Raw genomic sequence first — 114839 nt, 5'->3', positions numbered from 1 at the left:
GGGTCATCCAGCGCAGTCGGCCGGCGACCGGTTCCAGGGCCGCGGTCAGCAGGCTGTTGCCGGCCATCGCCACGATGCGGTCGTGTAGGCGGCTGTTGATGTCCGTGATCAGTTCCGCGTCCCCGGCCTCGGTCGCGGCCGTCGCCTGGTCCAGGAGCTCCTCGACCTCGGTCAGATCGTCCGGTGTCGCGTTCGACGCGGCGAGCCCCGCGGCGTACACCTCCAGGGCCTCGCGCAGCTCGAAGAGCTCCCGGACGTCCTTCGGGGTGAGGCGGCGTACGACCGTGCGGCGCGGTGTCTCGAAGTGCACGAAACCCTCGGCGACCAGCGCGCGGATCGCCTCGCGGACCGGTACCCGGGAGACCCCGAGGCGCTCGGCCAGCTCCCGCTCGACCAGCCGGTCGCCCGGGCGGAGGCTGCCCGCGATGATCTCCTGCCGCAGGTTCGCCAGGACGCGTTCGCGGACCGCGCCCAGAGGTTCGATCTTCGTCGTCGTGGAGCTCATGGAGACATCTTCTCCGACCTCGGGGGTCTTTTACCGAGCGTTAACAATCGCGACATCGGTCCGAACTCTTGACGGCGGCACCATGACGGCAGTTTGGTATACCAAACGGCTGCCGTCCTCCGTCCCCTTGTCCCTGGAGGCCCCGTGTCCCTCGCCGACCGCGCCGCCGCCACCGGCGCACCAGCGTTCGTCCCCGACCCCCGACTGACCAACGAAGACCTCACCCCCGCCGAGAAGCGGAACTGGAAGGTCTTCGACCTCTTCGCCATGTGGATGTCCGACGTCCACAACCTCGGCAACTACACCTTCGCCGCCGGCCTCCTGGTCCTCGGCATGAACGTGTGGCAGGTCTTCACCTCCCTGCTCGTGGGCTTCGTGCTCATCTACGTCGGCATGAACTGGATGGGCCGGATCGGGCAGCGGCACGGGGTCCCGTTTCCCGTGGTGAGCCGCATCAGCTTCGGGGTGTGGGGCGCCAACATCCCCGCGCTGATCCGGGCCGTGATCGCCATCATGTGGTACGGCATCCAGACCTATCTGGCCTCGGTCGCGGTCAACGTGATGCTGCTCGCCGCGTGGCCGGGGCTGGAGTCCTGGACACACCACTCGTTCCTGGGACTCGACGCGCTGGGATGGGTGTCGTTCGTTTCCCTGTGGCTGATCCAGGCGTTGATCATCAGCCAGGGCATGGAGTCGGTGCGGAAGTTCCAGGACTTCTGCGGGCCCGCCATCTGGCTGGTGATGATCGCGCTGGCGGTGTGGGTGCTGTGGAAGGCCGACTGGAGCATCTCGCTGACGTCCACGCCGCATCCCGTGTCGGTGGGTGAGCAGTGGCGGCAGTGGTTCGGGGCGATCGGGCTGATCCTCGCCACGTACGGCACGCTGATGCTCAACTTCTGCGACTTCTCGCGGTTCGCGCCGGACTACCGGACCGTGCGGCGCGGCAACTTCTGGGGGCTGCCGATCAACTCCACCGCCTTCGTGGTGGTTTCGGTGATCGTGACGGCCGGTTCGCTGGAGGTGTGGGGGCAGGCCATCACCGACCCGGCCGAACTGGTCGCCAAGGTCGGCAACACCTGGGTGATGGTGCTGGGCGCGCTGACATTCGCCATCGCCACGATGGGCGTCAACATCGTCGCCAACTTCGTCTCACCGGCGTACGACCTGGCGAACGTCTGGCCGCAGAAGATCAGCTTCAAGATCGGCGGGATGATCAGCACGGTGGCCGCGCTGGTGGTGACGCCGTGGAACCTGTTCTCCAACCCGACCGTCGTCAACTACTTCCTGGGCGGTCTGGGGGCCTTCCTGGGCCCGCTGTTCGGGGTGATCATGCTCGACTACTACTGGGTGAAGAAGGGCCGGATCGACGTGAACGAGCTCTTCAAGGCCGAGCCCGGGTCGCGGTACTACTACCGCAAGGGCGTCAACCCCAAGGCGCTGTGCGCGTTCCTGCCGGCGGCGGGTGTGGCGGGTGTCCTCGCGCTGGTGAAGACGTTCAGCGATGTGGCCCCGTACTCGTGGTTCATCGGTACGGCGCTGGGTGCCGGGCTGTATCTGCTGCTGTGCCGGAACGACCGGGTGGCCGACCCCGTGGCCGACCCCGAGTTGCCCAAGGCTGCGGAGGTCTGAGGAACGTGCGGATCGTCGTCACCAACTGCAACACCACGCAGGAGATGACCGCGGAGATCGTACGAGGTGCCCGGGCCGCGGCAGGCCCGGGCACCACCGTGCTCGGGCTCACGCCTGCGTGGGGGCCGGAGTCGGCGGAGGGGTGGCTCGACAGCTATCTGTCGGCCGCGGCCGTCATCGATCTGCTGCGGACCTATGAGGGGCCCGCGTACGACGCCGTCGTCATGGCCGGGTTCGGGGAACACGGGCGGGAAGGCGTACGCGAGTTGGTCGACGTACCGGTCATCGACATCACCGAGGCCGCGGCTCATCTGGCGTGTCTGCTCGGGCGGCGGTACGGGGTCGTCACCACGCTGGAGCGGTCCTGTGGGCAGATCGAGGACAGCCTGGAGTTGGCGGGGGTGGGGCGGAACTGCGCGGCGGTGGTGGGGACGGGGCTGGGGGTGCTCGATCTGGGGGACGTCGAGCGGACGGAGGCGGCGTTTCTGGCTGCGGCTGAGCGGGCTCGGGAGGCGGGGGCGGAGGTGCTGGTGCTGGGGTGTGCCGGGATGACGGGGCTTCAGCGGGTGGTGGGGGAGAAGCTGGGGGTGCCGGTGGTCGACGGGGTGGGGGCCGCGGTGAAGTTGGCCGAGTCGTTGGTGGGGCTGGGACTGTCGACCAGTCGGGTCGGGGGGTGGGCTCGGCCGGTGGTCAAGCGGCGGGTGTGGGGGGCGGGGCGGTACGGCGAACCCGCCGCCGACGGTACTGCTGTGTCCTGGGGAGGGGACGAGCCCGACTAGCCACGTACGCGGCGGGTTCGCCGTACCGCCCCGCCCCTGCTCCCGCGCGTCCATGCGAGATGCGCCCCGGCTTGGGTGAGGGGTGAGGGGGAGGGGAGGGGGAGGGGGTGAGCGGGGGTGGGGTGAGTGGGCGGGTGCGGGGTGCGGGGTGCGGGGTGCGGGGTGCGGGGACGTGATCGTCGTTGGTCACAATGGGGCGTATGAATCTTCCCGACGGACTTCTTTCGGTTGGTGACGGCCTTCATCTGTGGGCGCCGCAGTATGCCGGGACCTGGGGTTTTGCCAACTGTCTGCTTGTCGTCTCCGGTGGGCAGGCTGCTCTGGTCGACACGCCTTACGACCGGGTGATGACCGAGGCTCTGATTGCCGCTGCTCGGCCGGTTCTGCCGGGGGGTGCCGGTGCTGTGCGGACGATCGTCAACACGCATGTCAACGGTGACCATACGTTCGGCAACGGCTGTTTCCCGGGGGCCGAGATCATTGCCACCAAGGCCAGCGCGGAGCATCTGTGCCGGGAACCCTCGCCTCAGCAGATGCACTTCCTGACGCACGGGACGCCGGCCGATCAGCCGCTCGGCTGGTATGCGCGGGAGCACTTCGGCCGCTACAGCTACGAGGGCGTGGAGGCCGTCCCGCCGACTGTCACCTTCTCGGGGCGGTACGAGTTGAGGGTCGGCGATGTCGAGGCGGAGCTGATCGAGGTGGGGCCGGCGCATTCGGCCGGGGACCTTGTCGTGCATCTGCCGGCGCAGGGGGTGGTCGTTGCGGGGGACGTGCTGTTCGCGGGGGACCATCCCGTGCACTGGGACGGGCCTATCGCGAGGGTGGCCGCGGCCTGCGAGACGATTCTCGGGCTGGAAGCGGAGGTTGTTATTCCTGGGCATGGTGGGGTGATGAGCAGGGAGGATGTCCAGTGCTATGTCACATATCTTTTGGAACTCGAAGCTTTGATTCGCGCCAGGCATGCGGCCGGTGTGCCGGCTGACGAGGCTGCCGCGGACATCCTGGCCGGTGGGTTCCACGAGGAGTTGGGGCTGCCGGAGCGGGTCGTCATCCTTACGGCGGTGGAATACCGGCACCTTGACGGCGAGACCGGGGAGGCGGACCTGGTGGGGCTGGCGGCGCGGGCGGCGGACTGGGCCTTCCGGCATCGGGAGCCCGGGCGGAGGCGTAGGGGTAGGGGTGGGGGTGGGGGTGGGCGTAGGCCAGGCCCGTCGGGGTGATGTTGTGGCCGCCTCGGCGGGCGTGTGCCGGGGTGGGTGTGCTCGGTCCCGCAGACTTCGGTGAGGGCGAACATGTCGTCGTCGTCCGATCCGACCAGTGCGTTGCCGCCGGATCTGCGCCGGATTGCCCTGTGCCGGCCGGTCCGGGCGATCCGGTGGCGGGAATGGAGTCGCCCGGTGGTCGTCAGTGACCGGCCTTCCCCTCTTTCTCCTCTTTCCCCTCTCTCCGGTCTCTCCGGGGCGGTGGCGCGTAGGTTGCTTGCTGCGCTGATGGTCGGTGCGTGTTGCGCCGGGGCGTCGGGGGGAGGGGGTGCGGTTTCGCCGTTCTGGGTGGACCCCGACTCTCGTGCTGCTCAGCAGGCGGCCGCATGGCGCCGGGAGGGGCGTGCGGCGGACGCCGCGCTCATGGACCGCATCGCCTCCCGCGCGCAGGCCGAGTGGCTGAACGGGCCCAACCCCGGCCCCGTGGTCCGCGCCCGCACCAGCGCGGCGGCGCGGGCCGGTCGGCTGGCCGTCCTGGTCGCCTACTACATCCCGAACCGCGACTGCGGCCAGTACTCCACGGGCGGAGCCTCCGGCGCGGCCGACTACCGCGCCTGGGTCGACCAGTTCGCGGCGGCCTTGGGCGACCGCGGTGCCTACATCGTCGTAGAACCGGACGCGGTGTCCCAGGTGGTCGCGGGGTGCACCAGGGTCGTGGCGGCGGAGCGGTACGGCCTGCTCGCCTACGCCGTCGACCGTCTCAAACGACAGCCGCACACGCACGTCTACCTCGACGCGGGCAACTCCAGCTGGATCCCGGACGCCTGGCGCCAGGTCGGGGCCCTGAAGTCTTCGGGCGTGGCCCGCGCCGACGGCTTCGCCCTGAACGTCTCCAACTTCCAGACCGACAAGGCGAGTTCGGCGTACGGCGACTGGCTGTCGAAGGACCTGGGCGGCAAGCACTACGTCATCGACACCAGCCGGAATGGGAACGGGCCGTATGCCGGGGCGGGGGGTGGCTCTGGTGGTGCGGCCGTTGCGGAGGCGACGGACGGCTGGTGCAATCCGCCCGGGCGAGCTCTGGGCGCACCGCCTACGACCCGCACGGGCAACGCCCTCCTCGACGCCTACCTCTGGATCAAACGGCCGGGCGAGTCGGACGGCACGTGTCGGGGTGGGCCGTCGGCGGGGCAGTGGTGGCCGGCGTACGCGTTGGAACTGGCGCGCAACGCGAGCGAATGAACCGGCTGCTCAGGGCGCCGCCAGTTGCTTCGGTGTGGGCGAGGCTCACGCGTCCGCCCGCTCGGGGACGACCGCGGTGGCCGTGATTTCCACCAACTGGCCCGTGTAGCCGAGGCAGTTCACGCCTAGCAGGGTCGACGAGTGCGGACCGGTGCTGAGGCCGGACGCCTCGACGACCTCCCAGACTGCGGACAGCACCGCGGGCTCGCTGCTCACGACGTACACGTCAGTCGCCACGACATGCGCCAAGTCGCTCCCGATCGAACGCAGTTGCTCCCCGAGATTCACGAGCACCTGCTCGGCCTGCCGCACCGGATCCCCCTCGCCGACCAGCTTCCCCTCGGCATCGAGCGGCACGGACCCGGCAAGAAACGCGAGCTTCGTACCGGCCTCGACGACGGAGGCGTGGGAGTAGCGGGGCGGCGGGAAGAGGGCGGGGGAGGTGACGCGCTGGATCACGGGGCGGCTCCGGAGGGCACGGGCGGCTGGGTAATTGGACGGCTGGGCGGCTGAACGTAGGGCAACTCACCGATGGTCCGGCCCGGCGAGCGGATCCGCATCCGAATTTCGGGGTGCGGGGGGTGCCCCTATGACTTCGGTCAAGGGGCAATGGGGGTTGGCGGTTGGTAGAAGGTGCCGTCGCGGAGCATTGCGAAGAGCACGTCACCCCGGCGGTGGACCGTACTCCCGTTCAAGCAGCTGCCGTTCGCACTCATGGGCAAGGTCGTCGTAGCGGGTCAGTCGATGGCGCAGGTAGTTGACCTTCCAGCGGGCGAGGGCGGCCGGGTCGGCGCCGTCGGTCGGCGCAGGGTCCGGTGTGTGGGCCCGGTGCTCGTGGGCCCGTTCCTCGTCACGGCGGTTCCGGTGCTCGACCGCGAGCCGGGCGAGCCGGTGCGGTGCGATCCGGGGTACGTCGATGGGCTCCGCGGCGACCCGCGCCAGCACCTCCCGGCGCCTGTGCTGCGCGGCGGCCCGGGCCGCGTGGGAGCGCCGGGCGGTGGCGGCCGACGCGGCCCGGAACTCCTCGCTGCGCTCGGCGGCTTCGACGCGCTTGACGGCGTAGAGCCGAGTCTGTGGCCCCGTACGGAAGTACGGGTTCGTACGCAGCAGATCGGGCGCACCGAGCAGCTGCCGCACCATCCCGACCGTCCACCCGCGCGCCCGCAGTCGAGCCACGGACACATAGCCCCTGTCCTGCCCCGCGTACTCCTTGTCGCATCCGTCCACCACGACCTCCCGCGTCGTTACGCTGAGTGATGACTCCATTGAAGCGTGCCCCACTGACAACCGAGATGGTCACCGGATAACCGTTCGACAGCGCACCCCCTGACCGGCCAGCCTTGCCTCCATGTGAGGTCCGCCATGTCACGCACCGTCCATCACGTCTCGAACCGCCACCGCGCCGGCCCCGCGCACTGAACGTCCGACCCGCAGGCCCGCACGAGTCGGTCGCCCGGGCGAAGCCCCAGGCCTTCCGCACCGCTGCCCGCCGGCGCTTGCGCGCGACGTCCGACGCCGCGAGGGCGATGGTGGCGTGCAAGGCCGCCTCCCCTCGCGCCTCTCTTCGCTCCCCCTCCCGCCCGGCCGACCCCAGGAGCCCCGCCCATGCCCGCCCTCACCAACCCCGTCTTCCTCGACTCAACCGCCGACCGCCTCGCCGGCCTCCCCGCGGTCCAGGCCGTGGCCCTGGGTGGTTCCCGGGCCCAGGGCACCCATCGGCCCGACAGTGACTGGGACTTGGCGATCTACTACCGGGGGCGATTCGACCCCGACGACCTACGTGCTCTGGGTTGGGAGGGAGAGGTCTCCGAGGTCGGGGGGTGGGGTGGTGGGGTCTTCAACGGCGGTGCGTGGCTGATCATCGACGGGTGGCGGGTGGACGTGCACTACCGCGATCTCGACGTCGTGGAGCGCGAGTTGGGGGAGGCGGAGGAGGGGCGGTTCCGGGTGGAACCGTTGATGTTCCACCTCGCGGGGATCCCGACGTATCTGATCGTCGCGGAACTGGCGATCAACCGCACCCTCCGCGGCGACCTGCCACGCCCGGCCTCGTACCCGGAGAAGCTCCGCGCCTCCGCCGCCACCCGCTGGCGCGGAACCGCCCACGCCACGCTCGCGTACGCAAAGACCAACCACGCTCCGGCGGGCCGCCTCACGGAGGTCGCCGGAGCCGTCGCCACGGCCGCGGTGCAGACGGGGCATGCCGTGCTGGCGGGACGCGGGGAGTGGGTGACGAACGAGAAGCGGTTGCTCGAACGGGCCGGGCTGCGCGGCGTGGACGACATCCTCACGGCCCTGCCTGCCGACGCGAACCCCGAAATCCTCACCGAACTCGTCACCCGGGCCGACGAACTCTTCGAAGCGGCCTGCACGGAAGGCAAGTCGGATCTCTAGGCGACAATGGATCACATGCTCCGGGTCACTGGGCGGACACGGTAGACCGCGCAGTGGACGTCACCACCGGCGATGTCGTTCTCTTCACCAGGCAGAACCAGGTACGGGCGATAGGTGAAGTGGGAGCGGTCTTCCGCAATCGCGCAGTCGCCGATCTCCTGTGCCCCCCCGCAGGCGGGCGGGACCAGCCGGCACACCACCTACAGCCTCCTGGATCTGGTTCCGGCGGAGATTCCGTACGAGGAACTCAACGCGGTCATCGGCTACCGGCGGACCTTCAGTTATCCGGGACAGATGGTGCTCCGGGGCCGGCCGGACGAACGGACGCACCGGATCGGGACCCGGGCGCGGTCTGACCGCGAGCAGGTTCTTCTGTCCTTTCGGCATCAGCGACATGTACGTCGAAGAGGCGGGCGAGGCGGAGGTGATCGAGGCCAAGAGCAGCGCGGGCCATGGCCACGTACGTCAGGCCCTGGCACAACTTCCCTGAACTCCCCGAGCCCCAGGGCATAGTGTTCCTGCACCGTTATGGCATTGATTGCGTCTACCCGGCGGACCCGATTGCGTTCATAAAGAACATGGTGTTTCCAAGCATCGTCACACCCCGGTAATACGACCGTCCCAAACCCCACAAGCCCGCGATCTACCGTGGACACCGCACCCCAAAGCCCGGCCAGCGTCGCCCGAAGGCTCACCTCCGCCCTCGTCACGACGTCAGGAGTCCGCTCTCCGTGTCCCGCCCCGCCGCCCGCACCGGCATCAGGACCCGTTCTCGTATACGTCCCGTACGTCCCGGCAGGCCTTTGCTTCCGCCGTGGCTGGCCCATGCCCTTCGGGCCCAGCGCGGTCCCGTGCCCTGGAGTGCCGTCGTTCGTGGGGCCCTTGCCGCGGGGCCCCTTCTCCTCGTCGCCGTTCTTCTCGACCGCACCTCCCTCGGCGTCGTCGCCGCCATCGCCGCCATGCTTGCCGGGATCAACGACCGGCCCGGGAGTCGGCGGGCGTCCGTCCGGCGGCTCGGGGTGCCTGCGCTCGCGGGGGCCGGTGGGCTGCTGGTGGGGACGTACGCCGGGGCGCACGCGCAGCCCGTCGTGCTCACCTTGATCCTCACCTGCGTCGGGCTCGTCGCCGGTGGGATCAGTGCGGTCGGGCCCGTGGCCTCCGGGGCCGGGACGCAGTTGCTCGTCGCGTCCGCAATCGGCGCCGGGATGCCCGTGCCCGAGGCCGGGTGGGAGCGGGCGTTGGCGTTTCTGGTCGGGGCCGGGTGGCTGGTCGGGCTGCGGCTGGCGCTTCCCACGCCCGGGGCCATCGCCGGGGATTTCCGGTTCGACGGGGAGCGGGACGCCGTCGCCGCCGTGTACGACGCCGTCGCCGAACTGCTCGATGCCGTCGGGGGAGCGCACGCCGTCGCCCGGCGGGCCGCGCTCACCGCCGCCCTCGATCACGCCCAGGACGCCCTCGCCGGGCCCCGGTTGCGGCGGTACGCCTCCTCGTCCGCCGAGCGGCGGCTGCGTGCGCAGTACGCCGCCGCCCTGCCGCTCGCCGAGGCCGCGACCGCGCTCGCCTGGGTCGGGGAGGCCGTCTCCGGGCGGGCCTCCGAGGGCCCGCGGCGGCTCGCCGGTGCCGTGCGGGAGAACGCCGCTACCGGGCCCTTGCCCGCGCCCCGCCGGTCCGCGCCCGCGCTGCGCGCCCTCGACGACGCCCTGTTGCTCGCCGCGGAGGCCTTCGACCAGGGCGAAGGGCGCGATCTGCACAGTCGCAGGAGGAGCGGCAGGAGTCTGGTACGGCTTGTCTTCGGGGCCGGCGGACGGGAGTACGGGCTTCGGGTCGCCCTCTGCTTCGGGGCCAGCGCCGCCGTGGCACAGGCCCTGCATCACGCCCGTTGGTACGGGCAGCACGAGCACTGGTACTGGCTGCCTGCCACGGCCGTGTTCCTGGTCAAGCCGGATCTCGGGCCGCTCGTCTCCCGGGTGTTGTGCCGGGCCGCCGGGACGGTGCTGGGCGCTCTCGTGTTCGCCGGGTTCGCAGCCGTGCTGCCGAGGCCCGAGGGGCTCGTCGTGCTCGTCGCCGTGAGCGGGGCGCTCATCCCCGTCGCCACCCGGCACTTCGCCGCGCAGACCGCCGTCGTGACCGTCCTCGTGCTGGCCCTGGTGATGGTCGGCGGTGAACCGCAGGCCTCCGCCAGCCGCATCGGCGAGACCCTGCTGGCCTGCGCGATCGTGCTCGTCGTCGGCCATCTGCCGATGCCGGGGCAGCGGGGCGGGGGAGTACGGGCGCGGGTCGCGGCGGCGGGCTCGGCCGCGTACGCCTACCTCGGCCACGTACTCGCCGAGAGCCGTGAGCCGGTCGGGTCCGGTGAGCCTGCCGGGGCCGGTGAGCCTGCCGGGCCGCGTGATCTTGCAGGGTCGGGTCGGTCCGCCGGGCCGCATGACCTTGCCGGGTCCCGTGGGCCTGCCGGGCCGAGTGACCTAGCCGGGCCCCGTGGGCCCGCCGGGCCGCGTGACCCTGCCCGGCCCCGTCGGCTTGCCGAGCCCTCCGTACCTCGCATCCGGCCCGACTCCGGCCGTGCCGCCCGCTGGACCCTCCGTCGCGAGGCCTACCGCACGCTCGCCGAGGCCCGTACCGCCATCGCCCTCGCCGCCGCCGAACTCCCCGCGCTCGCCCGGCACTCGGAGGGCGCGGACGAGGTCGTCGGCACCCTCGAACGGCTCGTGGACGCGACCACGGCCTGCGCTGTCCACCTCGACGACTCGGGACGCCTCTCGGCCAGGGACCGGGAGCAAATCACCGAGCTGCTGGGCGAGTTGGCGAAGGACCGCGATCGCACGCGGCTACGACTGCCCGAGTTGCCCCTCGCCGTATGACTTCAGTCCCTTCAAGCTCCGGCCCCCGGCAACCTCCGGCCCCCTCCCGCAAGCCCCAGCCCGCACAAACCCCAGCCCCCGACCTCACCGCACCAGCCGCCGCTCCTTCGCCACCGCCACCGCCCCGGCCCGTGTCTCCACCCCCAACTTGCCGTAGATCCGCCCCAGATGGGTCTTCACCGTCGCCTCGCTGATGAACAGCGCGCGGGCGATCTCCCGGTTGCCGAGCCCGCGCGCCAACTGGCCGAGGATCTCGTGCTCGCGGTCGGAGAGGGTGGGGTGCGGGCTGCGCATGCGGGCCATGAGGCGGTCGGCCACGGGGGGTGACAGGGCCGTACGGCCGGACGCGGCGCTGTGGATCGCCGCGAAGAGTTCCTCGGGGCGTTCCGCCTTCAGCAGGTAGCCCGTGGCGCCCGCCTCGATGGCTCGGGTGATGTCCGCGTCCGTGTCGAACATGGTCAACACCAGGACACGCGGGGCGAGTTCGGGCGCGGTCAGTTGTCGTATCGCCGTAACTCCGTCCATGCCCTCGCCCAGTTGGAGGTCCATCAGGACGACGTCGGGGTTCAGGCTCGCGGCCATGGCCAGCGCCTCCTCCCCGCTGCCCGCCTCACCGACCACCTCGATCCCCTCGGCGCTGGACAACAACGCCCGCAGACCGGCGCGGACGACGGCGTGATCGTCGCAGAGAAGCAGACGGACCGGACGGCCCGACCCATTCGCCCCGTCGCCCGGCGCGCCACCAACTGCCGTACAGCTGACTGGCGTACCACCCACCTGCATACCGCCCACCGGCATACTCATGAGACCACCACCAGCGGAATCGCCGCCGACACGACCGTGCCCTCGCCCGGCGTCGACTCCACCGTGAGCGTGCCGCCCGACTGGTGGGCCCGGATGCGCATCGCGGGGAGGCCGTGGCCGCGGGTGCGGTCGGGTTCCGTCGGCAGCGCGGTCGGTTCGAAGCCGCGGCCGTTGTCGGCCACGTCCAGCGCGATCCGGTCGTCCAGGCAGGTCAGGGTGAGCGCGGCCCGGGTCGCGGCCGCGTGCTCACGGACGTTGGCCAGCGCGCCCTGGGCGATGCGGAGCAGGGCCGCCTCTACGCGTTCGGGGAGGGCGGGGGACGGGGCGTCGCCGTCGTGGCGGAAGTCGACCGTCAGGCCGGGGCCGCTCTCCCGTGCGGCGAGCGCGGCGAGCGCCGCGGGGAGGGAGTGCTCCGCGAGGTCGGCGGGGGCCAGGTCGTGGACGAAACGGCGGGCCTCGGTGAGGCTGCGGGCGGTGATGCCGGCCGCCTTGTGGAGGTGTGTACGGGCCGTTTCCGGGTCCGTCAGCCAGACGCGTTCGGCGGCCTGCAGCAGCATCTGCTGGCTCGACAGGCCCTGCGCCAGGGTGTCGTGGATCTCCGTCGACAGCCGCTGCCGCTCCGCCAGTACGCCGGCCCGCCGCTCCGTCGCCGCCAGGTCACGGCGGGTGCGGACCAGGTCGTCGATGAGCGCGCGCTGTCTCGCCGCCTGACGCTGGAGGTGGACGAAGACGGCGGTGGCGACCGCGGCCACGGCGGGCGGCGCGACGACCATGTTGGGGTTCAACGGGCCCTCCGCCACCCGGATTTCGGAGATCACCACGAGAGCGGTGAGTACGGCGGTCAGTGGCACCGCGATCCTCGGCGGCAGCGCGTACAGGCCGGCGAACAGCAGCGGCATCGCGCACCAGGTGGCGCTCGGGGCGAGGGCCAGCAGGGCTACCCAGACCGCCGACACCGAGGCCAGCCAGGCCAGATGGCGACGGTTGGGCGGGGTGCCGGCGGGCGGAGGCGGGGCCAGGAAGTGGCCGAGGGCGTAGAGGAGAGCGAACGCCGTGAACAGTGCCACCACCCAGGCCGTACGGGTTCCGCCGTGGTCGCGGGTCAGGAAGCGCGCGAACGACGAGCACAGCAGCAGGAGGAACGCGGCATGCACGACCGCGGCCAGTCTGCGCTCGTCCGGATCGGTGGTGTTCGCCAAGTCCCGACTCTCCACGCCCTGTTTCTCCATTTCTCGTGTCTAACGCGGCCGGCAGCGCACCGCATCAACCGATCGGTTGACATCTCCGTCGCCCGAAGTTCCCACGGAGGGGCCCCTGTTGGCCGAGCAGCCTGCCCGCTTCCGCCCCGAGGCTGGGACCACCACTGACCGCACCTCCTCGGAAGGCCCCTCCCTTGCCCGCCAAGAACCTCACCGCCAACCGCGCCGCCCTCGGCCACCGCCTCGCCTACGCCCTCCGCCACCCCGACCGCGTCCCCCGCCATCTGGCCCGCGCCGCCCGGGATCTGTGGCTGAGCCGGCGTCACCCCGACCACGTCTCCTACTACCGGGCCGTGATGCGCTCCGACACCCGCAGCGACCCCGACGCGGCCGTCGGCAGCCGCAACCGGGAGCGCTGGCTGGCGCTCGGGGCGATGCAGTTCGACTACCTCGTCGGGCACGGGCTGCGGCCCGAGCACCGCATGCTGGAGATCGGCTGCGGGAATCTGCGCGGCGGCTGGCGGTTCATCCGGCATCTGGAGCCGGGGCACTACCACGGCGTCGACATCTCGCCCGACATCCTGCTCGCCGCGCAGGACACCATCGTGGAGATGGGGCTGGCGAAGCGGCTGCCTACGCTGACCCCGGTACGGGATCTGACGCTGCGGTTCCTGCCCGACGCGCACTTCGACGTCGTACACGCGCACAGTGTCTTCTCGCATTCGCCGCTGCCCGTGATCGAGGAGTGCCTGGCGAACGTGGGGCGGGTGCTGGCGCCGGGTGGGTGGTTCGACTTCACGTTCGACCGGACGGAGGGGGCGGAGCACCAGGTGTTGCGGGAGGACTTCTACTACCGGACCGGGACGCTGGTGGCGCTGGCCGGGAAGTACGGGCTGCGGGCGCGATTCATGGACGACTGGGAGGCGCTGCCGCACGGGCAGTCGAAGATCCGGGTCACCCTTGCGCCGAGTCAGGAGCCGTCAGGGCATACGTTGGCGGAATGACCGAGACCCCCGCCGATCTCATCATCACCGGATGCACCGTCCTCGTGCACGACGACCAGGAACGGATCGGGTTCGAGGAGGACGCGGCGATCGTCGTACGGGACGGGGTCGTGGAGTCCGTCACCGGCGCGGCCGCCGTCGAAGGCGTCCTGGCCGGCGAGCGCATCGACGCCCGCGGCCAGGTCGCCCTGCCCGGCCTGATCAACTGCCACACCCACGCGCCGATGGTCGCGCTGCGCGGCGTCGCCGAGGACCTGCCGACCGACGAGTGGTTCAACGACGTCGTGTGGCCGATCGAGTCCAACCTCACCGAGCAGGACGTCGAGTTGGGGGCGCGGCTCGCCTGCGCCGAGATGATCCGGGCCGGGGTCACCTGCTTCGCCGACCACTACTTCGCCATGGACGCGGTGGCCGCGGTGGTCGAGGAGTGCGGGATGCGGGCGCATCTGGGGGAGGCCTACTTCTCCTCCCTCGGGCCCCAAGGCCGGGAGAAATCACTGGAGTTCGCGCTACGGCACCGGGGTGGCGCCGACGGCCGTATCTCCACCGCCCTCGCCCCGCACGCCCCCTACACCGTCGATGACGCCGACCTCGCCGCCACCGCCGACCTCGCCCGCGAGCACGCTCTGCCCGTGCACATCCACGCCGCCGAGAACCGCGACCAGACAGACGTCAGCCTGAACCGGCACGGCGTCACCCCCATCGAGGTCCTCCGGCGCACCGGGATCCTCGACACCGACGTCCTCATCGCCCACGGCACCGGCATCCTCGACCGCGACCTGCCCGCCCTCGAGAACGCCGGCGGCCGTGTGGCCGTCGCCACCGCGCCCCGCGGCTACCTCAAGTTCGGCTGGCCCACCACCACACCGGTCCGCGCCCTGCACGACATCGGCGTCCCCGTCGGCCTCGCCACGGACGGCGCCGCCTCCAACAACTCCCTGGACGTGTGGGAGGCGATGGCGCTCACCGCCCTGATCCAGAAGTCGACGACCGGTGACCCGCGCTGGCTGACGTCCCGTCAAGCCCTGCACCACGCAAGCCTCCAGAGCGCGCGGGCGGTCGGGCTGGGGGATGTGATCGGCAGCATCGCGCCCGGCCGCCGCGCCGACATCGTCCTCGTCGACCTCACCGGCCCGCACACCCAGCCCGTCCACGACCTCGCCGCCACCCTCGTGCACAGCGCCCGCTCCTCCGACGTCCGCACGACGATCGTCGACGGGCGGATCCTGATGCGGGACCGGCAGCTGCTCACCCTCGATGTCCCGTCCGTGGTAAGGGAGTTGGGCGAGCGGATGCCGTCGTTGGTCGACCGGGGCCATGGCCGTCGTATCCAGGATTACAAGACCTGAAATCCGGTCGCGGAGCGGTAATTTGCCGCCAACCAGCGGTGACCGGGCCGTCACAGCAAGTGGTTTCACGCTACACAGGAAAGGTGGAGCTGACCATCAATGTCGCGGTGCTGCTCGCTGTCATCATCTTCGTGCGCATACGCCATCGCAAAGTGCAGGCCCGCAGCCGGAACGACCAGTGGCTGACCGTCTTCCTCGCGCTGGCCTTCGGCGTGCTCATCGCGCCCACCGCCTTCGGGCAGGGCGTGTTCGGTTTCGTCGGTCAACTCGCCCAAGGCGTAACGCAGTCGGCGAGTCCGTGATCTTCTAGGGTGAGGTCCATGGATCCCGCCGACGGCCTCCTCGACCACCCTTACGACGTGTACCGGCGCCTGCGCGAGACCGCGCCCGTGCACCGCATCGCCGGGCCGGACGGCACTCCCGCCTGGCTCGTCACGCGGTACGACGACGTCCGGGCGGCGCTCGCCGATCCGCGGCTCTCCCTCGACAAGCGGCATGCCACGGCAGGCACTTACAAGGGCTTCTCCCTGCCGCCGGCGCTGGACGCCAACCTGCTGAACATGGACCCGCCGGACCACACCCGCATCCGCCGACTGGTCGGCCGGGCCTTCACCCCGCGCAGGATCCAGCAGCTGCGCGAACCGATCGGCCGTACCGCCGGCCAACTCCTCGACGCCCTCGGCCCGCACGGCACCGCCGACCTGATCGCCTCCTACGCCGCGCCCCTCCCCATCACCGTCATCTGCGACCTGCTCGGCATCCCCGCCGAGCACCGCATGGACTTCCGCGTCTGGACCGACACCCTCGTCGCCCCGGACCCGGCGGCGCCGCCCGGGGCCGCCAAGGAGGCGGTCGTGGCGATGCTCGGGTATCTGACCCGGCTGCTCGCGGACAAGCGCCGGCAGCCCGCCGACGACCTGCTGTCCGACCTGATCGCGGTGCGCGACGAGGGCGACCGGCTCAGCGAGGACGAGCTGATGTCCCTGGCCTTCCTCATCCTCTTCGCCGGGTACGAGAACACCGTCCAGCTGATCGGCAACGCGGTGCTCGCCCTGCTCCAGCACCCGGAGCAGCTCGCCGCCCTGCGCGCGGACCCGGCCCGACTCCCGGCCGCGGTCGAGGAGTTCGCCCGCTACGAAGGCCCCGCCCTGTTCGCCATCCGGCGCTTCCCGGTCGAGGACGTGACCATCGGTGGGGTCACCATCCCGGCCGGCGAGACGGTCTGGGTGTCCCCGTCCGCCGCCAACCGCGACCCCTCCCGCTTCCCCGACCCCGACCGCCTCGACCTCGCCCGCGACGCCTCCGGCCACCTCTCCCTCGGCCACGGCATCCACTACTGCCTGGGCGCGCCCCTCGCCCGCGCCGAGACCGAGATCGCGGTGGCCGCCCTCCTGGAGCGTTACGACGAACTCGCGCTCGCGGACGGGGACCTCCGGTGGCGCCGCTCGCTGCGCGCCCGCGGCCTGGTCGAGCTCCAGGTGTCGTACGCCCGAAAAAAAACCTGAAGCGGCGATGAGTTCCGTCCCGCGCGGCAGTCACACCAGGAACGGACCGCTGCACAGGAGGAGCCATGTCGCTTCCGGAGATCGTCTCGCGAGAACAATGGCGGGCGGCGCGCGCGGAGTTGCTCGCCAAGGAGAAGGCGGCCACCCGCGCGCGTGACGCGCTCAACGCCGAGCGGCGGGGGCTGCCCATGGTCGAGATGGACCAGGAGTACGTCTTCGAGGGCGGCGACGGGAAGGCCACGCTGCGCGAGTTGTTCGAGGGGCGGGCCCAACTGGTCGTCTACCACTTCATGTTCGCGCCCGAGTGGGACGCGGGCTGCCGCAGTTGCTCGGCCTTCCTCGACCAGATCGGCCACCTGGCGCACCTGAAGGCACGCGGCACGACCTTCGCGGCCGTGTCCCGGGCGCCGTATACGAAGATCCTGCCGTTCAAGGCGCGGATGGGGTGGACGGTGCCCTGGTACTCCTCGTACAACAGCGACTTCAACCGTGATTTCGGGGTCACCTTCGAACTCGACGAGGAACTCGCCGAGCGGCCCGGCGTCAGCTGCTTCCTGCGGGACGGGGAGCGGGTCTTCCATACGTATTCGACGTACGAACGCGGGCTTGACGGGCTGGGATCCACGACGAGCCTCCTCGATCTGACCGCGCTCGGGGCGCCCGCGGGCAGTGTGCGCATTCGTTATCACGACGAGTACGAGGACTGATGCGGAAAGTGATCGAGATCGTCGTAATGTGACCGGACCCTCACGGTCCGCGTTGAACGAGTGTCAACTACGTCTCAGTACCGCAACTCGGCGAGGCTTTCGACCCCCGGAAGGCGTTAACTCCTACAAGCACAACGCATTCTGGAGGTAGCGAGATGGTGAACGGGCGAACCGTGCTCGAGCGCTTTCCCGCAGGTGGGCCGCGAGGCTCGTGGCCGGCGGAGGAGTTCGCGCACGCACGACGGCTGGAAGGGCTGCCCGCCGAGGTCGTCATGGACATCGCGACGGACACGTTCCTGGTGATCGTCCGCAGCGACACGACCGTGAGCGCGGTGGCCTGAGGTACGTCAGCCCGCCTTCGGGGCGGGCACCGGCGCCGTGAACTGTTCGGCCTGGAGCGAGTACAGCTCCGCGTAGATGCCGCCGCTGGCCAGCAGCTCGTCCGGGGTGCCGGTCTCCGCGAGCCGGCCCTGGTCGAGGACGTGGACGAGGTCCGCGTGGCGCACCGACGCCAGCCGGTGGGTGATCAGGATGACGGTCTGGCCGGTCGAGGCCAGGGCCCGGATCTTCTCGAAGACCTCCAGCTCGGCCCGCGCGTCCAGCGCCGCCGTCGGCTCGTCCACCACCAGGATCCGGCCGCGCCGGTAGGCCGCCCGCGCGATGCCGAGCCGCTGCCACTGACCGCCGGACAGCTCGTGCCCGCCGCTGAAGTTGCGGGCCAGCAGCGTGTCCAGGCCGCGCGGCAGATCGGCCACCACGTCCCCGGCCCCCGCCTCGGCCAGCGAGGTGTCCATCCGCTCCTCGGTGAGCGGCGCCGAGGAGCGGCCGATGGCCACGTTGACCCGGGCCGTGAACGGCCAGCGCTTGAAGTCCTGGGCCACCATCGCGACCCGCTCGGCCAGTTGGTGCCGGTCCGCGCCCGCCGCGTCGACGCCGTCCCACAGGATCCGGCCCGCGTCCGGCTTGTAGAGGCCGGCCAGCAGCTTGACCAGGGTCGTCTTGCCGGAGCCGTTCTCGCCGACCAGCGCCACGATCCGGCCGAGCGGGATGGTCAGGGTGACGTCGTCGAGGGCGGGGCGGGCCGACTCGCCCGGGTAGCGGAAGGTGACGTTCTCGAAGCGGATCTCCCGCGGGTCCTTTGGCAGGGGCTCGCCGCCGACCGGGATCGCTCGTTCGGCCGCCTCGACGTAAAGCTTCTGGAGATCGCCGACGAAGAGGGCCTCCTCGTGCAGCGAGTTCACCGAGAGGACCAGGTTGTCGAGGCTCGACGACCCGGTCCGGATCGCGATGACCGCGGTGCCCGCCACCGACAGGGCCATCGCCCCGGTGAGCAGCAGCGCGCCGAGCGTCGCGTACGTCGCCACGGTCGCCAGGCCCGTCCAGGCCGCCGCGATCAGCCCGGTGCGCGCCGCGAGCCGGGCCAGCCGCGCCTGCTCGGTCTCCGCCGTCTCCGCCATGGCCCGGAAGTGCAGCAGCAGGAAGGGGCCGATGCCGTGCACCCGGATCTCCGGCGCCGCCGCGGGCTCGGTGAGCAGACCGCTGATCAGCTGGCCGGCCCGCGCGTGCTGCACCCAGGTGTGCCAGGACTCGTACCGCCGCCGCGCGTTCGTCAGCGCGCTCCAGGCGCTCGGCAGCGTCATCGTCACCAGCAGCGGAAGCAGTGCCGGGTGCAGCACGGTCAGCACGCCCGCGGCCGCGATCAGCGAGATCACCGCGTTCACCGCACGCGTGGCGTAGGAGATCATCCGCCGCGCCGACCCGGCCCCGTACTGCGCGGTGTCCAGCAGCTTGTGGAAGGCATGATCCTCGATCGCGGCCAGCTCCACGGCCGCCGCCCGCTGCAGATACAGCTCGGTCGCCACCCGCTCCACCTTGGGCTCCAACCGCCCGGTCGCATAGGTGGACGCGGCCCGCAGCAGGGCCCCCAACAGGGTTACGGCGGCCAGGGCGGCCAGCACCGGTACGGCGCCGCGCAGCCGGTCCGCGATCGCGCCGCCGCTGATCAGCCGCCCCAGCACGCTGTTCATGGCGAGCAGGATCACCGCCTGCACCCCGCCCCGGCCCACCTCGGCCGCCAGCACGATCCGGGCCGCCGTCCGGTCGGCCTGCCAGGCCAGCCGGAAGCTCGACGCCAGCAGGGCCGGCAGCCGGGTCACCATGGCCCGGAAACTCAGCTCCAGGAACGCGTTGTTGTGCTGGTTCCAGCCCATGTCGTAGCGCAGGGGACCGCCGAAGAGCAGTTGCTCGGACTCGGAGACCTCAGGTTCGTCCTCGCCACGCTTCTTTCCCACCCTCGGCCTCCCCCGACGCACCTCGCCGAACGGCCACTATCGCGGGGCCGCGTCCGCCGGGGCAGGGCGCGGGAGGGAGAAGGGCGAGCGCGCGGGCGTACGCCCCGATGTCGACGGATGTTTACGCAACCACGGACGGGTTACGCGATCACCGGCCGGGACCAGGTGGGCGTCGTCCCCATCACCCGGCACAGCGCGAGGTACAGCGGGATCGGCGGGGTGTACGGGAGGGTGCCGTCCGGCTTGTGGATCAGGCCGGGGACCGCCGGGGCGTCCGGAACAACCGCCCCGGCGGCGTAATGGGCGGGCGCCGGCCACTCCAGGGCGTAGTCCGAGTCGGACGGGACGAGCCACCACCAGTGCGCCTCATCGGCGTAGACGCACCCCACTCGTGGCAGCCGGGGCAGTACCAGTGGGCCGAAACGGGCCGGTACCGCCACCGCGTCGCACCCCAGGGGCGCCGTCATCCCGTCCGGCACGGGCAGCCGCCGGGGTGTGCCCGACGCGCTCAGCCCCCGCCTGAGGCGGACCAGCGTGTCCAGGCTCAGCGCCCGGCCACCGGACACGGCCCTCAGCCCCATGTGAACCCCGTCCCCGTCCCGTGGTGCGCACCCGGCTCGTCCTCGTCCCCCGAACCACCGGCCGGCTCCGGCTTGGGGCGGGCTCCCCACCCCAGGTCGTTACAGGGCCCGCAGTCGTGCCGGGGCTCGTCGGCCTTGCGCGGGAGCTCCGCCCAGACCAGTAGTCCCGGACCGTGCTCGTGCGCACCCCAGGCGTGGCACAGCGCGTCGATGAGAAGCAATCCCCTCCCGTGCTCCTCCTCGGGACGCGCCCGCAACGGGTGGGGTGCACCCGGCGCACAACCCTCGTCACGCACGGCTATGCGCACCAGGTCCTCGCCGTCGTGCAGCTCGCAGACTATGAGGCTGCTCGCCGTGTGCACGAGGGCGTTGGTGACCAGCTCCGTGATGACCAGAGCCGCCGTGTCGCAGGTGTCCGCGCACACCGACCAGCCGTCCAACCGGGCCCTGAGCAGGCGTCTCGCCTGCGCCGGGGACCCCGGATGGGCGGCCAGCTCGAAGCGGAACCGGCGCTCGGCGGGCACCCCGTCGGGGCCTGCCGCCGGGGCCGCCGCAGGGCCGAGGCGGCGGCCCGTGGCGGCGTCTGTTCCTAAGGGCGCGGACGGAATCACGCTTGCCACTATCGCCCCGCCGTGAACACTTGGCAAGTGTCACTCTGAAAATTGCAGAGTGCGGTGTGACTCTCTGGAAGGCCGTGGCACACTGCTCGCAACAGCACGTCGAGCGGCGCCAGTTGAGATCAGCGCAGATCCGTACAAAAAGGTACAGATCTTCGAATGGGTCTTCGAATGGCGCCGTATGGCTGTCAGCATGCATTTGAGGCCAACGATCAGTGGAGGTGGAGCGTGAGCGAACCGCGGTCCGCGCCGACCGTCGGCCAGGTGGTCCTCGGCCGACGGCTGCTGGACCTGCGGGAACGCGCCGGCCTCAAGCGCGAGGAGGCCGCCCGCGTCCTCCGCGTCGCCCCGGCCACGGTCCGCCGCATGGAGATGGCCGAGGTCGCCCTCAAGATCCCGTACCTCCAGCTGCTGCTGAAGTCCTACGGCGTCTCGGACGACGAGGCCGAGACCTTCGTGCAGCTCGCCGAGGAGGCCAACCGCCCCGGCTGGTGGCAGCGCTTCCACGACATCCTGCCCGGCTGGTTCTCCATGTACGTCAGCCTGGAGGGCGCGGCCTCCCTCATCCGCTCCTACGACCCGCACTTCGTCCCCGGCCTGCTCCAGACCGAGGACTACGCGCGTGGGGTCCTGCTGTCGGGCGCGATCGGCCAGACCCGGCCCGAGGACATCGAGCGCCATGTCGCCCTGCGCATACAACGCCAGGAACTGCTCACCCGTCCCGGTGCGCCCCGCTTCTGGGCCGTCATGGACGAGACCGCGTTGCGCCGCCACGTCGGCGGTCCGGAGGTGATGCGTGCCCAGATCGACAGGCTGCTCGAAGCCGCGAAGCTGCCCAACGTGACGTTGCAGGTCGCACCGTTCCTGAACGGGCCGCACCCCGGCACGTACGGGCCCTTCGTGCTGTTCCGATTCGCCATGCCGGAGCTTCCGGACATGGTCTACAGCGAGTACCTGACCGGCGCCGTCTATCTGGACGCGCGTGCCGAGGTGGCGACCCACCTCGAGGTCATGGACCGCATGGCGGCGCAGGCCGCTACGGCACATCGCACGAAGGAGATCCTCCGGGATCTCCGCAAGGAGCTGTGAATGGATCGCATCAAGCCGCGCAAAGGCGTCTACAACGGCATGCCCGCGCGGGAGTTGGGCAGTGAGGGCTGGCACAAGCCCTGGAGTGGTGGGAACGGCGGCAACTGCCTGGAGGCGATGAAGCTGGCCGACGGCCGGATCGCCGTCCGCCAGTCCACCGACCCGGACGGCCCGGCGCTGATCTACACCACCGACGAGATGACCGCGTTCATAGAAGGCGCCAAGGCGGGGGAGGCCGACTTCCTGCTGTCGTGACGCCACTTGGTCCCGACGCGCACTCAACTCCCCTTTCTCGATTGTGAACTGATGAACTGATGGTTAATCGATCAATGGTTGGGACCGGCACCGGCGACACCCCTGCGGGGCGGTACGTCTAGAGCCAGGACCACATGCGTCGGGGTGCGTCCACCAGGCGGCTGACCGCGACCACCGGAAGCGGTGGTTGCGCCACCCGCCCCGGACCGAGGCTCAGCCCGTAGTAGATCTGCTCGATCGACGGCGGTCCGACGGCGAGATTGCGTCGGACCGCCGTCGCGGACGACTGCTCCCCGGTCTGCACGAGATAGGCCGCGGCCATCGTCCCGGTCCGCCCGACCCCGGCCCCGCAGTGCACGAACACCGGCCCGGGCGCGGCGGCGACCACGTCCAGGAACCTCCGCACCTGCTCCGGCCTCGGCGTCTGCCCGTCCCGGATGGGCAGTCTTACGGCATCCATCCCCGCCTTGCCCGGCTCGGCGAGCTGGGCCGCGGTGAGGTCCTCGGCACGCAGGTCGACGACGGTGGTGAAGCCGAGCCGGGCCAGCTCGCGGTAACCGGCCGGGGAGGGGGCGGCACCGCGCCACAACCGCCCCTCGGTGTCCACGGGTTGGAAGTGATGGACGCCCTGCACGGTACGGGTCCCGGCGGGCGGCGGTGTCCCCTCCCGCGCCCAGTACGACAGCCCGAGCACACCCAGCGACCCGACGGCCCACAGCGCGAGATACCCGACGACGATCACCACGACGCCCCGCAACGCACGGCGCGGCAACGGGCCCTTCGGCAGGGCAGGTCGGGGCGGGCGAGCGAGGGCGACAGCCATGGGCGACCCGGGGGGCTCGGGGACGGGGGCGCGCATCGCATCGTAACCCGGGGGGCGGACTGGGGGGTTGGGGCCGTCACTTCCGGCCCGGTCGCTGCCGCTCGCGAGCCGGTCGTCCTCGCCGTCCGTTCAGTCGTCGTCCGCATCCGCGTCCCCGATGCCGACCACCGTGAGGTGGGCGCGGTCGAGGGTGGTGTCCTCCAGGCAGCCGCGCAGTCGCATCCGGTCGTGTTCGGTGAGCGCGGGCCGTACGACGCCGGCGAACACGCCGTCGCCCAGGTCGCCGAGGGCCGCGTGGCTGAGCGGCACGGAGGTGGAGTCCCGGCACCGCTCCCAGACCTGTTCGGCGGCGAGTTGACGCCGTTGCGCGGTCATTCCGGAACCGCGCATGTCGACCTGGACCAGCACCGAGGTCGCCTCGTTGTCGTTCTCGTGCTCCTCCCGGGTCTGGGTGAGGTCGGCGAGCCCGACGACCAGCGCGGTCAGCAGGGCCGCGCCGACGACGGCGACGACGGCGACCCGTGCGGTACGGCCCTTGGGGCGCGGGCCCAGCGGGGGCAGGTCCTCCAGGTCGGCGCCGGCATCGCGATCCGCGTTCGCGCCGGTGGGCTCGGGCGGCGCGGCGAGCACGGCCAGCCGTCCGGCGAGCCGCCGCTCGGCGGGCCCGGCGGTCGCCGACGCGATGCGCTGCACGACCCAGGCGATCCCGGACAGCAGCACGCCGGTGACCATGAGGACGGGCACGAAGACGTACGTACGCTCGCCGGTCTCCTCCAGCCAACGGAACCGTCGGCCGTCGTCCCGCCCACCCTCCGGTGCCACCCGCAGCCGGGCCAGCACGTCCTCCTGACGCACCGCCAACTCCCGCTGCCGGCCGTCGCTCTCCCGTAGCCGCTCCTCAATCCGGCCCAGCCGCCCCAGCGTCACGATGCCGAGCAGCATGACCTCGACGACGAGCAGCAGGATCCCGCAGAGGATGGCCCGCTGCCACTGCCACCGGTACAGGTAGATGACGAGGTAGACACCGGCGCCGGCCGCGGCAAGCCCACCGAAGAGGTAGGCGACGCGCCTCACCGCTGCTCCTCGGTGGGTACGTCCACGTCGTCATCGGCGGGCGTCTCCGCGCGTACGTCGCCCGTACCCCCGTCCATCGCCACGCGCGTGCCCGGCGGGAAACGTCGTACCGCGTCCGTCGCCCCGACCACCGCCGGCAGGCCGAACTCCCGGGCCAGCACGGCGAGATGGGACAGCGGGCTGCCGGTCTGGGCGATCAGGCCGGTGAGTTCGGGCAGGAGCGGGGCGAGGGCGGGGTCGAGGGTGCGTACGACAAGCACGGGGTCCGACGGCCGGGTCCCGTTCCCGTCCCACACCGTCCCGACAACGCGCCCACCGGACACGCCCCGACCACCACCGGCGTCCCCGTGCCGCTCGGCGACCACCTTCCCGTCCGCGAGCCGGAACGCGTCCGGCAACGGCGCGGACTCACCCTGCGGCACACGAGCATGAAGATCCCCGGGGAGCGGAACCCCGTCCTCCAGTACGGCGCCCAACTCCCGCCAACGCAACAGCCCGACGCGCTCGGGGCTGATCCCCAGCCGCCCCGCACCCTCCCGAACGAGCCGCACCTGAAGCTCCTGCACCCAACGGACCCAAAGCCGGAGGGCTTCACGCGGGGGGAGGGCGGGGGAGCGGTGGCGGGTGTGCGATAGGTCTGCCCCGGCCACGACGAACACCGAGCCTGGCACCGAGCCTGGCACCGAAGTCGGCCCGCCACTGCCGACGGCAGCTGTCCGGCCCGTCCCGACGGCCGATCCCTCACGCCGGTAGCCTCTGACCGCCGCAGTCCAGCTCGGCCCGACGGCGGCTTCCTCGCGCCCGGGCCTGTCGCCGCCCGCCGCAGTCCAGCCCGGCCCGACAGCCGCCCCCTCCTGCCCGGCGCCACCGCCACGAGTCGCCCTCGACACCGCCTGCCGCCCCACGTCACTCCCGTCAGCCGCCACCACCCCCGCGGCAACCTCCCCCGCCCCCGCAGACTCGGTGCCGTAAGTGCCAACACCACCGGAGCCTCGGCCACCGTCCGCTCGTCCGGCACCCCCCGTGCCCGTGCCTGTGCCAGCGCGCTCAGGGCCGCGCCCGCCGCCGTGCGGCTCTTCGGCGGGTCCTGGAGCAGCGCGCCCGCCAGCGCCTCCTGGGCGTGCAGGGAGACCAGTACCGTCCGTGTCCAGCGGAGCTCGGCCGTCAGGTCGGCGGCGCCCAGTTCGGCCGGTGCCGGGACGCCGGCGAGGTGGTGGTCGACGTCGGCGACGAGGTCCGTGGCGAGGCCGGGCAGCGCCGCCGTCAGGCGTCCCACCCGCCAGGCCGCGCCGAGCCGCCGCGCACCCGGCGCCGGGTTCAGCAGCGCCGTCCACCGGTGCCTCGGCGCCGCGGCCCCCAGCAGCCGCAGGTCCGCCGCGGCCCGCCCGCCGACCGTCGTCACCACCGGCACCCTCCGCAGCAGCCGCCGCGGCGCACTGCCCCCGATGTCCAGCGCGGCGGCGAGCCCGCGGGCCATCGGCGTCACCCACAAGTCCTCTTCCAGGGGCAGGAGTTGCTCGGGCAGCGTCTCAGCAACCGGCCCCGGCCCCAGCAGCCGCGCCCCACGCGCGGGCCGCGCCGCCATCGCCGTGATCGGCCGGCTCTGGAACAGCCACAGCCGCCCGCCCCCGTCGAACCCGAACTCGATGTCCTGCGGCCCCCCGAACACCCGCCGGGCCCGCCGCGCGAGCCGCGCCAGCCGGAACAGTTCGCGACGGGTGAGCAGCGCCTCCGCATCCGCCGGCTCGGTGCGCAGCAACCGACCCGACCGGCTCAACCAGTAGTTGATTCCCGCCTGTTCACCGCTGACCAGACTCTCCGGCCCACCCCGCACCGCACTCACCAGCATCCGGTCGGCCCGCCCCTCCACGGGATCCGCCCCGAACATCACCCCGCCGGCCCGAGCCACCAGCATCGGCTGCACCAGCACCGCCATCGGCACGGTCACCCCGTCGGGCCGCAGCGCCGAGTCGCGCACCGCCCGTACCGCCGAGCGGAACCCCCGCCACCCCCGCACATCCAGCACGGACGCGAACTGCCCCGCCAGCGACGACTCCTGGGTGTCCTCCTGCGGCGACGAGGACCGTACGACGAGGGACAGCACACCGCCCTCGGACAACTCGTCCCAGGCCCGCCGCAGGGCGGTCGTGTCGTCGTCCGCGCCGTCGGGGATCACGAATCCGGGAAGCACCGGCAGTCCGGCCCGGGCGGCCCGGGCGAGGTTCGCCGCCTTGGAACCGGCGCGGCGGGGGAGTGCGGCGGTGGGCGCGTCCAACGGGACGGCGGCCGGGCCGTACGCCCCCGCCGGGCCCCGCGCTTCGATACGGCCGTCTCCCTGACGTTCGTCGAGCGTCGTCATCAACAACACCCTCCAGGACCGACCGCCAACAGGGGGGACGCGCGGGGGTGGCCCAGCGCCTGACGGCGGAACGAAGGATGGGGCGGCCTCGGCCCACCCGGTAGGGGTACGGCCATGACACGCCTCCTGCGCCCATGGTCCCACCGGCGTTGTGCCACAGGTCGGTCGGACGTCACTTTCCGGTTCACCACGGGTCGATTTCGTGAGCCGGGAGGAGACCGCCGACATCGTCTCGTCCGGCGGTAGTACGCGGGCCATCCTCCGCAGGTGCGAGAGCCGACCTCCCGCGACTCACGCAGCGCCCGGCGCCCCCGCCGGCAGCACCCCGCACAGCGCCTCCAGTGCCGCCCCGTACGCATGCTCCGAGGGCGTCGCGTACCCCACCACCAGACCGTCGGCGGCCTCCATCTCCGTTGCCGGGTGCCGGAATTCGGCCAGCCCGTCGAGCGCGACCCCGTTCCAGGCCGCGGCCTTGACGGCGGACCGCTCCGTGCCGGGCGGCAGCCGCAGCACCGCGTGCAGGCCCGCCGCGACACCGGTCACCTCGATGTGCGGCGCGTGCTCGGCGAGCGTCGCCACGAGGCGGTCGCGCCGACGCCGGTACCGCTGCCGCATCCGCCGCACATGACGGTCGTACGCCCCACTGTCGATGAAGTCGGCGAGGCTCAGTTGGTCGAGGACGCTCGCCCACGCCTCCCGCTCGCCCTTGGCCGCGAGCACCCCGTCGACGTATCGCTCCGGAAGCACCAGCCAGCCCAGCCGCACCGCCGGTGACAGGCTCTTGCTGACCGAGCCGAGCAGGATCACCCGCTCGGGGTCGAGCCCCTGGACGGCGCCGACGGGCTTGCGGTCGTAACGGAACTCCCCGTCGTAGTCGTCCTCCAGCACCACCCCGCCACGCGCGCGTGCCCAGTCGATCACGGCGGCCCGCCGCTCCGGGTGCAGTGGCCCGCCCGTCGGGAACTGGTGCGCGGGCGTGAGCAATACGGCCCTCTCCCGCCCCAACCGGTCGACGAGCGCGCCGTGTTCGTCCAGCGGCAGCGGTACGGTCCGCGCGCCCGCGCCGGCGAGCAACTCCCGGTGGAAGGGCAGCCCGTACGCCTCCACGGCCAGCGGCCCGCGCAGCACCCCGCCCCCGAACAGCAGCCGCAGCCCGTGCGCGAACCCGGAACACACCACGATCCGCCCCGGCTCCGTCCGCACCCCACGCGTGCGCGCCAGATACTCCGCCAACGCCTCCCGCAACTCCACCCGCCCAGCGGGATCCCCCGGCCCGAACACCTCATTCGCCGCCCCCAGTACGGCCCGCCGATACGACGCGACCCAGTCCCCACGCGGGAACGCCGACGCGTCCGGTGTGCCCTGCCGGAGGTCGTGGAGCGGACGGCGGGGGACAGACGCCGCGCGCGGAGCACGCGCGCGTGGCGGCGCCGCGGACTCACGCGCGCGTGGAGACCGGCTTTCCGCACGATCGCGCGACTCCGAGCCCGCCTCACGCTCACGCGCGCGTGCCTGATTTCTTACGGCCCCCCGCTCGCCGCGCCGCAGCGGCTCGGCCCGTTCCGCGACCCGTGTCCCGGAGCCCTGCCGAGCCGTCAGCCAGCCTTCCGCGACGAGCTCCGCGTAGGCGTCGGCCACGGTGTTGCGGGCGACGCCGAGGTCCGCGGCGAGCGAACGGTACGGCGGCAGCCGGGTGCCGGGAGCGAGCCGCCCACCACGCACGGCCTCCCGCAACGCCGCGGCGACAGCAGCCCGCCGCCCGCCGGTCGCGGCCACCTCCAGATGCAGGTCGGCCCCGATCCGCTCGGCGGAATTGACCCACGATTTCGCCATGAAAGTGCACCCTACAGTGGGTCTTTCGGCCCCGTAGTTTGAATCACATGACGACGACCAGCACGCAGACGGCGACCAGCACCACTCACCCGACCGGCACCGCCCCCCGCCTCGACTTCGCGAAGTCCGCCCCGAAGGTCTTCCGCGCTCTCATCGGCTTCGACGCCGCCGCGCGCGAGGGCCTCGACCCCACCCTCGTCGAACTGATCCAGATCCGCGCCTCGCACCTCAACCGCTGCGCGTACTGCCTGCAAATGCACACGAGCGACGCCCGCAAGGCCGGCGAGCCCGAGGACCGGCTGCACATGGTGGCCGTCTGGCGCGAGGCCCGCCACTTCTTCACCGAGCGGGAGCAGGCCGCGCTCGCCCTCACGGAGGCGGTGACCCTGGTGGCAGACGGCGGCGTCCCCGACGAGGTCTACGCGCAGGCCGCGGCCGAGTTCGACGAGCAGGAATTGGCCCATGTGCTCGCCCTCATCCTCACGATCAACACCTGGAACCGGGTGGCGCTCTCGACGGCCAAGGTGGCGGGCACGGACGAGCGGCGCCGCTAGAGCGAGCCGGCGGTTTCTACACCGTCATCGGGCGGTCGTACGGCCCGATGGGCGCCGGGAGTTGCGAACTTCCCGTCAGATAGCGGTCGACGGCCGCCGCCACCGCCCGCCCCTCGGCTATCGCCCACACGATCAGCGACTGCCCCCGCGCCGCGTCCCCGGCGGCGAACACGCCGGGCACGTTCGTCGCGAACCCGGCGTCCCGGGTGATCGTCCCGCGGGGCTCCATCGCCAGCCCCAACTGGTCGACGAGCCCGTCCTCCCGGTCGGGCCCGGAGAAGCCGAGCGCGAGCAGCACGAGGTCGGCGGGGAGCGTCCGCCCGGTGTCCGGCAGCGGGCGCCGGCCGGCATCCACTTCCACCAGGTGCAGCGACCGCACATGCCCGCTCCCGTCGCCGGTGAAGCGGAGCGTGGACGCCGCGAACAGCCGCGCGTCCGCGTCCGCCGCAGGCGCCGTCTCCAACTCCCCGGCCTCCTCGTGCGCGGCCGACAGCCGGTAGATCTTCGGATACGTCGGCCAGGGCTCCGCGTCCTCGTCACGATCGGCGCCGGGCTGGGCGTAGATGTCCAACTGCGTGACGGAGGCGGCCCCTTCCCGCACCGCCGTCCCCAGACAGTCCGCCCCCGTGTCCCCGCCCCCGACGATCACGACATGCTTCCCGGCGGCGGACATCGGTGATCTCTCCAGGTCCCCCGCACACACCCGGTTGGCCAGCGGCAGATACTCCATCGCCTGCTGTATCCCGGCCAACTCCCGCCCAGGTACGGGAAGTTCACGCCAGGCCGTCGCCCCGGTCGCGATCACCACCGCGTCGTACCGCGCCCGCAGCTCCGCCGCCCCCACGTCCCGCCCGACCACGGTCGACGTACGGAACTTCGTCCCCTCGCCCCGCATCTGGTCGATCCGACGCTCAAGATGGCGCTTCTCCATCTTGAACTCGGGGATCCCGTACCGCATCAACCCGCCGAGCCGGTCGTCCTTCTCGTACACGGCGACCGTGTGCCCGGCCCGCGTCAGCTGCTGCGCCGCGGCCAGCCCCGTCGGCCCCGACCCGATCACCGCGACCGTCCGCCCGGACAGCCGGTCCGGCGCCTGCGGCGGCGCGAACCCCAGCTCCCACGCCTTGTCCGCGACGGCCACCTCGACGTTCTTGATGGTGACGGCCGGCTGGTTGATGGCGAGCACACACCCCGCCTCGCACGGCGCCGGACACAACCGCCCGGTGAACTCGGGGAAGTTGTTCGTGGCGTGCAGCCGGTCCGCCGCCGCCCGCCAGTCGTCCCGGCTCACCAGGTCGTTCCACTCGGGGATCAGGTTCCCGAGCGGACAGGCGTCGTGACAGAACGGGACGCCGCAGTCCATGCAGCGGTCGGCCTGCTTGTTGATGATGGGCAGCAGCGCCCCGGGGACGTACACCTCGTCCCAGTCCCGGACCCGCTCCCCGACCGGCCGGCGTGGCCAGTCCTGGCGCGGCGTGGTCATGAATCCCTTGGGATCGGCCATGGCGGTCTTCCTCGCGTCCGCGAACGACAGGCCGTGCGTCCGCGTACGACAGGCCATGCGTCATCGGGCGCATCGGGTGGCACTCTTTCGGCCACGATACGACGTGTCGGCCACGGGCGCAGAGTGGACGGACAGCGCTTTCCGCCCACGCTTCTCAGACTTCCCCCAGTCACCGCCGGGAACTTCTCAGCGTCTGCTCAGCACCGGCCCAGCGCACTCATCCCGTTAGCTCACCCAGTGGACTCCCCGGCGCCCTTCAGGTCAGCGCCAGCACATACGCCACCGCCGAACCGGCCGAGGCCACCATCCGCACGTGGTTCCACATCGTCCACTCGCGTACGTACGCCGGCCAGTAGGCGGCCGCCTCCGGGGTGCCGGGGTCCAGCTTGAGCAGCGTGTCGTTGCGCGGCACGTTCGCGACCATGGTCACGCCGAAGGACCCGAACAGATACAGCGCGCTGCCCACCAGCAGCTCCACCCTCCCGTCGTCCGGCCACAGCACGAAGGTCACCACACCGATCACCGCGCACAGCACGGCCGACCCCACGAACACGAGCATGAACGCCGGCATCACCGCCGTCACATTTATCGCGTTCATGGCGGCGACCCCCTGCGCGGGCGGCAACGCGGCCAGCCCCCGCATCACGAAGGTAGAAAACCCACAGAAAACCCCGGCCACCAGCCCGGTCCCGAGCACACCCAGCACGGTCAGCCAGAAGTACGGTCCATCGATCACGACAACGTCAACTCCCCGTATAGAGCCGAGATCCTCCCCGGCACCCCCCATCACCACAAGTCAAATCCCGTCCGCCCGGGAGGACCATGGCCGACCCGCGCAACCCCATACGCAAACGTCCACCCGCCCGTCCCCAACCCCTTCCTCCTGCCGGCCTCTCCAGTCCGCCGCAACCGCGCGCGCAACCACCGCGGCGCGTCCCGGCGGTGCCGTACCTCCACGAGCGCCCCTCCGTCTCCGCGCCGCCCTCAGCCCACCCCCGCCTCCGTCCCCTCGGTCCGCCACCCCCGTAGCACGTTCTCCACCCCCGCCCTGATCCGCCGCCGAGCCTCGTGCCGCGGCACCCCGCTCATCAGCAACTGGTCGTACGGCGTCTCCACATGCCGCACCGACGCCACCACCGCCGACACCACCGCCCCCTCCGACAACGCCCGCCCCGCCGCACTCCGCCCCACCCGCCCGCTGCCCCGCACCGACGCGTGCCCGGCGATCTCCCGCGCCCGCCCGTCCGGGCACCCGGGAAACAGCCGCAGGATCTCCGCCGCGAACGCCTCCGCGAACCGCACGTCCTCCACCGCCCGCCGCCGCGCGTCCCGCACCCGGCGCCGCTGCCGCGCCTCCGCGTCCGCCAGGCACCGCTCCTCGGCCCGGATCAACCCCGCCTCCTCGACCAGCACGCCCTGCCGCTCGTACCGCCCCTTGCGCCGGTTGAACCGCACTACCACCGCCGACAGCGCACTCTCCTCCCGCGACCGCCGAGTGAGCGCCGTGTCACCGCGCGCCAGGAACACCAGATGCCCGAGATCCGCGCAGTCCAGACACCGCGGCGCCCCCTCCTCCAGCACCAGCATCGACAACGGCCCCGCAAGACACTCCCCGCAGTGCCGCCGCTTGAGCGGCTGGATGACGAGAAGTCCGGTACGGGACGAAGGAGTTGCAAGACGCGCCATATGTGATTCCTTCCCCGGGCCACGCCCCGACCTACTCCGATCCGGTCACACCCCCGCCACCGATCACCGATCCCGGTCACCGATCCTGGATCACCGACATCCGAGTGCGGTGCGGTGCGGCGTAGGCGTCTCGATCTGTCCGTATCTCCGGCATCTCCGGCGGAAACGGCCCGGGACCGTCCAACACCGGCCGCCCCCTGACGCATCATGGGCGCTGTGCGACTCGAAGCGATCACCTGGGACCGGCTCGGCGACCTCCTCGCCGAGCGCCTGCTCGACCTGAAACCGGCCGACGGCAGCCCCTGGCCCCGCATCGCCTTCGACGGCGCCCCGGCGGCCCGCCCCGGAGACTTCGCCGAACGCGTCGCCGAAGCCCTGCGCATACACGGCCGCCCTTCGCTCACCATCGGCACGGAGGGCTTCCTGCGCCCCGCTTCCCTCCGCCTCGAGTACGGCCACCAGGACGTGGACGCCTACTACGACGGCTGGTTCGACACCCGGGCCCTGTGGCGCGAGGTCTTCGGCCCCCTCGAGCCCGGCGGCGACGGACGCGTCCTGCCCGACCTGTGGGACCCGGCCGCCGACCGCGCCACCCGCAGCCCCTACGTCCAACTCCCGCCCGGCGGCTTCCTGTTGCTGCACGGCCCCCTCCTGCTGCGCCACTGGTTCCCGTTCGACCTGACCGTCCACGTCCTCCTCTCACCCGGCGCCCTGCGCCGCCGCACCCCCGAGCCCGACCACTGGACGCTCCCCGCCTACGAGCGCTACGCCTCCGAGACCGACCCGGCCGGCACCGCCGACGTACTGGTGCGCGCCGACGACCCGCGTCACCCGGCGTGGAGCGGCTGACCCGGATCCCCCGGCTGATCCGGCAAACCACTTTTCAATGCAAGTGCATCTAATTATGCTGTCGTCATGACGATCTCCTCCGCGCCTTCCGTATCCTTCGGCGACCCCGTCCGCACCCTCCTCGACGGCAAGAACTTCGCCAGCGTCGCCACCCTCGGCCCCGACGGCTCCCCACAGAACTCGGTGGTCTGGATCAAACGCGAGGGCGACACCGTCCTCTTCTCCTCCACCGACGGACGCCAGAAGGTGCGCAACCTCCGCCGCGACCCCCGCATCAGCCTCACGGTCTTCGACCTCGCCAACCCCTACACCTCGGTCGAGATCCGCGGCACCGCCGAGATCCTCCCCGACGAGGGCAAGAAGCTCCCGCACGAGCTCTCGCACAAGTACCTCGGCATCGACCCGCCGGCCGAGAAGGACGACGAGGTCCGCGTGATCATCCGCGTCGTGCCGCGGAAGGTCGTGGGCTTCTCTGCCTGAGTGCCTGTGTCCGGCTCGCCCTCCCGCGGCGCCTGTTACCGCGGAGTTCCGCGTGCATCCGCCCTGCCGCGCGGCGAGAATGTAGGGCGCCGGGACTAGCGGAGCGTCCCCGCGCCGCGCCGGCCGTCCGGCACCGGGAGGTACTCCATGACCACCGCCTCAGACATCATGCACCGTGGCGCCCAGTGGATCCCCGCCCACGAGACCCTGGACCGTGCGGCCCAGCTGATGCGTGAGCTGAACGTCGGAGCCCTGCCCATCAGCGACCAGAACGAGCGGCTCTGCGGCATCCTCACCGACCGCGACATAGTCGTCGGCTGCGTGGCCATGGGACACGACCCGGCCAAGGTCACCGCCGGTGAGATGGCCCAGGGCACCCCGCGCTGGATCGAGGCGGACGCCGACGTCGACGACGTGCTCCGGGAGATGCAGGACCACCAGATCCGCCGGCTCCCCGTCATCGAGAACAAGCGGCTGGTCGGCATGATCAGCGAGGCCGACCTGGCCCGGCATCTGACGGAGGACCAGATCGCCGACTTCGCCCACAGCGTGTACGCCAGGAGCACGAAGTCCTGACCCGGCCGACCGCGCCCGTCACAGCCAGCCGTTGCGCCGGAATCCCCGGTACAGCACCAGGCAGGCCACGGATATCACGCCGATGACCAGGGGGTACCCGAACCTCCAGTGCAGCTCCGGCATGTGATCGAAGTTCATGCCGTACACACCGCAGACCATCGTCGGTACGGCGATCACCGCGGCCCAGGCCGTGATCTTCCGCATGTCCTCGTTCTGCGCGACGGTGACCTGCGCGAGGTGGGCCTGAAGGATCGAGTTGAGCAGTTCGTCGAACGAGGCGATCTGCTCCTTCGCCCGCATGAGGTGGTCGAGGACGTCCCTGAAGTAGGCCTGTATCTCGGGATCGACCACCCGGCTCGGCCTGGTGGCCAGGTCGTCCAACGGGCCGGCCAGCGGCGCCACGGCCCGCTTCAGCTCCAGGAGTTCGCGCTTCATCTGGTAGATCCGGCCGGGGTCGGCCCGCGCGCCGTTCGCCGCGAACACGTCCATCTCCACCTGGTCGATGTCCGCCTGGACCTGGTCGGTGACGTGCAGATAGTCGTCCACCACGTGGTCCGCGATGGCGTGCAGCACCGCGGCCGGCCCCTTCGCGAGCTGCCGGGAGTCGGACTCCAGCCCCTCGCGCAGCGGGCCCAGCGAGCCGTGCATCCCGTGTCGGACGGTGATCACGAATTCCTCGCCGACGAACACCATGATCTCGCCGGTGTTCACCACTTCACTGGTCGCCGTCAGCTGCTCGTGCTCGACGTAGCAGACCGTCTTGAACACGGCGAACAGCGTGTCGCCGTACCGCTCCAGCTTCGGGCGCTGATGGGCCTCGACCGCGTCCTCGACCGCCAGCGGGTGCAGGTCGAAGAGCTCGGCGATGCCGGCGAACTCCTGGTCCGTCGGCTCGTGCAGGCCGAGCCACACGAACCCGTCCCGGGTCTTGCGCACCTTCTCCACGGTGTCGACCAGGTCGCTGCCGCCGGGTACCCGCACGCCCTCCCGGTAGGTCACGCAGTTGACCACCGAGGAGCCCAGCGGGGACCTGGCCGGGTGGCTCAGGTCGACGCGGGGGCGCCGCCGGGCCAGCCGGGCCACCTTGCGAAGGCCTCCGACCCTGCCGAGGCTCGTGACCTTCCGCAGATTCCCTGCCATGGACATCTGGATCTCCTTGCGTGGATCTCCTCGGGCTCGCCGCGGGATCCGGCGGATGTGCCGGGTCCCGCGCTCTGGCGAGCCAGTTTGCCAGGTCTGCGTAAGCGGCAGGTGAGGCTGTGGGAACAGGAGGTTCCGCTTTGTTCCCGCCTGTGGACGAAGGGGTCCGCCCAGGCGGGCGCCGGACATCTCGCCGTAGCGCCGCGTCGACCACTCCCGGCAAGCCGGGCAACTGGGATGATCGCGGCATGACGCGATCCGACGGGTATCTCCTCGACAACCGGCAGTCCGAGGCGGGCGAGCGCTTCGACGCCTTCGCCACTCTCTTCGATCCCACGACCTTCCGGCACCTCGAAGGATTCGGCATCGGCCCCGGCTGGCGCTGCTGGGAGGTCGGAGCGGGCGGTACGTCGGTGGTGTCCTGGCTGGCCAAGAAGGTCGGCCCGACCGGAAAGGTCGTCGCCACCGACATCGACACCACGCGGCTCGCGGCCGCCGCCCGGCCGCCGGTGGACGTGCGGGTCCACGACGTGGCCACCGAGGAGCCGCCGGGGGAGGGCTTCGACCTCGTGCACGCGCGGCTGGTCCTCGTTCATGTCCCCGACCGCGAACGGGCGCTGCGGTCCATGATCAAGGCCCTGCGCCCCGGCGGCCGCCTCCTGCTGGAGGACGCCGACCCGGCCCTCCAGCCACTGGCCTGCCCCGACGAACACGGCCCGGAACAACGCCTCGCCAACCGCCTCCGCCAGGGCTTCCGCCAGCTCCTCGCCGACCGAGGCGCGGACCTCTCCTACGGCCGCCGACTCCCGCGCCTCCTCCGCGAACACGGCCTGCGCCGGGTGGAGGCGGACGCGTACTTCCCCCTCACCTCCGACTCCTGCGCCGCCCTCGAATCCGCCACGATCCGCCAGATCCGCCCCCAACTCCTCGAGGCGGCCATCGCCACGAACGAGGACATCGACCGGCACCTGGCGAACGTGGAGGCCGGGGGGATGGATCTGGCTACGGCGCCGATGATCTCGGCTTGGGGGAGGAAGGCGTAGAACGGCGGGGGAGCGGGGCGGGCGCTGGGCGCCGGAGTGGCCTGCGGCAGCGGGCGCTGCACTTCGCCCCCTCTCCTCAGCGCCGCCCCGGCGGCCGCCCCCCGACCCGCTGCACGGCCATCGCCCCCGCCCGGCAGCCCTCCCGTGCCGCCTCCTCCGGATCCGCGCCGGCGAGCAGGGTCGCCAGGAACGCGCCCGTGAAGGCGTCGCCCGCTCCCGTGGTGTCCGTGGGGGTCGCCGGTGCGGCCGGCACGCGCGCGTGCACTGCGCCACCGCGGGCCACCAGCGCTCCCTGCGCGCCCTGCTTCGTGACCACCAGCGGGACATGCCGGCTCAGTTTCGCCGCCGCGTCCGCCGCGTCGGGCAACCCCGTGAGCAGGCATGCCTCGTCCCGGCTGGGAAGCAGGAGGTCCACGCCTTCGACGAGCCCCAGGAACCGGTCGACGCCCAGCTCCACCAGGAAACCGGCCGACGCGGGATCCAGACTCACCGGCACACCACGCGCGCGTGCCGACTCCAGCGCCACCGCCACGAGCGCCCGGCTCGACTCGGAGAACAGCAGATAGCCGGACAGATGCAGCCGGGCCACACCGTCCAGCAGCGTCTCCGACCAGTCCCCGGGATCCAGCCGCAACGACGCCCCGCTGTCGGTCACAAGCGTCCGCTCGGCCGAGTCCTCGGTGTCGACGAGACAGATCACGGTCCCGGTCGGCGCCTCCGGGTCGACGACGAGCCGCGGCCGCACCCCGCACCTGGCCAACTCCCGCTCGTGCCAGTCAGCCGCGTCCACCCCCACCCGCCCGAGCAGCCGAACATCGGGACACCCCCAATGAGCCGCCCAGCAGGCCACATTGGCCCCCGCCCCACCCGGCACGGTCCGAATGCCGGCAGTCGTGTCGGTCCCCGCGGCAAGCGCCCCCCGATGCCGGGCGACGACATCCGTGATCACGTCCCCGACGACCAGCAGCGTTCCGTCCCGCGCACCGGGAGAGCCCGCCGCCCCGCCGGTGCGCGAGGCGTCGCCCGCCGAGCCCGCTCTCCGACGCTCGCCGCCTGCCACTCCATCCACCCCCGCGATCACGCCCCCGCCCAGGCCGCCGCGATCTTCGCGGCCAGCCGTACGTTGCCCCGTACCGCCGCCAGGTTCGCCGCCAGCGAGGCTCCGTCGGTGTGCCGTACCAGGTAGTCCAGCAGGAACGGGGTGACCGCCTGCCCGGTGACGCCCTCCGCCTCACACGCGTGCAGCGCGTCGGCGAGTACGCGCGCGTGCAGCTCGGGATCCAGCTGCTCGGCCTCCGGCACGGGGTTGGCGACGATCAGCGACGACGCCGGCCCGTCGAGCGCGTCCTGCGCCCGCATCACGTCGGCCACCTGCCCGGGGCTCTCCAGCGTCCAGTCCACCGGGTACCCCGAGTCCGACAGGTAGAAGCCGGGGAAGCGGTCCGTGCCGTACCCGGCCACGGCGACTCCCAGCGTCTCCAGCCGTTGCAGAGTCGCCGGCACGTCCAGGATCGACTTCACGCCCGCGCACACCACGGTGATCCGCGTCCGCGCCAGCAGCCCCAGGTCGGCCGACTCGTCCTGGGTCACCGTCCACTCCCGGTGCACCCCGCCGAGCCCACCCGTGGCGAACACCCGCACACCCGCGAGCGCCGCCAGCAGCGCCGTCGCCGACACCGTGGTCGCCCCGCTGGCCCCCGACGCCACCGCGAGCGGCAGGTCGCGGTGGCCCAGCTTGCGGATCCCGTCCTCGTTGGCGACCCGCTCCAACTGCTCCTTGTCCAGCCCGACATGGGGCCGCCCGTCCAGCACCGCGATCGTCGCGGGAACGGCGCCCTCCCGCCGTACGACGTCCTCCAGTTCCAGCGCCACCTGCAGATTGCGCGGGCGCGGCAGCCCGTGCGCGATGATCGTGGACTCCAGGGCCACCACGGGTCGACGCGCGTCGATCGCCTCGCGTACTTCTTCGGACACCACCAGCACCACGCGCCTGCCTCCTGTCGTTCGTTCTTCCCTCATCTCTGGCGGGCACCGTGCCCGGTCAAACACTTGCGGCCTGTGGCGGCCGACACCAGCCTGAGGAACATGACGGACAACACGACACGTCTCGACCACGTCGTCCTGTGGGTGCACGACCCGGTGACCTCGGCCGACTTCTACGAGAAGGTCATCGGGCTGCGGCCCGTCCGGGTCGACGAGTTCACCTCGGGAGAGGCCCCGTTCCCCTCCGTACGGCTCAACGACGAGACCATCCTCGACCTCATGCCCCACTCCATGGCGGAGCGCATGAAGATGCTCCCCGGCGCCGCCGACAGCGCCGGCCACCCCGTCAACCACGTCTGCCTGGCCCTGCCCGGCGACGCCTTCGACACCCTCCACAGCCGCCTGCGGGAACGCACCGTCCCCGTCTCCGAGTTCTCCTACGACTCCTTCGGCGCCCGCGGCAAGGCCACCCGCAGCTTCTACTTCCGCGACCCGGACGGGAACGTCTTCGAGGCCCGGCACTACGACTAGCAGGGCGCAGGGGGCGGCCACGCGCGCGTGAACGCGTGGCCACCCCCTGCCTCAGGGGTTCAGACGGGCCGTACGCCGTCCAGTGCCCCATGCGGATTCAGCACGTACTTACGGCTGGCGCCCTGGTCGAACTCGGCGTAGCCGCGGGGCGCGTCCTCGATGCCGATGACGGTCGCGTTCACCGCCTTGGCGATGTGCACGCGCCCGTGCCGTATCGCCTGCATCAGGCTGCGGTTGTACTTCATCACCGGACACTGCCCGGTCGTGAAGTGGTGGCTCTTGGCCCAGCCGAGGCCGAGCCGCACCTTCAGCGTCCCGGACTTCGCGTCCTCGTCGACCCCGCCCGGGTCGTCCGTGACGTACAGCCCCGGAATGCCCAGAGCGCCACCCGCGCGGGTGAGGCCCATCAGCGAGTTCAGGACCGTCGCGGGCGCCTCCGGGGCGTCCGGGCCATGTGCCCGGGCCTCGAAGCCGACCGCGTCGACCGCCGCGTCCACCTCCGGCTCCCCGGTGATCTGCGCGATCTGCTCCTCGATGCCGCCCTGCGAGACGTCGACGGTCTCGCAGCCGAAACTCCGCGCCTGGGCGAGGCGTTCGGGGTTGAGGTCGCCGACGATGACCACGGCGGCACCCAGCAACTGCGCCGACGCGGCCGCGGCCAGACCGACCGGGCCCGCCCCGGCGACGTACACCGTCGAACCGACGCCCGCGCCCGAGCTCACCACTCCGTGGAAGCCGGTCGGGAAGATGTCCGACAGCATGGTCAGGTCGAGTAGCTTCTCGCGCGCCTCGTCCCGGTCCGGGAACCTCAGCAGGTTGAAGTCCGCGTACGGGACCATCGCGTACTCGGCCTGGCCACCGACCCAGCCGCCCATGTCGACATAGCCGTACGCCGCCCCGGGGCGGGCCGGGTTGACGTTCAGACAGATGCCGGTCTTGCGCTCCTTGCAGTTGCGGCACCGCCCGCAGGCGATGTTGAACGGTACGGAGACGATGTCGCCGACCTCGATGAACTCGACGTCCGGCCCCCGTTCGACGACCTCTCCGGTGATCTCGTGTCCGAGGACCAGCCCCTCGGGCGCGGTCGTCCGCCCGCGCACCATGTGCTGGTCGCTGCCACAGATGTTGCTGGCGAGCACCTTGAGGATCACACCGTGCCGGCACTTGCGGCCGACGTTCTCCGGTGCCACCCCCGGCCCGTCCTGGAGTTCAAGCGTCGGGCGGTCGATGGTCTGGACTTCCACCGCGCCGGGCTTGAGATACGCGACTGCCCTGTTTCCGCTCATGCGATTTCGCCGTCCCTTCGGCTCCGAGCCCTCGGATGCCAGTGGCTGTGCGCATGGCGGAGTCTGCTACCGCCTCAGCCTTCCGGCCACCCTCCGCGTACCACCTTCGGTGCACCGAACGCGGCCGTCTGCCGGCGGGCGGAAGCCGGGCGACGGATCGTCAGAACAGCGGCTCGGGCAACACCCCCTCCAGGGCGAGCAGCTTCCGCTTCGTCTCCAGTCCGCCCCCGAACCCGCCGATGCCGCCGTCGCTCTCGACCACCCGGTGGCAGGGCACCACGACCGGCAGCGGGTTGGACCCCATCGCCGCGCCCACCGCCTGGGCCGCGCTCGGCTGGCCCACCCGCCCGGCCAGGTCGCCGTAGCCCACCACCGCGCCGTACGGCACCCCGGCGGCCAGCTCGCGCAGCACCTGCCGGTTGAAACCAGAGATCAGCGACCAGTCCAGCGGCAGCTCAAAGTCGCGCCGCGCACCGGCGAAGTACTCCTCGAGCTGCCGTATCGCCTCGGCGAGCAGCGGTGAGTCGGGTGCCTCGACGGGATCGCCGCCCAGTCGGGAGGCAAGCCCCTTGACGGCCTTGTCCCGCACCGCGTCGGTGGCGTGGAACACGACGTTGACCAGGCCCTCGCGGGTCGCGGCCAGCAGCAGTGGACCGATGCCGGTGTCCACCACAGCCCACACGACCTGCCGCTCGTACTGCCCATGGCTGTCCATGCGCCCACCGTACGACCCGCCACTGACAACGCCCGGGGAGCGGGCGCCGGCCTGCTCCCCGGGCTGCCGGACTCAGGGCGCCTGGAGCGCCGCCCGGACCACGTCCGCCTTGTTGGTGATGATGCCGTCCACGCCGTACCGGGCCGCCCGCCGGGCCGTGGGCGCGTCGTTGACGGTCCAGGTGAAGACCGTCAAGGGCCTGCCGTGCGGCCCGGTGAAGGCGTGCACGGCGGAGACGTAGCCCGTCGAGATCGAGTTGTACGAGGGGTTGATCCCGTCGGTGAAGCTCGCGTAGGAGGGCAGGTCCGACATGCGCGGGGTGCCCAGGAAGGCCGTCGTGACGGCGGGCTTCAGGTCGTGGACGATCTTGAGGCTGTCCGCGCTGAAGCTCTGCACGATCAGCCGGCCGGCCACGTGCTGCCGGTCGAGCCAGCCCTCGTTGGCGAGGAGCTTCAGGGTCTGCCGTTCGATGCCCGGGTACAGCTCCGGGTTCTTGATCTCCAGGAGCAGCTTCTGGTGGTTGTGCTCCACCCGGCGCATGTACTGCCTCAGCGTCGGTACGCGCGCGCCCGCGTACCGCTCGCCGAACCAGCTCCCCGCGTCCAGGCGGGCGATTTCGGCCGCTGTGAAGTCCTTCACCTTCCAGGGCGCCCGGTGGGGGAAGACCTGTTCGACGTCGGTGGTGCGCTTCAGGCTGTCGTCGTGGATGACGACGAGCTCGCCGTCCTTGGTGCGCTGGACGTCGTTCTCGACCCAGGTGACGCCCAGCCGGGCCGCCCTGTCGATGGAGGCCAGGGTGTTCTCGGGCGCGTAGGCGGAGGCTCCCCGGTGGCCGATGACCAGGACGTGCTCGCCGACGACGTCGCCCGCCCGGGCGTCGGAACCGGGCAGCAGGAGGGCGGCGACCCCCAGCAGCGCGGCGGTGATGGCGGCAACTGCGCGCGCGTACATGCGTGCTCCTCGCGTCGGACGATCACGGACAGCTCAACTGTGACAGCAGAGCGTCATTGTCGGCGCGGTACAGAATGGCCACACATCGAATGGAGTTGCCCAAGTCCTCTCACTGGTGCCGCACAACTGAGGCAACGACGTGTTTCTTTGCCGGAAAATCGTTCGACCATTCCGGTGGGAGTCATACTCTCTGCCTCAACCCTGACCGCTCGGGCGGTCCTGGGAGGGGGCGCATTTCAGGGAAATCAGGGACGCAAGAGGGCGGGAAGGGCAGCCGCGCATGCAAGGCACGGTCGACGGATTCAGCTACGGACTCGTCACACCGCTGGTGGCCTATCTCATGGCCTCACTGGGCGGCGCCCTGGGTCTGCGCTGCACCACCAGATCGATGCTCGTCACCCACTCGTGGCGGCCGGCCTGGCTCGCCCTCGGCTCGGCGGCCATCGGCTCCGGCATATGGACCATGCACTTCGTCGCCATGATGGGCTTCACGGTCAGACAGACGCCGCTCCACTACGACAAGGCGATGACGTTCGCCAGCCTCGGTGTGGCCATCGTCATGGTGGGGATCGGGATCTTCATCGTCGGCTACCGGGGCGCGAAGGGCACGGCCCTGTTCACGGGCGGCACGATCACCGGCCTGGGCATCGCCTCGATGCACTACCTGGGCATGGCGGCCATGCGCCTGAACGGGAAGTTGGAGTACAACACCCTCACCGTGGCCGCCTCCGTCGTCATCGCGATGGGCGCCGCGACCGCCGCCCTGTGGGCCGCCGGACAGGTCCGGGGGTTCCTCTGGAGCGTGGGTGCGAGCCTCGTCATGGGGCTCGCCGTCAGCGGCATGCACTACACGGGCATGGCGGCCCTCAGCGTCCACCTCCACGGCGCGTCCGCCCCGCTCGGCGGAGACTCGCCCGCCGAGCTCCTGTGGCCCATGCTGATCGGCCCGCTGGCCTTCCTCGTCCTCGCCGCCGTGGTCGTGATGTTCGACCCGCTGATGGTCATGGGCAAGCCCCGCTGGACCCCCGTGGAGCAGAAACCGGGCGTCCCGGCCCACCCCGCCGTCCACCACCCGGCCCACCGGCCGCGCCCGGTCCGGGGCAGTCGACGAGGATCCCGCACCCCGCAGAACCGCTGATCGCGCCGCGTTGTCAGTGGCGGGTCGTACGGTGGAACCCATGCGGCCCGTTTCCAACATCGAACGCACGGTGGCGCCCTTCGAGGTCGTCAGCCCCTACCAGCCCAGCGGCGACCAGCCGCAGGCCATCGCCGAGCTCGCCCGGCGCATCGAGGCAGGCGAGCGGGACGTCGTCCTGCTCGGCGCGACCGGCACCGGCAAGTCCGCCACCACCGCGTGGATGATCGAGAAGCTCCAGCGCCCCACGCTAGTGATGGCGCCGAACAAGACCCTGGCCGCCCAGCTGGCGAACGAGTTCCGCGAGCTCCTGCCGAACAACGCGGTCGAGTACTTCGTCTCGTACTACGACTACTACCAGCCCGAGGCCTACGTCCCGCAGTCGGACACCTACATCGAGAAGGACTCCTCGATCAACGAGGAGGTGGAGCGCCTGCGCCACTCCGCGACCAACTCGCTGCTCACCCGCCGTGACGTGGTCGTGGTCGCCTCGGTCTCCTGCATCTACGGCCTCGGCACACCGCAGGAGTACGTGGACCGCATGGTCCCCCTCCGGGTCGGCGACGAGCTCGACCGCGACCAGCTGCTGCGCCGCTTCGTGGACATCCAGTACACGCGCAACGACCTGGCCTTCACCCGCGGCACCTTCCGGGTCCGCGGCGACACCATCGAGATCTTCCCGGTCTACGAGGAGCTCGCGGTCCGCATCGAGATGTTCGGCGACGAGATCGAGGCCCTCTCCACGCTCCACCCGCTCACCGGCGAGATCATCAGCGACGACGAGCACCTCTACGTCTTCCCGGCCTCCCACTACGTCGCCGGCCCCGAGCGCATGGAGCGCGCGGTCAACGACATCGAGAAGGAGCTCGGCGAGCGCCTGGCCGAGCTGGAGAAGCAGGGCAAGCTCCTGGAGGCCCAGCGCCTCAGGATGCGGACGACGTACGACCTCGAGATGCTCCGCCAGATCGGCTCCTGCTCCGGCGTGGAGAACTACTCGATGCACTTCGACGGCCGCCTGCCCGGCTCCCCGCCGAACACCCTGATCGACTACTTCCCGGACGACTTCCTGCTGGTCATCGACGAGTCCCACAACACCGTCCCGCAGATCGGCGCCATGTACGAGGGCGACGCCTCCCGCAAGCGCACCCTCGTCGACCACGGCTTCCGCCTGCCCTCGGCCCTCGACAACCGGCCGCTGAAGTGGGAGGAGTTCCAGGAGCGCATCGGACAGACGGTCTATCTGTCGGCGACCCCGGGCAAGTACGAGCTCTCGCGCGGGGACGGCGCGGTGGAGCAGATCATCCGCCCCACCGGCCTGATCGACCCGGAGGTCGTGGTCAAGCCCACCGAGGGCCAGATCGACGACCTGGTGCACGAGATCCGCACCCGCACCGAGAAGGACGAGCGCGTCCTGGTCACCACCCTCACCAAGAAGATGGCCGAGGACCTCACGGACTACTTCCTGGAACTGGGCATCCAGGTCCGCTATCTGCACAGCGACGTGGACACCCTGCGCCGCGTCGAGCTGCTGCGCGAACTGCGCTCCGGCGAGTTCGACGTCCTGGTCGGCATCAACCTCCTGCGCGAGGGACTCGACCTGCCCGAGGTGTCCCTGGTGGCGATCCTGGACGCCGACAAGGAGGGCTTCCTGCGCTCCGGCACCTCGCTGATCCAGACCATCGGCCGCGCGGCTCGTAACGTCTCCGGCCAGGTCCACATGTACGCCGACAAGATCACCCCGGCGATGGAGAAGGCCATCGAGGAGACCAACCGCCGCCGGGAGAAGCAGGTCGCGTACAACACGGCGAACGGCATCGACCCCCAGCCGCTCCGCAAGAAGATCAACGACATCGTGGCCCAGATCGCCCGCGAGGACGTCGACACGGAGCAGCTGCTCGGCTCGGGCTACCGCAAGTCGAAGGACGGCAAGGGCGCCAAGGCCCCCGTGCCCGCCCTCGGCGGCAAGGCGGCCGGTGGCGCGAAGTCCGCCAAGGGCAAGGCCAAGGAGACGGTCCCGACCGACCGGCCCGCGGCCGAACTCGCCGACCAGATCGAGGAGATGACGGCACGGATGCGGGCCGCCGCCGCGGACCTCCAGTTCGAGATCGCCGCCCGGCTGCGCGACGAGGTCTCCGAGATGAAGAAGGAACTGCGTCAGATGAAGGAGGCAGGCCTGGCCTGACCCCCGCGGCCACCCGCCGTACCTCGGCAGATGCGCACTGTGTTGCAAGACCGACACAAAGTACGAGCCGGGGTACGGCACTGTCAGTGGCCCTGCGTAGGGTTCTGGTCAACCGCGGACTCCGCGGCAACAGGGGACAGTTCGAGAGGGGAATCAGCGCGTGACCGTCAACATGACCAAGGGTCAGGCCATCAGTCTGCAGAAGAACGACGGCGGCAGCCTGACCGCGGTGCGCATGGGTCTCGGCTGGCAGGCGGCTCCCCGGCGCGGCCTGTTCGGCTCGCGCACCCGGGAGATCGACCTCGACGCCTCGGCCGTCCTGTTCGCGGACAAGCAGCCGGTCGACGTCGTCTTCTTCCGCCACCTGGTGAGCGACGACGGCTCGGTGCGCCACACCGGTGACAACCTCGTCGGCGGTGTCGGCCAGGGCGGCGACGACGAGGCGATCCTCGTCGACCTCGCGCGCGTGCCGGTCCACATCGACCAGATCATCTTCACCGTGAACTCCTTCACGGGCCAGACCTTCCAGGAGGTGCAGAACGCGTTCTGCCGCCTGGTCGACGAGACCAACGGCCAGGAGCTGGCCCGTTACACGCTCGCGGGCGGCGGCGCGTACACGGCCCAGATCATGGCGAAGGTGCACCGCTCGGGCCCGGGCTGGACGATGACGGCCATCGGTACTCCGGCCAACGGCCGTACCTTCCAGGACCTGATGCCGGCGATCCTGCCGGTCCTGTAGGACCGTCGGGCGAGGCACACACGACACGACACCGGCGACACAGGGGGACGAGGGCGATGACCGCCGAGCTGGTGCGGGGGCAGAACCACCCGCTCTCCCAGGCCCGTCTGGAGATCCGGGTCTCCGCCGGTACGCCGATCGTGGCCTCGGCCGCGCTCGGCGACGAGCACGGCCGGGCCCGCGGTGTCGAATGGGTGGCCCACCCGGGTGCGCCCACCCTGCCGGGCCTGGAGGTCTCCCGGCAGGCGGCCGCCGACCACCGGCTCGCGGTGGACCTGGCCGCCATGCCGGAGGCCGTGCACCGCGTCAGCGTGCTGCTCGCCCTGCCCACGACGGCCGCGGGCGGCCCGGCCCGCTTCGGCGCCGTCGCCGCCCCCTTCGTCGCGGTCACCGGCCTCGACGGCTCCGAGGTCGCCAGCTACACGATCACCGGTCTGGACGCCGAGTCGGCCGTGGTCGCCCTGGAGCTCTACCGCCGTCAGGGCGCCTGGAAGGTGCGTGCCGTCGGCCAGGGGTACGCCGGCGGCCTCGCCGAACTCTTCACCGACCAGGGCCTGCCCGAGGCCCACCACCTCGCGGGCGGCATCAACGAGGCGGTGGCCCAGAGCCTGGCCCGCTCGGTACCGGCGCCGCCGCAGCGCACGACCGACGGCGACCGCACCCGCCAGGCGGCCACCCCCGCGCCGGGCTCCGACCAGGGCGGGCCCGCGCCGCAGGGCGCCGTACCCCCGCATACGGCGTCTCCGTACAACCCACAGGACGGGCAGCCGGGTTATCCCGGCGGACCCGCGGACCCATCCACCGTCACCCAGCCGTCCGCGCCCACCGCCGACGGCCCCGTGAACTACACCCACCCCGGCCGGCAGACCGCCGCTCCGCCGCCGCCCCCGCCGACCGCACCCCCGGCCCCGCCCGGACAGCCCGCTCAACCCGTTGCGGGCGACGCGACCGGCTGGTCCATGGACGAGCGGCTCTACAACCAGGTCTGGGGCATGTTCGAGGACCTGGCCCGCACCACGGCCGCGTACCGCAGCGCCGTCGACTTCGCCGACTCGCGGATGGAGAAGGAGCTCGACCAGACGCTGTCCGACCCGCGCAACAGGATCGGCGGGCAGGGCGATGCCGCGCGTGAGGCCGCCCGCGCCAAACACGCGGACCTGGTCGACCAGGCCCGGGCCGCCCTCGACCGTGACCTCGCCCAGCTCACTGCCGAGGCCGACGTCGTGGAGCCCGCGTTGCCGCCCGCGTACGCGCGCTGGGACAACCCCGTGTGGCACGGCTACCGGGTGCCCATGGAGATCCCCATGGCACTGCGCCTGGGCGACCTCTACCTGCCCGAGAGCGAGCTGCTGCGCATCCCGATGCTGGTGCGGCTGCCGCTGGAGCGCGGCCTGTGGATCGACAGCGGACGCTCCGGCTCCTTCGACGAGTCGTACGCCGACGCGCACGCGCTGGGGCACCTCGCGATGACCGCGGCCGTGGCGATCGCCGCGCGGCTGCTCGCGGTCTATCCGGCGGGCGAGTTCACCGTGCACGTCATCGACCCGGCCGGTTCCGGCGCGCAGGCGCTCGCACCGCTGGTGCAGACCGAGGCGCTCGCGGCCCCGCCCGCGCTGGGCGCCGCCGGGGTGACGGACGTCCTGACCCGGCTCACCCAGCGCGTCGACCTCGTGCAGATGGCGCTGCGCGGCGGCGCGGCCGACTCGCTCCCGCCCGGGTTCGACACCGCCCAGCAGCTGCTGATCGTCAACGACTTCCCGCACGGGTTCGACGACCGGGCCGTGAACCAGCTGCGCTATCTCGCCGACGAGGGACCGGCCGTCGGCGTCCACCTGATGATGGTCGCCGACCGCGAGGAGGCCTCCGGCTACGGGCCTTTGCTGGATCCCCTGTGGCGTTCGCTGCTGCGACTCACCCCGCTGCCCGAGGACCACCTAGCCGACCCCTGGGTCGGCCATGCCTGGACGTACGAGCCCGCCCTCGTGCCGCCCGGCAGTCAGGTGCTCCAGCAGGTCCTGACCCTGGTGGCCGCAGCTCGCACCAAGTACGCGTAAAGCCTCCCTGACCAGGTAACTTGGTCTTTTCTTTGCCAATCACTTTACCTTTCCTTGGTGTTTGGGGTATCGTTTCCGGCACGGAGGGGAGTACTCCCTGTCGACTGCGGCGTACCCGTCAATACGGATCGGATCCGATCCCGGGGCGTCGGCCCACCGTGGGTGGAAGAGACCTCCGGCAGCGCGACGACGCTGGTCATCTGCCGTTACGTAATGCCGGAGGCGCAAATGGATGTTTCCCCGACCCTGTGGGTCCTGACGATCGTGGGGCTGGCGGCCCTGATCGCGGTCGACTTCTTCATCGGCCGCAAGCCGCACGACGTATCCATCAAGGAAGCCGGGATCTGGACGGTCGTCTGGATCGCCCTCGCCGGACTCTTCGGACTCGGCCTGCTCGTCTTCGGCAGCGGCCAGGCCGGCGGCGAGTTCTTCGCGGGCTTCATCACCGAGAAGTCGCTGAGCGTCGACAACCTGTTCGTCTTCGTCCTGATCATGGCGAAGTTCGCGGTGCCCTCGCAGTACCAGCAGCGGGTGCTGCTCGTTGGTGTCCTCATAGCCCTGGTCCTGCGGGCGATCTTCATCGCCGCGGGCGCCGCGATCCTCGCCAGCTTCGCCTGGGTCTTCTACATCTTCGGCGCCTTCCTGATCTGGACCGCCTGGAAGCTCATCCAGGAGGCCCGATCCGACGAGGACGACGAGGAGTTCGAGGAGAACAAGCTGCTCAAGGCCGCCGAGCGCAGGTTCGGTGTCGCCGACCGCTACCACGGCACCAAGCTCTGGATCCAGGAGAACGGCAAGCGGGTCATGACCCCGATGCTGGTCGTGATGCTTGCGATCGGTACCACGGACGTCCTGTTCGCGCTCGACTCGATCCCCGCGATCTTCGGCCTGACCCAGGACCCGTACATCGTCTTCACGGCGAACGCCTTCGCCCTGATGGGTCTGCGTCAGCTGTACTTCCTGATCGGCGGCCTGCTCAAGAAGCTGGTCCACCTCAGCTACGGCCTGTCGATCATCCTGGGCTTCATCGGCGTCAAGCTGGTCCTGCACGCGCTGCACGAGTCGGGGGTCCACGTCCCGGAGATCTCCATCCCGGTCTCCCTCGGCGTCATCTGCGCGGTCCTGATCGTCACCACGATCACCAGCCTCCGGGCGTCCAAGAAGCAGGCGGCGGACGAAGCGGCGCAGGCGCGGAGCGAAGGCGCTCCGAAGGACAGCATCGAGGCCTGACCACCACGGACGTAGGAACAACCAGCACCGGGAGCGCCCCAGGATGAATTGCCGACCATCGCTCCCGGTGCTTCGTTGGGTGTTGAGCACTCCCGTCCCGGGAGAGCCACGACCGGGCGGAGGAATCCGTGGACGCACCCACCAAGTTCGTGCAGATCATCGACTTCGAGACCGACCGCTTCGAAGAGATGCGCAAGCTGGCCGAGGAGACGGACGAGCGGTTCGCGGGCCGCAGCGGCGGTCCCACGCACCGCCTCGTCCTCAAGGACCGCAACCGGCCGAACCACTACCTCGTGGTGATCGAGTTCAACTCCTACGAGGAGGCCATGGCCAACAACGACGCCCCGGAGACCACCGAGTTCGCGCAGCGGATGGCCGCACTCTGCACCCGGCCACCGGCCTTCACCGACTGCGACCTGGAAGGGATGACCGAGCTCAAGTGACGCGCAGCAGGCCCCGCAATGCCGGAATGCGGGGCCTGTGTCCCTCTGCGAGGATCGCGTCATGATCGCTCGGCTCAGGTCGCTCACCACGCAGTGGACGCTCCTCGTGCCGGTGCTGGCGGTCGTCCTGCTGGCCTTCACCTGGGGGCGGGATCTGCCGGGTGCGGTCGTCGCGCTGGTGACGCTGGTCCTCGCAGGGGCCGTGCTGGCCGCCGTCCATCACGCCGAGGTGGTGGCCCACCGGGTCGGCGAACCCTTCGGCTCCCTCGTGCTCGCCGTCGCCGTCACGATCATCGAGGTCGCCCTGATCGTCACCTTGATGGCCGACGGCGGCGACAAGAGCTCCACCCTGGCCCGGGACACGGTCTTCGCCGCCGTGATGATCACCTGCAACGGCATCGTCGGCGTCTGTCTCCTCGTCGCCTCCCTGCGCCACGGCACCGCGGTCTTCAACCCGGAGGGCACCGGCGCCGCCCTCGCGACCGTCGCCACCCTGGCCACGCTCAGCCTGGTGTTGCCGACGTTCACCACCAGCAAGCCGGGCCCGGAGTTCTCCGGCGTACAGCTCACCTTCGCGGCGATCTCGTCCCTGATCCTGTACGGCCTGTTCGTCGCGACCCAGACCGTGCGGCACCGCGACTACTTCCTGCCCATCACCCGCCAGGGCGACGTCATCACCGCGGACGACCACGCCGACGCGCCGTCCGCCCGTACCGCCTGGACCAGCCTGGGCCTGCTCGGCCTGGCGCTGATCGGCGTGGTCGGCCTGGCCAAGGGCGTGTCGCCCACCATCGAGTCGGGAGTGGAGGCCGCCGGACTGCACCACGCCGTCGTCGGCGTGATCATCGCCCTGTTGGTGCTGCTCCCCGAGACCATCGCCGCCCTGCGCTCCGCCCGCCGCGACCGCGTCCAGACCAGTCTGAACCTCGCGCTCGGTTCGGCCATGGCCAGCATCGGCCTGACCATCCCCGCGGTCGCCCTGGCCTCCATCTGGCTCTCCGGTCCGCTCGTCCTGGGTCTCGGTTCCACGCACATGGTGCTGCTCGCCCTCACCATTGTCGTCAGCTCGCTGACGGTGGTGCCGGGCCGGGCCACGCCGTTGCAGGGAGGCGTCCATCTGGTGCTGTTCGCGGCGTACTTGGAGCTGGCGATCAACCCATAGCAGAAACGTGCCTTCACGCTTCCCCACCGTCACCCGGCGGCCGGTTCCACCGCCGCTCCCGCCGGCACCGGCCGCGTCTCCGGCAACAGGGCGAAGCACCCCAGGCTCAGCAGCGCGATCGCCGTCAGATACGCACCCACGCCCCACGGCACCCGGCCCCCGTGCTCGGCCAGCGCCGTCGCCGCGATCGGCGTCAGCGCGCCGCCGAGTACTCCGCCGAGGTTGTAGCCGACGGCGGCTCCCGTGCAGCGCACCCGCGGCTCGTACAGCTCCGGCAGATACGCGGCGATCACCCCGAACATCGCCACGAACGCGAGCAGCGCGCCCAGGAAGCCGAGGAACATCAACAGCGGCTCACCGGTGGCGAGCAGCGCGACCGTGGGGAACATCCACAGGACAGCGGCGGTACATCCGGCCAGGCACATCGGCCGCCGTCCGTAACGGTCCCCGAGCAGCGCGGCCAGCGGGGTGAGCGCGCCCTTGACCACCACGGCGGCCATGATGCAGGTCAGCATGACGGTACGGCTCACCCCGAGCCGCTCCGTCGCGTAGGCGAGGGACCAGGTCGTGACGGCGTAGAAGATGGCGTACCCGACCGCCAGCGCCCCGGCCGTCAGCAGGACGAGCCGCCAGTGGTCGCGCACGACCTCCGCGAGCGGCACGCGCGCGTGGTCGTCGATTTCGAGGAAGCTGGGGCTCTCGGTGAGCGACGACCTGAGCCACAGCCCCACCGCGGCCAGCACCCCGGCCGCCCAGAACGGCACCCGCCACCCCCACGCGGCGAACTGTGCCTCGGACAGTGAAGCCGACAGCGCCAGCGTCACACCGTTGGCGAGCAGAAAGCCCAGCGCGGGCCCGACCTGCGGGAAACTCGACCACAGGGCACGCCGTTCCGGGGGCGCGTGCTCCGCGGTCAGCAGCACGGCCCCGCCCCACTCGCCGCCGAGCCCCAGCCCCTGCAGGAACCGCAGGATCAGGAGCAGCACGGGCGCCATCACACCGATGGTGTTGTACGTCGGCACACAGCCGACGGCGACCGTCGAGGCGCCGGTCAGCAGCAACGAGGCGACGAGGACCGGCCGTCGGCCACGCCGGTCCCCGATGTGCCCGAACAGCACCGAACCCAGCGGCCGCGCCACGAACCCCACCCCGAAGGTCGCGAAAGCCGCCAGCGTCCCCGCCAACGGGGAGAACGTCGGGAAGAACAACGGCCCCAGGACCAGCGCGGCCGCGGTCCCGTAGACGAAGAAGTCGTAGAACTCGATGGCCGTCCCGGCGAGCGAGCCCGTCGCCAGCCGCAGCATGGAGGGTGCCCTTACGGTGCGTACGTCGTGCATGCCGCGTCAACTACCCACGGTGACAGCGGGTTACGGGGGCGCGCGGGCGCGCGGGGACCGCGTCAGTACGTGACGGTGATGCGCCGGGCGGGGCCGTCGACGCGGACGAGACCGCCGTAGGGGATGACGAGTTGTGGATCGGTGTGGCCGAATTCCACGTCGAAGACGATCGGGGTGTTGGGGGCATACATGTGTATGGCTCGCAGCACGGCTTCACGCTGCTCGGTGGCGTAACGGGCCGCCTCCGCCGGGCCGTTGGGGTGCTCGAAGGACCAGGTCTTGGCACGGCCCATCAGCAGCGCGGAGAAGCGTTGAAGGAGCCCGCGTTCGCCCATGTTGCGCAGGGTGCGGAAGACCTCGGTGGCGCCGGGCAGTTCCTCGGAGGTCTCCAGGAGCAGCACTCCGCCGTCGTACGCGCTCAGGTCGTGCGCGATCTCGCGGTCGGCCATCAGCAGCCAGCCCAGGATCTCCAGATTGCCGCCCCAACTGTGGCCCTCGACCACGCGATCGGCGGCGTTCGTCCAGGTCCAGCCGGTGCCGGGCCGGGTCTCCGGCTCGGCGTCGAAGGTCGCGGGGTCGGCCCAGTCGCGGTCGACGTCGCTCCAGCGCTCGGCGGGCCCGAGTTCGTACTCGCCGGAGGTGAACAGCGCGGCCCGCAGCGACTCGGCCGTCATCGGGTCCATGGCCACCGGTCGCCCGAGCGCCGTCATCACCGTCGCGCCGTGGTAGCCGACGATTCCGGTGTTGTACAGGAAGGTGAGCAAGTTGGTGTTGTCGCTCATCCCGAAGAACGGCTTCGGGTTGGCGCGGATCAACTCCCGGTCCAGCAGCGGCAGGACGGTGATCTGGTCGTCGCCGCCGATCGACGCGATCACCGCCTTGATGTCCGGGTCGGCGAACGCGGCGTGGATGTCGTCGGCGCGCTCCCGCGGCGTCGAGCCCATCCTGCGCGTCGCCGGATACTCGACCGGTTCGAGCCCGTAGTCCCTGCGCAGCCGCTCCAGGCCGAGTTCGTAGGGGCGCGGGAACAGCCCAGGGAGGCCGGCGGACGGCGAGACGATGGCAATGCGGTCGCCGGGAGCGGGCTTGGGCGGGTACGCGATCGTCGTCATGCGGGGAGGGTACGGGTCGCACCGCGCCCGGTGCATCGTGATAAACCGGGTCTGAGCTGCCCCCCTTCACCGGACCGGAGGAACCGTGCCCCGCACCCTGGCCAACGCCCCGATCATGATCCTCAACGGGCCCAACCTGAACCTGCTCGGCCAGCGCCAGCCGGAGATCTACGGCAAGGACACGCTGGCCGACGTCGAGGCCCTGTGCGCCAAGGCGGCGGCCGCGCACGGCGGCACCGTGGACTTCCGCCAGTCCAACCACGAGGGCGAGTTGGTCGACTGGATCCACGAGGCGCGGTTGAACCACTGCGGCATCGTGATCAACCCCGGCGCCTACTCGCACACGTCGGTCGCGATTCTGGACGCACTCAACACCTGCGACGGACTGCCCGTCCTGGAGGTGCACATCTCCAACATCCACCAACGCGAGTCCTTCCGGCACCACTCCTACGTCTCGCTGCGCGCCGACGGGGTCATCGCGGGGTGTGGCGTGCAGGGGTACGTGTTCGGTGTGGAGCGGGTGGCGGCGCTGGTGGGACCGGCACAGGTCGACGCGTAGGCGCGCGCTGGAGGCAGCCGCGTAAGGGGTGTTGACCAGGCGCGCGAGTCTTACAGCCGCCCCGCCTCCACGATCCGCCGCAGGAAGCGCTGTGTGCGCTCCTGCCGCGGGTCACCGAAGATCTGCTCGGCGGTTCCACGCTCCAGCACGACGCCCGAGTCCAGAAAACAAACCTGGTCGGCTACGTCCCGCGCGAAGCCCATCTCGTGCGTGGCCAGCACCATGGTCATGCCGTCGTCCTTGAGATCGCGCACCACGGTGAGGACCTCGCCGACGAGTTCCGGGTCCAGGGCGGCGGTGATCTCGTCGAGCAGCAACAGCCGGGGGCGTACGGCGAGAGCGCGCACGATCGCCACACGCTGCTGCTGACCGCCGCTGAGCCGGTCCGGGTACTCGCCCGCCTTCCCGCCGAGTCCGAGCCGCTCCAGGAGCTCCCTGCCGCGCTGTTCGGCCTCCTCCCGGGAAACCCCGTGCACCCGCCGCGGGGCGAGCGTGATGTTCTCCAGGACCGTCATGTGCGGGAACAGGTTGTACGCCTGGAAGACCACGCCGATACGGCGCCGTACCGCGTCCTGGTCGACGCGCGGGTCGGTGATCTCCTCGCCGTCCAGCCAGATCGCGCCGTCGTCGATCTCCTCCAGCAGGTTGGCGCACCGCAGCAGCGTCGACTTGCCGGAACCGGAGGCGCCGATCAGCGCGGTCACCGTGTGCGGGGCGACCTCCAGGGCGACGTCCCGCAGGACGACCGACTCGCCGAAGGTCTTGCGGACGGACTCCATGCGCAGCACGGGCGCGTCGCTCATATCGCACCTCCCTGGGCACGCTGACGGTCCATCCGGGCCGTCACCCAGTCCGTGAAGCGGGTCATCGGGATGGTCAGCGCCACGAAGACCAGGCCCGCGACGATGTACGGCGTGTAGTTCAGGCTGCGTTGGGCGATGATGTCGGACGCCCGGACGGCGTCGATCGCGCCGCCGATCGACACGAGCCCGGTGTCCTTCTGGAGGGACACCAGGTCGTTCAGCAGGGGCGGCACCTGCCGTCGTACCGCCTGGGGGAGCACCACGTGGCGCAGGGCCTGCCGGTTGGTCAGCCCCAGCGAGCGGGCGGCGGCGCGCTGCGACGGATGCACGGACTCGATGCCGGCGCGGAACACCTCGGCCACGTAGGCCGAGTACGTCAGGGTCAGCGCCGTACCGCCGAGCCACACGGGATCCACGGTCACGCCCTGGAGGCGCAGAGCGGGCACACCGAAGACCACGATCATCAAGTTGATGATGAGCGGCAGGCCACGGAAGAAGTCCGTGTACGCGGCCGCCAGGGCCCGCAGAGGGAAGAAGACCGGCCCCGGCAGGGTGCGTGCGACGGCGATCAGCATGCCCAGGACGAGCACCAGCACGCCGCAGATCAGCAGCAGCCGGACGTTGAGCCACAGCCCTTCGAGGACCTTGGGGAGCGCCTCGCGCGCGTACTGCCCGTCGAAGAAGGTCTCCTTGGTGCGCTCCCAGCCCGGCGCACTGACCACGACCACGTACAGGACGACGGCCGTGAGCAGGGTCGACAGCGCGGCGATCGCGGTCGCTCTACGCGCGCGTGCGCGCTTGTACCGCTCGCGGTCCAGGCGCCGCTGCGAGGGGACGTACGGGTCGTCCCCGCCGGGCATGTCGCCCTCGCCGTCAGAGCCCTCCCGGCCGGAGTCGCCCTTCACGAGCGTCACTTGAGGACCGGAGCGTCGACGGCGTCGGAGAGCCACTGCTTCTCCAGCTTCGCCAGCGTGCCGTCCTTGCGCAGGGCGTCCACGGCCGAGGTCACGCAGGAGGTGAGGTCGCTGCCCTTGTCGAGGACGAGTCCGAACTGCTCGGGAGTGCCGCCCTGGTTCTCGAACTGGCCGACGATCTTCGCGTTCGTCACCTGGGCCGAGGTGATGTAGAAGGCGGTCGGCAGGTCGACGACGATCGCGTCCACCTGACCGTTCTTCAGCGCCGAGACGGCCTGGTCGTTCTTGGAGAACGCGGCCGCCTCCTGCGACGGCTTCACCACGTCACTGATGTAGTTGAGGCTCGTGGTGCCGACCTGGGCGCCGAGCTTGAGGCCCTTCAGACCCGCGATGCTCGTCGCCTTGGCGGCCTTGCCGCCCTTGAGCGCGACGACGGCCTGGCGTACGTCGTAGTAGCCGGACGAGAAGTCGACGGCCTTCTTGCGCTCGGTGCTGATGGACACCTGGTTGATGTCGAAGTCGAAGGTCTTCACACCGGGCGCGAAGGCCTTGTTGAAGGGCACGCTCTGCCAGACGACGGCGCTCTTGTCGTAGCCGAGCTGCTTGGCCACCGCGTAGGCGACCGCCGACTCGAAGCCCTCGCCGTTGGCCGGCTTGTCGTCCTTGAACCAGGGCTCGTACGCCGGTTCGTCGGTGGCGATGGTCAGCTTGCCGGAGGTCAGGGTGGCCAACTTGCCCTTGGCGCAGGTGTTCCCGGCCGACCCGGAAGCCTTGTCGGACGCCTTGTCCTCCGGCTGCGGCGCGCAGCCGACGGCCGTGGCGAGCAGGGCTATGGTTGCCGCGGCGACAGCGCGGCGCAGTGCGCGAGGGGCGAGGTGCATGGCGGGAGAGTGACAGTCGGACGTCCTGTTTGTCGAGGTCACGGCCGCAATTGTCCGCATACTGGGAACCCGTGTTGCGGTCCTGTGAACTCTTTCCGGACAGAGTCCCGTGAACCCTTTCCGGACAGGACGCCGGGGCCGCCGGCCGAGGGCGGGGATCGAAAGACCGGCGGCCCGTACCGCGCAGGAGCCGTCATCCTGTGCGGGGCTGCTTCCAGTTGACTGCGCAACAAGGTGCGCCGCGAGCGCGCGCATGACATCGGCTCGTGTGAATGGTTCACACGGGGCGCGTACACACAAGTGCGCCGGTGCTCACCACCCGCGCGCGTGCCACTCCGGCAGCTGCGGTCGCTCCGCGCCCAGCGTCGTGTCGTTGCCGTGGCCCGGGTAGACCCAGGTCTCGTCGGGGAGCGCGGCGAAGATCTTCGTCTCGACGTCGTGGATGAGACTGGCGAACGCCTTCGGATCCTTACGGGTGTTGCCGACGCCCCCGGGGAACAGGCAGTCTCCGGTGAACACATGGGGATGGCCGTGCGGGTCGTCGTAGACCAGGGCGATCGAGCCCGGCGTGTGCCCGACGAGGTGGCGCGCGGTGAGCTCCACGCGCCCCACCCGGATGACGTCGCCGTCGTCGACGAGGACATCGGTCGGTACGGGGATGCCGGTGGCGTCCTCGCGGCCCGCGTACGTGCGCGCGCCGGTGGCCTCGACGACCCGGGCGAGCGCCTGCCAGTGGTCGCCGTGCTGGTGGGTGGTGACGACGGAGGCGATGCCGTCCTCGCCGATCATCCCGACCAGGGTCTCCGCGTCGTTGGCCGCGTCGATCAGCAGCTGCTCGTCCGTGGCCCGGCAGCGCAGCAGATAGGCGTTGTTGTCCATCGGGCCGACCGCGATCTTGGTGATCATCAGGTCCTTGAGCTCGTGCACGTCCGCCGGGCCGCCGACCGTCACCTGTCCGCTGTACGTCATGGCGGTCAGCCTATAGCGGGACGGAGGCCCGGCAGTCGTCCGTGCACCTCCCCGGGGCACGGCAGAGGTCCGCCTCCTAGAGCGGCGGAAGCTCCGGAAGCGCGCCGCCCGCCACCGTCAGCCCGGAGCCGTCGCGGCGCCCGGCGAGCCAGCCGAGCAGTTCGGCGGCGGGGCCGGTCACGGTGATCTCCGGCGCGTCCGCCTCGCGACCCGTCCGCCACGCGCGCGTACCGTCCGTCAGGCGCGTGGGCGCCACGCCCGGGTGCCTCGAGAAGCGCTCCGCGAGGAAGTCGATCTCCCGCTCGGTGAACTCCGCCGGCAGGTCCTCCAGCTCGTACCCGATCCCGAGGTCGACATGGTGCAGCTCCACCTCGATCCAGCGCCGGAACGGCACCCTGGACGCGGAGTCGGTGACACCGTTGCGCAGCTCCACCGTCCGCGACCAGTCCGCCGGCTCGGCCCCCGCCGCCTGGAAGCGGTCGGCGCTCTCGCGCAGGTCGGCGACCTGGACGTCGAGGGGGCGCGGGGCGTCCCGGTCGATGTCGGCGTCCCGGGCGTCGCCGGAGGGATACATGGGGCGGCCCTCGAAGACGTTCACCAGGGCGTCCGCGTTACGGGCGAGGTGGGCGAGGACGTGGCCGCGGGTCCAGCCCGGCAGCCGTGACGCCTCGGCCACCGAAGCGTTGTCCAGTTCGGCCGCTGCGGTGAGCAGCCGCTTCGTCGCGTCACGTACAGATGCCAGGTCATGACCGTGATCAATCATGGTGCTGACCCTAGTCCCGCCACACCTTTGGGTGAAGGTGGTGAAGCTGTGCCGTAAATCGAATGCGCGTGCTATATGGTCGGGAGCGGCGTCGGGCATGCTGGATGGCCGGGGATTGTTATGCGTCCCGGGAATCCGACCGGCGTTGTCAGTGGCTCCCCCTAGTCTGAGAAAGCACGGGGGCCTCGCCCCTGTCACTCCTCTCAAGCCAAGAAAGGTGCGGACCGGCGTGGCCGACCGTCTCATCGTCCGTGGCGCGCGCGAGCACAACCTCAAGAATGTCTCGCTCGACCTGCCGCGCGACTCGCTCATCGTCTTCACGGGCCTGTCGGGGTCGGGCAAGTCCTCGCTGGCCTTCGACACCATTTTCGCCGAGGGACAGCGGCGCTACGTGGAGTCGCTCTCCTCGTACGCCCGCCAGTTCCTCGGCCAGATGGACAAGCCGGACGTCGACTTCATCGAAGGTCTCTCGCCCGCCGTCTCCATCGACCAGAAGTCGACCTCGCGCAACCCGCGCTCGACGGTCGGCACCATCACCGAGGTCTACGACTACCTGCGGCTGCTCTTCGCGCGCATCGGCAAGCCGCACTGTCCCCAGTGCGGCCGCCCGATCTCGCGCCAGTCGCCGCAGGCCATCGTCGACCGGGTCCTGGAGCTGCCGGAGGGGAGCCGCTTCCAGGTGCTCTCGCCCCTGGTGCGCGAGCGCAAGGGAGAGTTCGTCGATCTCTTCGCCGATCTCCAGACCAAGGGTTACAGCCGCGCGCGGGTGGACGGCGAGACCGTCCAGCTCTCCAACCCGCCCACTCTGAAGAAGCAGGAGAAGCACACCATCGAGGTGGTCATCGACCGCCTCACGGTGAAGGACTCCGCCAAGCGCCGCCTCACCGACTCCGTGGAGACCGCTCTCGGGCTCGCCGGCGGCATGGTCGTGCTCGACTTCGTCGACCTCCCCGAGGACGACCCGGAGCGCGAGCGCATGTTCTCGGAGCATCTGTACTGCCCGTACGACGACCTGTCCTTCGAGGAGCTGGAGCCCCGCTCCTTCTCCTTCAACTCGCCCTTCGGCGCCTGCCCCGACTGCTCCGGCATCGGCACGCGCATGGAGGTCGACCCCGAGCTGATCGTCCCGGACGAGGACAAGTCCCTCGACGAGGGCGCCATCCACCCCTGGTCGCACGGGCACACCAAGGACTACTTCGGCCGTCTGATCGGCGCCCTCGCCGACGCGTTGGGATTCCGGACGGACATCCCCTTCGCCGGCCTGCCGCAGCGCGCCAAGAAGGCGCTGCTGTACGGCCACAAGACGCAGATCGAGGTCCGGTACCGCAACCGGTATGGGCGCGAGCGTGTTTACACGACGCCCTTCGAAGGCGCTGTCCCCTTCGTGAAGCGCCGGCACAGCGAGGCCGAGAGCGACGCCAGCCGCGAGCGCTTCGAGGGCTATATGCGCGAGGTGCCCTGCCCCACCTGTGAGGGCACGCGCCTGAAGCCGATCGTCCTGGCGGTCACCGTCATGGAGAAGTCGATCGCCGAGGTCTCCGCGATGTCCATCAGCGACTGCGCGGACTTCCTGGGTGAGCAGAAGCTCAACGCCCGTGACAAGAAGATCGCCGAGCGCGTGCTGAAGGAGGTCAACGAGCGGCTGCGCTTCCTGGTCGACGTCGGCCTCGACTACCTCTCGCTCAACCGCGCGGCCGGCACGCTCTCCGGCGGCGAGGCCCAGCGCATCCGCCTGGCCACCCAGATCGGCTCCGGTCTCGTCGGCGTCCTCTACGTCCTCGACGAGCCGTCCATCGGCCTGCACCAGCGCGACAACCACCGGCTGATCGAGACCCTCGTCCGCCTGCGCGACATGGGCAACACGCTCATCGTCGTCGAGCACGACGAGGACACCATCAAGGTCGCCGACTGGGTCGTCGACATCGGCCCCGGCGCGGGCGAGCACGGCGGCAAGGTGGTGCACAGCGGCCACCTCAAGGAGCTGCTCACCAACGCCGAGTCGCAGACCGGTCAGTACCTGTCCGGCAAGAAGTCGATCCCGCTGCCCGACATCCGGCGCCCGCAGGACCCGACCCGCCGGCTCACGGTGCACGGCGCCCGCGAGAACAACCTCCAGGACATCGACGTCTCCTTCCCGCTGGGCGTGTTCACGGCCGTCACGGGTGTGTCCGGCTCCGGCAAATCGACGCTGGTCAACGACATCCTGTACACGCACCTGGCCCGTGAGCTGAACGGCGCGAGGAGCGTGCCCGGCCGGCACACGCGCGTGGACGGCGACGACCTCGTCGACAAGGTCGTGCACGTCGACCAGTCGCCCATCGGCCGTACCCCGCGCTCCAACCCGGCGACGTACACCGGCGTCTTCGACCACGTCCGCAAGCTGTTCGCCGAGACCACCGAGGCGAAGGTCCGCGGCTACCTGCCGGGCCGCTTCTCCTTCAACGTCAAGGGCGGCCGCTGCGAGAACTGCGCGGGCGACGGCACCATCAAGATCGAGATGAACTTCCTCCCGGACGTCTACGTCCCGTGCGAGGTCTGCCACGGCGCCCGGTACAACCGGGAGACCCTGGAGGTCCACTACAAGGGCAAGTCCATCGCCGAGGTCCTGAACATGCCCATCGAAGAGGCCATGAACTTCTTCGAGGCCGTGCCGGCGATCAACCGCCACCTCAAGACGCTCAACGACGTCGGTCTCGGCTACGTCCGTCTCGGCCAGTCCGCGACCACCCTGTCCGGCGGTGAGGCGCAGCGCGTGAAGCTCGCGAGCGAGTTGCAGAAGCGCTCCACCGGACGCACGGTGTACGTCCTGGACGAGCCGACCACCGGTCTGCACTTCGAGGACATCAGCAAGCTCCTGAAGGTCCTGTCAGGCCTGGTCGACAAGGGCAACACGGTCATCGTCATCGAGCACAACCTCGACGTGATCAAGACCGCGGACTGGGTCGTGGACATGGGCCCCGAGGGTGGCGCGGGCGGCGGACTCGTCGTCGCGGAGGGCACGCCGGAGGAGGTCGCCGGAGTCCCGACCAGCCACACCGGCAAGTTCCTGCGGGAGATCCTCGGCGCCGACCGCATCAGCGACGCGGCCTCGGTGAAGGCCCCGCGCAAGGCGGCGGCCAGGAAGACGGTCGCGGCCAAGTCGACGGCGAAGAAGACGGCGACGGCCAAGACCGCTGCGGCCGGGACCACCAACAACACGGCCACGAAGAAGGCGGCCGCGGCCACCAAGAAGGCGACCCCGGCGAAGAAGACGACGAGGGCGCGGAAGGCCTGAAGCCCACGAGAGGCCTGATACCTACGAGCAACACGGCCTGACAAATCCAGAAAAGTACGGTGCCTCGCGGGAACTTCCCGCGGGGCACCGCTCGTTCAACCATCAGCCACCCTGGCCCTGCGGTCCGACGGGTTCCACGAACTGCATGTCCAGATGAACCTTGACAACATCACCGAGAAAACCGGCTCCGAAGTCCAGCCCGAAGTCGCTGCGCCGGATCTCACCCGTCGCCTCGAACCCGGCGTGCTTCCTCTGCTCCACAGGATGGTCCACGGCCCCGCCGAACTCGACGGCGAGTGTGACCGGGCGGGTCACGTCCCCGATGGTCAGGTCCCCTTCCATCGACCAGTCCTCACCCCGCCCGGACACGCGCGTGGAGCGGAAGGACATCGTCGGCCGCTTCTGCACGTCGAGCAGTTCGGCCGAGCGGGTATGCGCGTCCCGGTCGGAGTTCCCGGTGTCAACAGAGGCAAGAGCGATATCGGCACTCACCCGCACCTCGTCGGCCGTACCGCCGACGGACAGCCCGGCCGTGAAGTCGGTGAACCGGCCGCGCACCTTGGCGATCCCGAGGTGCCGGATGGTGAAGTTGACGGCCGAGTGCAGCGGGTCGAGCTCCCAGTCGCCGGGCGCGAGCGGCAGAGCGGCGACGGACGTGGCGGCGGAGTTCGCGGGGTTGTCGTAAGTCATGTCCCCACCCTGCGAGTTCCGGGCCGGGGAAGGGAGGCCGGGCGAAGAGTGGTAGTGACAGGGACATCCTCCGCGGCGGCACGCGTTGTACGTTCGACAGGTGAGCGACAACGAGTTGGGGACCTTCCTGCGCACCCACCGTGAAGCCGTCACGCCCGCGGAGGTGGGCCTGCCCACGGGCTCCCGTCGCCGCACACCAGGGCTGCGCCGAGCCGAGCTGGCCACCCTCGCCGGCATCAGCGTCGAGTACCTCACCCGGCTCGAACAGGGACGTGACCGCAACCCCTCGCCCCAGGTACTGAGCGCCCTCAGCGAAGCCCTGCGGCTGACGACCCCGGACCACATCCTGCTGGCCCGCCTGGCCAAGGAACACGGCGTGGACAAGGTGCTCTGCCAGTCGGCCACCGCACCACCGGTCCGCACCGTACGCCCGACCCTCCGGGCACTTCTCGACCGCCTGGAGCCCGCCCCGGCCGTCCTGCTCAACTGGATCGGCGACATCGTGGCCCACACCCGGGGATACGAGCGGTACGCCGGCCCCCTGGGCCTGCTCGACGGCGATCCGCCCAACATCGTGCGGTTCCTGTTCACCGACGACCGGGCGCACACCGTGTACCCCGACTGGGACCGGCTCGCTGACGAGCAGATCGCCCACCTCCGCAGCGAGGCCTCGCTGCACGACCCCCATGTCGCCGCCCTGGCCGCGGAGTTGGCGGTGACGGCGGGCGCGGCGTTCAGGGACCGGCTCGCCGCCGTCCCGGCCATGCCCGCCCGGGCCGGCACCGATCTCGTCGACCACCCGGAGGCGGGCCGCCTGCGCCTGTCGTACGAGACGCTCACCCTGCCGGAAGAGGGTCAGCGCCTGGTCGTCCACATCCCCGCCGACGAGGCCACAGCCACGGCCCTCGACCGCCTCAACGGGCGCCGACCGGGAGCGTTGCGCGCGGTGAGCGGCTGACTCAGGCACCGCACGGGCGTCCCGAAGAGGAACGGCCCTTGAAGGCGGCGGCCTCGAAAGGGAAGGGTCGCTGCAAGCGGGTGGCGCCCAGAGCCGAACCGCTCCTACACCTCGCCCACTTCGGAGGCATACGGCGGTTCGGCGCCAGCCCGGGAGCATGTGATCGCCGCCGCGCGTGCCGCGAACCGGAGCAGGTGGGTCCAGCCGTCGCGGCCGAGGTCGAGGAGCGCCTCCGAGGACAGGGCGTCCCGGGTGGACAGGCCGTGCAGCAGGGCCGCGTTCACCGTGTCGCCGGCGCCGATCGTGTCGACGACGTCGACCTTCTCGCCCGGCACGGGGTACACGGCCCCACCCCGGACGAAGGCGGTGAGACCGTCGCCGCCGTGGGTGATCACGACGGCCGCGGGGCCGGCGGCCAGCCAGTCACGCGGGGTGCCGCCCAGCCAGTGGGCGTCCTCCTCGGAGAGCTTGAGCAGCGACACCGAGGGCAGCCAGTTCCTGAACCGCGCGCGGTAGGCGTCCGCGTCGGGGATCAGCCCCGCCCGGATGTTGGGGTCGAGCGCGGTGAACACGCCCTGGGCGGCCGCGGTCCGCAGCAGGCTCTCGTAGGCGGTAGCCCCCGGTTCCAGGACGAGCGAACAGGTGCCGAAGGACACGGCTCGCGTGGCGGCGGGGAGTGACTCGGGGGCGGTGAACAGGCGGTCGGCGGTGCCGTCGACGTAGAAGGAGTAGGAGGCCGAGCCGTTCCCGTCGAGCGTGGCGACCGCGAGCGTGGTCGGCTCGGTGCCGCGCTGCACGGCGGAGATGTCGACACCTGCCCCGCGGAGCCCGTCGAGGAGGGCCTCGCCGAAGGCGTCCTGCGAGGTGCGGGAGCAGAAGGCGGTGGGGGAGCCGAGGCGGCCCAGGGCCACGGCGGTGTTGTACGGGCCGCCGCCGAGCGCGGGCTGCAGCCCCGCGAGGGCACCCGTGCCCTGCGGTACCAGGTCGATCAGGGCCTCACCGGCGACGACGATCACGAGACGGTTCCTTCCGCGAAGTTCTGGGGCTGCTGATGCTTGGCAGGCTGACCGGATCGAGCGGGCAGGTGTCCCTCCGGGCACCCGCACGAAGTCCGGTGGACGAAGGCACAGGGAAGCCGCACCGTGCGACCGGGCCGGTCCGGGGCGGCGAGGCGGTCGAGGAGCACCCGAACCGCCTGGGCGCCGATCTCCCTGCTGGGCTGGGCGATCGCGGTGAGCCGGGGGGAGAACAGGTCCGCCCAGGCGAAGTCGTCGAAGCAGCACAGGGCGATGTCGCCCGGCACGGACAGGCCGTGGTCGCGCAGGGCGCGCAACGTGCCGATGGTCATGGCGTTGTTGGCGGTGACGAGAGCCGTGGGCGGGGCGGCGAGGGAGAGCAGGGCCGCGGTGGCCCGTTCTGCGCCGGCCGACTCGGAGTCGCCGTGAACCAGGAGGCGTTCGTCGTGGGGGAGGCCGGCGGTGGCCAGGCCGTGCCGGTAGCCGGCGATGCGTTCGCGGGTGGTGCTGAGCCCGGGCAGGCCGGCGACCAGGGCGATGCGGCGGTGGCCGAGCTCCGCGAGATGGGTGACGAGCCGGGCGGTCGGCTCGGTGTTCTCGGCGCAGACCTGGTCGCAGCGGGGCGTGCGATCGGCCGGTGGGTCGACGAGCCGGTCGAGGAAGACGGTCGGGACCTCGTGGCGGCCGAGGTAGGCGACGAGTTCACGCGGGTCGGCGGAGGGGGCGACGATCATGCCGTCCACGCGGCGTTCGTGCAGCAGTTGGACGACCTTGCGCTCGTGCTCCGGGTCGTCGTGCGGGTCGGCTATGAGCAGGCTGTAGCCCTGTTCCAGGGCGCCGGCCTCGACGCCCTGGAGGATCTCCGTGAAGTACGGGTTGCTGATCGCCGACACCGCGAGCCCGATGGAGCGGGTGCGGGAGGTCACCAGGGAGCGGGCCAGGGTGTTTGGGGTGTAGCCGAGGCGGTCGATCGCGTCCAGGACGGCCTGGCGGGTGCGGGGGAGGACCGGCCGGGTGTCGTTGAGGACGTGCGAGACGGTCGCCACGGACACCCCGGCGCTCCGTGCGACATCGGCCATGGTGGCCATCCCGTCCCCCTCACCGGCTCGACTCCCCGGTCCGGCGCGAACCCCTCGCGCGGACCCTCCGGCGGGGAACGTATCCCATCCGAGCACGCACGTAAACGCTTGCGCAATCGTTTACGTCCCCTCAACCCGCCCCAAGCCGGAACGTCAGTGCGGACGCGCTCCGACCAGTGCGGACCCGCCCCGCCCAGTCCAGATTCCCCCTGGAGCCCCGGATGACCGTCCGCCACGGACGGCTAGTTGAAGGCGTACAGCACGATCTGCGCACACGTGCAGTGCCCGATCAACGAGCTGGAGGGGACGACGCTGGTCTGCCCGTGCCACGGCAGCGAGTTCGACGCCGTGACCGGCAAGGTGGTGTGCTCTCCGGCGACCGAGCCGCTGCACGAGCTGCCGGTGGAGGCCAGGAACTACAGGATCGTCGCGGGGCCGGCGGACTGAAGGACGGCGGTCTCACTCCGAGGTCACTCCCCGCCCGTCCCGAGGTCACTTCCAGCCCGCCCCGAGGCCACCTCCGGCCCGTCCCGGGGTCACTCCCAGTCCCACCCGATCCCCACGACCCCCGTCCGCACCCGCGGTTCGACGAGGTGGACCGAGCGGTGGTGGCCGCTGAGGGGGAGTTCCTGGCGGCCGCTGCGGGGGGCCGCCGGGGAGTGCTGGGCGAAGCGGTGGCAGCGCAGTGGGAGGGCGCGTTCGTCGAAGTGGACCTGGAGGGCGTACTGCCCGCCCGCCGGCCCGAATCCGCGGACGTACTCGCGCGAGACACCGGCGGTGCCGTCCTCGACGCCGTAGCGGAAGAGGAAGGTGTCGCCGGCCCGCAGCCGGGTGTCGAAGAGCAGCTCGGCCACGAGCACCCCGGTGTCGTGGTGCAGGCGCACGCGTCCCGTGCGGCAGTTCTCCAGGGCCTGCACCCGCATGCGCTCCGGCGCGCACCCCGGGTCGCCGTGGTGGACGGCCACGAAGCGGTCGACGCCGTCCTTGTGGGCGCGCACGATGTGGTGAGACTCGCGCCCCGCGAGTTCACGGCGCGCCCCTATGCGCACCCGCTCGTGGTGCCCGAGGGTGTGCAGCCCGCCGTCCGGCGGCAGGTTCAGCTCGGTCAGCATCCGGTCGAGGACGTCGGAGGCCTGCACCAGGGAGCGGTACGAGCGGGCCGCGGTCCGCTGCCCGGAGGTGTGCTCGTCGGACTCGGCGAGCAGCCGGATCAGCGACTCCTCCGGGAGTTGGAGGATCTCCTCCAGCGCGCGTACGGCGCGTAGGGACTCGGGGCGCTGCGGGCGGCGGGCGCCCTGCTGCCAGTAACTCAGGCTGGTGACGCCGACCTTGACGCCGTAGCGCGACAGATGGTGCTGCACCCGCTGCAGCGGCAGTCCACGGGCGGCGATGGCGGCGCGCAGCGCGACGTGGAAGGGGCCGCCTCGCAGGGCCGAGTCCAGTTCCGCGGTGGCGACGGCGGTGTCGTCCGCGTGCTGTGTGGCGTGCGGCATGCAGGGGCCTTTCTGTGTGTGCTCGCTACGGCTGGTCGGGCCGGGTTCGCGCTGGTGTCCGGGGCCACCCCGTCGGCGTCGGGGGGTCTTCACATCCGTACGCCGTCGTTCACGGCCCCGAGTTCCCCCGCATTGAAGCGTGTTGACCAAGTCCCGACAACACCTGATGCCCAACAGCCGCGTACTCCTGGCCGAGACCCGATCAGCGGCCTCAAGTCGGCGCGGCCGTGCCGTCGTTGCCGAGCACCTCCCGGATCGCCCGTGCGGACAGGTCGGACTTGTGCAGGAAGCCGCGGGCCGGACTGACGGCGACCAGTTCCTGGAAGTCCTCGAGGGAGTGGGTGGAGATCAGGATGATGACGGAGGAGACCCGGCCGGCCAGTTCGGCCGCGACGTCGAAACCGCTCTCGCCGTCGAGGTCGAGGTCCACCAGGACGATGTCGGGGGCCAGTTCGGCCGCCCGCGCGAGCGCCTCCGCACCCGTCGAGGCCATGCCGACGACAGGTACGCCGTCGCGTTCGAGCAGGGTCCGTGCGGCCTCCAGGAACCGGATGCTGTCATCGACGAGAAGACAGCGCATGGACATGCGGACAGCGTCCCAACAGGCAGGTGATTGCGCTTTCCAGCTACCCGGAAAGAGTCGACGCGGCGCGGTACCGGTCAGCTGGAATGTGCTGAAGGCCTGTGCCGAATGGGCGGGTTCGCGGTTACCCCGCGCAGCGGCACGTCACCGGCGGTAGCATGAGCGCGCCCTGGGGATGGCCGCGTACGTCCGGTCGAGTGGGGGTGCGCTATGAAGGCGTCGCTCAGCAGGATTCTGGTCTCGGGGCTGGTGGGCACCGCCCTGTTGCTGGCCGGATGCGGTGGCGGGGGAGGTGACGGCAAGGCGCAGAAGGCGCACGGCGACACCACCTGCGACGGCAGGATCGACGGCACCGCGCATGTGACGGTGTGGTACCACTCGGGCCCGGTGACCGAGGTCGGCACGCTGGCCGAGCAGGTCGCGGACTTCAACAAGGCGCAGAAGAACGTGCGCGTCGAACTCGTCAAGCTCCCCGAGCAGCGCCCCTACTCCGAACTGGTCGAATCCGCCGCGGCCAGCGGCGACCTGCCGGACCTGCTCGACTTCGACGGCCCGAACCTCTACAGCTACGCCTGGTCCGGCAAGCTCAAGCCGATCGACTCCTGCGTGCCGAAGAGCGTCCGAGACGACCTGCTGCCCTCCGTCCGCCAACAGGGCACGTACGCGGGGCGGTTGTGGGGCATCGGCGCCTTCGACTCCGGGATGGGGCTGTACGTACGGCCGTCGGTGCTGAAGAAGGCGGGGGTTCGCATCCCCAAGGGCACCGGCGACGCCTGGACCGCCGACGAGCTGACCGGCATCCTGGCCAGGCTCCGCAAGCTGGGGTACCGGGCACCGCTCGACATCGGACTCCCGTACGTCGGGAAGGGCGACGAGTGGAACACGTACGGCTTCGCACCCGCGGTGTGGTCGGCGGGCGGCGACCTCATCGACCCGAAGACCTTCCGCACCGCCGACGGCTTCCTGAACAGCCCGGAGTCCGTCAGGGCACTGACCGTCATGCAGAGCTGGAGCAAGGCGGGCTACATCGACCCCGACAAGGACGAGAAGGCCTTCGACAAGGGTCGTAGCGTCATCGCCTGGAGCGGCCACTGGCGGTACCCGGAGTACACGAAGGTGTTCCCGGGCGACGTGGCGATCGTGCCGCTGCCCGACTTCGGGCAGGGCACCGTCACCGGCATGGGTTCCTGGCAGTGGGGCATCACCTCCGGCGCCACCGACGGCGACGCGGTGTGGAGCTTCCTCGCCTATCTGCTCAAGCCCGAGCAGGTGCACCGGATGAGCGTCGCCAACGGCGGCATCCCCGCCACCGGCAGCGCAGTGAAGCTGTCACCGGCCTTCGACACCGGCGGCGGCGAGCACCTCTTCATCGAGCAGCTGCGCGACGGCATCGCGCATCCGCGTCCGCAGACTCCCGCCTACCCGGCGATCACCGACGCCTTCGGCACAGCCTTCGCGAAGATCATGCTGCACGGGGCCCCGGTGCAGGCCACGCTCGACCAGGCGGTCAAGGCCATCGACAAGGATCTGGCGGCCCACGACGGCTATCCGCAGAAGGGGTCATGACCCAGCCGGCCCCGGCCCGGCGGACCCGTACGGCAACCGCGCTCCTGCTGGCCGGGGCCCTCCTGCTCGCGGGGTGTTCGGGCGGCGGGGACTCGGACGACCGGCCGGCGAATCCCCGTACCGACGCGACCTGCGACGGCAGGATCGAGGGCACCTCGCAGATCACCATGTGGTTCCACTCGCCGTCCGCGCAGGGCGAGTTGCAGATCCTGCGCGATCAGGTACGGAGGTTCGATGCGTCCCAGCAAGCAGTCCGGGTCCGCCTGGTGGACCTCCCCGAGGGTGGCGACTACGACGCCGAGATCCGTGCCGCGGCGGCCGACGGGACGCTGCCGGACCTGCTCGACTTCGACGCGCCGAAGCTCTTCGCCCAGGCCTGGGCGGGTCGGCTGCGGCCGCTCGGCTCCTGTCTGCCCGACGGTCTGCGGGCCGACCTGCTCCCCTCCGTCCACCAACAGGGCACCTACCGGGGTGAGTTGTTCGGCCTCGGAACCTTCGACTCCGGACTCGGGCTGTACGTCCGCCCGTCGGTGCTGAAGAAGGCCGGCATCCGCCTCCCCAGGGGCACCACGGACGCCTGGACCGCAGACGAGTTCACGGGCATCCTGAGGAAACTCCGCAAGGCGGGACACCGGGCGCCCCTCACGCTCGGGCTCCGGTTCGCGACACCGGGCTCGGAGTGGAACACGTACGGCTTCGCGCCCGCGGTGTGGTCGGCGGGAGGTGACCTCATCGATCCGAAGAACTACCGCACGGCCGACGGCTTCCTGAACGGCCCGCAGGCCGTCCGGGCGCTCACGACCATGCAGGGATGGGCCGAGGCGGGCCTCGTCGACCCTGACAAGGACGACCGGGCCTTCGACGAGGGCCGCAGCGTCATCTCCTGGAGCGGCCACTGGCGGTACCGCGAGTACACCGAGGCCTTCCCGGAGGACGTGGCGATCGTGCCGCTGCCGGACTTCGGCCACGGCACCGTCACCGGCATGGGCTCCTGGCAGTGGGCGATCCCCGCCACCAGCGTCGATCCGGACGCCGTCTGGCGCTTCCTGGCCTTCCTCCTGAGCCCCGACGAGGTGGTGCGCATGACGGACGTCAACGGCGCGATACCGGCGACCCGTTCGGCGATCGCCCGCACCGAGCAGTTCGCCGGGACCGGCCCCGAACGGCTGTACATCGAGCAACTGCAGAACGGCACCGCCCGCCCCCGCCCCCGCACCCCCGCCTACGCGGCGGTCACCGACGCCTTCTCCCGTGCCTTCGCGAGGATCGTCTTCGACCGGGCCCCCGTCCAGGCCGAGCTCGACCGGGCGGTCCGGGCCATCGACAAGGACCTCGCGGACCACCAGTACTACCCGCCCACCGGCCGCTGAGGACCGGCCGTGCGTCGCCCCCCGCCCTTTCGAAGACTCGGGTCCACGACGTCCAGGTCCCGCTCCTGGCAAGGCCGCACCCCCTTCCTCGCCCGTCTCCGCGTCGGCCGCAAGCTGATGCTGCTCGTGTTGCTCCCGGTGACCGGGATGCTGGTCTTCACCGCCTTCAGCGCCGTCGGACAGGCCGAGGAGGCGCGGACGCTGGACCGCTTCCACCAGGCGACCGGCGTGTCGTTCGCGACCACCGAGGTCTCCGACGCCGTGGCGCGCGAGCGCATCGCGGCCGTACTGGCCCGGCTGCACCCCGGCCGGGCCACCCTGGCCGAGCGGTCCACGACCCAGCGGGCCACCGACCGCGTGCTGCTGCGGGCCGCCGACCGGGCCGCCTCCTGGCCGCACTCCGACGTCGCGGGCAAGCTCGACGCCGTCAGCCGTCAACTGCACGCCGTACGCGTGGAGACCGGCACCGGCTCGCTCCGCGCCCCGGACGTCGTACAGCGCTACCAGTCCGTCGAGGACCAGCTGCTCGACACCGTCGCCGCCCTCGAGTCCGGACGCCCCACCAGGGCGGCGGGCCGCGCGGCCGACGCCCATGTCGCGCTCCTCGGGGCCATCGAGGCCGGCGAACGCGAGCGCGCCGAGGTGGCCATCCTGCTCGACGCCCCCGCCGGACGCAGCGCGGCCGCCGCCGGACGCTGGCCCGCCCTGGAGGAGGCCCAGCTGCGGGACTTCCGGCAGAACACCTCGGACCGGCTGTGGGCCGAGGTGTACACCACCCAGTTCCAGCCGCCCGGGCGGACCGTCCGCAAGGTCCGCGACCTGCTCACCGCGGCCGATCCACAGACCGCCCACTGGCCCTCGTACGACACCTGGCTGGCCGCCTCCACGGCGCGCATCGCCTCCCTGCGCGGCATCCAGGACCAGGCCGCGGCGGAACTCGCCCGCACCGCCGCACAGGAACTGGACGCCGCGAAGACCCGGGCCGTGCGCGACCTGGTCCTCTCCCTCACCGTCCTCGGCCTGGTCACCTTCCTCGCCCTGGCCCTCGGACGCTCGATCACCCGGCCGCTGGACGAGGTCTCCGCGGGCGCGCGGGCGCTGTCGGACGGCGACCTGTCGTACGACATCCGGTACGCGGGACGCGACGAACTCGGGGACGTCGCCGACACGTTCCGCGAACTGCGGGTGACCACTGAACGGCTGGCCGCCGAGATCCGTTCCATGAACACCGCGATCGACGACAACCGGCTCGGACACCGGGCCGACGTCGGCTCCTTCTACGGCACCTGGGCCCAGCTGCTGGGCGGCATGAACGGCACCATGGCGTCCTTCGCGGCCGCGCACGGCCGGCGCAGGAAGGCCGAACGGGAACTGGAGAGCATCTTCAACCTCTCCCTCGACCTGCTGTGCATCTCGGGACTCGACGGCTACCTGAAACGGGTCAACCCGGCCTTCGAACGCACCCTCGGCTACTCAGGAGAAACGCTTCTGTCCAGGCCGTACACCGAGTTCGTGCACGAGGAGGACCGGGCCGGCACCCGCGACGCCCTCGAACGGCTTGCGGTCGGCGTCGAATTGGCCGAGTTCGAGAACCGCTGGCTGCGCGCCGACGGCACCGAGTGCTGGCTGCAGTGGAGCGCCCGGCCGGTCCCCGAGGAGGGACTCATCTACGCCGCCGCCCGCGACGTCACCGAGCGGCGCCGCGCCGCCGAGGAACAGGCCGCGCTGCGCCGGGTCGCCACCCTGGTGGCGCACGGCTCGCCGCCCGCCGAGGTGTTCTCGAAGGTGGCGCAGGAGGTCGGGGACCTGCTGAGCACCAACGCGGCCGTGCTGCGCAACGAGTCCGACGGCAGCCGCACGGTCCTGGGGACCGTGCGCTGGATCCCGGACGAGCCCGAGGAGGCCACCCGCGAGGCGCGCCGGGCGGCGGCGCACGAGGCGCTGACGGAGGTGGCCCGGACCCGGCGCGCGGCCCGGGTCGGCCGGGCCGTGGCCGCGCCCATCGTCGTCGACGACCGGCTGTGGGGCTTCGTCGTCGCAGCCTCCGCACTGGACGCGCTGCCCGAGGGCACCGAGTCGCGGCTGGCCGACTTCACCGAACTGGTCGCGACCGCCATCGCCAACGCCGACAGCCGCGACCAGTTGACCGCTTCACGCGCGCGCGTGGTGGCCGCCGGGGACGCCTCCCGGCGCCGTATCGAGCGCGATCTGCACGACGGCGTCCAGCAGCGGCTGGTCGCGCTCCAACTCGATTTGCGGCTGGCCGAGTCCATGCTCGCCGACCCGACGTCCGAACTCGCCGAACAGATCGCCCACGTCAGCAAGGGCCTCGACGACGCCTTCCAGGACCTGCTCCAGGTGGCCCGCGGCATCCACCCCGCCATCCTCTCCAAGGGCGGCCTCGGCCCCGCGCTGCGCTCCCTGGCCCGCCGTTCCGCCATCCCCGTGGAGCTCGATCTGCGACTGCCGGCGTCCCGTTTCCCGGAGCAACTGGAAGTGGCCGCCTACTACGTCACCTCCGAGTGCCTCACCAACGCCGCCAAACACGCGCACGCGCGCGTGGTGCGCGTCGAGGCCGGGATCCGTGACGACGTCCTGGAGCTGACCATCGCCGACGACGGCGTCGGCGGCGCCGAGAGCGGACGGGGCTCCGGGCTCATCGGCCTGATCGACCGGGTCGAGGCGATCGGCGGCAAGCTGGCCGTCAGCAGCCCGCCGGGCCAGGGCACGACCATGCGGGTGCGGCTGCCGCTGAGCGGCGGACCCGCGGCACGGATGTGACCGCCCGGGCGTACGCGGAGGGGAGTCGTCCAGGACGGGGGGCCTTGGACTCGGTGACGTTCGCGCACGTCCGGGCGGTCATGTCGGACGGAGAGGCTGCCGTCCGGTTCTAGGGGCGGCCGGTGCCGCCGTCGCGCGCGCCGCCGAGCTGCTTGGCGCGCACTATGTCGGGGTCCCTGGGATCCAGTACGTCACTCCACGCGCGCGTGTCGTCCTGGTACCGGCGGGCGCGGACCGGCCGCCGTCGTTTCTCGATCCGCGTCCGACGCATTCCCGCAGCCCTTCGACCCGTGACCCGCCGGCTCTCGCCCGAGCCGGTCGGCCCACTTGCTCTGCACTCGTACGAGAATCGCTCCGATACGTCCTCATGTCGTCACGGCAGGCCTCCAATTCCGCTTCCGGCTAGCCGTAACCCCGCCGGTCGGGCAGGCTGTTGGGCGCGCACCGATCGGTCGGGGCAAGGGGAGCCGGGGCCATGGACGACGCATCGCAGCAGCCCGCGCGGGGACGGGTCGTCCTCGCCGACGACGACGTGTTGCTCAGGGAGGGGCTGGCCAGCCTGTGCCAGCGGGTCGGCTACGAGGTGGTGGGGCAGGCCGGCGACGCCACGCGGCTCCTGGACCTGGTCGCCACACACCGACCCGACCTCGCGATCGTCGACATAAGAATGCCGCCGGACCACTCCACCGAGGGCCTCAAGGCGGCCCGCACCATCCGGGACCGCCACCCCGACACCGGCATCCTCGTGCTGTCGGCGTTCGTCGAGGTGGAGGAGGCCCTGGAGCTGCTCGCCAGCGGCCGCAAGATCGGCTACCTGCTCAAGAGCCGGGTCACGGTCGTCGACGAGTTCATCGAGGCCCTGGAGCGCATCCACCGGGGCGGCTCGGTCGTCGACCCCTCCCTGGTGCAGGAGCTGTTCTCGGTCCACCGCCGCGACGACCCGCTGTCCCACCTGAGCGCCCGTGAGAAGGAGGTCCTCGCGCTGATGGCCGAGGGCCGCTCCAACGCCGGCATCGGCCGTCGGCTGTGGGTCACCGAGGGCACGGTGGAGAAACACGTCCGTAGCATCCTCGGCAAACTCCACCTCACCGAGGACACCGACGACCACCGCCGGGTACTGGCCGTACTGACCTTCCTGGAGACCCACTAGGCGTTGTCCACAGGCCCGCCGGACTGTCGGTCCCCGCCAGTAGGGTGTGAGACATGGCCGACCCCTCCAGCTACCGCCCCAAGCCGGGACAGATCCCGGACTCTCCCGGGGTGTACAGGTTCCGTGACGAGCACCGCCGGGTGATCTACGTCGGAAAGGCGAAGAGCCTGCGCCAGCGCCTGGCGAACTACTTCCAGGACCTGGTGAACCTGCACCCGCGCACCCGGACGATGGTCACCACCGCCGCGTCCGTGGAGTGGACCGTGGTGTCCACGGAGGTCGAGGCCCTCCAGCTGGAGTACTCCTGGATCAAGGAGTACGACCCCCGGTTCAACGTCAAGTACCGCGACGACAAGAGCTATCCGTACCTCGCGGTGACGATGAACGAGGAGTTCCCGCGCGTCCAGGTGATGCGCGGCCACAAGCGCAAGGGCGTCCGCTACTTCGGGCCGTACGGGCACGCGTGGGCGATCCGCGACACCGTCGACCTGCTGCTGCGCGTCTTCCCCGTGCGCACCTGCTCGGCCGGCGTCTTCAAGAACGCCACCCGCACCGGCCGCCCCTGCCTGCTCGGCTACATCGGCAAGTGCTCGGCACCCTGCGTCGAGCGCGTCTCGGCCGAGGAGCACCGCGAACTGGCCGAGGAGTTCTGCGACTTCATGGCCGGCCGCACCGGCACGTACATCCGCCGTCTGGAGAAGGAGATGACGGAGGCGGCCGAGGAGATGGAGTACGAGCGGGCCGCCCGCCTGCGCGACGACATCGAGGCCCTGAAGAAGGCCATGGAGAAGAACGCGGTCGTGCTCGCCGACGCGACCGACGCCGACCTGATCGCGGTCGCCGAGGACGAGCTGGAGGCGGCCGTCCAGATCTTCCACGTCCGTGGCGGACGCGTGCGCGGCCAGCGCGGCTGGGTCACCGACAAGGTCGAGGAGATCACCACCGGCGCCCTCGTCGAGCACGCCCTTCAACAGCTCTACGGCGAGGAGAAGGGCGACTCCGTCCCCAAGGAGGTCCTCGTCCCCGCCCTGCCCGACCCGGTCGAGCCGGTCCAGGAGTGGCTGGCCGACCGCCGGGGCTCGGGAGTCTCGCTGCGCATCCCGCAGCGCGGCGACAAGAAGGCCCTGATGGAGACGGTCGAGCGCAACGCCCAGCAGGCCCTCGCCCTGCACAAGACCAAGCGCGCCTCCGACCTCACCACGCGCTCGCGTGCCCTGGAGGAGATCGCCGAGGCCCTCGACCTGGACAGCGCCCCGCTGCGGATCGAGTGCTACGACATCTCCCACCTCCAGGGCGACGACGTGGTCGCGTCCATGGTCGTCTTCGAGGACGGTCTCCAGCGCAAGAGCGAGTACCGCCGCTTCCAGATCAAGGGCTTCGAGGGCCAGGACGACGTCCGCTCCATGCACGAGGTGATCAACCGCCGCTTCCGGCGCTACCTCGCCGAGAAGGAGAAGACGGGGGAGTGGGTCGACGACGGCCACGAGGACGGCCTCGCCGGCGGCCCGGAGAACGGCCTCACCGGCCCCGCGGAGAACGGCCTGAAGGACGAGGACGGCCGCCCCAGGAAGTTCGCCTACCCGCCCCAGCTCGTCGTCGTCGACGGCGGCCAGCCGCAGGTCGCGGCCGCCAAGAAGGCCCTCGACGAGCTCGGCATCGACGACGTGGCCGTCTGCGGCCTCGCCAAGCGGTTGGAGGAGGTCTGGCTGCCGGACGACGACGACCCGGTGGTCCTGCCCCGCACCAGCGAGGGCCTCTACCTGCTGCAACGCGTCCGTGACGAGGCGCACCGGTTCGCGATCACCTACCAGCGCACCAAACGGGCCAAGCGTTTCCGGTCGAGCCCCTTGGACGACGTGGCCGGCCTCGGCGAGGCTCGTAAACAGGCAGTTCTTAAGCATTTCGGTTCGTTGAAGAAACTTCGATCCGCCACCATCGACCAGATCTGCGAGGTTCCCGGCATAGGCCGCAAGACGGCCGAGAGCATCGCCGTGGCCCTCGCCCAGGCGGCTCCGGCCGCACCCGCCGTCAACACGGCCACTGGAGAGATCATGGAGGAGGAACCCGGCACCATGGGTTCCGGTGGGGAGCCCGTGACGACGGGCGCCCCGGACGAACGACGGGGGCAGGAGACATGAACGTGAACAAGCACGACGAGCAAGACGGGCAACAGGACCAGGGCGGAGACGGAGCACAGGTGAGTACGGGCACGACCAGCGAGACGGCCGCGGTTCCCGACGCGGCCATCCCCGAGCTGGTGATCATCTCCGGCATGTCCGGGGCGGGAAGGTCGACGGCCGCCAAGTGTCTGGAGGACCTCGGCTGGTTCGTCGTCGACAACCTGCCGCCGGCGTTGATCCCCACCATGGTGGAGCTCGGCGCCCGCTCGCAGGGCAACGTGGCACGCATCGCGGTCGTCGTCGACGTCCGCGGCCGCCGCTTCTTCGACAACCTCCGCGAGTCGCTCGCCGACCTCGACGGCAGGGGCGTCACCCGGCGGATCGTCTTCCTGGAGTCCTCCGACGACGCCCTGGTGCGCCGCTTCGAGTCGGTGCGCCGCCCGCACCCCCTCCAGGGCGACGGACGCATCGTCGACGGCATCGCCGCCGAGCGCGAGCTGCTCCGCGAGCTGCGCGGCGACGCCGACCTGGTGATCGACACCTCCAGCCTGAACGTGCACGAGCTGCGCGCCAAGATGGACGCCCAGTTCGCGGGCGAGGAGGAGCCCGAGCTGCGGGCCACCGTCATGTCCTTCGGCTTCAAATACGGCCTCCCGGTCGACGCCGACCTCGTGGCGGACATGCGCTTCCTGCCCAACCCGCACTGGGTCCCGGAGCTGCGCCCCTTCACCGGCCTCAACGAGGAGGTGTCGGCGTACGTCTTCAACCAGCCCGGCGCCAAGGAGTTCCTCGACCGCTACGCCGAGCTGCTCAGGCTCATCGCGGCCGGCTACCGCCGCGAGGGCAAGCGGTACGTGACGATCGCCATCGGCTGCACGGGCGGCAAGCACCGCTCGGTCGCCACGTCGGAGAAGCTCGCCGCGCGCCTCGCGGCCGAGGGTGTGGAGACGGTGGTCGTGCACCGGGACATGGGACGCGAATGACGGAACGTTCTTCGCGGCTGAGCAGGCTGCGCCGGGTGGTGCCCGAGTCACGCGCGGGCCGGCCCGTCGAGGCCCGCGGTGCCCGGCCGCGCCGGCGCGGTGCCCAGCCCAAGGTCGTCGCGCTGGGCGGCGGCATGGGCCTGTCCGCCTCGCTCGCCGCACTGCGCCGGATCACCGGCGACCTCACGGCCGTCGTCACCGTGGCCGACGACGGCGGCTCCAGCGGCCGCCTCCGTGACGAGCTGGGCGTGCTGCCGCCCGGCGACCTGCGCAAGGCGCTGGCCGCGCTGTGCGGCGACGACGACTGGGGCCAGACCTGGGCCCGCGTCATCCAGCACCGCTTCCAGTCCAAGGGGGACCTGCACGAGCACGCGGTCGGCAACCTGCTGATCGTCGCCCTCTGGGAGCAGCTCGGCGACCACGTCCAGGCCCTCGACCTGGTCGGCAGGCTGCTCGGCGCGCACGGGCGCGTGCTGCCCATGTCCGCCGTACCCCTGGAGCTGCAGGCCCTGGTCAAGGGGCACGACCCGGGGCGGCCTGAGGACGTGGACACCGTGCGGGGGCAGGCGACCGTGGCGCTCACGCCCGGCGAGGTGCAGTCCGTGCACCTGGTGCCGCACGACCCGCCCGCCGTGCCCGAAGCCGTCGAGGCGGTCCTGGACGCCGACTGGGTGGTCCTCGGGCCGGGCTCCTGGTTCTCCTCGGTCATCCCGCACCTGCTGGTGCCGGAACTGCTGGACGCGCTCACCGAGACGAAGGCGCGCCGGGTACTCTCGCTGAACCTCGCGCCGCAGCCCGGAGAAACCGACGGCTTCTCCCCGCAGCGTCATTTGGAGGTTTTGGGACGACACGCCCCTAAACTCGCCCTGGACGTGGTGCTGGCCGACGAGGCCGCCGTGCCCGACCGTGCGTTGCTCACCGAAGCCGCCAAGCGGCTCGGCGCCGCGGTCGAGCTGGCGCCGGTGGCCCGGCCGGACGGAACTCCAACGCACGACCCGGAGCTGTTGGCCGCCGCGTACGACCGTATTTTTCGGATGCATGGAAGGATCGGCCCATGGCGATGACGGCAGCGGTGAAGGACGAGATCTCCCGGCTCCCCGTCACCCGGACCTGCTGCAGAAAGGCGGAGGTCTCCGCCATTCTGCGGTTCGCCGGCGGCCTCCACCTGGTCAGCGGGCGCATCGTGATCGAGGCGGAGCTGGACACCGCGATGGCGGCCCGGCGCCTGAAGCGGGACATCCTGGAGATCTTCGGCCACTCCTCCGAGCTGATCGTGATGGCGCCCGGCGGACTGCGCCGGGGCTCGCGTTACGTGGTGCGGGTGGTCGCCGGCGGTGATCAGCTGGCCCGGCAGACCGGCCTGGTGGACGGGCGGGGCCGCCCGATCCGCGGGCTGCCCCCGCAGGTGGTCTCGGGGGCCACCTGCGACGCCGAGGCCGCCTGGCGCGGCGCCTTCCTGGCGCACGGCTCGCTCACCGAGCCCGGCCGCTCCTCCTCTCTGGAGGTGACCTGCCCCGGCCCCGAGGCCGCCCTCGCTCTGGTCGGCGCGGCACGCCGGCTGTCGATCGCAGCCAAGGCCCGCGAGGTGCGCGGGGTCGACCGGGTCGTCGTCCGTGACGGTGACGCGATCGGCGCCCTGCTGACCCGCCTCGGCGCGCACGAGTCGGTGCTGGCCTGGGAGGAGCGCCGGATGCGCCGCGAGGTGCGCGCCACGGCGAACCGTCTCGCCAACTTCGACGACGCCAACCTCCGCCGCTCCGCGCGCGCGGCCGTCGCGGCCGGAGCCAGGGTCCAGCGCGCCCTTGAGATCCTCGCCGACGACGTGCCCGAGCACCTCGCGGCCGCCGGCCGGCTGCGCATGGAGCACAAGCAGGCCTCGCTGGAGGAGTTGGGCGCGCTCGCCGACCCGCCGCTGACCAAGGACGCGGTCGCCGGCCGTATCCGCCGACTGCTCGCGATGGCCGACAAGCGCGCCTCCGACCTCGGCATCCCGGGCACGGAGTCCAGCATCACCGAGGAGATGGCCGACAACCTGGTCGGCTGACGCCGCGTCAAGATCGCTCAACACGTCGGTGCCGGCACCCACTTGGGGTGCCGGCACCGACGTATGTCTGCGCTCGTTTGTCTGTCTTTGAGGCGCTCTTGACTCGATCATGAACTGTCATGAGCCTGGCATCTGTTCGCTGCTGTGGCGGACCACTGCTAGGGGGGTTCATGAGACCTAGAGCGAGATCGATCCTCGCTGTCGGCGCGCTCCTGATCGGCGGAGCGAGCCTCGCACCCATCGCGCAGGCGCAGAACGGGACTTCACAGGGGAACGACCCGAACGAGGTCAACGTCTACCGTGCCGACGTCACGGCCAAGCAGGTACCCCTGCTGCTGGCCGCCGGACAGGACGGTCACGAACTCGGCGAGCAGGTTCCCGCGAAGGGGACGGCCACCGTCGAGGTCTACCTCACCGACCAGCAGGCCAAGTCCCTCGAGAAGAAGGGCGTCGACCTCACCGAGCACACACTTTCGGCCAAGGCCGAGGCGCGGGTCGAGGACGCCGCCCAGGGCGTGTACCGCCCGTACAGCGGGAGCGGCGGCCTGAAGGAGGAGATCGTCCGCACCGGCCAGGAGAACCCCGGCCTCACCAAGGTCGTCTCCATCGGCAAGACGATCAACGGCCAGGACATCCTCGCCGTCAAGCTCACCAAGGGCGCGAAGAAGACCAAGGACGGCTCGAAGCCCTCGGTCCTCTACATGTCCAACCAGCACGCGCGCGAGTGGATCACGCCGGAGATGACCCGGCGTCTGATGCACTACTACCTCGACAACTACAAGACCGACAAACGCGTCAAGAAGATCGTCGACTCCACCGAACTGTGGTTCGTGATCTCGGCCAACCCCGACGGCTACGACTACACCTTCCAGAACTCCGACACCCGCCTGTGGCGCAAGAACCTGCGGGACGTCAACGGGGACGGTGTCATCTCCACCGGCGACGGCGTCGACCTCAACCGCAACTTCGCCTACAAGTGGGGCTACGACGACGAGGGTTCGTCCCCCAACCCCACCAGTCAGACCTACCGCGGCGCGAGCCCGGGCTCCGAGCCCGAGACCAAGGACCTGGACGCCTTCGAGAAGCGGATCGGCTTCTCGTACGGCATCAACTACCACTCCGCCGCCGAACTTCTCCTCTACGGCGTCGGCTGGCAGGTCGCCACGCCCACCCCGGACGACGTCCTCTACAAGGCGCTCGCCGGTACGCCGGACAACTCCGCGATCCCCGGCTACCGCCCGCAGGTCTCCTCGGAGCTGTACACGACCAACGGCGAGGCGGACGGCCACGCGGCCAACGTCAACGGCATGTCGATGTTCACCCCGGAGATGTCGACCTGCCAGACGGCCTCGAACATCGATCCGAACGACCAGTGGAACGCGGCCGACTGCCAGTCCGTGTTCAACTTCCCGGACGACGAGAAGCTGATCCAGGACGAGTTCCTGAAGAACATCCCGTTCGCGCTCTCGGTCGCCGAGACCGCCGCGCACCCGGACACGCCGTCCTCCTCGCTGGGCCTGACGGCTGCCGACTTCACGCCGGCCAAGTTCGCCACCTCGTACTCGCGCGGCGCCGACCAGGAGGTCTCGGTCGTCGTACGCAAGTCCGTGCGCGACAAGGAGCTCAAGTACCGCGTCAACGGCGGCCGTACGCAGGAAGGGGCGCTCAAGTCCTGGAAGGGCGGCGAGACCTACGGCGGCGAGGACAACCTCCACTTCGACGAGTACCGGGCCAAGGTCAGGGACGGCGACCCGGGCGACAAGGTCGAGGTCTGGTTCACCGGTGAGACGAAGAGCGGCAAGAAGGTCGCCAGCGAGCACTTCACCTACACCGTCGCGCAGCGCGCCAAGGCCGACACCCTGGTCGTCGCCGAGGAGGGCGCGGCCGCCACGCAGGCGCAGACCTACGTGGACGCGCTGAAGGCCAACGGCCACAAGGCGATCGTCTGGGACGTCGCCACCCAGGGCGCGCCCGACGCGCTCGGCGTCCTGGACCACTTCGGCACCGTCGTCCACTACACGGGCGCGAGCGTCCCCGGCGTCGCCACCCAGCTCCAGCTGCGCGCCTTCCTCAACGAGGGCGGGAAGCTGATCGAGGCGGGCGAGCAGGCCGGCGGCAACGTCGACCTCGGCGGCGGCACTCTTTCGGACGACTTCAGCCAGTACTACCTGGGCGCCTACTCGCGTACGTCCACGCCCGGGGCCACCGGCTTCACCGGCTCCGGCAAGCTCGACGGCGCCGGCGCGGCCCTCGGCGCGGCCCCCGGCAACCCGCTCGACAAGGCGGGCACCTACGGCGTCACCTCCGAGGAACTGCCCGTCGACAAGTACCCGCAGTTCGCGAGCGCGGGCGCGGGCCAGTTCGCCGGCACCGTCAACCCGTACGGTCCGTACGCCGGTTCGTACATGGCCGCGGCCGTGCACACCGACGACGCCTACAAGCGCCTCACCCGCACCATCGACCTCACCGGCGTGACCGCGGCCGACCAGCCGACCCTGCGCAGCCAACTGCTGTGGGACACCGAACCCGGCTACGACAACGCGATCGTCGAGGCCCACACGGTCGGGGCCGACGACTGGACCACGCTCCCCGACAAGAACGGCGCCACCAGCACCGCCGTACCCGCGGAGTGCGGAGCCGGCTTCTACGTCGGCGAGCACCCCTGGCTGAAGCACTACCTGACGCTGACCGGCAACAGCTGCACCGCGTCCGGCACCTCCGGCCAGTGGAACGCCTTCACCGGCGCCTCCAGCGGCTGGCAGCAGGTGAACTTCGACCTGAGCGCCTACGCCGGCAAGCAGATCGAGGTCTCGATCAGCTACGTCACCGACCCGGGCACCGGCGGCCACGGCGTCCTCGCCGACGACGCCTCGCTCGTCATCGGCGGCACGGCGACCCAGACCGAGGGCTTCGAGACCTCGCTCGGCGCCTGGAGCGTGCCCGGACCGCCCGCGGGCAGCCCGGCCGTGCTCAGGGACTGGGCGCGCACCGGAACGCTGTTCCAGACCTACGGTGCCGTGACCACCGACCGGACCGTGCTGCTGGGCTTCGGCCTGGAGCACGTCACCGCGGCGGCGGACCGCAACACCCTCGTCAAGAAGGCCCTCGCGGCCCTCGAAGGGTGAACACCCTGGTCAATGATGACTAGCTCACCGTAGTCAAAAAGAGTGATCGGGCCTTCCGGCCCGGGCGGTCCGTACCCCTACTGGCGGGTACGGACCGCCTGCCCGTGTATGGGGCATCTCGATGTCACTCGGCGGCTCTCAGGGAGGTAGGGTCATGGGTGGTCGGGGACATCCCAAACAGAGCTCGCCGGCACCGCATGGCCGGCGTACCAACGAGGAGATCGGTTCGTGACGATCCGCGTAGGCATCAACGGCTTCGGTCGTATCGGTCGCAACTACTTCCGCGCACTGCTGGAGCAGGGTGCTGACATCGAGATCGTGGCTGTCAACGACCTGGGTGACACCGCGACCACCGCTCACCTGCTGAAGTACGACACCATCCTGGGCCGCCTCAAGGCCGAGGTCTCGCACACCGCCGACACGATCACCGTCGACGGCCACACCATCAAGGTCCTGTCCGAGCGCAACCCCGCCGACATCCCGTGGGGCGAGCTGGGCGTCGACATCGTCATCGAGTCGACCGGCATCTTCACCAAGAAGGCCGACGCCGAGAAGCACATCGCCGGCGGCGCCAAGAAGGTCCTCATCTCGGCTCCGGCCAAGGATGAGGACATCACCATCGTGATGGGTGTCAACCAGGACAAGTACGACGCGGCCAACCACCACGTCATCTCCAACGCCTCCTGCACCACCAACTGTGTGGCGCCGATGGCCAAGGTCCTCGACGAGAACTTCGGCATCGTCAAGGGCCTGATGACGACGGTCCACGCGTACACCAACGACCAGCGCATCCTGGACTTCCCGCACTCGGACCTGCGCCGCGCCCGCGCCGCCGCCGAGAACATCATCCCGACCACGACGGGTGCCGCGAAGGCCACCGCCCTGGTCCTCCCGCAGCTCAAGGGCAAGCTGGACGGCATCGCCATGCGCGTCCCGGTCCCGACCGGCTCGGCCACCGACCTGGTCGTGACGCTTCAGCGCGAGGTCACCAAGGACGAGGTCAACGCCGCGTTCAAGAAGGCCTCCGAGGACGGCGACCTGGCGGGCTACCTGTCGTACACCGAGGACCCGATCGTCTCCTCGGACATCGTCAGCGACCCGGCCTCCTGCACCTTCGACTCCTCCCTGACCATGGTCCAGGAGGGCAACACGGTGAAGATCCTCGGCTGGTACGACAACGAGTGGGGCTACTCCAACCGCCTCGTCGACCTCACGGTCTTCGTGGGCAACCAGCTCTGATCTGATCCACAGAGCAGGCAACTCGATGTGAACGCAGGGCTCGGGCGGCGCAGGGACGCGCCGCCCGGGCCCTGACTCGCGTACGCAGCAGCCCTCGTACGATCAGAGCAACCCTCACCAGGAGCCTCCCTAATGAAGACGATCGACGAACTTCTCGCCGAAGGCGTGGACAACAAGCGGGTCTTCGTCCGCGCCGACCTCAACGTGCCGCTCGCCGACGGCCTCATCACCGACGACGGCCGCATCCGCGCCGTACTGCCCACCGTCAAGGCCCTCGCCGAGGCGGGCGCCAAGGTGGTCGTCGCCTCGCACCTGGGCCGCCCCAAGGGCGCCCCGGACCCGGCCTTCTCCCTGCTCCCGGCCGCCGAGCGGCTCGCCGAACTCCTCGGCGCCCCGGTCGCCTTCGCCCAGGACACCGTCGGGCCCGCCGCCCACGACGCGGTCAACGGCCTTCAGCCCGGCCAGGTCGCGGTCATCGAGAACCTGCGCTTCAACGCCGGTGAGACGTCCAAGGACGACACCGAGCGTGGTGAGTTCGCGGACCAGCTGGCCGCCCTCGCCGATGTCTACGTCGGTGACGGGTTCGGCGCCGTGCACCGCAAGCACGCCTCCGTGTACGACCTCCCGGCCCGCCTGCCGCACTACGCCGGCTACCTCATCGCCACCGAGGTCGGCGTCCTGAAGAAGCTCACCGACGAGGTCCAGCGGCCCTACGTGGTCGTGCTCGGCGGCGCCAAGGTCTCCGACAAGCTCGCCGTCATCGACGAGCTGCTCGGCAGGGCCGACCGCATCCTCATCGGCGGCGGCATGGCCTTCACCTTCCTCAAGGCCAAGGGCCACGAGGTCGGCGCCTCCCTCCTCCAGGAGGACCAGATCCCGGCGGTCCTGGAGTACATCGAGCGCGCCGAGAAGACCGGCGTCGAGCTGGTCCTGCCGGTCGACGCCGTGGTCGCCCCCGCCTTCCCGGACCTGAAGACCAAGGCCCCGGCCGGCGCCACCACCGTCGCCGCGGAGGCCATCCCGGCCGACGGGATGGGCCTGGACATCGGCCCGGCCTCCGGCAAGCTGTACGCCTCGAAGATCACCGACGCCGCCACCGTCTTCTGGAACGGCCCGATGGGCGTCTTCGAGCACCCCGAATTCGCCGAGGGCACCAAGGCGGTCGCCCAGGCTCTCCTCGACTCCTCGGCCTTCACGGTCGTCGGCGGTGGCGACTCCGCCGCCGCCGTCCGCATCCTGGGCTTCGACGAGACCGCATTCGGCCACATCTCTACCGGCGGCGGCGCCTCCCTCGAATACCTCGAGGGCAAGACGCTCCCCGGGCTCGCCGCACTGGAGGACTGACCTACATGGCTGCATCTATTTCTTCTGGGCGCACGCCGATCATGGCGGGCAACTGGAAGATGAACCTCAACCACCTCGAGGCCATCGCGCATGTCCAGAAGCTCGCCTTCGCCCTGGCCGACAAGGACTACGAGGCCGTCGAGGTCGCCGTACTGCCGCCCTTCACCGACCTGCGCTCCGTTCAGACCCTGGTCGACGGCGACAAGCTCAAGATCAAGTACGGCGCCCAGGACATCTCGGCGCAGGACTCCGGCGCCTACACCGGCGAGATCTCGGGCCCGATGCTGGCCAAACTGAAGTGCACGTACGTGGCCGTCGGCCACTCCGAGCGCCGCCAGTACCACGCGGAGACCGACGAGATCGTCAACGCCAAGGTCAAGGCCGCCTACAAGCACGGCATCACCCCGATCCTGTGCGTCGGCGAGGAGCTCGAGGTCCGCGAGGCGGGCAACCACGTCTCCCATACCCTCGCCCAGGTCGAGGGCGGCCTCAAGGACCTGTCGGCCGAGCAGGCCGAGACCGTCGTGATCGCCTACGAGCCCGTCTGGGCCATCGGCACCGGCAAGGTCTGCGGCGCCGAGGACGCCCAGGAGGTCTGCGCCGCCATCCGCGGCAAGATCGCCGAGCTGTACACCCAGGAGCTGGCCGACCAGGTCCGCATCCAGTACGGCGGCTCCGTGAAGTCGGGCAACGTCGCCGAGATCATGGCGCAGGCCGACATCGACGGGGCCCTGGTGGGCGGTGCGTCGCTGGATGCCGACGAGTTCGTCAAGATCGTGCGCTTCCGCGACCAGTGAGTAGGCCCTAGCGGCGATCCGTCGTACCCTTGCGGGGGCATGGTAGGCAGCTAGCTACCGTGCCCCCGTTGTTTCATCCGAATCCGAGAGAGTTGGTCCAGCCGTGGTTTTGGGGTTCTCGATCGCCCTGATCGTCTTCAGCCTGCTGCTGATGCTGCTGGTGCTGATGCACAAGGGGAAGGGCGGCGGCCTCTCCGACATGTTCGGTGGCGGCATGCAGTCGTCCGTCGGTGGCTCCTCGGTCGCCGAGCGCAACCTCGACCGCATCACCCTGGTGATCGGTCTGCTGTGGTTCGCGTGCATTGTCGTCCTCGGCATCATCATGAAGACGAACAACTGAGCGGCAACGCACACACGGCACCTGCATTCCGCACGTAACGCCCCATGTTCGGTACGCGCAGCTGAGCGCGGCCTATCATGGGGCTTGCGTCCAGGTGTGGGGGCTGTAACTCCAATCACTGGACGCGCGTTGGGCCTTACGTAGACTGAGGCGCTCGCAACGAAGCGACACGCCGACTCGCTTCGCGGCACCATCACGCAGGGAGTTACACCGTGGCAAGTGGCAACGCGATCCGAGGAAGCCGGGTCGGGGCGGGGCCGATGGGCGAGGCCGAGCGCGGCGAGTCCGCGCCGCGTCTGCGCATCTCCTTCTGGTGCTCGAACGGGCACGAGACGCAGCCCAGCTTCGCCAGCGACGCGCAGGTTCCGGAGACCTGGGACTGCCCGCGCTGCGGCTTCCCCGCCGGACAGGACCGGGACAACCCGCCGGACCCGCCGCGCACCGAGCCCTACAAGACGCACCTCGCGTACGTCCGGGAGCGGCGCAGCGACGCGGACGGCGAGGCGATCCTCGCCGAGGCGCTCGCCAAACTGCGGGGCGAGATCTAGGAGTTGACGACCGGCCGGGCACCGCGGGGTGCCTGGTCGGAGCTGTTTCGTGCCCGGTCGGCCGACGGCCTCGAGACCGATTGTCAGTGGTGCCCTCTACGGTTTGTCCATCGCCTTCGTGGCGGGTGGATCGTGAGGGGGAGCTGTGGCTGCGGTCGAGTCGGTGGGCGTGTGCGCGCCCCCGTGGCGCGGGGGATTCGGGCGGTTGTGGACGGCCGCGGTGGTGTCCCGGTTCGGGGACGCGCTGCGGGGTGCGGCCCTGCCCTTGCTGGCCGCCTCGCTGACCGACCGGCCCCTGCTCATCGCTTCCGTCACCGCCTGCGGCTATCTGCCCTGGATCATCTTCGGCCTGCTCGGCGGCGCGGTCGCGGACCGGGTCGACCAGCGGCGCGCGATGTGGACGGTCGATGCGGTACGAGGGCTGCTCGTGGCCGCCTTCGCCGTGGCCGTAGCGCTCGGTCACGCTTCGATCGCGCTGCTCATCGCGCTCGCCTTCGCCCTCACCACCCTCCAGACCCTCTTCGACAACGCCGCCACGGCCCTGCTGCCCGCACTGGTGGACCGGGACGCGCTCGGCAGCGCCAACGCCCGGCTGATGACCGGGCAGCAGATCGCGGGCGGTCTGATCGGGGCGCCCGTGGTGCCGCTGCTGATCGCCGCGGGCGCCGCCGTGCCCTTCGCGGCCGACGCGGCGACCTTCCTGGTGGCGGCCGCGCTGGTGGCCTCGCTGCGGCGCGCGGCGCCTGGGCGGGGGCCGGGGCCGGGGCCGACGGGCGGCATCCGCGGGCGGGGAGCGAGAGGAGGCATCCGCAGGGCTGGACCGGCGGCCGGCATCCGCGGGCCGGGACCGGCGGCCGGCATCCGTGGGTCGGGACCGGCGGCGGGTACACGCGGACCGAGACCGGCCGGCAGCACCCTGCGCCAGGAGATCGCCGACGGCATGCGCACGCTGTGGCACGACCGGGCCCTGCGCGGGCTGTGCGTCGCGACGGCCCTGTGCAACATCGGCATGGGCGCGCTGATCGCCACGCTGGTGATCCTGGTGACCGGCTGGCTCGACGCCGGCACGGCCGGTTACGCGGCGGCGACCACCGCGTACACCGTGGGCGGCCTGGCCGGAGGAGCGGTGAACCGGCGGATCCTCGCCCGGCTCGGCCCGACACGGAGCGTGCTGCTCGCTGGGAGCGTGCAGATCGGCGCCCTCGTCGTCATGGGCTCCGTGCGCAGCCTGGCCGCGACGGTCGCGGCGCTCGCCGTCTTCGGGTTCATGGGCATGGTGTGGAACGTCAACACCACGACCCTCATGCAGCAGCGGGCCCCCGCCGACATGCTGGGCCGGGTCAGCTCCGCCTACCGCACCCTGGCCGTCGCCGGGGCCCCGCTGGGCGCCCTGCTCGGCGGCGCCGTCGCGACCGCCTGGGGACCGAACACGCCCGCGCTGCTCACCGCGGCCTTCTTCGTTCTGTCGGTCCTCGCGCTGATACCCGGGCGCAAGCGGGACGTACCTGTTGTTGCGCCGGACGACGACGCCACGACGGCTCACGCCCCGCGCTGATCAACTAGGTTGGAACAGCTGGGACAGGCACGAAAGAAGGCTGAAGTCGGACATGAACGCAGACGGCCGTACCAGGCTCAACCGGACGCCCGAGTGGACCGCGCTGGCCAAGCACCGAGAGGAACTCGGGGAGGTGCGGCTGCGCGAGCTCTTCGCCGCCGCACCGGACCGCGGCACCGGCTACACGCTCCAGGTGGGCGACCTGTACGTCGACTACTCCAAGCACCTGGTCACCGACGAGACCCTGCGGCTGCTGCGCGAGCTGGCCGCCGCCACCGACGTGGCCGGGCTGCGGGACGCCATGTTCCGCGGCGAGAAGATCAACACGACGGAGGACCGCGCCGTCCTGCACACCGCCCTGCGCGCCCCACGCGACGCGGTGATCGAGGTCGACGGGGAGAACGTCGTGCCCAGGGTGCACGAAGTCCTCGACAAGATGGCCGACTTCGCCGGGCGCGTCCGCTCCGGCGCCTGGACCGGCCACACCGGCAGGCGTATCAAGAACGTCGTCAACATCGGCATCGGCGGCTCCGACCTGGGCCCCGCGATGGCCTACGAGGTGCTGCGCGCCTTCACCGACCGCGACCTCACACTCCGCTTCGTGTCGAACGTCGACGGCGCCGACCTGCACGAGGCCACCCGCGACCTGGACGCGGCGGAGACGCTGTTCGTCATCGCCTCCAAGACCTTCACCACGATCGAGACGATCACCAACGCGACCTCGGCGCGCGACTGGCTGCTCGGTGAGCTGAAGGCCGGTCAGGAGGCCGTCGCCAAGCACTTCGTGGCGCTGTCGACGAACGCCGGAAAGGTCGCCGACTTCGGCATCGACACGGCCAACATGTTCGAGTTCTGGGACTGGGTCGGCGGCCGGTACTCGTACGACTCGGCGATCGGCCTCTCCCTGATGATCGCCATCGGCCCGGACCGCTTCCGCGAGATGCTCGACGGCTTCCACCTGGTCGACGAGCACTTCAGGACCGCGCCCGCCGAGTCCAACGTGCCGTTGCTGCTCGGCCTGTTGGGCATCTGGTACGGCAACTTCCACGACGCCCAGTCGCATGCCGTGCTGCCGTACAGCCACTACCTCTCCAAGTTCACGGCGTATCTGCAGCAGCTGGACATGGAGTCCAACGGCAAGTACGTCGGGCGGGACGGGCAGCAGGTCGACTGGCAGACCGGGCCGGTGGTGTGGGGCACGCCGGGGACCAACGGGCAGCACGCGTACTACCAACTCATCCACCAGGGCACGAAGTTGATCCCGGCGGACTTCATCGGCTTCGCCGAGCCGGTGGCGGAGCTGAGTGAGGGGCTCAGGGCGCAGCACGACCTGCTGATGGCCAACTTCTTCGCCCAGACTCAGGCGTTGGCCTTCGGCAAGACGCCGGAGGAGGTGCGGGCGGAAGGGGTGCCGGAGGAGCTGGTGGCCCACAAGACCTTCAAGGGCAACCACCCCACCACGACGATCCTCGCCCGCGAGCTGACCCCGTCGGTGCTCGGCCAGCTGATCGCGCTGTACGAGCACAAGGTGTTCGTGCAGGGCGCGGTCTGGAACATCGACTCCTTCGACCAGTGGGGCGTCGAGCTCGGCAAGGTCCTGGCCAAGCGCGTCGAGCCGGCCCTGACCGAGGGGGCGGAGGCGCCGGGTCTGGACGCGTCCAGCAGGGCGCTGGTGGCCAAGTACCGGGAGCTGCGCGGGCGGTGAAACGAAACGGGGTGCGGCGAGGAGAACCTCGCCGCACCCCGGTCGGTGCCTTCGCGCCGTCAGGCGCTCACGGTGAAGCCGGCGGGTACAGCGACCTCGGTAGCTGGGAAGCCGCTGCCGAGTCCAGCAGCCACAGGGTGCGTTGGCGGCCGCGGGCGCCCGCCGCCGGGGCCTGGATCTCGCCCGCTCCGGAGAGGGCGATCGCCGCGGCCTGGGCCTTGTCCTCGCCGGCCGCCAGGAGCCAGACCTCGCGGGCCGCGCGGATGGCGGGGAGCGTGAGGGTCACCCGGGTCGGCGGGGGCTTCGGGGCGCCGTGGACGCCGACCACCGTCCGCTCGGTCTCGCGGACCGCGGGGAGCTCCGGGAACAGCGAGGCCACGTGCGTGTCCGGGCCGACGCCCAGCATCAGGACGTCGAAGGTGGGCACCGCACCGTGGTTCTCGGGGCCGGCCGCGCGGGCCAGCTCCTCCGCGTAGGCCGAAGCCGCCGCTTCCACGTCGTCGCCCCACTCGCCGTCCGACGCCGGCATGGCGTGCACCCGCTTCGGGTCCAGCGGGACCGAGTCCAGCAGGGCCTCGCGGGCCTGCGTGACGTTCCGCTCCGGGTCGCCCTCCGGCAGGAAGCGCTCGTCGCCCCACCAGAGGTCCAGCCGACCCCAGTCCACCGCGTCCCGGGCCGGCTGGGACGCGAGGGCGGCCAGCAGGCCGTTGCCGTTGCGGCCACCCGTGAGGACCACGGACGCGGAGCCCCGGGAGGCCTGCGCGTCCACGATCTTCGTGATGAGGCGGGCCGCGGCGGCCTGCGCCATCAGTTCCTTGTCGCGGTGCACGACCAGCTGCGGAGTGCTCACGACGCCTTCGCCTTCTTGCCGGCCTCGTCAGGCTCCGTCACCGGCGCTTCCGTCGCCTTCGTCACCGATGCTTCCGCCGCCTCCGGTGCGGGAGCTTCAGCAGCGGCTTCGTCCGGCGCTTCCCCTCCGGGCGTGGAGCCGGCACTTTTGGATGCCCCCTCCCGGGCCGAGGCCACCTTCTCCTCGACGGACGCCACCGCGTCCTCCATGGAGGCAACGGCCTCCTCCAGGGAGGCCATCGCCTTCTCGACCGAGGCCCGGGGCGTCGCCGCCCCGTTCAGCCGCTCCACCCCGAACCGCAGCGCCGAGGCGTACGTGTCGTCCGGGTCCAGCCGCCGCAGCTCCTCCGCGATCAGCTCGGCCGTCTCGCGCCGCTTCAGCGCCACCGCACGGTCCGGCTGGCCCTGGATGGAGAGGGTCGCCAGGGACCCGTCCGCGCGGTCGAGGACGATCGGGCCGCTGTCGGTGTGCATACGGACCGCGGTCAGCCCCGGCCCGCCCGACAGCGTCCGCTTCACCGGCACGTCCAGCCGGTCCGCCAGCCACATCGCCAGCAGCTCGCAGCTCGGGTTGAACTCCTCGCCCTCCACCTCGACGCCCTCCACCTCGCAGGTGACCTGGTCGAGAGCGGCGGCCAGCATCGAGCGCCAGGGCGTGATGCGGGTCCAGGAGAGGTCGGTGTCGCCGGGCGTGTAGGTGTCGGCGCGGGCGGTGAGCTCCCGTACCGGCTGCTCGGCCGCGTAAGTGTCGGTCACCCGGCGCTGGGCCAGCGCGCCCAGGGGGTCGTTCGCCGGGTCGAGGGGCGCGTTCACCGGCCACCAGACGACGACGGGCGCGTCCGGCAGCAGCAGCGGCAGGACCACCGACTGGGCGTGGTCGGACACCTCGCCGTACAGCCGCAGTACGACCGTCTCGCCGGTGCCCGCGTCCGCGCCCACCCGGACCTCGGCGTCCAGCCGGGACTGCGTACGGTCGCGGGGAGTGCGCGAGACGCGCTTGATGACCACGAGCGTGCGCGAGGGGTGCTCGCGCGAGGCGTCGTTGGCGGCCTTCAGCGCGTCGTACGCGTTCTCCTCGTCCGTCACGATGACCAGCGTGAGCACCATGCCGACGGCGGGCGTGCCGATGGCCCGCCGCCCCTGCACCAGCGCCTTGTTGACCTTGCTGGCCGTGGTGTCCGTGAGGTCTATCTTCATGGCCGGCGCCAGCTCCGTCCGTCTCGCTCGAGCATTTCGTCCGCCTCGACGGGCCCCCAGGTACCGGACGGGTACTGGGCGGGCTTGCCGTGCGTGTCCCAGTACTCCTCGATCGGGTCGAGGATCTTCCAGGACAGCTCGACCTCCTCGGTGCGCGGGAAGAGGTTCGAGTCACCGAGCAGGACGTCCAGGATCAGCCGCTCGTACGCCTCCGGGCTCGACTCCGTGAAGGACTCGCCGTAGGCGAAGTCCATCGACACGTCCCGGATCTCCATGGAGGTACCGGGGACCTTGGAGCCGAAGCGGACCGTCACGCCCTCGTCCGGCTGGACGCGGATGACGATCGCGTTCTTGCCGAGCTCCTCCGTCGCCGTGTGGTCGAAGGGGGAGTGCGGGGCCCGCTGGAAGACGACCGCGATCTCGGTGACCCGGCGGCCCAGGCGCTTGCCGGTGCGGAGGTAGAACGGGACGCCCGCCCAGCGGCGGTTGTCCACCTCCACCTTGATGGCCGCGTAGGTGTCGGTCTTCGAGTTGGCGTCGATGCCCTCCTCCTGGAGGTACCCGACCGCCTTCTCGCCGCCCTGCCAGCCCGCCGCGTACTGACCGCGCACGGTGTCCCGGCCCAGGTCCTTCGGCAGCCGTACCGCGCCGAGCACCTTGGTCTTCTCGGCGGCCAGCGCGTCGGCGTCGAAGGAGGCGGGCTCCTCCATGGCCGTAAGGGCCATGAGCTGGAGGAGGTGGTTCTGGATGACGTCACGGGCGGCGCCGATGCCGTCGTAGTAGCCGGCCCGGCCGCCGATGCCGATGTCCTCGGCCATGGTGATCTGCACGTGGTCCACGAAGGACCGGTTCCAGATCGGCTCGAACATCGTGTTGGCGAAGCGGAGCGCCAGGATGTTCTGGACGGTCTCCTTGCCCAGGTAGTGGTCGATGCGGAAGACCTGGTCCGGGGCGAAGACCTCCTCCACGGTCGTGTTGAGCTCCTCGGCCGACTTCAGGTCGTGGCCGAAGGGCTTCTCGATGACCGCGCGCCGCCAGGAGCCGGAGGACTGGTCGGCGAGACCGTGCTTCTTCAGCTGCTGGATGACGACCGGGAAGGAGCGCGGCGGCACCGACAGGTAGAAGGCGAAGTTGCCGCCCGTGCCCTGTGCCTTGTCGAGCTCGTCGATGGTGGAGCGCAGCCGCTCGAACGCCTCGTCGTCGTCGAAGGTGCCCTGGACGAAGCGCATCCCCTGGATGAGCTGCTGCCAGACCTCCTCTCGGAAGGGCGTACGGGCGTGCTCCTTGACGGCGTCGTGGACCTCGGCCGCGAAGTCCTCGTTCTGCCATTCGCGGCGGGCGAAGCCCACCAGCGAGAAGCCCGGCGGCAGCAGACCCCGGTTCGCGAGGTCGTACACGGCGGGCATGAGCTTCTTTCGTGACAAATCGCCCGTGACGCCGAAGATGACCAGGCCCGACGGCCCCGCGATACGCGGGAGCCGTCGGTCGGCAGGGTCACGCAGCGGGTTGCTGCTCGACAAGGTTTCAGCCCTCCGAGGGGGCGAGGCGCTCCAGCTCCGCCTCGGTCGACTTGAGCAGGTCGTTCCAGGACGCCTCGAACTTCTCGACGCCCTCGTCCTCCAGGAGCTGCACCACGTCGTCGTACGAGATGCCGAGCTTCTCGACGGCCTCGATGTCGGCGCGCGCCTGCTCGTACGTACCGGCGACGGTGTCGCCGGTGATCGAGCCGTGCTCCTCGGTGGCCTGAAGGGTGGCCTCCGGCATGGTGTTCACCGTGTTCGGCGCGACCAGGTCGTCGACGTAGAGGGTCGGCTTGTACGCCGGGTCCTTCACGCCGGTCGAGGCCCACAGCGGACGCTGCTTGCGGGCGCCCGCGTTCTCCAGCGCGCTCCAGCGAGCCGTCGAGAAGACCTCCTCGTACGCCTCGTAGGCCAGCCGCGCGTTGGCGACGGCGGCCTTGCCGCGGGCGGCCTTGGCCTCGTCGGTGCCCAGCGCGTCGAGGCGCTTGTCGATCTCGGTGTCCACCCGGGACACGAAGAAGGAGGCGACCGAACGGATCAGCGACAGGTCGAGGCCGCGCTCCTTGGCCTTCTCCAGGCCGGCCAGGTAGGCGTCCATGACCTCGCGGTAGCGCTCCAGCGAGAAGATCAGCGTGACGTTGACGCTGATACCGAGGCCGATGACCTCGGTGATCGCCGGCAGACCCGCCTTGGTGGCCGGGATCTTGATGAGCGTGTTGGGGCGGTCGACCAGCCAGGCCAGCTGCTTGGCCTCGGCGACGGTCGCCTTGGTGTTGTGGGCGAGGCGCGGGTCGACCTCGATCGACACGCGGCCGTCCTGGCCGTCGGTGGCGTCGAAGACCGGGCGCAGGATGTCGGCGGCGTCGCGGACGTCCGCCGTGGTGATCATGCGGATGGCCTCTTCGACGGTCACCTTGCGGGCGGCGAGGTCCGACAGCTGCTGGTCGTAGCCGTCGCCGCTGCTGATCGCCTTCTGGAAGATCGTCGGGTTGGTGGTGACGCCCACGACGTGCTGCTGGTCGATCAGCTCAGCGAGGTTGCCGGACGTGATCCGCTTGCGCGACAGGTCGTCCAGCCAGATCGCGACGCCTTCCTCGGAGAGGCGCTTGAGTGCGTCTGTCATGGAATTACATCTCCTACGTGTCGTATGTGAGCGTCAGCGCTGGGCGGCGGCGATGGATTCCCGCGCCTTGGCGGCCACGTTCTCGGCAGTGAAGCCGAACTCCTGGAAGAGCACCTTGCCGTCGGCGGAAGCACCGAAGTGCTCCAGGGAAACGATGCGACCGGCGTCCCCGACGTACTTGTGCCAGGTCAGTCCGATACCGGCCTCGACCGCGACCCGCGCCTTCACGTTCGGCGGCAGAACGCTGTCCCGGTACCCCTGGTCCTGCTCCTCGAACCACTCCACGGACGGCATGGACACGACGCGCGTGGGCACACCGTCGGCCTGGAGCCGCTCGCGCGCCGCCACGGCGACGTGCACCTCGGAACCGGTGGCGATGAGGACGACCTCGGCGTCTCCGCCGTCGGCCTCGAACAGGACGTAACCACCCTTGGCGGCATCCTCGTTGGGCTCGTACACCGGCACGCCCTGGCGGGTCAGTGCGAGGCCGTGCGGGGCGCCCTTGCCGAAGACCTTGGTGTAGCGGCGCAGGATCTCGCGCCAGGCGATCGCGGTCTCGTTGGCGTCGGCCGGGCGGACGACGTTGAGACCGGGGATCGCGCGCAGGGACGCGAGGTGCTCGATGGGCTGGTGGGTCGGGCCGTCCTCGCCGAGGCCGATCGAGTCGTGCGTCCACACGTACGTCACCGGCAGGTGCATCAGCGCCGACAGGCGTACGGCGTTGCGCATGTAGTCGGAGAAGACCAGGAACGTACCGCCGTAGACACGGGTGTTGCCGTGCAGGGTGATGCCGTTCATCTCCGCGGCCATGGAGTGCTCGCGGATGCCGAAGTGGATGGTGCGGCCGTACGGGTCCGCCTCCGGCAGCGGGTTGTCCGCCGGCAGGAAGGAACTGTTCTTGTCGATCGTCGTGTTGTTCGAGCCCGCGAGGTCGGCGGAGCCGCCCCACAGCTCGGGGATCACGGCGCCGAGGGCCTGCAGCACCTTGCCGGAGGCGGCGCGGGTGGCGATGCCCTTGCCCGGCTCGAAGACGGGGAGCTTCTCCTCCCAGCCGGTGGGCAGCTCGCCCGCGTGGATGCGGTCGAAGTCGGCCGCGCGCTCGGCGTTGTTCTGGCGCCACAGCTGGAACGACTTGTCCCACTCGGTCTTCGCCTCGCGGCCGCGCTCCAGCGCCTGCCGGGTGTGCTTGAGGACCTCGTCGGAGACCTCGAAGCTCTTCTCCGGGTCGAAGCCCAGGACGCGCTTGGTGGCCGCGACCTCGTCGTCGCCGAGGGCCGAGCCGTGCGCGGCCTCGGTGTTCTGCGCGTTCGGGGCGGGCCAGGCGATGATCGAGCGCATCGCGATGAAGGACGGCTTGTCCGTCACCTTCTTCGCGGCCTCGATCGCGTTGTAGATCGCGTGCGGGTCGATGTCGCCGTCCGGCTTCGGCGCGACACGCTGGACGTGCCAGCCGTACGCCTCGTAGCGCTTGACGGTGTCCTCGGACACGGCCGTCTCGGTGTCGCCCTCGATCGAGATGTGGTTGTCGTCCCACAGCAGGATCAGGTTGCCGAGCTGCTGGTGGCCGGCCATCGAGGAGGCCTCCGCGGAGATGCCCTCCTGCAGGCAGCCGTCACCGGCGATCGCGTAGATGAAGTGGTCGAACGGAGACTCGCCCTGCGCGGCCTCCGGATCGAACAGACCGCGCTCGTAGCGGGCGGCCATCGCCATGCCCACGGCGTTGGCGACACCCTGGCCGAGCGGCCCGGTCGTGGTCTCGACGCCCTTGGTGTGGCCGTACTCCGGGTGGCCGGGGGTCTTGGAGCCCCACGTCCGGAAGGCCTTGAGGTCGTCCAGCTCCAGGCCGAAACCGGCCAGGAAGAGCTGCGTGTAGAGGGTCAGGGACGAGTGGCCGGCGGACAGCACGAAGCGGTCACGCGCGACCCAGTCCGGGTCGGCCGGGTCGTGCCGCATCACCTTCTGGAAGAGGGTGTAGGCGGCGGGGGCCAGGCTCATCGCCGTACCAGGATGGCCGTTTCCGACCTTCTGTACGGCGTCGGCGGCCAGGACGCGGGCGGTGTCCACGGCCCGCTGGTCCAACTCGGTCCACTCGAGGTCTGTGGTGGTCGGCTTGGTGCTCACCCTGGGTCAGGGCTCCTCTCCACATGTCACGCATGTAGCAACGTCACGCATGTCGAATGCCGGCGCACTGGACGCCCACCGGCCGTTGTCGAGCCTACCCCCGTGAGTACGTGCAATTTTTCGAGTCATTCCAGACTGCCGGGCCCACGGGGGATCCGCCTCCCGACCGGTCGGATCGCATTCGGCAACTGAATACGGAGCTGCTCATCCGAGTGCTCAATCGACCTTCCGTACGACCCTTCCCAACACGACCCCACCCCCGCGAATGTCGGGGTATGGGCAACGTCTACAGTGGCGTGGTACGCGCGGGCCTTTACCGGGACTTCACACGGCCGAGGCTCGCTGGGATGTCTCTGTAGGGGTGTGCGTGACGGCCGTCGAATCCCGTCCAGCGGGGGTAATCGCTGCGAGCGAGAGCCCGCGTCACCGGCCGTTCGGGGCCCGTGTCAAGGCGTTCGTGGCGCTGACCAAGCCGCGGATCATCGAGCTCCTGCTCATCACCACCGTTCCGGTGATGTTCCTCGCCCAGCAGGGTGTGCCGGACCTGACGCTGGTGCTGCTCACCTGCGTCGGCGGCTACCTCTCGGCGGGCGGCGCCAACGCGCTGAACATGTACATCGACCGCGACATCGACGCGCTCATGGACCGCACCTCGCAGCGCCCGCTGGTCACCGGCATGGTCTCGCCGCGCGAGTGCCTCGCCTTCGGCATCTCCCTCGCCGTCGTCTCGACACTCCTGTTCGGCCTCGCCGTCAACTGGCTGAGCGCCTGGCTCTCCCTCGGCGCACTCCTCTTCTACGTCGTCGTCTACACGATGATCCTCAAGCGCCGTACCTCGCAGAACATCGTGTGGGGCGGCATCGCGGGCTGTATGCCGGTCCTCATCGGCTGGTCCGCCGTGACGGACTCGCTCTCCTGGGCGCCGCTCATCCTCTTCCTGGTGATCTTCTTCTGGACGCCGCCGCACTACTGGCCGCTCTCCATGAAGGTCAAGGAGGACTACGCGCGCGTGGGCGTGCCGATGCTCCCGGTCATCGCCTCCAACAAGACGGTCGCCAAGCAGATCGTCATCTACAGCTGGGTGATGGTCTTCGTCTCCCTGCTGCTGACCCCCCTCGGCTACACCGGCTGGTTCTACACGGCCGTGGCCCTGGCGGCCGGCGGCTGGTGGCTGTGGGAGGCGCACGCGCTCCAGAACCGGGCCAAGGCGGAAGTGACGGGCGGGAAGCTCAAGGAGATGCGGCTGTTCCACTGGTCGATCACCTATGTGTCGCTGCTGTTCGTGGCGGTCGCGGTGGACCCGTTCCTGAGGTAAGGGTCACTCGGCCCATCCGTCGCCAAGCGATCTACCCGTCGGTAGCATCCTGACCATGGCAGACACGCAGCAGGTTGACCAGAAGGCCGAGCGCAAGGTGGCGCGCCTCGCCAAGCAGATCGACGCCTTCGCCAAGGCGCACGGCGGCGCCGAGGGCCAGGTGGCCAACATCGGCGAACGCGGCGCACGCATCGTCCTGGTCGGCGAGGACGGCGGCTGGGGCGACCTGGTGGCCCCGTCGTACGAGCTCGCCGAGAAGGCGGTGGCGAAGGCCGGCATCACGGTCCATGAGGACTTCGACGGCGAGTTCGCGGCGAAGGTGAAGACGGGCCCGTACGAGTGGAAGCGCATGGCCGGCATCCAGATCGGAGGCTGAGGGACCTCCCCCCATCACCTAGGCGCCCGTTCACCCGTTAGGACCTGTAAGCCAGCGCAGCGTCCCGTCGGGGAGTCCGGATGATCGAAACGCCGTCCCTCGTGGACCAGTACTGCCACGGCGTGCTGAGAACCGAGCTGGGCCTCGGCACCTTCGAGGCCCAACTCTCCCGCACCGAGGGCCCGCCCGCCCCCGGCACCACCCTCTTCGACACCCAGACCGGTTTCGCGGTACGACGCTGGTGTCCCCCCTTACTCGGCCTGGAGCCGCACTGCCACCCCGCCCGCTATCTCGCCCGGCGCCGTGAACTCGGCGTACTGGAAGCGGGCCGCAGGCTGCTCCGCGGCAGCGGCATCACGACCTACCTGGTCGACACCGGCCTCCCCGGCGACCTCACCGGCCCCTCCGAGATGGCCTCCGCGGGCGCCGCCGAGGCCCGGGAGATCGTCCGCCTGGAACTGCTGGCCGAACAGGTCGCCGACACCTCCGGCACCGTCGAGTCCTTCCTCGCCAACCTCGCCGAGTCGGTGCACGGCGCGGCGGGCAGTGCGGTCGCCTTCACATCGGTGGCCGGCGTACGGCACGGCCTGTCCCTCGCGCCCGAGCCGCCGGGCCCGGGGGAGGTGCGGGGCGCGGCGGGCCGGTGGCTGGCCGGCCGCCGGGTCGGCGGCGAACTGACCGATCCGGTTCTGCTACGGCACCTGCTGTGGATCGCCGTCGCCTCGGGGCTGCCCCTCCAACTGCACGCCGGGCTGGGCGAACCGGGCCAGCGCATCGACCGTACCGACCCCGTACTCCTGACGGACTTCGTCCGCGCGACGGCCGGACTCGGTACCGACCTGATCCTCCTGCACGGCTACCCGTACCACCGCCACGCCGCCCACCTGGCCGGCACCTTCCCGCACGTCTACGCCGACTCGGGCGCGGCCCTGGTCCGCACCGGCGCCCGCGCGGCCACGATCCTCGCCGAACTCCTGGAACTGGCACCCTTCGGCAAGATCCTCTTCTCCAGCGGCGCCCATGGCCTGCCGGAGCTGCACGTGGTGGGGGCGCGGCTGTTCCGGGAGGCGCTGGGGCGAGTGCTGGGCGGCTGGGTCGCCGAGGGCGCGTGGTCGCTGGCGGACGCGCAGCGGGTGGCGGGGATGGTGGCGGCGGGGAACGCGCGGCGGGTGTACGGGGTGGAGTGAGCCGTTCGCCCCCGTCGGCGCGTGCGCTATCCGGCCGCTCCCCAGTCCGGCTCCTCGTCCACGTCCGCCCAGGTCGGTTCGACCTCCGACCAGCCCGCCCGCACGGTGGGCAGGGGCAGCGGCCCGCCGTCCTCCGCGGTCACCGGGGTGCCGTTGTGGAAGTGCACCCGGGACGGGTCCACGGCGCTGTCGGCGCGGCAGAACTGGGTGTCGTAGAGCTCCGCGTAGGTGGTCGCCCGGCGCTCGGGAGGGCCCACCACGGCGCAGTTGAAGCCGTCGCCCGCTTCGAGATAGTCCGGGACCTCCCAATTCGCGCCGACCGCGAGGCTGTTGGAGAGGACGACCCAGGCGCCGAACTCCTCGACGCAGCGCTGCGCCGCCTGGCGCTCCCACTGGGTCCTCGCCCGCTGGATCGGGGCGGCGAACAGCGGGACGAGGATGTGCGAGACGCCGAGCGCCTGGAGCTTGGCCGCCCAGGGGACCGTCTGCTTGACGTCCTCACAGATCAGGACGGCGAGGCGGCCGAGGGAGCTGTCCAGCACGGTGATGTCGAGCCCTCGGGAGATGTCCTCGTGGGCGGGTCCTCGGTGCGGTCCGCCGGGCAGCCGCCACTGGTCGGCCAGGTCGGTGGTGAGGGTGAAGCCGGCCATCTTGTCCTGCTCCAGGATGGTCTCGCCGGTACGGCAGTCCACCAGAACGGCCCGGTTGGGCGGCGGGTTGGTGTCCCCGACCGGGCCGGTGCCGAGCAGCAGCCACCGCAGGCTGCTGTCCTTGGGCAGCTCCCTGAGCTGGTTCTCCCACCGCGGCACCAGCAGCTTGGACACCGTGCTCTCGGGCAGGACCCCGATTTCGGCGCCGGATTCCCGGAGATTGTCGATCACTTCGCCGAAGCGGTCGCCGAGATCCTTCGAAGGGCTGATCCGATATCGTCGGCCGGGGCCCCTGCGAGGCCATTCGAACACCAGGTCGTCGTAATTCTGCAGCATTGGCACGGCGCCGACCGAAATCGTTTCCCCCGCTGTGAATCCCGGATCGTTGCGGCTCGGTATCCGCTCGAGTCGAATGCGATCACAGTCGCTCCGGGTGACCCGGTGCACGCCGAAGAAGTCCGCTTTGTGCTCCCACTCGGACATGACCTTTCCGGGCCTTGCGCAACGGGGGAGCAGGAGTCCCGTCGTCTCCCGCGGGTTGTTGAGGTGGCCGTGCAGGACGTAGCGGACGCGCAGCGCGGACATGGCCGACTCGTCATAGGCGGGGCTGAACGGGTTGGCCGCGGCCAGGGCCCAGTCAAGGCCGACGAGGGCGGCGAACATGCCCCGGTGGCCGTGGTTGTCGATCTCGCGGACGATCTCGCCCGCCAGCCTTTCGGTGACCAGGCCGCTCTGGAGCACCCGCTTGCAGACGTGGTCCGCGAATCCCCTGACGGTCGAATTCTGTAACCAATCGGTCGCTTCGTTGCCACGGAAGCGCTCTTCTGGAAGCAGATCGTAAAGAATCACGAAGAGGTCGGCCGGATCCGCCGATAATTCAACCCCGCTGATCGAATGTTCGGCATCGCGCGACGCCATATCGTCCATGGTTCATCCCCCCGATGCGTGAAGCGCGTGAACCAGATGTTAACGGGGGCCGCCGCATATGCGCATTGAGTGTGTCAATGGATGTGTAACGAATGGGACTCGGTGATCTCCGAAGTGATCTCCGAAGTGATCACCGAGGTGATCTCCGGAAAGAATCATGAGGTGTCACTTGACAGTCGCTTGACATCACTTCATGGTGGAGGAGGAGCGGAAGTCGAGGAGCGGATCGGGGGACGACCATGAGTGAGCGGGAGAGCGATCGGCGCGACAGGGAGACCGAGGTACGGGATCTCATAGACGACATGCAATTGGACTACGGGATGTCGGAGGGATCCTTCGCCGCCCTCGGCATGCTCATCACCGACGCCTCCCTGGCCGCCGACGAGCCGGCCCTGCGCGCGGCCCACGACGGCCTACGACGCCTGTACGGACAGCTGGTACCCGACCGGGACAATCCCAAGGTCGCCGAGCAGCGCGGCCGGTTGCTCGGCCAGATCGACATCACCTTCTGGGCGTTGCGACGCCTGCCCTCCGGACTCCAGCTGAACCTCGACCCGAACGGCCACGCCGCCCGCTTCCTGACGGAGATCGCCCACGAGCCCGGGCTGAGCAACGAGCAGCTCGCCGACCGCCTCAAGGTCGACATCACCGAGGTCAGCCGGGTCGGCCGCAAGCTGACGGCGTCCGGTGTGGCCATGAAGAGCCGGCAGTGGCGGCACAACGCCTGGACCATCACCCCGCGCGGCGTCACCTGCCTGGAGCAGGCCGGTCTGGCCGAGGTCCAGGTGTCCGGCACGGACTGACGGACCGGGGGAATCGCGGTGACGGAGGGGGAGACGGGGAGATCCCTGCCGCCTCACGAGGGGCGGCCCGAGGCGATGACCGTGGGCACGCGGTACGCGTCGGTGCGGGACGTCGTCGTGATCGTCGGCGTACTGCTGGCCCTCTCCGTCGCGCTCGCCACCGCGCTGGTGCAGGCCTGGCCGCCACCCGTCGCGCCGGGCGCCGCCGAGAAGGCCGACCGGATACGCATCCTGTTCTGGACGCCCCGGCTGCTGCGCGACACACGGCTCTTCGTGGTCGTCACGGCGGCCGGCGGTCTGGGCGCCCTCATCCACGTCCTGCGCTCGGTCTACGAGTACGTCGGCAATCGGCGCCTGAGACGCAGCTGGCTCCCGATGTACCTCATCGAGCCCTTCGTCGGGGCCGCTCTCGCCCTCGTCGTCTACTGCGTGCTGCGTGGCGGCCTCACCACGAGCATGGCGTCCTCCGCCGACATCAACCCGTACGGAATGGCCGCCGTGGCCGCACTCGTCGGGATGTTCTCGCGGCAGACGGTCGACAAACTGCGCGACGTCTTCAACATGCTGCTGACCTCGCCGAAGGACAGCCCCGGCGAGGGACTGCCCCACACCGACCCCGACGCGAGCGCGCGGCCGACCGGCTCGTCAGACCCCGGCCCCGACAGCTGACCCCGACTGGGCCGGCCCCGGCAGCTGAACCTCCGCCGCCGGCCGCTCCCGCATCGCGAGCAGCACCCGGAGCACCCCGATCCACACCAGGCCGGAGCCGAGCATGTGGAGGGCGACCAGGGCCTCGGGGAGGTTCGTGAAGTACTGGACGTAGCCGATGACGCCCTGGGACAGCAGGATCAGGAAGAGTTCCCGGGTGCGGTCCAGGGGGCTCTTGGGAGCGTCGACCGCCTTGAGGACGAACCACAGTGCGAACGTCAGCGTCACCACGATCCACGCCAGTACGGCGTGCAGCTTGCTGACCGTCTCCCAGTCCAGTGGCATCCGCTCGACCTCGCTGGAGTCGCCCGCGTGCGGCCCGGAACCGGTCACCACCGTGCCCACCGCGATCAGCAGCACCGACGCCAGCACCAGGAACCACACCATCTGCTGCACCGGCTTCCCGACCAGCGGACGGGCCGCCCCGTCGCCCTCCCGCGTCCGCTGCCACATCACCGTGGCGACCGCGATCAGCCCGGAGGAGAGCAGGAAGTGCGCCGCGACGGTGTACGGGTTGAGCCCGACCAGCACCACGATCCCGCCGAGGATCGCGTTGCTCATCACGATCCAGAACTGCGCCCAGCCGAGCCGGGTCAGACTCCGCCGGTACGGCTTCTCCGCGCGCGCCGCGATGATCGCCCAGCCGACCGCCGCGCACAGTACGTACGTCAGCATCCGGTTGCCGAACTCGATCATGCCGTGCACGCCCATCGCACTGGTCGTGGTGAGCGAGTCGTCCGTGCACTTGGGCCAGGTCGGGCAGCCGAGCCCGGAACCGGTCAGCCGCACCGCACCGCCGGTGACGACGATGACGACGGACATCACGAGCGCGGCAAGCGCCGCCCGCTGAACCGTCTTCGGGGTCGGGGTCCAACGTGCGGCGATGAAGGCGAGCGGGTTGCGCACGGCGGCTACGGCGTCGGCGCGGGTCAGATTTGGCACGGGGTCCATCGTAGGCCGCCGCTTGTGCATGCGTTCACGAGGGGGCGGGGTGCGGGTCACAAGGGAGCGGGGCGCCGCGCCGGACGCCCCGCTTCCCCAGTTCAGCGGACGCAGATCACCTGCGCCTTGAGCGACCAGGTGGCGGGCGTCCCGGGCGCCAGTTCGGTCAGACCCGCCCGTCCTTGGGCCGGAGTGGGCGGGATCGGCGTCGGGCGCAGCTCCACCGGGGCGAGCCGGTCGAGGGTGGCGCTGTTCCCGGAGAAGACGAGCCCCGTGGCGTACGCACGGCTGCCCGGCCAGCACCTGGCGACGGCCGTCTTCGACGAGGCCGCACCGGCAGCGGGCTTCCAGGCGCTCTCATGGAAGGTCTGCTGGAGCGGCTTGGCGCACACCGCGTAGGCCGTCAGCCTCCACGGCGCGGATGTGGCGATCGCCTCACCGGCCCGTGCGTAGCCCACCCTGAGCCCTCGGGTGAGGGTGAGGGAGTTGAGGCCGACCCCGTAGTCGGCGCCCGTGACCCACGCGCCGAGTCCGATCAGCCGGGTGGAGGCCGGGCAGGCGACGGCCACGGTCTTGGGGCTGAGGGAGTCGGACGCCGAGGTGGCCTGCTTGTACGTCAGCCCGGCGGGCTTGTCGGCGCACACCGCGTAGGCCCGCAGCTGCCACTTGGCCGTGGAGTCGGCTCGGACTTCCTCGGCCGATGCGGTCCACCGGTCCCCAGCGGACGAGTGGACCGGGTGCGAACCGCGCAGCAGCACGCCCTGCTTGCCGCCGACCATGCGCACTCCGCCCGCCAGCACCACCTTGCCGCGTGGGCACGGGGCGCTGACGGACCGCGAGGAGTTGGAGTCGTACGTGCTGTGTCGCTCCACGTAGGTGTACCCGGACACGGCCGTCGGCTCGTCCAGCAGCACGTTGGCCGCGGCCGGTGCCGCCGTGAGGCCGCTGCCGCCGAGCGCCGCGCACAGGACCGGCACGGTGGCCCAGAACACCGGATGGCGTGACAGGGATGAAGGGATCATGGCGACTCTCCTCGATTCCGGCCGCAACACCTCGTCGGCGAGCGGCTGTTGGGTGAAGTGGGTCACACTCCACCGCTCTGTCCCGCTACGCTCCTGAACGGGCGCTTGGAGCGCCTTGGTACCGGCTTGGAACGAGGGCGATGCCCCATGTCAGCCACGGAATTCGGCGTCCTGGGTCCCTTGCGGGTGATGCGTTCCGGCACCGCCCTGCCGCTGGGCGGACCCCGGCAGCGCGCGGTCCTCGCCCTGCTGCTGATCGAGGCGGACCGGGTCGTCACCCTGGACCGACTCGTCGACGAGATCTGGGGCGACGACCCGCCGGACGGGGCGGTCACCTCTCTGCAGACATACGTCTTCCATCTGCGCCGGATCCTGGAGCCGGGCCGCGCTCGCGGGGCCGCGGCCGAGCTGCTCGTCACCGAGGGACGCGGCTACCGGCTGCGCACCGACCCCGCGGCGACGGACGCCGGACGCTTCGAGGCGGCGGTCCGGAAGGGGCGCGAGGAGCTTGACGAGGGCCGGCACGCCGACGCGGGTCGGACGCTGCGGGCGGCTCTGGAGCTGTGGTGTGGGGCGGTGCTGGAGGATCTGGGCGAGTACGGGTTCGTACGACGGGAAGCGGCGCGGTTGGAGGACGTACGGCTGGCCGCGCTCGAAGCGCGTGTCGAGACCGACCTGGCGTCGGGACGGCATGCCGCTGTCGTGGGCGAGTTGGAGCAGTTGGTGGCCGCGCATCCTTTCCGGGAGCAGCTGTGCGCGCAGTTGATGCTCGCGCTGTACCGGTGTGGCCGGCAGGCGGAGGCGCTGGCCTGCTATCGGCGGTTACGGGAGCGGCTGGCCGATGAACTGGGCCTGGATCCCGACGAGTCGGTGCGGCGCGTCCATCAGGCGGTGCTGGCCCACGATCCGAGCGCGGCCGCACCGCGCCGGGTGCTGGGGCCGGTCCCGGGGCGGCGTCGGCGTACTCCCTCCCCGGTCGTGTCCTTCGCCGCGATCGCCGCCCTCTGCCTCGGCTTCATCTCCGGCGCGAGCGCGCCCCGTTCGGTCCCGGTCTCGCTGGAGGCCAACACCGTGGGGGCCGTGGCCGGTGGCGGTGGTCCGCCGGTGCCGGTCGGGCAGAGTCCGGACGGGCTGGCGTGGGGTGCGGGGTCGGTGTGGGCGGCGAACAGCGGGGACGACTCGGTCAGCCGGATCGATCCGGATACGCGGGCCGTCCAGTTGATTCCGGTGGGTGCGGGGCCGGTCGCCGTTGCGGTCAGTGGGGATGACGTGTGGGTGGCGAACAGCGGTGACAGGACGGTTTCGCGGATCAACGCCGACGTGAACCGGGTCGTCGACACGGTGCGGGTGGGCAACCTGCCCTCGGCGATAGCGGCCGGTCCGAGTGGGGTGTGGGTGGCGCTGAGCGGTGACAACGCGGTGCGGCGCATCGACCCCGAGTCGGGCCGCGTGGGCCGGGCCGTCGCGGTGGGCAGGGCCCCGGCCGGTATCGGCGTGGGCGAGCGCACGGTGTGGGTGGCCAACAGCCTTGACGGCACGGTTACTCCGGTGGATGTGGCTACGGGGCAGGCGGGGAGTCCTGAAACGGTGGGCACGGGGCCACGCAGCGTCGCTGTCACGGAGGACGCGGTGTGGGTTGCCAACGGGCTGTCCCTGACGGTCTCCCGCATCGACGCCCACACCGGTGTCGTCACCACCCACGCGGTGGGCGACGGGCCCCGCACGGTGGTCGCGGGGGAGGAAGGGGTCTGGGTGAGCAACGAGTACGACGCCACGGTCGTGCGGCTCGATCCCCGCAACGGACAGCCGATGCGGACGGTCCGTACCGGGAGTTCGCCGCGCGGGCTGGCGCTGGCGGGGGACCGGGTGTGGGCCGGGGCCAGGGCCTTCGCGTCGTCGGCTCATCGGGGCGGCACGTTGACAGTGCTGGGGCTGGGCGGGGCCTTCGAGGTGGGGATCGATCCGGCCGACGTCTATCTCGGCGAGGCGTACCTGGCCCTCAGCGTGGCCTACGACCACCTCGTCAACTGGCGCCAGGAACCCGGAGGATCGGAGATGACGCTAGTGCCGGACCTGGCCACCGAGATCCCGCGGCCGACCGACGGCGGACGCACGTACAGCTTCACGCTGCGGCACGGAATCCGCTATTCCGACGGGCGGACCGTCAGGGCCTCGGACTTCGGCCGTGCCGTACAGCGGGCGCTGACCGACGAGGCAGGAAACCCGCTGTCCTTCACCCGGATCATCGGTGGGGCGACGTGTATGGACGACCCCGACCGCTGCGACCTGTCGCGCGGCGTCGTGATCGACGACATGAAATCCACCATCACCTTCCATCTCACCGAGCCGGATCCGGACTTCCTGGGCAAGCTCACCCTGTTCGTGTCGCCGACGCCTCCGGGCACCCCGGCCGAGAACGTCGGTAACCAACCTGTTCCTTCGACCGGCCCGTACCGGATCGGCGAGTACCACAAGGGCAAGGAGCTCGTCCTCGTACGGAATCCGTACTTCCGTGAGTGGTCCCACGTGGCACAGCCGGCCGGCTATCCCGACATCATCCGCTGGCGGGCGGTCCCGACGGCCGACAAGCAGATCGCCGAGGTGAACGCCGGCAGAGCGGACCTCGCGATCCATCTCAACAGCCATCCCGGGTGGCCCGATCTGCGACGGCTCGCCGTGCGGTATCCCGGGCGGCTGCGTGTCGCCCCGTCGTTCTTCATGATCTACGAGGTTCTCAACACGCGTGTGCCGCCTTTCGACGACAAGCGGGTGCGCCAGGCCCTCGCCCACGCCGTCGACCGGAACAAGCTGGTGTCCTTGATGGGCGGGCCCGAAATCGCGTCCAAGACCTGCCAGTCGCTGCCGCCGGGCTTTCCCGGCTACCGTCCGTACTGCCCTTACGGACTCGACCTCGACCGGGCCAGGACGCTGGTCAGAGCCTCCGGTACGGCGGGCATGCGGGTGGGTGCCTGGACCTGGGACGCGGAGGCGAACCGCCGCGTCACCGCCTACTTCGTGGACCTTCTGAACGAGCTCGGCTACCGCGCGACCCTGCACGTCCTCCCGGACATCGACAAGTACTGGCCGACGGTGGCGGACTCACGCACACGAGCACAGGTGATGGTCCAGCCCTGGTGGCCCGACTACCCGTCGCCCTCCACCTACCTCACGCAGCTCCTCAGCTGTGACAGCTTCCGTCCGGCCAACAGACAGAGCCAGAACTTCGCCGAGTACTGCTCTCCATCGCTGGACCGGCTCATGTCCTCCGCCCAGGCCGCCGAGGGCTCCGACCCCGCGCTGGCCGGCCGGCTGTGGGAGCAGGTCGACCGGAAGGTCGTGGACGAGGCCGTCCGGATACCCGTGGCCAACGGCAGACAGGTGTCATTCACCGCCACTCGCCTCGGTAACTACCAGACCGCGCCAGGATTCGGACCGCTCATCTCCCAGATGTGGGTCCGCTGAACCCGGCCACTCACTCCCAGCGGAAGAACCTCCCCGCCACCGCCAGCCCCACAACCGCCCACACACCCAGAATCCCCAGGTCCCCCACGGCATCGCCGCCCCGTGCTGCAACACATCCCGCAACCCGTCCGACAGCGCCGAGATCGGCAGCAGCCCCAGCACGTCCTGCGCCCCCTGCGGGTACTTGTCCATCGGGACGATGACCCCGCCGCCCACCAGCAGCAGCAGGAACACCAGGTTCGCCGCGGCCAGTGTCGCCTCCGCCTTCAGGGTGCCCGCCATGAGGAGGCCCAGGCCGGAGAAGGCCGCCGTGCCCAGGATCAGGAGCAGAAGGACGGCGGCCGGGTTGCCGTGCGGGGACCAGCCCAGGGCGAAGGCGATCGCCGTCAGGAGCACCACCTGGAGGATCTCCGTGACCAGGACCGATGCCGTCTTCGCCGTCATCAGGCCCCAGCGGGGCAGGGGGGACGAAGCGAGGCGTTTCAGGACGCCGTAGCGGCGTTCGAAGCCCGTGGCGATCGCCTGGCCCGTGAAGGCCGTGGACATGACGGCCAGGGCCAGGACGCCGGGGGTGAGGAAGTCCACCGCCTTGCCCGCGCCCGTGTCGACGATGTCCACGGAGCTGAACAACACCAGCAGCAGCGTAGGGATCACGACCGTCAGCAGAAGTTGCTCCCCGTTGCGCAGGAGCATCTTCGTCTCCAGCGCCGCCTGTGCCGCGATCATGCGGGGGAGGGGGGCCGCGCCGGGCTTCGGCGTGTACGTACCCGCAGTCACGAGCGCAGCTCCTTGCCGGTGAGTTCCAGGAACACGTCTTCCAGGGTGTGCCGTTCGACCGAGATCTTGTCCGGCATCACGCCGTGCTGCGCGCACCAGGAGGCGACGGTGGCGAGCAGTTGGGGGTCGACCTTGCCGCCGACCCGGTAGGAGCCGGGGGTCAGCTCCGCGGCCGTGCAGTCCGCCGGGAGGGCCTTGAGGAGGGAACCCACGTCCAGGCCCGGGCGGCCGACGAAGCGCAGCGTGTTCTCGGCGCCGCCGCGGCAGAGGTCCTCGGGGGAGCCCTGTGCGATGAGCCGGCCCGCGTCGATGATCGCGACGTCGTCGGCGAGCTGCTCGGCCTCTTCCATGTAGTGCGTGGTGAGGACGACCGAGACGCCGTCGGCGCGGAGGTCGCGGATCAGGTCCCAGGTCGCGTGCCGGGCCTGCGGGTCGAGACCGGCGGTGGGCTCGTCCAGGAAGACCAGTTCCGGGCGGCCCACCACGGCCATTGCCAGGGCCAGACGCTGCTGCTGGCCGCCGGACAGGCGGCGGTACGACGTGCGGCCGCAGGAGCCGAGGCCGAGGCGTTCGATCAGGGCGTCCACGTCGAGCGGGTTCGCGTGCAGCTTCGCCACGTGCCGCAGCATCTCGTCGGCCCGCGCGCCCGAGTAGACGCCGCCGGACTGGAGCATCACGCCGATGCGGGGGTGGAGTCCGCGGGCCTGGCGCACCGGGTCGAGGCCCAGTACGCGCACCGAGCCGGAGTCCGGTTTGCGGTACCCCTCGCAGGTCTCCACGGTGGTCGTCTTGCCCGCGCCGTTCGGGCCGAGTACGGCGGTCACGCCCGCCTGGGCCACCAGGTCGAGGCCGTCCACGGCGGTTTTCGTGCCGTACCGCTTCACCAGGGCCTGAACCTGGAGCACGGGCTCACTTCGCATGGGCCCGAGTCTAGGTTCGGGGCCTGCGGCTTCGGTGGGCGGGTGCGGGATTGCCCTCCGTATCCACACAGGTGTCCTCGGCGTTCGGTATCTCGTCCTCCCGGGACCGGTGCAGCGCCAGCCACCGCTCCGCGTACGCCACCGCGTCCGCGACGGGGAACAGCCGTACGTGGGCCGCGCCCACCCTGCCTCGTACGACGGGACGGTCCCGTTCGAAGTCGTAGCCGAGTTCGTCGAACCGGTCCGAGGTGATCGACACCTCCGTCACCGTCTCCCAGCCGCCCCCGGGTGCCGGGCGGCCCACCGCGACCAGGGGTGAGGGGATGCGGTACTCGGCGAGATGGAAACTCGTGCAGGAGCCGTAGCCCGCGCCGAGCAGCAGCACCCGCGCGCCCAGCCGCTCGAGGCGCGCCAGCGGGCTGCGCTCGCCGAGCCGGCAGTCGGGTGCGTGACCCTCGACGATCTCCGCCGCGCGCGGGCCGACGGCCGCGAACGAGGTCTGCGGGTGAGCGCTGCGCAGGGCGCCCGGCCACGTCCGTACGGTCTCCGGGACCACGCCGACCCCGCGGGACGGGGTGATCAGGGGGTCGTACGCCGGCATCGTGGCCCGGATCCGGTCCCACCACTCCTCCGGGACCGGCGGGTTTCCCCACAGGGACGGGTCCGAGAGGTCGCCGGTCTGGGTCGGGACGACGATCGTGCCGTCCGGGCCGACCGCGTCGAGCAGCCCCTGGACCACCGCGACCGGGCCTCCGCAGACCCAGCCGAGACTGCTGAGGGAGGAGTGCACCAGGAGGATCTCGCCGGTCTCGACACCCAGTAGGCGCAGCTCTGCCGAGACTGTGTCGCGGGTGACAAGAGGGCCGGTCGGAGCGGGTTTCGGCATGGTTCGGGAGTCTCCCCGAAGGGGGACCGGGACGCCACCCGTTTGATCGATCAAAGATCGTTTTCGCAGGTCAGATTAGGTAAACCTAAGTGACGCAGGGCACCGTCCACCGGCCCGGACGTGGGTTGCCCGGTCCTGAGGAATTACGCAACAATGGCGTTGTGAAAAACGTCGGCGAGGCTCTGGAGGCCCCCATGGGGGCGCACCAGGAAGAGCACGCGACCGGTGAGCGCTCCACGCGCAACCGCGTCGCGCGATCGATCCTGGACCATGGGCCGTCGACCGTCACCGAGCTGGCCGGGCGACTGGGTCTCACCCCCGCGGCCGTACGACGGCATCTGGACGCACTCGTCGTCGACGACGTCGTGGAGGCACGGGAGCAGCGGGTCTACGGCGCACGCACGCGTGGCCGTCCCGCGAAGGTCTTCGCGCTCACCGACTGCGGCCGCGACGCCTTCGACCAGTCGTACGACAAGCTCGCCGCGGACGCCCTGCGCTTCATCGCGGAGCGGTTCGGCGGGGACGAGGCGGTCGTCGCCTTCGCGCGCGCGAGGATCGCCGAGCAGGCCGACGCCTACCGCAAGGCGATCGAGGCCGCCGCCCCCGAGGACCGCACGGAAGCCCTGGCCAAGGCCCTGAGCGCGGACGGGTACGCTGCTACGGCGCGCAGCGCACCGGTGGGCGAGCAGCTGTGCCAGCACCACTGCCCCGTCGCCCATGTCGCGGAAAAGTTCCCCCAGCTCTGCGAGGCGGAGACCGAGATCTTCTCCCAGCTGCTCGGGACGCATGTCCAGCGACTCGCAACCATCGCGCACGGTGACGGCGTCTGTACGACATTCATCCCAAAGATTTCCAAGACCACTGATAACGCATCTGTAAGCACCGCCGGGAGGAACCCCGCATGACACTCCCCATCGAGGAGACTGCCCACCCCGAGCTCGAGGGTCTGGGCAACTACGAATACGGCTGGGCCGACTCCGACGTGGCTGGTGCCTCTGCCAAGCGCGGTATCAACGAGGACGTCGTCCGGGACATCTCCGCGAAGAAGAGCGAGCCGGAGTGGATGACCAAGCTCCGTCTCAAGGGCCTGCGCCTCTTCGACAAGAAGCCCATGCCGAACTGGGGCTCGGACCTCTCCGGCATCGACTTCGACAACATCAAGTACTTCGTGCGCTCCACGGAGAAGCAGGCGGAGTCCTGGGAGGACCTGCCCGAGGACATCAAGAACACGTACGACAAGCTCGGCATCCCCGAGGCGGAGAAGCAGCGTCTCGTCGCGGGCGTCGCGGCCCAGTACGAGTCCGAGGTCGTCTACCACCAGATCCGTGAGGACCTGGAGGAGCAGGGCGTCATCTTCCTGGACACCGACACCGCGCTGAAGGAGCACCCGGAGCTCTTCAAGGAGTACTTCGGCACCGTCATCCCGGTCGGCGACAACAAGTTCGCGTCGCTGAACACCGCCGTGTGGTCCGGCGGCTCCTTCATCTACGTCCCGCCGGGCGTCCACGTGGAGATCCCGCTCCAGGCCTACTTCCGTATCAACACGGAGAACATGGGCCAGTTCGAGCGCACCCTGATCATCGTCGACGAGGGCGCCTACGTGCACTACGTCGAGGGTTGTACGGCCCCGATCTACAAGTCGGACTCGCTGCACTCCGCGGTCGTCGAGATCATCGTCAAGAAGAACGCCCGCTGCCGCTACACGACCATCCAGAACTGGTCGAACAACGTCTACAACCTGGTCACCAAGCGCGCCGTCGCCTACGAGGGCGCGACCATGGAGTGGATCGACGGCAACATCGGCTCCAAGGTGACGATGAAGTACCCGGCCGTCTACCTGATGGGCGAGCACGCCAAGGGTGAGACCCTGTCGATCGCCTTCGCGGGCGAGGGGCAGCACCAGGACGCCGGTTCCAAGATGGTCCACATGGCGCCGAACACCTCCTCCAACATCGTCTCCAAGTCGGTGGCGCGCGGTGGCGGCCGTACCTCCTACCGCGGTCTCGTCGAGATCGGCGAGGGCGCCCACGGCTCCAAGTCGAACGTGCTGTGCGACGCACTGCTCGTCGACACCATCTCCCGCTCCGACACGTACCCCTATGTGGACGTCCGCGAGGACGACGTGTCCATGGGCCACGAGGCGACCGTCTCCAAGGTCTCCGAGGACCAGCTCTTCTACCTGATGAGCCGTGGTCTGAGCGAGTTCGAGGCGATGGCGATGATCGTGCGCGGCTTCGTCGAGCCCATCGCCAAGGAGCTGCCCATGGAGTACGCCCTTGAGCTCAACCGGCTGATCGAGCTCCAGATGGAAGGCGCGGTCGGTTAACACCGGCTCACGCCCCCGTCGTAAGTCTTACTAGCGTCAGAAAGCGAGCAGACCGACAGCCATGGCTGAGGCTCAGAACATCCCGGTTGGCAGCACCACCGCCGGCGCGGTGGCCGTTGCCGCCGAGTCGACCGTCGCCACGCGCATGAGCGCGCCCCCGTCCTTCGACGTGGCGGACTTCCCGGTCCCCCACGGCCGCGAGGAGGAGTGGCGGTTCACGCCGCTGGAGAGGCTGCGCGGGCTGCACGACGGCTCCGCGGTCGCCAGTGGTGAGGGCGTGAAGGTCGAGGTGCAGGCCCCCGAGGGCGTCACCGTCGAGATCGTCGACCGCGACGACCCGCGCCTCGGCAAGGCCGGCACCCCGGTGGACCGCATCGCCGCGCAGGCGTACTCCTCCTTCGAGAAGGCCGGTCTCGTCACCGTCCCCAAGGAGACGGTCCTCACCGAGCCGATCCGCATCTCGGTGCACGGCGAGGGCGGGGTCCGCTACGGCTACCAGGTCATCGAGCTGGGCGCCTTCGCCGAGGCCGTCGTCGTCATCGACCACACCGGTGACGCGGTCATCGCCGCCAACGTCGACTACGTCATCGGCGACGGCGCCAAGCTCACCGTCGTCTCCATCCAGGACTGGGACGACAAGGCCGTGCACGTCGCCCAGCACAACGCGCTGATCGGCCGGGACGCCACGTTCAAGTCGTTCGTCGTCACCTTCGGCGGCGATGTCGTACGACTGCACCCGCGCGTCGCCTACGCCGGCACCGGCGGCGAGGCCGAGCTGTTCGGCCTGTACTTCACGGACGCGGGCCAGCACCAGGAGCACCGCCTCCTGGTCGACCACAACACCCCGCACTGCAAGTCGAACGTGATGTACAAGGGCGCGCTCCAGGGCGAGGGTGCCCACGCGGTGTGGATCGGTGACGTCCTCATCGAGGCCAAGGCCGAGGGCACCGACACGTACGAGATGAACCGCAACCTCGTGCTGACCGACGGCGCCCGCGTCGACTCCGTGCCGAACCTGGAGATCGAGACCGGCGAGATCGTCGGCGCCGGACACGCCTCCGCGACCGGCCGCTTCGACGACGAGCAGCTCTTCTACCTGATGGCCCGCGGTATCCCGGCGGACGAGGCCCGTCGTCTCGTCGTCCGCGGCTTCTTCGCCGAGCTGGTCCAGCAGATCGGCGTCGACGACATCGAGGCGCGGCTGCTGGAGAAGATCGACGCCGAGCTGGAGGCGTCGGTCTGATGTCGGCCTTTCTGCGCGCCTGCGGGCTGAGCGAGCTGGAGGAGGACACCCCGAAGCGGGTGGAACTCGACGGCACGCCGGTCTCGGTCGTGAAGACCGAGGGGGAGGTCTTCGCGATCCACGACATCTGCTCGCACGCGAACGTCTCCCTCTCCGAGGGCGAGGTGGAGGACTGCCAGATCGAATGCTGGCTGCACGGCTCCAGCTTCGACCTGCGCACCGGCAAGCCGTCCGGCCTGCCCGCGACGCGCCCCGTCCCCGTATACCCCGTAAAGATCGAAGGGGACGACGTGCTCGTCTCCCTCAACCAGGAGTCCTGAGGAACCCATGGCAACGCTTGAAATCCACGACCTGCACGTCACCGTCGAGGCCGACAACGCCACGAAGGAGATCCTCAAGGGCGTCGACCTGACCGTGAAGCAGGGCGAGACGCACGCCATCATGGGCCCCAACGGCTCCGGCAAGTCGACCCTCGCCTACTCCCTCGCGGGCCACCCCAAGTACACGATCACCGGCGGCACCGTCACCCTCGACGGCGAGGACGTCCTGGAGATGTCCGTCGACGAGCGCGCCCGCGCGGGCCTGTTCCTGGCGATGCAGTACCCGGTCGAGGTCCCCGGCGTGTCCGTGTCGAACTTCCTCCGTACCTCCGCCACCGCCGTCCGCGGCGAGGCCCCAAAGCTGCGCACCTGGGTGAAGGAGGTCAGGGAGACCATGGAGCGCCTCTCCATGGACCCCTCCTTCGCCGAGCGCAACGTCAACGAGGGCTTCTCCGGCGGTGAGAAGAAGCGTCACGAGATCCTCCAGCTGGAGCTGCTCAAGCCGAAGATCGCGATCCTCGACGAGACCGACTCCGGCCTGGACGTCGACGCCCTGCGCGTCGTCTCCGAGGGCGTCAACCGGGTCCGTGAGACCGGCGAGGTCGGCACCCTGCTGATCACGCACTACACGCGCATCCTGCGCTACATCAAGCCCGACCACGTGCACGTGTTCGCGAACGGCCGGATCGCCGAGTCCGGCGGCCCGGAGCTCGCCGACC

The 114839-nt window shown here is 70.7% G+C and carries 102 protein-coding genes and 2 pseudogenes (2 of these 104 cut by a window edge); 58 read left to right on the top strand and 46 right to left on the bottom strand.

The features are described from left to right. Window positions 1-505, bottom strand: the 5' portion of a protein-coding gene (locus ACQEWB_RS12315) for a GntR family transcriptional regulator (RefSeq protein WP_432830060.1). It extends 167 nt beyond the left edge of the window; 505 of the gene's 672 nt are visible here — the first part of the coding sequence; its start codon is at window positions 503-505; its stop codon lies off the left edge, out of view. A gap of 144 nt (window positions 506-649) precedes the next feature. Here ACQEWB_RS12315 and ACQEWB_RS12310 point away from each other — a divergent pair, with 144 nt between their 5' ends. The 4 genes from ACQEWB_RS12310 (at window position 650) to ACQEWB_RS12295 (ending at window position 5360) form a co-directional block, all read left to right on the top strand. Further along, window positions 650-2134: an NCS1 family nucleobase:cation symporter-1 gene (locus ACQEWB_RS12310; RefSeq protein WP_432830058.1), complete on the top strand. Its 1485-nt coding sequence runs from the start codon at window positions 650-652 to the stop codon at window positions 2132-2134. 5 nt (window positions 2135-2139) lie between these two features. Further along, entirely contained in the window at window positions 2140-2913 is a 774-nt protein-coding gene (locus tag ACQEWB_RS12305; protein WP_432830056.1) for an aspartate/glutamate racemase family protein, read from the top strand. A 200-nt stretch (window positions 2914-3113) separates the two neighbouring features. After that, a complete protein-coding gene (locus tag ACQEWB_RS12300) occupies window positions 3114-4136 on the top strand; it encodes an MBL fold metallo-hydrolase (protein ID WP_432830054.1) in 1023 nt (340 codons plus the stop codon). Between the two features lie 270 nt (window positions 4137-4406). After that, window positions 4407-5360, top strand: coding sequence for a glycoside hydrolase family 6 protein (locus tag ACQEWB_RS12295; RefSeq protein ID WP_432830052.1), 954 nt, complete (start codon window positions 4407-4409; stop codon window positions 5358-5360). Window positions 5361-5405: 45 nt separating this feature from the next. Here the strand turns inward: ACQEWB_RS12295 and ACQEWB_RS12290 are convergent, their stop codons facing one another. Together ACQEWB_RS12290 and ACQEWB_RS12285 are read right to left on the bottom strand one after the other, a co-directional pair. After that, window positions 5406-5819 (bottom strand): RidA family protein, encoded by a 414-nt coding sequence (locus tag ACQEWB_RS12290; protein WP_432830050.1) that lies wholly within the window; start codon window positions 5817-5819, stop codon window positions 5406-5408. A gap of 204 nt (window positions 5820-6023) precedes the next feature. Further along, window positions 6024-6587, bottom strand: a complete 564-nt coding sequence (locus ACQEWB_RS12285; protein WP_432830048.1) for a hypothetical protein — start codon at window positions 6585-6587, stop codon at window positions 6024-6026. Window positions 6588-6965: 378 nt separating this feature from the next. Between ACQEWB_RS12285 and ACQEWB_RS12280 the strand changes: the two genes are divergently transcribed. After that, a complete protein-coding gene (locus ACQEWB_RS12280) occupies window positions 6966-7754 on the top strand; it encodes a nucleotidyltransferase domain-containing protein (protein WP_432830046.1) in 789 nt (262 codons plus the stop codon). A gap of 818 nt (window positions 7755-8572) precedes the next feature. Next, entirely contained in the window at window positions 8573-10615 is a 2043-nt protein-coding gene (locus tag ACQEWB_RS12275) for an FUSC family protein (RefSeq protein WP_432843768.1), read from the top strand. Between the two features lie 84 nt (window positions 10616-10699). On the opposite strand, the gene ACQEWB_RS12270 is transcribed toward ACQEWB_RS12275, so the two are convergent. Further along, window positions 10700-11419, bottom strand: a complete 720-nt coding sequence (locus ACQEWB_RS12270) for a response regulator (RefSeq protein WP_432830044.1) — start codon at window positions 11417-11419, stop codon at window positions 10700-10702. Then, a complete protein-coding gene (locus tag ACQEWB_RS12265; RefSeq protein WP_432830041.1) occupies window positions 11416-12648 on the bottom strand; it encodes a sensor histidine kinase in 1233 nt (410 codons plus the stop codon). The genes ACQEWB_RS12270 and ACQEWB_RS12265 overlap by 4 nt, the downstream gene beginning before the upstream one ends. A gap of 164 nt (window positions 12649-12812) precedes the next feature. Here ACQEWB_RS12265 and ACQEWB_RS12260 point away from each other — a divergent pair, with 164 nt between their 5' ends. The 6 genes from ACQEWB_RS12260 to ACQEWB_RS12235 all read left to right on the top strand — a co-directional run bounded on the left by ACQEWB_RS12260 (window position 12813) and on the right by ACQEWB_RS12235 (window position 17524). After that, window positions 12813-13622 (top strand): class I SAM-dependent methyltransferase, encoded by an 810-nt coding sequence (locus ACQEWB_RS12260; RefSeq protein ID WP_432830039.1) that lies wholly within the window; start codon window positions 12813-12815, stop codon window positions 13620-13622. Further along, entirely contained in the window at window positions 13619-14971 is a 1353-nt protein-coding gene (locus tag ACQEWB_RS12255) for an amidohydrolase (RefSeq protein WP_432830037.1), read from the top strand. The genes ACQEWB_RS12260 and ACQEWB_RS12255 overlap by 4 nt, the downstream gene beginning before the upstream one ends. Before the next feature lie 83 nt (window positions 14972-15054). Next, window positions 15055-15273: a hypothetical protein gene (locus ACQEWB_RS12250; RefSeq protein WP_432830035.1), complete on the top strand. Its 219-nt coding sequence runs from the start codon at window positions 15055-15057 to the stop codon at window positions 15271-15273. 18 nt (window positions 15274-15291) lie between these two features. After that, window positions 15292-16476 (top strand): cytochrome P450 family protein, encoded by a 1185-nt coding sequence (locus ACQEWB_RS12245; RefSeq protein WP_432830033.1) that lies wholly within the window; start codon window positions 15292-15294, stop codon window positions 16474-16476. Window positions 16477-16541: 65 nt separating this feature from the next. Beyond that, the gene (locus tag ACQEWB_RS12240; RefSeq protein WP_432830030.1) at window positions 16542-17183 is read left to right on the top strand and encodes a DUF899 domain-containing protein; all 642 of its coding nucleotides are present in this window, start codon (window positions 16542-16544) and stop codon (window positions 17181-17183) included. Between the two features lie 158 nt (window positions 17184-17341). Further along, window positions 17342-17524, top strand: a complete 183-nt coding sequence (locus ACQEWB_RS12235) for a hypothetical protein (protein WP_432843766.1) — start codon at window positions 17342-17344, stop codon at window positions 17522-17524. A 6-nt stretch (window positions 17525-17530) separates the two neighbouring features. On the opposite strand, the gene ACQEWB_RS12230 is transcribed toward ACQEWB_RS12235, so the two are convergent. The 3 genes from ACQEWB_RS12230 to ACQEWB_RS12220 form a co-directional block, all read right to left on the bottom strand. Beyond that, a complete protein-coding gene (locus tag ACQEWB_RS12230) occupies window positions 17531-19474 on the bottom strand; it encodes an ABC transporter ATP-binding protein (RefSeq protein ID WP_432830028.1) in 1944 nt (647 codons plus the stop codon). 140 nt (window positions 19475-19614) lie between these two features. Next, a complete protein-coding gene (locus ACQEWB_RS12225; protein ID WP_432830026.1) occupies window positions 19615-20055 on the bottom strand; it encodes a hypothetical protein in 441 nt (146 codons plus the stop codon). Beyond that, window positions 20046-20675: an ATP-binding protein gene (locus tag ACQEWB_RS12220; protein WP_432830024.1), complete on the bottom strand. Its 630-nt coding sequence runs from the start codon at window positions 20673-20675 to the stop codon at window positions 20046-20048. The genes ACQEWB_RS12225 and ACQEWB_RS12220 overlap by 10 nt, the downstream gene beginning before the upstream one ends. 225 nt (window positions 20676-20900) lie before the next feature. On the opposite strand from ACQEWB_RS12220, the gene ACQEWB_RS12215 reads away from it, so the two are divergent. Beyond that, complete coding sequence (locus ACQEWB_RS12215; RefSeq protein WP_432830022.1) at window positions 20901-21761, top strand: helix-turn-helix domain-containing protein; 861 nt, start codon at window positions 20901-20903, stop codon at window positions 21759-21761. Further along, a complete protein-coding gene (locus tag ACQEWB_RS12210) occupies window positions 21762-22016 on the top strand; it encodes a DUF397 domain-containing protein (protein ID WP_242774776.1) in 255 nt (84 codons plus the stop codon). A 118-nt stretch (window positions 22017-22134) separates the two neighbouring features. Here the strand turns inward: ACQEWB_RS12210 and ACQEWB_RS12205 are convergent, their stop codons facing one another. From ACQEWB_RS12205 to ACQEWB_RS12185, 5 genes are all read right to left on the bottom strand, one after another. Further along, on the bottom strand, window positions 22135-22839 hold the full coding sequence (locus ACQEWB_RS12205) for a fused DSP-PTPase phosphatase/NAD kinase-like protein (protein WP_432830019.1): 705 nt from the start codon (window positions 22837-22839) through the stop codon (window positions 22135-22137). Between the two features lie 129 nt (window positions 22840-22968). After that, complete coding sequence (locus tag ACQEWB_RS12200) at window positions 22969-23913, bottom strand: hypothetical protein (protein WP_432830017.1); 945 nt, start codon at window positions 23911-23913, stop codon at window positions 22969-22971. Beyond that, window positions 23910-24173 carry a PEP-utilizing enzyme gene (locus ACQEWB_RS12195; RefSeq protein WP_432830015.1) on the bottom strand — a complete coding sequence of 88 codons (264 nt, stop codon included), beginning with the start codon at window positions 24171-24173 and terminating at the stop codon, window positions 23910-23912. The genes ACQEWB_RS12200 and ACQEWB_RS12195 overlap by 4 nt, the downstream gene beginning before the upstream one ends. Beyond that, the gene (locus tag ACQEWB_RS12190; RefSeq protein ID WP_432830013.1) at window positions 24110-26272 is read right to left on the bottom strand and encodes a PEP/pyruvate-binding domain-containing protein; all 2163 of its coding nucleotides are present in this window, start codon (window positions 26270-26272) and stop codon (window positions 24110-24112) included. Before ACQEWB_RS12190 ends, ACQEWB_RS12195 begins: the two co-directional genes overlap by 64 nt. 291 nt (window positions 26273-26563) lie before the next feature. Continuing rightward, window positions 26564-28105: a PLP-dependent aminotransferase family protein gene (locus ACQEWB_RS12185; protein WP_432830011.1), complete on the bottom strand. Its 1542-nt coding sequence runs from the start codon at window positions 28103-28105 to the stop codon at window positions 26564-26566. A gap of 47 nt (window positions 28106-28152) precedes the next feature. Here ACQEWB_RS12185 and ACQEWB_RS12180 point away from each other — a divergent pair, with 47 nt between their 5' ends. Next, a complete protein-coding gene (locus ACQEWB_RS12180; protein WP_432830009.1) occupies window positions 28153-28659 on the top strand; it encodes a carboxymuconolactone decarboxylase family protein in 507 nt (168 codons plus the stop codon). Between the two features lie 16 nt (window positions 28660-28675). On the opposite strand, the gene ACQEWB_RS12175 is transcribed toward ACQEWB_RS12180, so the two are convergent. The 3 genes from ACQEWB_RS12175 to ACQEWB_RS12165 all read right to left on the bottom strand — a co-directional run bounded on the left by ACQEWB_RS12175 (window position 28676) and on the right by ACQEWB_RS12165 (window position 31849). Continuing rightward, on the bottom strand, window positions 28676-30163 hold the full coding sequence (locus ACQEWB_RS12175; protein ID WP_432830007.1) for a glutamate synthase subunit beta: 1488 nt from the start codon (window positions 30161-30163) through the stop codon (window positions 28676-28678). Between the two features lie 256 nt (window positions 30164-30419). Then, a complete protein-coding gene (locus ACQEWB_RS12170; RefSeq protein ID WP_432830005.1) occupies window positions 30420-30899 on the bottom strand; it encodes a DUF1772 domain-containing protein in 480 nt (159 codons plus the stop codon). Between the two features lie 248 nt (window positions 30900-31147). Further along, window positions 31148-31849 carry a DUF2293 domain-containing protein gene (locus tag ACQEWB_RS12165; protein ID WP_432830003.1) on the bottom strand — a complete coding sequence of 234 codons (702 nt, stop codon included), beginning with the start codon at window positions 31847-31849 and terminating at the stop codon, window positions 31148-31150. Window positions 31850-32056: 207 nt separating this feature from the next. Here ACQEWB_RS12165 and ACQEWB_RS12160 point away from each other — a divergent pair, with 207 nt between their 5' ends. The 3 genes from ACQEWB_RS12160 to ACQEWB_RS12150 all read left to right on the top strand — a co-directional run bounded on the left by ACQEWB_RS12160 (window position 32057) and on the right by ACQEWB_RS12150 (window position 33754). Next, entirely contained in the window at window positions 32057-32698 is a 642-nt protein-coding gene (locus ACQEWB_RS12160; RefSeq protein ID WP_432830001.1) for a uridine kinase, read from the top strand. A 66-nt stretch (window positions 32699-32764) separates the two neighbouring features. Continuing rightward, window positions 32765-33178 (top strand): PPOX class F420-dependent oxidoreductase, encoded by a 414-nt coding sequence (locus ACQEWB_RS12155; protein WP_432829999.1) that lies wholly within the window; start codon window positions 32765-32767, stop codon window positions 33176-33178. 147 nt (window positions 33179-33325) lie between these two features. Further along, complete coding sequence (locus ACQEWB_RS12150) at window positions 33326-33754, top strand: CBS domain-containing protein (RefSeq protein ID WP_432829997.1); 429 nt, start codon at window positions 33326-33328, stop codon at window positions 33752-33754. Between the two features lie 18 nt (window positions 33755-33772). On the opposite strand, the gene ACQEWB_RS12145 is transcribed toward ACQEWB_RS12150, so the two are convergent. Next, window positions 33773-34900, bottom strand: coding sequence for a magnesium and cobalt transport protein CorA (locus ACQEWB_RS12145; RefSeq protein ID WP_432829995.1), 1128 nt, complete (start codon window positions 34898-34900; stop codon window positions 33773-33775). A gap of 242 nt (window positions 34901-35142) precedes the next feature. Here ACQEWB_RS12145 and ACQEWB_RS12140 point away from each other — a divergent pair, with 242 nt between their 5' ends. After that, window positions 35143-35937 (top strand): class I SAM-dependent methyltransferase, encoded by a 795-nt coding sequence (locus ACQEWB_RS12140; protein ID WP_432829993.1) that lies wholly within the window; start codon window positions 35143-35145, stop codon window positions 35935-35937. A 76-nt stretch (window positions 35938-36013) separates the two neighbouring features. Here the strand turns inward: ACQEWB_RS12140 and ACQEWB_RS12135 are convergent, their stop codons facing one another. Both ACQEWB_RS12135 and ACQEWB_RS12130 read right to left on the bottom strand, forming a co-directional pair. After that, complete coding sequence (locus ACQEWB_RS12135) at window positions 36014-36904, bottom strand: carbohydrate kinase family protein (RefSeq protein WP_432843764.1); 891 nt, start codon at window positions 36902-36904, stop codon at window positions 36014-36016. A 110-nt stretch (window positions 36905-37014) separates the two neighbouring features. Continuing rightward, a complete protein-coding gene (locus ACQEWB_RS12130; RefSeq protein ID WP_432829991.1) occupies window positions 37015-37923 on the bottom strand; it encodes a pseudouridine-5'-phosphate glycosidase in 909 nt (302 codons plus the stop codon). Window positions 37924-38022: 99 nt separating this feature from the next. Between ACQEWB_RS12130 and ACQEWB_RS12125 the strand changes: the two genes are divergently transcribed. Beyond that, window positions 38023-38451, top strand: coding sequence for a VOC family protein (locus ACQEWB_RS12125; protein ID WP_432829989.1), 429 nt, complete (start codon window positions 38023-38025; stop codon window positions 38449-38451). A 59-nt stretch (window positions 38452-38510) separates the two neighbouring features. Here the strand turns inward: ACQEWB_RS12125 and fdhA are convergent, their stop codons facing one another. The 3 genes from fdhA to ACQEWB_RS12110 form a co-directional block, all read right to left on the bottom strand. Next, complete coding sequence (fdhA, locus tag ACQEWB_RS12120; protein ID WP_432829986.1) at window positions 38511-39737, bottom strand: formaldehyde dehydrogenase, glutathione-independent; 1227 nt, start codon at window positions 39735-39737, stop codon at window positions 38511-38513. Between the two features lie 160 nt (window positions 39738-39897). Further along, window positions 39898-40452 carry a methylated-DNA--[protein]-cysteine S-methyltransferase gene (locus tag ACQEWB_RS12115; protein ID WP_432829984.1) on the bottom strand — a complete coding sequence of 185 codons (555 nt, stop codon included), beginning with the start codon at window positions 40450-40452 and terminating at the stop codon, window positions 39898-39900. Between the two features lie 72 nt (window positions 40453-40524). Next, window positions 40525-41403, bottom strand: a complete 879-nt coding sequence (locus tag ACQEWB_RS12110; protein ID WP_432829982.1) for a glycerophosphodiester phosphodiesterase — start codon at window positions 41401-41403, stop codon at window positions 40525-40527. A gap of 280 nt (window positions 41404-41683) precedes the next feature. On the opposite strand from ACQEWB_RS12110, the gene ACQEWB_RS12105 reads away from it, so the two are divergent. The 7 genes from ACQEWB_RS12105 to ACQEWB_RS12075 all read left to right on the top strand — a co-directional run bounded on the left by ACQEWB_RS12105 (window position 41684) and on the right by ACQEWB_RS12075 (window position 50348). Further along, window positions 41684-42541: an MHYT domain-containing protein gene (locus ACQEWB_RS12105; RefSeq protein WP_432829980.1), complete on the top strand. Its 858-nt coding sequence runs from the start codon at window positions 41684-41686 to the stop codon at window positions 42539-42541. A 40-nt stretch (window positions 42542-42581) separates the two neighbouring features. Continuing rightward, window positions 42582-44720: an excinuclease ABC subunit UvrB gene (gene uvrB / locus ACQEWB_RS12100; RefSeq protein ID WP_432829978.1), complete on the top strand. Its 2139-nt coding sequence runs from the start codon at window positions 42582-42584 to the stop codon at window positions 44718-44720. Between the two features lie 160 nt (window positions 44721-44880). Further along, window positions 44881-45459, top strand: a complete 579-nt coding sequence (locus ACQEWB_RS12095; protein WP_432829976.1) for a TerD family protein — start codon at window positions 44881-44883, stop codon at window positions 45457-45459. Window positions 45460-45515: 56 nt separating this feature from the next. After that, window positions 45516-47513, top strand: coding sequence for a TerD family protein (locus tag ACQEWB_RS12090; RefSeq protein ID WP_432829974.1), 1998 nt, complete (start codon window positions 45516-45518; stop codon window positions 47511-47513). A 228-nt stretch (window positions 47514-47741) separates the two neighbouring features. After that, entirely contained in the window at window positions 47742-48743 is a 1002-nt protein-coding gene (locus ACQEWB_RS12085; protein ID WP_432829972.1) for a TerC family protein, read from the top strand. A 128-nt stretch (window positions 48744-48871) separates the two neighbouring features. Further along, window positions 48872-49186: a hypothetical protein gene (locus tag ACQEWB_RS12080; protein WP_432829970.1), complete on the top strand. Its 315-nt coding sequence runs from the start codon at window positions 48872-48874 to the stop codon at window positions 49184-49186. 61 nt (window positions 49187-49247) lie between these two features. Then, window positions 49248-50348, top strand: coding sequence for a calcium:proton antiporter (locus tag ACQEWB_RS12075; protein WP_432829968.1), 1101 nt, complete (start codon window positions 49248-49250; stop codon window positions 50346-50348). 29 nt (window positions 50349-50377) lie between these two features. Here the strand turns inward: ACQEWB_RS12075 and ACQEWB_RS12070 are convergent, their stop codons facing one another. After that, on the bottom strand, window positions 50378-51685 hold the full coding sequence (locus tag ACQEWB_RS12070) for an MFS transporter (protein WP_432829966.1): 1308 nt from the start codon (window positions 51683-51685) through the stop codon (window positions 50378-50380). Between the two features lie 62 nt (window positions 51686-51747). Then, window positions 51748-52797 carry a S66 family peptidase gene (locus tag ACQEWB_RS12065; RefSeq protein WP_432829964.1) on the bottom strand — a complete coding sequence of 350 codons (1050 nt, stop codon included), beginning with the start codon at window positions 52795-52797 and terminating at the stop codon, window positions 51748-51750. An 85-nt stretch (window positions 52798-52882) separates the two neighbouring features. Here ACQEWB_RS12065 and aroQ point away from each other — a divergent pair, with 85 nt between their 5' ends. Further along, window positions 52883-53356, top strand: a complete 474-nt coding sequence (gene aroQ / locus ACQEWB_RS12060) for a type II 3-dehydroquinate dehydratase (protein WP_432829962.1) — start codon at window positions 52883-52885, stop codon at window positions 53354-53356. Between the two features lie 50 nt (window positions 53357-53406). Here aroQ and ACQEWB_RS12055 read toward each other — a convergent pair whose 3' ends face one another. From ACQEWB_RS12055 to ACQEWB_RS12035, 5 genes are all read right to left on the bottom strand, one after another. Beyond that, window positions 53407-54159 (bottom strand): amino acid ABC transporter ATP-binding protein, encoded by a 753-nt coding sequence (locus tag ACQEWB_RS12055; RefSeq protein ID WP_432829960.1) that lies wholly within the window; start codon window positions 54157-54159, stop codon window positions 53407-53409. After that, the gene (locus ACQEWB_RS12050; RefSeq protein ID WP_432829958.1) at window positions 54156-55073 is read right to left on the bottom strand and encodes an amino acid ABC transporter permease; all 918 of its coding nucleotides are present in this window, start codon (window positions 55071-55073) and stop codon (window positions 54156-54158) included. The genes ACQEWB_RS12055 and ACQEWB_RS12050 overlap by 4 nt, the downstream gene beginning before the upstream one ends. Further along, window positions 55070-55954, bottom strand: a complete 885-nt coding sequence (locus ACQEWB_RS12045) for an ABC transporter substrate-binding protein (protein ID WP_432829956.1) — start codon at window positions 55952-55954, stop codon at window positions 55070-55072. Before ACQEWB_RS12045 ends, ACQEWB_RS12050 begins: the two co-directional genes overlap by 4 nt. 312 nt (window positions 55955-56266) lie before the next feature. Beyond that, window positions 56267-56923, bottom strand: coding sequence for an MBL fold metallo-hydrolase (locus tag ACQEWB_RS12040; RefSeq protein ID WP_432829954.1), 657 nt, complete (start codon window positions 56921-56923; stop codon window positions 56267-56269). A 76-nt stretch (window positions 56924-56999) separates the two neighbouring features. After that, the gene (locus tag ACQEWB_RS12035; RefSeq protein WP_432829952.1) at window positions 57000-57686 is read right to left on the bottom strand and encodes a maleylpyruvate isomerase family mycothiol-dependent enzyme; all 687 of its coding nucleotides are present in this window, start codon (window positions 57684-57686) and stop codon (window positions 57000-57002) included. A 229-nt stretch (window positions 57687-57915) separates the two neighbouring features. Between ACQEWB_RS12035 and uvrA the strand changes: the two genes are divergently transcribed. Then, complete coding sequence (uvrA, locus tag ACQEWB_RS12030; protein WP_432829950.1) at window positions 57916-60960, top strand: excinuclease ABC subunit UvrA; 3045 nt, start codon at window positions 57916-57918, stop codon at window positions 60958-60960. 102 nt (window positions 60961-61062) lie between these two features. Here the strand turns inward: uvrA and ACQEWB_RS12025 are convergent, their stop codons facing one another. Further along, window positions 61063-61650 (bottom strand): YceI family protein, encoded by a 588-nt coding sequence (locus tag ACQEWB_RS12025; protein WP_432829948.1) that lies wholly within the window; start codon window positions 61648-61650, stop codon window positions 61063-61065. Window positions 61651-61750: 100 nt separating this feature from the next. Here ACQEWB_RS12025 and ACQEWB_RS12020 point away from each other — a divergent pair, with 100 nt between their 5' ends. Continuing rightward, on the top strand, window positions 61751-62608 hold the full coding sequence (locus ACQEWB_RS12020) for a helix-turn-helix domain-containing protein (RefSeq protein ID WP_432829946.1): 858 nt from the start codon (window positions 61751-61753) through the stop codon (window positions 62606-62608). A 104-nt stretch (window positions 62609-62712) separates the two neighbouring features. Here ACQEWB_RS12020 and ACQEWB_RS12015 read toward each other — a convergent pair whose 3' ends face one another. Together ACQEWB_RS12015 and ACQEWB_RS12010 are read right to left on the bottom strand one after the other, a co-directional pair. After that, window positions 62713-63624, bottom strand: coding sequence for a carbohydrate kinase family protein (locus ACQEWB_RS12015; RefSeq protein WP_432829944.1), 912 nt, complete (start codon window positions 63622-63624; stop codon window positions 62713-62715). After that, window positions 63621-64712 carry a LacI family DNA-binding transcriptional regulator gene (locus ACQEWB_RS12010; RefSeq protein WP_432829942.1) on the bottom strand — a complete coding sequence of 364 codons (1092 nt, stop codon included), beginning with the start codon at window positions 64710-64712 and terminating at the stop codon, window positions 63621-63623. Before ACQEWB_RS12010 ends, ACQEWB_RS12015 begins: the two co-directional genes overlap by 4 nt. A gap of 237 nt (window positions 64713-64949) precedes the next feature. Between ACQEWB_RS12010 and ACQEWB_RS12005 the strand changes: the two are divergent. Then, window positions 64950-65150, top strand: a pseudogene (locus tag ACQEWB_RS12005) (Rieske (2Fe-2S) protein); the annotation flags it as partial. Window positions 65151-65239: 89 nt separating this feature from the next. Here the strand turns inward: ACQEWB_RS12005 and ACQEWB_RS12000 are convergent. Then, window positions 65240-66196, bottom strand: coding sequence for a hypothetical protein (locus ACQEWB_RS12000; protein WP_432829940.1), 957 nt, complete (start codon window positions 66194-66196; stop codon window positions 65240-65242). Between the two features lie 211 nt (window positions 66197-66407). After that, entirely contained in the window at window positions 66408-66782 is a 375-nt protein-coding gene (locus ACQEWB_RS11995; RefSeq protein ID WP_432829938.1) for a response regulator, read from the bottom strand. A 207-nt stretch (window positions 66783-66989) separates the two neighbouring features. Between ACQEWB_RS11995 and ACQEWB_RS11990 the strand changes: the two genes are divergently transcribed. The 3 genes from ACQEWB_RS11990 (at window position 66990) to ACQEWB_RS11980 (ending at window position 72496) form a co-directional block, all read left to right on the top strand. Further along, window positions 66990-68345 (top strand): ABC transporter substrate-binding protein, encoded by a 1356-nt coding sequence (locus ACQEWB_RS11990; protein ID WP_432829936.1) that lies wholly within the window; start codon window positions 66990-66992, stop codon window positions 68343-68345. Beyond that, window positions 68342-69715, top strand: coding sequence for an extracellular solute-binding protein (locus ACQEWB_RS11985; protein WP_432829934.1), 1374 nt, complete (start codon window positions 68342-68344; stop codon window positions 69713-69715). Before ACQEWB_RS11990 ends, ACQEWB_RS11985 begins: the two co-directional genes overlap by 4 nt. A gap of 117 nt (window positions 69716-69832) precedes the next feature. After that, window positions 69833-72496 carry a PAS domain S-box protein gene (locus ACQEWB_RS11980; protein ID WP_432843762.1) on the top strand — a complete coding sequence of 888 codons (2664 nt, stop codon included), beginning with the start codon at window positions 69833-69835 and terminating at the stop codon, window positions 72494-72496. 109 nt (window positions 72497-72605) lie between these two features. Here the strand turns inward: ACQEWB_RS11980 and ACQEWB_RS11975 are convergent, their stop codons facing one another. Next, the gene (locus ACQEWB_RS11975; RefSeq protein WP_432829932.1) at window positions 72606-72767 is read right to left on the bottom strand and encodes a hypothetical protein; all 162 of its coding nucleotides are present in this window, start codon (window positions 72765-72767) and stop codon (window positions 72606-72608) included. Between the two features lie 204 nt (window positions 72768-72971). Between ACQEWB_RS11975 and ACQEWB_RS11970 the strand changes: the two genes are divergently transcribed. From ACQEWB_RS11970 to pgi, 13 genes are all read left to right on the top strand, one after another. Continuing rightward, on the top strand, window positions 72972-73646 hold the full coding sequence (locus tag ACQEWB_RS11970; protein ID WP_432829930.1) for a response regulator transcription factor: 675 nt from the start codon (window positions 72972-72974) through the stop codon (window positions 73644-73646). 53 nt (window positions 73647-73699) lie between these two features. Continuing rightward, window positions 73700-75784 (top strand): excinuclease ABC subunit UvrC, encoded by a 2085-nt coding sequence (gene uvrC, locus ACQEWB_RS11965; RefSeq protein ID WP_432829928.1) that lies wholly within the window; start codon window positions 73700-73702, stop codon window positions 75782-75784. Next, entirely contained in the window at window positions 75781-76749 is a 969-nt protein-coding gene (gene rapZ, locus ACQEWB_RS11960) for an RNase adapter RapZ (protein WP_432829926.1), read from the top strand. The genes uvrC and rapZ overlap by 4 nt, the downstream gene beginning before the upstream one ends. Then, window positions 76746-77813 carry a gluconeogenesis factor YvcK family protein gene (locus ACQEWB_RS11955; RefSeq protein WP_432829924.1) on the top strand — a complete coding sequence of 356 codons (1068 nt, stop codon included), beginning with the start codon at window positions 76746-76748 and terminating at the stop codon, window positions 77811-77813. Before rapZ ends, ACQEWB_RS11955 begins: the two co-directional genes overlap by 4 nt. Then, entirely contained in the window at window positions 77804-78793 is a 990-nt protein-coding gene (gene whiA, locus ACQEWB_RS11950) for a DNA-binding protein WhiA (RefSeq protein WP_031057649.1), read from the top strand. Before ACQEWB_RS11955 ends, whiA begins: the two co-directional genes overlap by 10 nt. 170 nt (window positions 78794-78963) lie before the next feature. Continuing rightward, the gene (locus ACQEWB_RS11945; RefSeq protein WP_432829921.1) at window positions 78964-81918 is read left to right on the top strand and encodes a M14 family zinc carboxypeptidase; all 2955 of its coding nucleotides are present in this window, start codon (window positions 78964-78966) and stop codon (window positions 81916-81918) included. Window positions 81919-82146: 228 nt separating this feature from the next. Beyond that, the gene (gene gap / locus ACQEWB_RS11940) at window positions 82147-83157 is read left to right on the top strand and encodes a type I glyceraldehyde-3-phosphate dehydrogenase (RefSeq protein WP_432829919.1); all 1011 of its coding nucleotides are present in this window, start codon (window positions 82147-82149) and stop codon (window positions 83155-83157) included. A 132-nt stretch (window positions 83158-83289) separates the two neighbouring features. Beyond that, the gene (locus ACQEWB_RS11935; protein WP_432829917.1) at window positions 83290-84501 is read left to right on the top strand and encodes a phosphoglycerate kinase; all 1212 of its coding nucleotides are present in this window, start codon (window positions 83290-83292) and stop codon (window positions 84499-84501) included. 41 nt (window positions 84502-84542) lie between these two features. Further along, window positions 84543-85298, top strand: coding sequence for a triose-phosphate isomerase (gene tpiA, locus ACQEWB_RS11930; protein WP_432843760.1), 756 nt, complete (start codon window positions 84543-84545; stop codon window positions 85296-85298). A gap of 103 nt (window positions 85299-85401) precedes the next feature. Beyond that, window positions 85402-85638, top strand: coding sequence for a preprotein translocase subunit SecG (secG, locus tag ACQEWB_RS11925; RefSeq protein WP_432829915.1), 237 nt, complete (start codon window positions 85402-85404; stop codon window positions 85636-85638). A gap of 260 nt (window positions 85639-85898) precedes the next feature. Then, window positions 85899-86186 carry an RNA polymerase-binding protein RbpA gene (locus tag ACQEWB_RS11920; protein ID WP_007448238.1) on the top strand — a complete coding sequence of 96 codons (288 nt, stop codon included), beginning with the start codon at window positions 85899-85901 and terminating at the stop codon, window positions 86184-86186. 145 nt (window positions 86187-86331) lie between these two features. Then, window positions 86332-87741: an MFS transporter gene (locus ACQEWB_RS11915; RefSeq protein ID WP_432829913.1), complete on the top strand. Its 1410-nt coding sequence runs from the start codon at window positions 86332-86334 to the stop codon at window positions 87739-87741. 52 nt (window positions 87742-87793) lie between these two features. Next, window positions 87794-89446, top strand: coding sequence for a glucose-6-phosphate isomerase (pgi, locus tag ACQEWB_RS11910; protein ID WP_432829911.1), 1653 nt, complete (start codon window positions 87794-87796; stop codon window positions 89444-89446). Between the two features lie 67 nt (window positions 89447-89513). On the opposite strand, the gene pgl is transcribed toward pgi, so the two are convergent. Genes pgl through tkt form a run of 5 tightly spaced genes read right to left on the bottom strand, consistent with a single transcriptional unit; the run spans window position 89514 to window position 96256 of the window. After that, complete coding sequence (gene pgl, locus ACQEWB_RS11905) at window positions 89514-90296, bottom strand: 6-phosphogluconolactonase (RefSeq protein ID WP_432829909.1); 783 nt, start codon at window positions 90294-90296, stop codon at window positions 89514-89516. Beyond that, the gene (gene opcA / locus ACQEWB_RS11900; RefSeq protein ID WP_432829907.1) at window positions 90293-91492 is read right to left on the bottom strand and encodes a glucose-6-phosphate dehydrogenase assembly protein OpcA; all 1200 of its coding nucleotides are present in this window, start codon (window positions 91490-91492) and stop codon (window positions 90293-90295) included. The genes pgl and opcA overlap by 4 nt, the downstream gene beginning before the upstream one ends. Beyond that, complete coding sequence (zwf, locus tag ACQEWB_RS11895) at window positions 91489-93012, bottom strand: glucose-6-phosphate dehydrogenase (RefSeq protein ID WP_432829905.1); 1524 nt, start codon at window positions 93010-93012, stop codon at window positions 91489-91491. The genes opcA and zwf overlap by 4 nt, the downstream gene beginning before the upstream one ends. Before the next feature lie 4 nt (window positions 93013-93016). Beyond that, complete coding sequence (tal, locus tag ACQEWB_RS11890) at window positions 93017-94135, bottom strand: transaldolase (protein ID WP_432829903.1); 1119 nt, start codon at window positions 94133-94135, stop codon at window positions 93017-93019. A 33-nt stretch (window positions 94136-94168) separates the two neighbouring features. Next, entirely contained in the window at window positions 94169-96256 is a 2088-nt protein-coding gene (gene tkt, locus ACQEWB_RS11885) for a transketolase (RefSeq protein WP_432829901.1), read from the bottom strand. 361 nt (window positions 96257-96617) lie between these two features. Here tkt and ACQEWB_RS11880 point away from each other — a divergent pair, with 361 nt between their 5' ends. The 3 genes from ACQEWB_RS11880 (at window position 96618) to ACQEWB_RS11870 (ending at window position 99134) form a co-directional block, all read left to right on the top strand. After that, a complete protein-coding gene (locus tag ACQEWB_RS11880; protein WP_432829899.1) occupies window positions 96618-97571 on the top strand; it encodes a heme o synthase in 954 nt (317 codons plus the stop codon). 55 nt (window positions 97572-97626) lie between these two features. Continuing rightward, complete coding sequence (locus ACQEWB_RS11875; protein ID WP_432829897.1) at window positions 97627-97947, top strand: hypothetical protein; 321 nt, start codon at window positions 97627-97629, stop codon at window positions 97945-97947. 80 nt (window positions 97948-98027) lie between these two features. Next, window positions 98028-99134 carry an amidohydrolase family protein gene (locus ACQEWB_RS11870; RefSeq protein WP_432829895.1) on the top strand — a complete coding sequence of 369 codons (1107 nt, stop codon included), beginning with the start codon at window positions 98028-98030 and terminating at the stop codon, window positions 99132-99134. A 26-nt stretch (window positions 99135-99160) separates the two neighbouring features. Here the strand turns inward: ACQEWB_RS11870 and ACQEWB_RS11865 are convergent, their stop codons facing one another. Next, window positions 99161-100525 (bottom strand): hypothetical protein, encoded by a 1365-nt coding sequence (locus ACQEWB_RS11865; RefSeq protein ID WP_432829893.1) that lies wholly within the window; start codon window positions 100523-100525, stop codon window positions 99161-99163. A gap of 425 nt (window positions 100526-100950) precedes the next feature. Between ACQEWB_RS11865 and ACQEWB_RS11860 the strand changes: the two genes are divergently transcribed. Beyond that, complete coding sequence (locus ACQEWB_RS11860; RefSeq protein ID WP_432829891.1) at window positions 100951-101514, top strand: hypothetical protein; 564 nt, start codon at window positions 100951-100953, stop codon at window positions 101512-101514. Between the two features lie 75 nt (window positions 101515-101589). Next, window positions 101590-102183 (top strand): hypothetical protein, encoded by a 594-nt coding sequence (locus ACQEWB_RS11855; RefSeq protein WP_432829889.1) that lies wholly within the window; start codon window positions 101590-101592, stop codon window positions 102181-102183. Here ACQEWB_RS11855 and ACQEWB_RS11850 read toward each other — a convergent pair. Both ACQEWB_RS11850 and ACQEWB_RS11845 read right to left on the bottom strand, forming a co-directional pair. Continuing rightward, complete coding sequence (locus ACQEWB_RS11850) at window positions 102160-103173, bottom strand: COX15/CtaA family protein (protein WP_432829887.1); 1014 nt, start codon at window positions 103171-103173, stop codon at window positions 102160-102162. The two genes, ACQEWB_RS11855 and ACQEWB_RS11850, sit on opposite strands and share 24 nt — an antisense overlap. Window positions 103174-103265: 92 nt before the next feature. Next, window positions 103266-104186 carry a hypothetical protein gene (locus tag ACQEWB_RS11845; protein ID WP_432829885.1) on the bottom strand — a complete coding sequence of 307 codons (921 nt, stop codon included), beginning with the start codon at window positions 104184-104186 and terminating at the stop codon, window positions 103266-103268. A 147-nt stretch (window positions 104187-104333) separates the two neighbouring features. On the opposite strand from ACQEWB_RS11845, the gene ACQEWB_RS11840 reads away from it, so the two are divergent. Further along, on the top strand, window positions 104334-107648 hold the full coding sequence (locus ACQEWB_RS11840; RefSeq protein ID WP_432829883.1) for an ABC transporter substrate-binding protein: 3315 nt from the start codon (window positions 104334-104336) through the stop codon (window positions 107646-107648). A 10-nt stretch (window positions 107649-107658) separates the two neighbouring features. Here the strand turns inward: ACQEWB_RS11840 and ACQEWB_RS11835 are convergent. The 3 genes and pseudogenes from ACQEWB_RS11835 to ACQEWB_RS11825 form a co-directional block, all read right to left on the bottom strand. Further along, window positions 107659-108374: pseudogene (locus ACQEWB_RS11835) on the bottom strand (ABC transporter permease). A gap of 47 nt (window positions 108375-108421) precedes the next feature. Continuing rightward, window positions 108422-109345: an ABC transporter ATP-binding protein gene (locus ACQEWB_RS11830; protein WP_432829881.1), complete on the bottom strand. Its 924-nt coding sequence runs from the start codon at window positions 109343-109345 to the stop codon at window positions 108422-108424. 10 nt (window positions 109346-109355) lie between these two features. Then, entirely contained in the window at window positions 109356-110231 is an 876-nt protein-coding gene (locus ACQEWB_RS11825; RefSeq protein ID WP_432829879.1) for an aminoglycoside N(3)-acetyltransferase, read from the bottom strand. 161 nt (window positions 110232-110392) lie between these two features. Between ACQEWB_RS11825 and ACQEWB_RS11820 the strand changes: the two genes are divergently transcribed. From ACQEWB_RS11820 to sufC, 5 genes are all read left to right on the top strand, one after another. Next, window positions 110393-111136, top strand: coding sequence for a helix-turn-helix transcriptional regulator (locus tag ACQEWB_RS11820; protein WP_432829877.1), 744 nt, complete (start codon window positions 110393-110395; stop codon window positions 111134-111136). Then, the gene (gene sufB / locus ACQEWB_RS11815; RefSeq protein ID WP_432829875.1) at window positions 111133-112557 is read left to right on the top strand and encodes a Fe-S cluster assembly protein SufB; all 1425 of its coding nucleotides are present in this window, start codon (window positions 111133-111135) and stop codon (window positions 112555-112557) included. The genes ACQEWB_RS11820 and sufB overlap by 4 nt, the downstream gene beginning before the upstream one ends. A 61-nt stretch (window positions 112558-112618) precedes the next feature. Further along, a complete protein-coding gene (gene sufD, locus ACQEWB_RS11810; protein WP_432829873.1) occupies window positions 112619-113800 on the top strand; it encodes a Fe-S cluster assembly protein SufD in 1182 nt (393 codons plus the stop codon). Continuing rightward, window positions 113800-114120 (top strand): non-heme iron oxygenase ferredoxin subunit, encoded by a 321-nt coding sequence (locus ACQEWB_RS11805; RefSeq protein WP_432829871.1) that lies wholly within the window; start codon window positions 113800-113802, stop codon window positions 114118-114120. Before sufD ends, ACQEWB_RS11805 begins: the two co-directional genes overlap by 1 nt. A 7-nt stretch (window positions 114121-114127) precedes the next feature. Beyond that, window positions 114128-114839 carry the 5' portion of a Fe-S cluster assembly ATPase SufC gene (gene sufC / locus ACQEWB_RS11800; RefSeq protein WP_432829869.1) on the top strand. 53 nt of this gene lie beyond the right edge of the window, so only the first 712 of its 765 coding nucleotides appear in the window; its start codon is at window positions 114128-114130; its stop codon lies beyond the right edge, outside the window.

This window comes from Streptomyces sp. CA-249302 (genome assembly GCF_050936785.1).
Classification (GTDB): Bacteria; Actinomycetota; Actinomycetes; order Streptomycetales; family Streptomycetaceae; genus Streptomyces.
This window is presented reverse-complemented; position numbering and strand designations above follow the sequence as displayed.

Coding starts and splice junctions, on each gene's coding strand:
- ACQEWB_RS11825 (WP_432829879.1), bottom strand. CDS start 110,231: ATGCCGAAACCCGCTCCGACCGGCCCTCTTGTCACCCGCGACACAGTC.
- ACQEWB_RS12255 (WP_432830037.1), top strand. CDS start 13,619: ATGACCGAGACCCCCGCCGATCTCATCATCACCGGATGCACCGTCCTC.
- ACQEWB_RS12145 (WP_432829995.1), bottom strand. CDS start 34,900: ATGTCCATGGCAGGGAATCTGCGGAAGGTCACGAGCCTCGGCAGGGTC.
- ACQEWB_RS11920 (WP_007448238.1), top strand. CDS start 85,899: ATGGGCGAGGCCGAGCGCGGCGAGTCCGCGCCGCGTCTGCGCATCTCC.
- tpiA (WP_432843760.1), top strand. CDS start 84,543: ATGGCGGGCAACTGGAAGATGAACCTCAACCACCTCGAGGCCATCGCG.
- ACQEWB_RS12225 (WP_432830026.1), bottom strand. CDS start 20,055: ATGGGGCTGAGGGCCGTGTCCGGTGGCCGGGCGCTGAGCCTGGACACG.
- ACQEWB_RS12175 (WP_432830007.1), bottom strand. CDS start 30,163: ATGGCCGATCCCAAGGGATTCATGACCACGCCGCGCCAGGACTGGCCA.
- ACQEWB_RS12075 (WP_432829968.1), top strand. CDS start 49,248: ATGATCGCTCGGCTCAGGTCGCTCACCACGCAGTGGACGCTCCTCGTG.
- ACQEWB_RS12000 (WP_432829940.1), bottom strand. CDS start 66,196: ATGCCGCACGCCACACAGCACGCGGACGACACCGCCGTCGCCACCGCG.
- ACQEWB_RS12010 (WP_432829942.1), bottom strand. CDS start 64,712: ATGGCCACCATGGCCGATGTCGCACGGAGCGCCGGGGTGTCCGTGGCG.
- ACQEWB_RS12025 (WP_432829948.1), bottom strand. CDS start 61,650: ATGACTTACGACAACCCCGCGAACTCCGCCGCCACGTCCGTCGCCGCT.
- sufB (WP_432829875.1), top strand. CDS start 111,133: ATGACACTCCCCATCGAGGAGACTGCCCACCCCGAGCTCGAGGGTCTG.
- ACQEWB_RS11945 (WP_432829921.1), top strand. CDS start 78,964: ATGAGACCTAGAGCGAGATCGATCCTCGCTGTCGGCGCGCTCCTGATC.
- fdhA (WP_432829986.1), bottom strand. CDS start 39,737: ATGAGCGGAAACAGGGCAGTCGCGTATCTCAAGCCCGGCGCGGTGGAA.
- ACQEWB_RS12070 (WP_432829966.1), bottom strand. CDS start 51,685: ATGCACGACGTACGCACCGTAAGGGCACCCTCCATGCTGCGGCTGGCG.
- sufD (WP_432829873.1), top strand. CDS start 112,619: ATGGCTGAGGCTCAGAACATCCCGGTTGGCAGCACCACCGCCGGCGCG.
- ACQEWB_RS12165 (WP_432830003.1), bottom strand. CDS start 31,849: ATGGCGCGTCTTGCAACTCCTTCGTCCCGTACCGGACTTCTCGTCATC.
- ACQEWB_RS11840 (WP_432829883.1), top strand. CDS start 104,334: ATGTCAGCCACGGAATTCGGCGTCCTGGGTCCCTTGCGGGTGATGCGT.
- ACQEWB_RS11850 (WP_432829887.1), bottom strand. CDS start 103,173: ATGGACCCCGTGCCAAATCTGACCCGCGCCGACGCCGTAGCCGCCGTG.
- ACQEWB_RS12035 (WP_432829952.1), bottom strand. CDS start 57,686: ATGATTGATCACGGTCATGACCTGGCATCTGTACGTGACGCGACGAAG.
- ACQEWB_RS12295 (WP_432830052.1), top strand. CDS start 4,407: ATGGTCGGTGCGTGTTGCGCCGGGGCGTCGGGGGGAGGGGGTGCGGTT.
- uvrB (WP_432829978.1), top strand. CDS start 42,582: ATGCGGCCCGTTTCCAACATCGAACGCACGGTGGCGCCCTTCGAGGTC.
- opcA (WP_432829907.1), bottom strand. CDS start 91,492: ATGAAGATAGACCTCACGGACACCACGGCCAGCAAGGTCAACAAGGCG.
- ACQEWB_RS11935 (WP_432829917.1), top strand. CDS start 83,290: ATGAAGACGATCGACGAACTTCTCGCCGAAGGCGTGGACAACAAGCGG.
- pgi (WP_432829911.1), top strand. CDS start 87,794: ATGAACGCAGACGGCCGTACCAGGCTCAACCGGACGCCCGAGTGGACC.
- ACQEWB_RS12150 (WP_432829997.1), top strand. CDS start 33,326: ATGACCACCGCCTCAGACATCATGCACCGTGGCGCCCAGTGGATCCCC.
- uvrC (WP_432829928.1), top strand. CDS start 73,700: ATGGCCGACCCCTCCAGCTACCGCCCCAAGCCGGGACAGATCCCGGAC.
- ACQEWB_RS12115 (WP_432829984.1), bottom strand. CDS start 40,452: ATGGACAGCCATGGGCAGTACGAGCGGCAGGTCGTGTGGGCTGTGGTG.
- ACQEWB_RS12210 (WP_242774776.1), top strand. CDS start 21,762: ATGGATCGCATCAAGCCGCGCAAAGGCGTCTACAACGGCATGCCCGCG.
- ACQEWB_RS12185 (WP_432830011.1), bottom strand. CDS start 28,105: ATGGCGAAATCGTGGGTCAATTCCGCCGAGCGGATCGGGGCCGACCTG.
- ACQEWB_RS11975 (WP_432829932.1), bottom strand. CDS start 72,767: ATGCGTCGGACGCGGATCGAGAAACGACGGCGGCCGGTCCGCGCCCGC.
- ACQEWB_RS12085 (WP_432829972.1), top strand. CDS start 47,742: ATGGATGTTTCCCCGACCCTGTGGGTCCTGACGATCGTGGGGCTGGCG.
- ACQEWB_RS12105 (WP_432829980.1), top strand. CDS start 41,684: ATGCAAGGCACGGTCGACGGATTCAGCTACGGACTCGTCACACCGCTG.
- ACQEWB_RS11980 (WP_432843762.1), top strand. CDS start 69,833: ATGCTGCTCGTGTTGCTCCCGGTGACCGGGATGCTGGTCTTCACCGCC.
- ACQEWB_RS11805 (WP_432829871.1), top strand. CDS start 113,800: ATGTCGGCCTTTCTGCGCGCCTGCGGGCTGAGCGAGCTGGAGGAGGAC.
- ACQEWB_RS11875 (WP_432829897.1), top strand. CDS start 97,627: ATGGCAGACACGCAGCAGGTTGACCAGAAGGCCGAGCGCAAGGTGGCG.
- ACQEWB_RS11995 (WP_432829938.1), bottom strand. CDS start 66,782: ATGTCCATGCGCTGTCTTCTCGTCGATGACAGCATCCGGTTCCTGGAG.
- ACQEWB_RS12140 (WP_432829993.1), top strand. CDS start 35,143: ATGACGCGATCCGACGGGTATCTCCTCGACAACCGGCAGTCCGAGGCG.
- ACQEWB_RS11985 (WP_432829934.1), top strand. CDS start 68,342: ATGACCCAGCCGGCCCCGGCCCGGCGGACCCGTACGGCAACCGCGCTC.
- ACQEWB_RS11855 (WP_432829889.1), top strand. CDS start 101,590: ATGACCGTGGGCACGCGGTACGCGTCGGTGCGGGACGTCGTCGTGATC.
- ACQEWB_RS12065 (WP_432829964.1), bottom strand. CDS start 52,797: ATGACGACGATCGCGTACCCGCCCAAGCCCGCTCCCGGCGACCGCATT.
- ACQEWB_RS12040 (WP_432829954.1), bottom strand. CDS start 56,923: ATGACGTACAGCGGACAGGTGACGGTCGGCGGCCCGGCGGACGTGCAC.
- ACQEWB_RS12055 (WP_432829960.1), bottom strand. CDS start 54,159: ATGAGCGACGCGCCCGTGCTGCGCATGGAGTCCGTCCGCAAGACCTTC.
- ACQEWB_RS12180 (WP_432830009.1), top strand. CDS start 28,153: ATGACGACGACCAGCACGCAGACGGCGACCAGCACCACTCACCCGACC.
- ACQEWB_RS12245 (WP_432830033.1), top strand. CDS start 15,292: ATGGATCCCGCCGACGGCCTCCTCGACCACCCTTACGACGTGTACCGG.
- ACQEWB_RS12090 (WP_432829974.1), top strand. CDS start 45,516: ATGACCGCCGAGCTGGTGCGGGGGCAGAACCACCCGCTCTCCCAGGCC.
- ACQEWB_RS11830 (WP_432829881.1), bottom strand. CDS start 109,345: ATGCGAAGTGAGCCCGTGCTCCAGGTTCAGGCCCTGGTGAAGCGGTAC.
- ACQEWB_RS11955 (WP_432829924.1), top strand. CDS start 76,746: ATGACGGAACGTTCTTCGCGGCTGAGCAGGCTGCGCCGGGTGGTGCCC.
- tal (WP_432829903.1), bottom strand. CDS start 94,135: ATGACAGACGCACTCAAGCGCCTCTCCGAGGAAGGCGTCGCGATCTGG.
- rapZ (WP_432829926.1), top strand. CDS start 75,781: ATGAACGTGAACAAGCACGACGAGCAAGACGGGCAACAGGACCAGGGC.
- ACQEWB_RS11970 (WP_432829930.1), top strand. CDS start 72,972: ATGGACGACGCATCGCAGCAGCCCGCGCGGGGACGGGTCGTCCTCGCC.
- whiA (WP_031057649.1), top strand. CDS start 77,804: ATGGCGATGACGGCAGCGGTGAAGGACGAGATCTCCCGGCTCCCCGTC.
- ACQEWB_RS12045 (WP_432829956.1), bottom strand. CDS start 55,954: ATGCACCTCGCCCCTCGCGCACTGCGCCGCGCTGTCGCCGCGGCAACC.
- ACQEWB_RS12270 (WP_432830044.1), bottom strand. CDS start 11,419: ATGAGTATGCCGGTGGGCGGTATGCAGGTGGGTGGTACGCCAGTCAGC.
- ACQEWB_RS12110 (WP_432829982.1), bottom strand. CDS start 41,403: ATGTACGCGCGCGCAGTTGCCGCCATCACCGCCGCGCTGCTGGGGGTC.
- ACQEWB_RS12125 (WP_432829989.1), top strand. CDS start 38,023: ATGACGGACAACACGACACGTCTCGACCACGTCGTCCTGTGGGTGCAC.
- ACQEWB_RS12240 (WP_432830030.1), top strand. CDS start 16,542: ATGTCGCTTCCGGAGATCGTCTCGCGAGAACAATGGCGGGCGGCGCGC.
- ACQEWB_RS12205 (WP_432830019.1), bottom strand. CDS start 22,839: ATGGCTGTCGCCCTCGCTCGCCCGCCCCGACCTGCCCTGCCGAAGGGC.
- ACQEWB_RS11990 (WP_432829936.1), top strand. CDS start 66,990: ATGAAGGCGTCGCTCAGCAGGATTCTGGTCTCGGGGCTGGTGGGCACC.
- ACQEWB_RS12280 (WP_432830046.1), top strand. CDS start 6,966: ATGCCCGCCCTCACCAACCCCGTCTTCCTCGACTCAACCGCCGACCGC.
- ACQEWB_RS12190 (WP_432830013.1), bottom strand. CDS start 26,272: ATGACGACGCTCGACGAACGTCAGGGAGACGGCCGTATCGAAGCGCGG.
- ACQEWB_RS12160 (WP_432830001.1), top strand. CDS start 32,057: ATGGGCGCTGTGCGACTCGAAGCGATCACCTGGGACCGGCTCGGCGAC.
- ACQEWB_RS11870 (WP_432829895.1), top strand. CDS start 98,028: ATGATCGAAACGCCGTCCCTCGTGGACCAGTACTGCCACGGCGTGCTG.
- ACQEWB_RS12265 (WP_432830041.1), bottom strand. CDS start 12,648: ATGGAGAAACAGGGCGTGGAGAGTCGGGACTTGGCGAACACCACCGAT.
- ACQEWB_RS12300 (WP_432830054.1), top strand. CDS start 3,114: ATGAATCTTCCCGACGGACTTCTTTCGGTTGGTGACGGCCTTCATCTG.
- ACQEWB_RS11845 (WP_432829885.1), bottom strand. CDS start 104,186: ATGATCCCTTCATCCCTGTCACGCCATCCGGTGTTCTGGGCCACCGTG.
- ACQEWB_RS12155 (WP_432829999.1), top strand. CDS start 32,765: ATGACGATCTCCTCCGCGCCTTCCGTATCCTTCGGCGACCCCGTCCGC.
- ACQEWB_RS11860 (WP_432829891.1), top strand. CDS start 100,951: ATGAGTGAGCGGGAGAGCGATCGGCGCGACAGGGAGACCGAGGTACGG.